82 protein-coding genes, 1 tRNA gene and 1 pseudogene (2 of these 84 running past the window's edge) are annotated in these 115,343 nt (G+C 73.5%); 39 read left to right on the top strand and 45 right to left on the bottom strand.

Going from position 1 to position 115,343, the window contains the following annotated elements; all coding sequences use genetic code 11:
* From J3R08_RS21075 to J3R08_RS21035, 9 genes are all read left to right on the top strand, one after another.
* Nucleotides 1–286, top strand: partial view of a MurR/RpiR family transcriptional regulator gene (locus J3R08_RS21075; RefSeq protein WP_043329763.1) — the final stretch only. It extends 662 nt beyond the left edge of the window; the window shows 286 of its 948 coding nt (coding positions 663–948); the start codon falls outside the window, past its left edge; it ends in the stop codon at nt 284–286.
* Entirely contained in the window at nt 283–1,032 is a 750-nt protein-coding gene (locus J3R08_RS21070; protein ID WP_030500334.1) for a sugar isomerase domain-containing protein, read from the top strand. The genes J3R08_RS21075 and J3R08_RS21070 overlap by 4 nt, the downstream gene beginning before the upstream one ends.
* Before the next feature lie 24 nt (nt 1,033–1,056).
* Nucleotides 1,057–2,469, top strand: coding sequence for an N-acetylglucosamine/diacetylchitobiose ABC transporter substrate-binding protein (gene ngcE / locus J3R08_RS21065; protein ID WP_043329765.1), 1,413 nt, complete (start codon nt 1,057–1,059; stop codon nt 2,467–2,469).
* Between the two features lie 22 nt (nt 2,470–2,491).
* Nucleotides 2,492–3,433, top strand: coding sequence for a carbohydrate ABC transporter permease (locus tag J3R08_RS21060; protein WP_043329767.1), 942 nt, complete (start codon nt 2,492–2,494; stop codon nt 3,431–3,433).
* Between the two features lie 13 nt (nt 3,434–3,446).
* Nucleotides 3,447–4,397, top strand: a complete 951-nt coding sequence (locus tag J3R08_RS21055) for a carbohydrate ABC transporter permease (protein WP_043329769.1) — start codon at nt 3,447–3,449, stop codon at nt 4,395–4,397.
* Nucleotides 4,398–4,535: 138 nt separating this feature from the next.
* Nucleotides 4,536–6,203: a bifunctional 3'-5' exonuclease/DNA polymerase gene (locus J3R08_RS21050; protein ID WP_245255531.1), complete on the top strand. Its 1,668-nt coding sequence runs from the start codon at nt 4,536–4,538 to the stop codon at nt 6,201–6,203.
* A 140-nt stretch (nt 6,204–6,343) separates the two neighbouring features.
* Complete coding sequence (locus J3R08_RS21045; protein ID WP_030500339.1) at nt 6,344–6,937, top strand: NTP transferase domain-containing protein; 594 nt, start codon at nt 6,344–6,346, stop codon at nt 6,935–6,937.
* Nucleotides 6,938–6,977: 40 nt separating this feature from the next.
* Nucleotides 6,978–7,310 carry a TfoX/Sxy family protein gene (locus tag J3R08_RS21040; protein ID WP_043329771.1) on the top strand — a complete coding sequence of 111 codons (333 nt, stop codon included), beginning with the start codon at nt 6,978–6,980 and terminating at the stop codon, nt 7,308–7,310.
* 81 nt (nt 7,311–7,391) lie between these two features.
* The gene (locus J3R08_RS21035; protein ID WP_113972440.1) at nt 7,392–8,108 is read left to right on the top strand and encodes a VOC family protein; all 717 of its coding nucleotides are present in this window, start codon (nt 7,392–7,394) and stop codon (nt 8,106–8,108) included.
* 35 nt (nt 8,109–8,143) lie between these two features.
* Here the strand turns inward: J3R08_RS21035 and J3R08_RS21030 are convergent, their stop codons facing one another.
* Genes J3R08_RS21030 through J3R08_RS20995 form a run of 8 tightly spaced genes read right to left on the bottom strand, consistent with a single transcriptional unit; the run spans nt 8,144 to nt 17,190 of the window.
* Entirely contained in the window at nt 8,144–9,787 is a 1,644-nt protein-coding gene (locus J3R08_RS21030; protein ID WP_104115808.1) for a DUF4127 family protein, read from the bottom strand.
* Nucleotides 9,784–10,497 carry an N-acetylmannosamine-6-phosphate 2-epimerase gene (locus J3R08_RS21025; protein WP_043329777.1) on the bottom strand — a complete coding sequence of 238 codons (714 nt, stop codon included), beginning with the start codon at nt 10,495–10,497 and terminating at the stop codon, nt 9,784–9,786. Before J3R08_RS21025 ends, J3R08_RS21030 begins: the two co-directional genes overlap by 4 nt.
* Nucleotides 10,494–11,414: an ROK family protein gene (locus tag J3R08_RS21020; protein ID WP_069087732.1), complete on the bottom strand. Its 921-nt coding sequence runs from the start codon at nt 11,412–11,414 to the stop codon at nt 10,494–10,496. Before J3R08_RS21020 ends, J3R08_RS21025 begins: the two co-directional genes overlap by 4 nt.
* On the bottom strand, nt 11,411–12,253 hold the full coding sequence (locus J3R08_RS21015) for a carbohydrate ABC transporter permease (RefSeq protein WP_013287328.1): 843 nt from the start codon (nt 12,251–12,253) through the stop codon (nt 11,411–11,413). The genes J3R08_RS21020 and J3R08_RS21015 overlap by 4 nt, the downstream gene beginning before the upstream one ends.
* Complete coding sequence (locus tag J3R08_RS21010; RefSeq protein WP_209962570.1) at nt 12,243–13,190, bottom strand: carbohydrate ABC transporter permease; 948 nt, start codon at nt 13,188–13,190, stop codon at nt 12,243–12,245. The genes J3R08_RS21015 and J3R08_RS21010 overlap by 11 nt, the downstream gene beginning before the upstream one ends.
* A gap of 11 nt (nt 13,191–13,201) precedes the next feature.
* Nucleotides 13,202–14,485, bottom strand: a complete 1,284-nt coding sequence (locus tag J3R08_RS21005; protein WP_043329780.1) for an ABC transporter substrate-binding protein — start codon at nt 14,483–14,485, stop codon at nt 13,202–13,204.
* A 22-nt stretch (nt 14,486–14,507) separates the two neighbouring features.
* Complete coding sequence (locus tag J3R08_RS21000; protein ID WP_064445379.1) at nt 14,508–16,103, bottom strand: FAD-dependent oxidoreductase; 1,596 nt, start codon at nt 16,101–16,103, stop codon at nt 14,508–14,510.
* A 40-nt stretch (nt 16,104–16,143) separates the two neighbouring features.
* Nucleotides 16,144–17,190, bottom strand: a complete 1,047-nt coding sequence (locus tag J3R08_RS20995; protein WP_113972437.1) for a LacI family DNA-binding transcriptional regulator — start codon at nt 17,188–17,190, stop codon at nt 16,144–16,146.
* Between the two features lie 299 nt (nt 17,191–17,489).
* On the opposite strand from J3R08_RS20995, the gene J3R08_RS20990 reads away from it, so the two are divergent.
* Nucleotides 17,490–17,630, top strand: a complete 141-nt coding sequence (locus J3R08_RS20990) for a hypothetical protein (RefSeq protein WP_167435642.1) — start codon at nt 17,490–17,492, stop codon at nt 17,628–17,630.
* Nucleotide 17,631: 1 nt separating this feature from the next.
* Here J3R08_RS20990 and J3R08_RS20985 read toward each other — a convergent pair whose 3' ends face one another.
* The 4 genes from J3R08_RS20985 to J3R08_RS20970 form a co-directional block, all read right to left on the bottom strand.
* On the bottom strand, nt 17,632–18,441 hold the full coding sequence (locus J3R08_RS20985) for a metal-dependent hydrolase (RefSeq protein ID WP_043329783.1): 810 nt from the start codon (nt 18,439–18,441) through the stop codon (nt 17,632–17,634).
* 200 nt (nt 18,442–18,641) lie between these two features.
* Nucleotides 18,642–20,927, bottom strand: coding sequence for a serine/threonine-protein kinase (locus J3R08_RS20980; protein WP_069087734.1), 2,286 nt, complete (start codon nt 20,925–20,927; stop codon nt 18,642–18,644).
* A gap of 79 nt (nt 20,928–21,006) precedes the next feature.
* Nucleotides 21,007–22,332, bottom strand: coding sequence for a glycosyltransferase family 4 protein (locus J3R08_RS20975; protein WP_209962568.1), 1,326 nt, complete (start codon nt 22,330–22,332; stop codon nt 21,007–21,009).
* A gap of 130 nt (nt 22,333–22,462) precedes the next feature.
* Nucleotides 22,463–24,406, bottom strand: a complete 1,944-nt coding sequence (locus tag J3R08_RS20970; RefSeq protein ID WP_209962566.1) for an amylo-alpha-1,6-glucosidase — start codon at nt 24,404–24,406, stop codon at nt 22,463–22,465.
* A 42-nt stretch (nt 24,407–24,448) separates the two neighbouring features.
* Here J3R08_RS20970 and J3R08_RS20965 point away from each other — a divergent pair, with 42 nt between their 5' ends.
* Nucleotides 24,449–27,148 (top strand): glucosidase, encoded by a 2,700-nt coding sequence (locus tag J3R08_RS20965; protein ID WP_043329786.1) that lies wholly within the window; start codon nt 24,449–24,451, stop codon nt 27,146–27,148.
* Nucleotides 27,149–27,194: 46 nt separating this feature from the next.
* On the opposite strand, the gene J3R08_RS20960 is transcribed toward J3R08_RS20965, so the two are convergent.
* Nucleotides 27,195–28,514, bottom strand: a complete 1,320-nt coding sequence (locus J3R08_RS20960; protein WP_245254780.1) for a hypothetical protein — start codon at nt 28,512–28,514, stop codon at nt 27,195–27,197.
* 136 nt (nt 28,515–28,650) lie between these two features.
* Here J3R08_RS20960 and J3R08_RS20955 point away from each other — a divergent pair, with 136 nt between their 5' ends.
* From J3R08_RS20955 to J3R08_RS20945, 3 genes are all read left to right on the top strand, one after another.
* Complete coding sequence (locus J3R08_RS20955) at nt 28,651–29,349, top strand: HAD family hydrolase (RefSeq protein ID WP_064445386.1); 699 nt, start codon at nt 28,651–28,653, stop codon at nt 29,347–29,349.
* A 21-nt stretch (nt 29,350–29,370) separates the two neighbouring features.
* On the top strand, nt 29,371–30,156 hold the full coding sequence (locus tag J3R08_RS20950; RefSeq protein ID WP_209962564.1) for a DUF4184 family protein: 786 nt from the start codon (nt 29,371–29,373) through the stop codon (nt 30,154–30,156).
* 387 nt (nt 30,157–30,543) lie between these two features.
* Complete coding sequence (locus tag J3R08_RS20945) at nt 30,544–31,236, top strand: hypothetical protein (RefSeq protein WP_113972430.1); 693 nt, start codon at nt 30,544–30,546, stop codon at nt 31,234–31,236.
* Between the two features lie 8 nt (nt 31,237–31,244).
* On the opposite strand, the gene J3R08_RS20940 is transcribed toward J3R08_RS20945, so the two are convergent.
* The 3 genes from J3R08_RS20940 to J3R08_RS20930 all read right to left on the bottom strand — a co-directional run bounded on the left by J3R08_RS20940 (nt 31,245) and on the right by J3R08_RS20930 (nt 32,353).
* Entirely contained in the window at nt 31,245–31,526 is a 282-nt protein-coding gene (locus tag J3R08_RS20940; RefSeq protein WP_223201390.1) for an SCO0607 family lipoprotein, read from the bottom strand.
* 72 nt (nt 31,527–31,598) lie between these two features.
* Nucleotides 31,599–31,874: a hypothetical protein gene (locus J3R08_RS20935; RefSeq protein ID WP_030500352.1), complete on the bottom strand. Its 276-nt coding sequence runs from the start codon at nt 31,872–31,874 to the stop codon at nt 31,599–31,601.
* Between the two features lie 47 nt (nt 31,875–31,921).
* On the bottom strand, nt 31,922–32,353 hold the full coding sequence (locus tag J3R08_RS20930; RefSeq protein ID WP_043329796.1) for a hypothetical protein: 432 nt from the start codon (nt 32,351–32,353) through the stop codon (nt 31,922–31,924).
* Between the two features lie 416 nt (nt 32,354–32,769).
* On the opposite strand from J3R08_RS20930, the gene J3R08_RS20925 reads away from it, so the two are divergent.
* Genes J3R08_RS20925 through J3R08_RS20910 form a run of 4 tightly spaced genes read left to right on the top strand, consistent with a single transcriptional unit; the run spans nt 32,770 to nt 37,107 of the window.
* Nucleotides 32,770–34,053, top strand: coding sequence for an ABC transporter substrate-binding protein (locus J3R08_RS20925; protein ID WP_209962561.1), 1,284 nt, complete (start codon nt 32,770–32,772; stop codon nt 34,051–34,053).
* Nucleotides 34,050–35,051, top strand: coding sequence for a carbohydrate ABC transporter permease (locus J3R08_RS20920; protein WP_043329800.1), 1,002 nt, complete (start codon nt 34,050–34,052; stop codon nt 35,049–35,051). The genes J3R08_RS20925 and J3R08_RS20920 overlap by 4 nt, the downstream gene beginning before the upstream one ends.
* Nucleotide 35,052: 1 nt before the next feature.
* Entirely contained in the window at nt 35,053–35,889 is an 837-nt protein-coding gene (locus J3R08_RS20915) for a carbohydrate ABC transporter permease (protein WP_043329801.1), read from the top strand.
* A gap of 9 nt (nt 35,890–35,898) precedes the next feature.
* Nucleotides 35,899–37,107, top strand: a complete 1,209-nt coding sequence (locus tag J3R08_RS20910; RefSeq protein ID WP_043329803.1) for an ABC transporter ATP-binding protein — start codon at nt 35,899–35,901, stop codon at nt 37,105–37,107.
* 249 nt (nt 37,108–37,356) lie between these two features.
* Here the strand turns inward: J3R08_RS20910 and J3R08_RS20905 are convergent, their stop codons facing one another.
* Complete coding sequence (locus J3R08_RS20905; RefSeq protein ID WP_209962559.1) at nt 37,357–38,460, bottom strand: winged helix DNA-binding domain-containing protein; 1,104 nt, start codon at nt 38,458–38,460, stop codon at nt 37,357–37,359.
* Between the two features lie 196 nt (nt 38,461–38,656).
* Nucleotides 38,657–39,148 carry a GNAT family N-acetyltransferase gene (locus tag J3R08_RS20900; RefSeq protein ID WP_043329807.1) on the bottom strand — a complete coding sequence of 164 codons (492 nt, stop codon included), beginning with the start codon at nt 39,146–39,148 and terminating at the stop codon, nt 38,657–38,659.
* Between the two features lie 85 nt (nt 39,149–39,233).
* On the opposite strand from J3R08_RS20900, the gene wrbA reads away from it, so the two are divergent.
* Nucleotides 39,234–39,851 (top strand): NAD(P)H:quinone oxidoreductase, encoded by a 618-nt coding sequence (gene wrbA / locus J3R08_RS20895; RefSeq protein ID WP_043329810.1) that lies wholly within the window; start codon nt 39,234–39,236, stop codon nt 39,849–39,851.
* A gap of 69 nt (nt 39,852–39,920) precedes the next feature.
* On the opposite strand, the gene J3R08_RS20890 is transcribed toward wrbA, so the two are convergent.
* Nucleotides 39,921–41,840: a chorismate-binding protein gene (locus tag J3R08_RS20890; RefSeq protein WP_209962557.1), complete on the bottom strand. Its 1,920-nt coding sequence runs from the start codon at nt 41,838–41,840 to the stop codon at nt 39,921–39,923.
* Nucleotides 41,841–42,060: 220 nt separating this feature from the next.
* Here J3R08_RS20890 and J3R08_RS20885 point away from each other — a divergent pair, with 220 nt between their 5' ends.
* From J3R08_RS20885 to J3R08_RS20875, 3 genes are read left to right on the top strand one after another with little or no spacing between them, the layout of a single operon-like run.
* On the top strand, nt 42,061–43,431 hold the full coding sequence (locus J3R08_RS20885; protein WP_113972424.1) for an FGGY family carbohydrate kinase: 1,371 nt from the start codon (nt 42,061–42,063) through the stop codon (nt 43,429–43,431).
* 31 nt (nt 43,432–43,462) lie between these two features.
* Nucleotides 43,463–46,138, top strand: a complete 2,676-nt coding sequence (locus J3R08_RS20880) for a nitrate- and nitrite sensing domain-containing protein (RefSeq protein ID WP_069087744.1) — start codon at nt 43,463–43,465, stop codon at nt 46,136–46,138.
* Nucleotides 46,139–46,143: 5 nt separating this feature from the next.
* Nucleotides 46,144–46,557, top strand: a complete 414-nt coding sequence (locus tag J3R08_RS20875; protein WP_196806755.1) for a roadblock/LC7 domain-containing protein — start codon at nt 46,144–46,146, stop codon at nt 46,555–46,557.
* Between the two features lie 51 nt (nt 46,558–46,608).
* On the opposite strand, the gene J3R08_RS20870 is transcribed toward J3R08_RS20875, so the two are convergent.
* Complete coding sequence (locus tag J3R08_RS20870; protein ID WP_043329818.1) at nt 46,609–48,102, bottom strand: GH1 family beta-glucosidase; 1,494 nt, start codon at nt 48,100–48,102, stop codon at nt 46,609–46,611.
* 855 nt (nt 48,103–48,957) lie between these two features.
* Here J3R08_RS20870 and J3R08_RS20865 point away from each other — a divergent pair.
* Complete coding sequence (locus J3R08_RS20865; RefSeq protein ID WP_181373777.1) at nt 48,958–51,855, top strand: glycoside hydrolase family 48 protein; 2,898 nt, start codon at nt 48,958–48,960, stop codon at nt 51,853–51,855.
* A 288-nt stretch (nt 51,856–52,143) separates the two neighbouring features.
* Here J3R08_RS20865 and J3R08_RS20860 read toward each other — a convergent pair whose 3' ends face one another.
* Entirely contained in the window at nt 52,144–52,833 is a 690-nt protein-coding gene (locus J3R08_RS20860) for a DUF3159 domain-containing protein (RefSeq protein ID WP_209962555.1), read from the bottom strand.
* A 92-nt stretch (nt 52,834–52,925) separates the two neighbouring features.
* Between J3R08_RS20860 and J3R08_RS20855 the strand changes: the two genes are divergently transcribed.
* Both J3R08_RS20855 and J3R08_RS20850 read left to right on the top strand, forming a co-directional pair.
* A complete protein-coding gene (locus tag J3R08_RS20855) occupies nt 52,926–53,807 on the top strand; it encodes a phosphatase PAP2 family protein (RefSeq protein WP_043329825.1) in 882 nt (293 codons plus the stop codon).
* A gap of 8 nt (nt 53,808–53,815) precedes the next feature.
* Entirely contained in the window at nt 53,816–54,487 is a 672-nt protein-coding gene (locus J3R08_RS20850) for a maleylpyruvate isomerase N-terminal domain-containing protein (protein WP_209964337.1), read from the top strand.
* A gap of 2 nt (nt 54,488–54,489) precedes the next feature.
* On the opposite strand, the gene J3R08_RS20845 is transcribed toward J3R08_RS20850, so the two are convergent.
* Both J3R08_RS20845 and J3R08_RS20840 read right to left on the bottom strand, forming a co-directional pair.
* The gene (locus tag J3R08_RS20845; RefSeq protein WP_209962553.1) at nt 54,490–55,329 is read right to left on the bottom strand and encodes a DUF1028 domain-containing protein; all 840 of its coding nucleotides are present in this window, start codon (nt 55,327–55,329) and stop codon (nt 54,490–54,492) included.
* A 53-nt stretch (nt 55,330–55,382) separates the two neighbouring features.
* The gene (locus J3R08_RS20840; RefSeq protein WP_113972418.1) at nt 55,383–56,594 is read right to left on the bottom strand and encodes a low temperature requirement protein A; all 1,212 of its coding nucleotides are present in this window, start codon (nt 56,592–56,594) and stop codon (nt 55,383–55,385) included.
* A 144-nt stretch (nt 56,595–56,738) separates the two neighbouring features.
* Here J3R08_RS20840 and J3R08_RS20835 point away from each other — a divergent pair, with 144 nt between their 5' ends.
* Nucleotides 56,739–57,713, top strand: a complete 975-nt coding sequence (locus tag J3R08_RS20835; protein WP_113972417.1) for an LLM class F420-dependent oxidoreductase — start codon at nt 56,739–56,741, stop codon at nt 57,711–57,713.
* Nucleotide 57,714: 1 nt separating this feature from the next.
* The gene (locus J3R08_RS20830; RefSeq protein ID WP_113972416.1) at nt 57,715–58,521 is read left to right on the top strand and encodes an SDR family oxidoreductase; all 807 of its coding nucleotides are present in this window, start codon (nt 57,715–57,717) and stop codon (nt 58,519–58,521) included.
* A gap of 108 nt (nt 58,522–58,629) precedes the next feature.
* Here the strand turns inward: J3R08_RS20830 and J3R08_RS20825 are convergent, their stop codons facing one another.
* The 7 genes and pseudogenes from J3R08_RS20825 to J3R08_RS32875 all read right to left on the bottom strand — a co-directional run.
* Nucleotides 58,630–59,907 (bottom strand): MFS transporter, encoded by a 1,278-nt coding sequence (locus tag J3R08_RS20825; RefSeq protein ID WP_113972415.1) that lies wholly within the window; start codon nt 59,905–59,907, stop codon nt 58,630–58,632.
* Nucleotides 59,908–60,031: 124 nt separating this feature from the next.
* Complete coding sequence (locus tag J3R08_RS20820; RefSeq protein WP_209962550.1) at nt 60,032–62,320, bottom strand: transglutaminase domain-containing protein; 2,289 nt, start codon at nt 62,318–62,320, stop codon at nt 60,032–60,034.
* A complete protein-coding gene (locus J3R08_RS20815; protein WP_174534867.1) occupies nt 62,314–63,468 on the bottom strand; it encodes a DUF58 domain-containing protein in 1,155 nt (384 codons plus the stop codon). The genes J3R08_RS20820 and J3R08_RS20815 overlap by 7 nt, the downstream gene beginning before the upstream one ends.
* Before the next feature lie 2 nt (nt 63,469–63,470).
* On the bottom strand, nt 63,471–64,466 hold the full coding sequence (locus J3R08_RS20810) for a MoxR family ATPase (RefSeq protein ID WP_166457311.1): 996 nt from the start codon (nt 64,464–64,466) through the stop codon (nt 63,471–63,473).
* Nucleotides 64,467–64,491: 25 nt separating this feature from the next.
* Nucleotides 64,492–67,062 carry a fibronectin type III domain-containing protein gene (locus tag J3R08_RS20805; protein WP_209964334.1) on the bottom strand — a complete coding sequence of 857 codons (2,571 nt, stop codon included), beginning with the start codon at nt 67,060–67,062 and terminating at the stop codon, nt 64,492–64,494.
* Between the two features lie 207 nt (nt 67,063–67,269).
* Entirely contained in the window at nt 67,270–68,409 is a 1,140-nt protein-coding gene (locus J3R08_RS20800) for a hypothetical protein (RefSeq protein ID WP_245255795.1), read from the bottom strand.
* Between the two features lie 2,034 nt (nt 68,410–70,443).
* A pseudogene (locus tag J3R08_RS32875) lies at nt 70,444–70,569 on the bottom strand (hypothetical protein); the annotation flags it as partial.
* 248 nt (nt 70,570–70,817) lie between these two features.
* On the opposite strand from J3R08_RS32875, the gene J3R08_RS20790 reads away from it, so the two are divergent.
* The 3 genes from J3R08_RS20790 to J3R08_RS20780 all read left to right on the top strand — a co-directional run bounded on the left by J3R08_RS20790 (nt 70,818) and on the right by J3R08_RS20780 (nt 72,969).
* Nucleotides 70,818–70,904: transfer RNA gene (locus J3R08_RS20790), tRNA-Leu, on the top strand.
* Nucleotides 70,905–71,158: 254 nt separating this feature from the next.
* Complete coding sequence (locus tag J3R08_RS20785) at nt 71,159–71,479, top strand: discoidin domain-containing protein (RefSeq protein WP_209962547.1); 321 nt, start codon at nt 71,159–71,161, stop codon at nt 71,477–71,479.
* 296 nt (nt 71,480–71,775) lie between these two features.
* A complete protein-coding gene (locus J3R08_RS20780) occupies nt 71,776–72,969 on the top strand; it encodes a hypothetical protein (protein WP_146074920.1) in 1,194 nt (397 codons plus the stop codon).
* On the opposite strand, the gene J3R08_RS20775 is transcribed toward J3R08_RS20780, so the two are convergent.
* Entirely contained in the window at nt 72,855–73,808 is a 954-nt protein-coding gene (locus tag J3R08_RS20775) for a hypothetical protein (protein WP_209962545.1), read from the bottom strand. The genes J3R08_RS20780 and J3R08_RS20775 overlap by 115 nt on opposite strands.
* On the opposite strand from J3R08_RS20775, the gene J3R08_RS20770 reads away from it, so the two are divergent.
* Nucleotides 73,783–75,804 carry a right-handed parallel beta-helix repeat-containing protein gene (locus J3R08_RS20770; protein ID WP_209962544.1) on the top strand — a complete coding sequence of 674 codons (2,022 nt, stop codon included), beginning with the start codon at nt 73,783–73,785 and terminating at the stop codon, nt 75,802–75,804. The two genes, J3R08_RS20775 and J3R08_RS20770, sit on opposite strands and share 26 nt — an antisense overlap.
* An 87-nt stretch (nt 75,805–75,891) precedes the next feature.
* Here the strand turns inward: J3R08_RS20770 and J3R08_RS20765 are convergent, their stop codons facing one another.
* The 4 genes from J3R08_RS20765 to J3R08_RS20750 all read right to left on the bottom strand — a co-directional run bounded on the left by J3R08_RS20765 (nt 75,892) and on the right by J3R08_RS20750 (nt 80,500).
* Nucleotides 75,892–77,325, bottom strand: a complete 1,434-nt coding sequence (locus J3R08_RS20765; protein ID WP_113972408.1) for a GH1 family beta-glucosidase — start codon at nt 77,323–77,325, stop codon at nt 75,892–75,894.
* Complete coding sequence (locus J3R08_RS20760) at nt 77,322–78,221, bottom strand: carbohydrate ABC transporter permease (RefSeq protein ID WP_043329848.1); 900 nt, start codon at nt 78,219–78,221, stop codon at nt 77,322–77,324. The genes J3R08_RS20765 and J3R08_RS20760 overlap by 4 nt, the downstream gene beginning before the upstream one ends.
* Before the next feature lie 10 nt (nt 78,222–78,231).
* A complete protein-coding gene (locus tag J3R08_RS20755) occupies nt 78,232–79,164 on the bottom strand; it encodes a carbohydrate ABC transporter permease (protein WP_030500465.1) in 933 nt (310 codons plus the stop codon).
* Nucleotides 79,165–79,228: 64 nt separating this feature from the next.
* Nucleotides 79,229–80,500, bottom strand: coding sequence for an ABC transporter substrate-binding protein (locus J3R08_RS20750; protein ID WP_166457305.1), 1,272 nt, complete (start codon nt 80,498–80,500; stop codon nt 79,229–79,231).
* A 268-nt stretch (nt 80,501–80,768) separates the two neighbouring features.
* Between J3R08_RS20750 and J3R08_RS20745 the strand changes: the two genes are divergently transcribed.
* The 3 genes from J3R08_RS20745 to J3R08_RS20735 all read left to right on the top strand — a co-directional run bounded on the left by J3R08_RS20745 (nt 80,769) and on the right by J3R08_RS20735 (nt 85,101).
* Complete coding sequence (locus J3R08_RS20745; protein ID WP_043329852.1) at nt 80,769–81,782, top strand: LacI family DNA-binding transcriptional regulator; 1,014 nt, start codon at nt 80,769–80,771, stop codon at nt 81,780–81,782.
* Nucleotides 81,783–82,374: 592 nt separating this feature from the next.
* Nucleotides 82,375–83,787 (top strand): glycosyltransferase family 2 protein, encoded by a 1,413-nt coding sequence (locus J3R08_RS20740; RefSeq protein WP_209962542.1) that lies wholly within the window; start codon nt 82,375–82,377, stop codon nt 83,785–83,787.
* 90 nt (nt 83,788–83,877) lie between these two features.
* On the top strand, nt 83,878–85,101 hold the full coding sequence (locus tag J3R08_RS20735; RefSeq protein ID WP_043329855.1) for a glycosyltransferase: 1,224 nt from the start codon (nt 83,878–83,880) through the stop codon (nt 85,099–85,101).
* 250 nt (nt 85,102–85,351) lie between these two features.
* Here J3R08_RS20735 and J3R08_RS20730 read toward each other — a convergent pair whose 3' ends face one another.
* The 6 genes from J3R08_RS20730 to J3R08_RS20705 all read right to left on the bottom strand — a co-directional run bounded on the left by J3R08_RS20730 (nt 85,352) and on the right by J3R08_RS20705 (nt 91,204).
* Nucleotides 85,352–87,142, bottom strand: coding sequence for an extracellular solute-binding protein (locus tag J3R08_RS20730; RefSeq protein ID WP_209962539.1), 1,791 nt, complete (start codon nt 87,140–87,142; stop codon nt 85,352–85,354).
* Between the two features lie 84 nt (nt 87,143–87,226).
* Nucleotides 87,227–88,504: a serine/threonine-protein kinase gene (locus J3R08_RS20725; protein WP_069088800.1), complete on the bottom strand. Its 1,278-nt coding sequence runs from the start codon at nt 88,502–88,504 to the stop codon at nt 87,227–87,229.
* A 304-nt stretch (nt 88,505–88,808) separates the two neighbouring features.
* Complete coding sequence (locus J3R08_RS20720; protein WP_043329859.1) at nt 88,809–89,369, bottom strand: NADPH-dependent FMN reductase; 561 nt, start codon at nt 89,367–89,369, stop codon at nt 88,809–88,811.
* Between the two features lie 11 nt (nt 89,370–89,380).
* On the bottom strand, nt 89,381–90,319 hold the full coding sequence (locus J3R08_RS20715) for an ROK family protein (RefSeq protein ID WP_209962537.1): 939 nt from the start codon (nt 90,317–90,319) through the stop codon (nt 89,381–89,383).
* 8 nt (nt 90,320–90,327) lie between these two features.
* Nucleotides 90,328–90,681 (bottom strand): DoxX family protein, encoded by a 354-nt coding sequence (locus tag J3R08_RS20710; RefSeq protein WP_030500471.1) that lies wholly within the window; start codon nt 90,679–90,681, stop codon nt 90,328–90,330.
* Nucleotides 90,682–90,772: 91 nt separating this feature from the next.
* A complete protein-coding gene (locus J3R08_RS20705) occupies nt 90,773–91,204 on the bottom strand; it encodes a type II 3-dehydroquinate dehydratase (protein ID WP_030500472.1) in 432 nt (143 codons plus the stop codon).
* Nucleotides 91,205–91,536: 332 nt separating this feature from the next.
* Between J3R08_RS20705 and J3R08_RS20700 the strand changes: the two genes are divergently transcribed.
* From J3R08_RS20700 to J3R08_RS20690, 3 genes are read left to right on the top strand one after another with little or no spacing between them, the layout of a single operon-like run.
* Nucleotides 91,537–92,700, top strand: a complete 1,164-nt coding sequence (locus J3R08_RS20700) for a DegT/DnrJ/EryC1/StrS family aminotransferase (RefSeq protein WP_069088797.1) — start codon at nt 91,537–91,539, stop codon at nt 92,698–92,700.
* A complete protein-coding gene (locus J3R08_RS20695) occupies nt 92,697–93,827 on the top strand; it encodes a Gfo/Idh/MocA family protein (protein ID WP_209962536.1) in 1,131 nt (376 codons plus the stop codon). The genes J3R08_RS20700 and J3R08_RS20695 overlap by 4 nt, the downstream gene beginning before the upstream one ends.
* Before the next feature lie 37 nt (nt 93,828–93,864).
* Nucleotides 93,865–94,560: an HAD-IA family hydrolase gene (locus J3R08_RS20690; RefSeq protein ID WP_064445417.1), complete on the top strand. Its 696-nt coding sequence runs from the start codon at nt 93,865–93,867 to the stop codon at nt 94,558–94,560.
* Between the two features lie 63 nt (nt 94,561–94,623).
* Here J3R08_RS20690 and J3R08_RS20685 read toward each other — a convergent pair whose 3' ends face one another.
* On the bottom strand, nt 94,624–98,325 hold the full coding sequence (locus J3R08_RS20685) for an amino acid adenylation domain-containing protein (RefSeq protein ID WP_209962535.1): 3,702 nt from the start codon (nt 98,323–98,325) through the stop codon (nt 94,624–94,626).
* A gap of 127 nt (nt 98,326–98,452) precedes the next feature.
* Nucleotides 98,453–102,136 carry an amino acid adenylation domain-containing protein gene (locus tag J3R08_RS20680; protein WP_209962533.1) on the bottom strand — a complete coding sequence of 1,228 codons (3,684 nt, stop codon included), beginning with the start codon at nt 102,134–102,136 and terminating at the stop codon, nt 98,453–98,455.
* An 816-nt stretch (nt 102,137–102,952) separates the two neighbouring features.
* Here J3R08_RS20680 and J3R08_RS20675 point away from each other — a divergent pair.
* Nucleotides 102,953–104,143, top strand: a complete 1,191-nt coding sequence (locus J3R08_RS20675) for an ATP-grasp domain-containing protein (RefSeq protein WP_166457297.1) — start codon at nt 102,953–102,955, stop codon at nt 104,141–104,143.
* Nucleotides 104,144–104,244: 101 nt separating this feature from the next.
* Here the strand turns inward: J3R08_RS20675 and J3R08_RS20670 are convergent, their stop codons facing one another.
* Together J3R08_RS20670 and J3R08_RS20665 are read right to left on the bottom strand one after the other, a co-directional pair.
* On the bottom strand, nt 104,245–105,282 hold the full coding sequence (locus J3R08_RS20670; RefSeq protein WP_187693314.1) for a 3-dehydroquinate synthase: 1,038 nt from the start codon (nt 105,280–105,282) through the stop codon (nt 104,245–104,247).
* Entirely contained in the window at nt 105,263–106,096 is an 834-nt protein-coding gene (locus tag J3R08_RS20665) for a hypothetical protein (protein ID WP_223201394.1), read from the bottom strand. The genes J3R08_RS20670 and J3R08_RS20665 overlap by 20 nt, the downstream gene beginning before the upstream one ends.
* Nucleotides 106,097–106,321: 225 nt before the next feature.
* On the opposite strand from J3R08_RS20665, the gene J3R08_RS20660 reads away from it, so the two are divergent.
* On the top strand, nt 106,322–115,343 hold the 5' portion of the coding sequence (locus J3R08_RS20660; RefSeq protein WP_209962530.1) for a type I polyketide synthase. 5,864 nt of this gene lie beyond the right edge of the window; only the first 9,022 of its 14,886 coding nucleotides appear in the window; the start codon lies at nt 106,322–106,324; the stop codon falls past the right edge of the window.

Here is a 115,343-nt window from a genome sequence, read left to right as displayed (position 1 = left end):
GATCGAGCTGCTCGCCGAGGCCGGCAGCCGCGGCGCGACCACAGTCGCGCTGACCGGCTTCCCCCGCTCGCCGCTGGCCGAGCTGGCCGACATCGTGCTGGTCACCGCCAGTCAGGCGACCACGTTCCGGCCGGACGCGCTCTCCGCCCGGCATCCCCAGCTCGTCGTGCTCGACCTGCTCTACATCGCGGTGGCGCAGCGTACCCACGACCGCGCCCACGCGGCCTTCCGGCGTACCGCCCAGGCCGTCGACGGGCACAAGGCCGCGAAGGGGTCCCTCTCATGATCAGTGCCCAGCGGTACGCCGACGCGGTCCGCCCGGTGCTCGACCGGCTGGTCGACACCCAGGCGGTCGCGGTGGACCGGGCGGCCGACCTGATCGCCTCCGGCCTGCGCGCCGGCGGCGTCCTCCAGGCGTTCGGCGCCGGTCACTCCGAGGCGTTCGCCGCCGAACTGGTCGCCCGGGCCGGCGGCCTGGTCCCCGCCAACCGGCTCTCCCTGCACGACCTCGTGCTGCACGGCGACGCGCCCCGCGACGTGCTCGCCGATCCGAAACTGGAACGCGACCCGGCCGTGGCGCACCAGCTCTACGCGCTGGCGGCGCCGCAGCCGGAGGACGTGTTCGTGGTCGCCTCGCAGTCCGGCATCAACGGCTCGGTGGTCGAGCTGGCGACGCTCGTCAAGCGCGGCGGCCACCAGCTGATCGCTGTCACCTCGGTCGAGCACACCGCCCGGGTAGCTCCTCGGCACCCGTCCGGGCACCGGCTCGCCGACCTCGCCGACGTCGTGCTGGACAACGGCGCGCCGTACGGCGACGCACTGCTGCCGCTCGAGGGCGGCGGCGCGGTCTGTGCGGTCTCCTCGGTCACCGCGGCGCTGCTGGCGCAGCTGCTGACCGCCGAGGTCGTACGACGGTTCCACCAGGCCGGAGAGGTACCCCCTGTCTACCTCTCCGCCAACGTCCCCGGTGGGGACGAGCACAACCTCGCCCTCGAGTCGCGGTACGCCGGGCGCCTCCGGCGGACCGCCTGACCCGACACCACAAGGAGAGACAAGATGTCGGTTACTCCCGAGAAGTTCGGCGACGTCAGCCGTCGGACCCTGCTGCAGCGTGCCGCGGCGGCCGGTCTGCTGGCCGTACCGGCGGCCGGTCTGCTCAGCGCCTGCGCCGGCAGCGAGCCGAGCAAGTCCGACGGCGGCGGCGCGGCCAAGAGCAAGGACAACCCGTTCGGCGTCAAGGACGGCAGCGCGGTCAAGGTGGTGGTCTTCAACGGCGGCCTGGGCGACCAGTGGGCCAAGGAAGACAAGGTCATCTTCAACGCCAAGCACCCGAACATCACGGTCAACATGTCTTCCACCCAGAAGATCAAGACCGAAGAGCAGCCCAAGATGGCGACGCAGCCGAGCGACCTGGTGATGAACTCGGGCGCCGACATGATGGACCGCAGCACGCTGATCAACGAGGGCGCGATCGAGCCGCTGGACGACCTGCTCACCGCGCCGGCCTGGGACAGCGAGGGGACCGTCGCCGACAGCCTGCTGCCCGGCACGGTCGCCGACGGTACGCAGAACGGCAAGTTCTACGTCGTCAACGTGGCGTACACGGTCTGGGGCAACTGGTACAACGCGGCCCTGTTCAAGAAGGAGGGGTGGACGGCACCGACCACCTGGGACGAGTTCTTCGCGCTCGCGCCGAAGATCAAGGCCAAGGGCATGGCGCCGTACGTGCACGACGCGGTGCACGGCTACTACCCGCGCTGGGCGCTGTTCGCCAGCATCTGGAAGGCGGTCGGCAAGCAGGCCGTCGTCGACATCGACAACCTGAAGGACGGCGCCTGGAAGGCCGACGGCATCGTCGCGGCGCTGGAGCCGTGGGAGAAGCTGGTCAAGGACAAGCTGCTGCTGCCGGGCAAGCTCGACCACACCCAGTCGCAGCAGGCGTTCCTGGACGGCAAGGCGGCCTTCATCCAGGTCGGCACCTGGCTGAAGAACGAGATGGCCGCGACCATCCCGCCGGGCTTCGAGATGACCATCTCCGACTACTGGAGCAAGAGCGGGGACAAGGCCGCCAAGGACGTCTTCGCCTCCTCCGGCGAGGGCTTCGTGGTGCCGAGCAAGGCGCCGAACAAGGAGGCCGCGAAGGAGTTCCTGCGGGCCATCCTCTCCAAGGCCGGCTCGGCGAAGTTCGCCGAGCTGACCAAGTCGCTGGCCTCCACCAAGGGCTCCGGCGACAACGTCCAGGACACCGCGCTGGCGTCGGCGAACTCGCTGATGAAGAACGGCAGCTCGGACCTGATCTCGGTGAAGTTCCCGGACTTCTACGCCGACCTGGACAAGGAGAGCCAGAACCTCTCCGAGGAGCTCATGGCCGGCCGCCTGACCGCGCAGCAGTTCGTCGACAAGATGCAGGCGGCCGCCGACAAGGTCGCCAAGGACTCGTCGATCAAGAAGCAGACCCGCACCGCCTGATCACCGCGAGGAAGTGAGTCCAATGCGGCACGGAGTCGCGCGTTTCGTCACGGGCTTCCTGGCCCTGCCCGTCGCGCTGTACCTGTTCTACGTGGTGTGGCCGTTCGCCCAGGCGGCGGGATACTCGCTGACCGACTGGGGCGGGTACTCCGATTCCCAGCGCTTCGTCGGGCTGGACAACTACGTCCGGCTGTTCTCCGACGAGCTGATCCGGAAGGCGTTCTGGCACAACGTGTTCTTCCTGGTCACCGTGCCGCTGTTCACGATCGCGCTGGCCCTGTTCCTCGCGTTCCTGCTCAACGTGGGCGGACGCGAGGACAGGGCCGGCATCCGCGGAGTCTTCGGCTCCGGGATCTACAAGGTCATCTTCTTCTTCCCGCAGGTGCTGTCGCTGGTGGTCATCGCCGTCATGTGGCAGCAGATCTACCGCACCGACGGGCAGGGCCTGATCAACGGCCTGCTCATCAAGATCGGGCTGGTCGACGCGGACAACCCGATCGCCTTCACCGCCGACCCGGAGCCGTTCCTCGGCGTGCCGGCGGTGCTCTGGTGGCTGCTGTTCATCGCGGTGTGGAGCGGCGCCGGCTTCTACATGGTGCTGTTCTCCGCCGCGATGCAGTCGATCCCGAAGGACATCTACGAGGCCGCCATCCTCGACGGCGCCGGCCGGTTCCACACGTTCTTCAAGGTGACGCTGCCGCTGCTGCGGGACAGCATCTCGGTCGCCTGGGTCTATCTGGGTTTCATCGCGCTGGACATGTACGCGCTGGTCTTCGTCATGACGCCGAGCCAGGGCGGACCGAACCACGCCAGCGAGATCTTCGCCTCGGTGATCCAGTTCAACGCCTTCCAGAAGGGCCAGTTCGGTTACGCCTGCGCGATCGCCGTCGCGCTGGCCATCTTCACCATCCTGCTGGCCGCGCTCCAGCTGAGGATCACCCGCCGTGAGCGGATCGAGTTCTGAGGAGGTCTGGACGATGAGTACGGTGACGCACCCCTCCGGTCCGGCCCGGTCCGACACGGCGCCGCCGGCCCGCCCGCCCGCGGCCCGGCGGGACGTCGGCAACGGCTTCGGCGGCCGGATCTTCAACGGCTTCTCGCACCTGTTCCTCGCGGTCTGGGCGATCATGGTGGTCTACCCGCTGCTGTGGGTGGTGATGTCGGCGCTCAAGACCGACTCCGAGGTGATCCGCGAACCGCTGTCGCTGATCCCCGACGCGCTGCAGTGGGACAACTTCGCCCGGGCCTGGACCGCCGGGATCGACAGCTTCTTCCTGAACACGCTGCTCGTGCTCGTGTTCAGCGTGACGCTGACGATGCTGCTCGGCTCGATGGCCGCGTACGCGCTGGCGCGCTACGAGTTCCGCGGCAACCGGCTGATCTACTGGATGTTCCTGTCCGGGCTGACGCTGCCGATCTACCTGGCCGCGGTACCGCTGTTCAAGGGCGTCTACAACACCGGGGTGAGCCTCCCGCTGCTCGGCCCGAACAAGCACCTCATGCTGATCCTGGTCTACGTGGCCTGGTCGCTGTCGTTCACGATCTTCTTCATGCACTCGTTCTTCCGGACGCTGCCCGACTCGATCGCCGAGGCGGCCCAGGTAGACGGGGCGTCGCACACCCGCACCTTCTTCAGCGTGATGCTGCCGATGGCCAAGCCGGGCCTGATCAGCATCGGCATCTTCAACGTGCTCGGCCAGTGGAACCAGTGGTACCTGCCGACGCTGCTCATGCAGTCGGTCTCCGGCGAGCCGAAGAACCAGGTGATCGCCCAGGGGCTGATCGAGCTGTCGGTCAACCAGGGCTACAAGTCGGACTGGAGCGGACTCTTCGCCGGTGTCACCATGGCGATGCTGCCGGTGCTGATCGTGTACATCGTCTTCCAGCGCCAGGTGCAGTCCGGCCTCACCGCCGGCGTCGGCAAGTAGCCCTCCGGACGCAAGGAAGGGCCCCTTCTTAACGCTCAGCGTTAAGAAGGGGCCCTTCCTCTACCGCAGGCGTTAAGAGGGGGCCCTTCCTTACACGCGGAGCGTGTCGGGGGGAGGGGGCAGAATGCGTCCGTGCTGATGGCGGTGGTGGCGGACGAGCGGGGCGGCGGCGTGCTGCAACCGCTGCACGCCGACGGCACCCCGGCCGGCCCGGCCGAGGAGGTCACCGACCTGGCCGCCGCGGTGGCCGCCCGCGAGGCCGCCGGGCACCCCCGCTGGCTCTGGGCCGCCTGGGCGGGCGTCTACCCGGCGCTGCTGCGCGCCGGGGTCCGGCTCGACCGCTGCCACGACGTCGAGCTGACCGAGGCGCTGCTGCTCGGGCACGCCGGCCGTTGGGGCGAGCCCCGCGCGCTGCCGGCCGCCTGGGCCCGGCTGACCGGCGCGCCGGTCCCGCCGGACCCGGCGCCCCGCCCGCCCGAGCCGCCGGGCCAGGCCCAGGCCGCGCTCTTCGAGCCGCCGTCGGGCCCGCCCGGTCCGGGCGTCACGGCGTTGACCCGGGTGTACGCCGACCAGCTCGCCCGGATCGCCGCGACCACCCATCCCGGCCGGTTCCGGCTGCTGGTGGCCGCCGAGTCGGCGGGCGCGCTGGTGGCCGCCGAGATGGGCGCGGCCGGTCTGCCGTGGCGCGTCGACGTGCACGACGCGATCCTGGCCGACCTGCTCGGTGAGGCGTCACCGGTCGGCGGGCCGCCGCGTCGGCTGGCCGAGTTGCAGGCCCGGATCGCCGACGCGTTCGGCGTACGCCAGGTGCACGCCGACTCGCCGGCGGAGCTGTTGCGGGCGTTCGCCCGCGCGGGCGTGGACCTGCCGAACACGCGGGCCTGGGTGCTGCGCGGGGTGGAGCATCCGGCGGCGCCGCTGGTCCTGGAGTACAAGGAGCTGTACCGGATCTGGACGGCGCACGGCTGGGCCTGGCGCGACGCCTGGGTCGCCGGCGGCCGGTTCCACCCGGAGTACGTGCCGGGCGGCGTGGTCTCCGGCCGGTGGGCGACCCGGGGCGGTGGGGCGTTGCAGATCCCGAAGGTGATCCGGCAGGCAGTGGTGGCGGACCCGGGCTGGACGTTCGTGGTCGCCGACGCGGGCCAGCTCGAACCGCGCGTGCTCGCGGCGGTCTCCGGTGACGAGCGGCTCGCCGCGGCGGGTGGGGCCGGTGACCTGTATGCCGCGCTGGCCCGGGACGCGTTCGCCGGTGACCGGGCGAAGGCCAAGGTGGCCCTGCTCGGGGCGATGTACGGGCAGACCGGCGGCGCGGCGGTGCCGGCGCTGGCGGTGCTGCGGAAGAACTATCCGACCGCGTTCGGCTACGTGGAGGCGGCGGCGCGCACCGGTGAGGCGGGTGGGCTGGTCCGGTCCTGGCTGGGGCGTACCTGCCCGCCGGGGTCGGCGGGGTTCGCCGAGGGTGACGAGGCGCTGCCCGACGGCGAGGCCGACCCGCACAGCCCGTCGGCCCGGGCGGCCCGGTCGCGTGGTCGTTTCACCCGCAATTTCGTCATCCAGGCGACTGCCGCCGAGTGGGCCTCCACGCTGCTGGCGACGCTGCGCACCGAGCTGGCGGGCACGGAGGCGGAGCTGGTGTTCTTCCAGCACGACGAGGTGGTGGTGCACTGCCCGGCCGGGCGGGCGGCGGCGGTCGCGGAGGCGGTCACCGCGGCCGGCGCGCGGGCCACGCGGTTGCTGTTCGGCGACACTCCGGTCCGGTTCCCGCTCGACACGTCCACTGTCGACTGCTACGCAGACGCGGCATAGTCACGCAAATTTCCGTTTTGCCCCGCTACCCGCATCCGGTCGTGCTCGTTGGGCCCGGTGTGCGTACGACGGGACGGACCGGGCGGCTGTGCCCGGTCCGTCCCCTGATCGAGGGGGCACAGCTGAACCGGATCGCTGCAATGATCATCGCCGCCGGAGGCGGCCGCCGCATCGGCGGACCCGAAGCGCTGCTGCACCAGGGCGAGAAGCCGCTGGTGAGCCAGATGATCGACACGATGGCCGAGGCGGGCTGCGCACAGGTCGTGGTCGTCCTGGGCGCGGCGGCCGAGCAGGTGCGTCAGACCACCGACCTGACCGGCGCCACGGTCGTGGTCAACCGCGCGTGGGGCACCGGCGTGGGCTCCTCGATCCGGGCCGGGCTCGCCGCGCTCACCGACGACGACATCGAGGCCGTCGTCGTGGTGCCGGTGGACATGCCCGGGCTCACCGCGGCGGCGGTCCGCCGGGTGACCGCGCTGCCGTACCCGGACGTGCTGGTCTGCGCCACCTATGACGGGCTGCGCGGTTACCCGATGCTGTTCGGCCGCCGCCACTGGTCCGGCATCGCCACGCTGGCCAGCGCCGACGTCGGCGCCCGGCCGTACCTGCTGGCGCACAAGGACCAGATCGTCGACATCGCCTGCGACTCGGTGGCCGACGGCAGCCGGATCGACAGTCCGGAGCTGATGGCGCTGTACGGCCTGTCCATCCCCGAACAGCGCGTCGGCGCCTGAGGCGCGCCCGCCTGTCGGACCCGGGTGCCAGGATCGGACCGTGGCCTACGACGAGGACCTGGCGAACCGCGTACGCGAACGTCTCGGGGGTGAGCCCGGCATCACCGAGCGGCGCATGTTCGGCGGCCTGGCGATGATGCTGCGCGGCAACATGGCGGTGGTGGTGCGCGGCGCGGGCGGCCTGATGGTCCGGGTCGACCCGGCCGAGGCCGAGCGCGCGCTCGCCGAGCCCGGCGCCGAGGCGACAGTCATGCGGGGCTGGGTGATGCGCGGCTGGGTCACCGTGTCGCCCGCCGCCTGCGAGCGCGACGCCGACCTGGCCCGCTGGGTCGACCGGGGGGTCCGCTTCGCGCGTACGCTGCCGGCGAAGTAGCCCGCCGGATATCCGGGTGCGCGCCCGGCCCGGCCCGTCCTACGCTGCGGCCAGTCGGCAGCGGGGGATCGGAGACGACGGATGGCGGTTCACCTCTACGCGGTCAGCATGGACGCGGGCGACCCGCGGCGGCTCGCGCGGTTCTGGTCCGGGGTGCTCGGCCGGGAGATCCTCGACGACCCGCGCGAGGGCGTGGCGCTCGGCGGCGACGCCCACAGCGACGTCCGCATCCGGTTCCTGCCCAGCGACGCGCCGAAGACCGTGCAGAACCGGATCCACTTCGACCTGACCAGCGCGTCGCCGCAGGCCCAGCGGGACACCGTCGACCGGGCGCTGACGCTGGGCGGGCGGCACATCGACATCGGCCAGGGGCCGGACGACGACCATGTGGTGCTCGCCGACCCGGAGGGCAACGAGTTCTGCGTCATCGGGGCAGGCAACACCTTCCTCGCCGGCTGCGGCCCGGTCGGCGCTGTCAACTGCGACGGCACCCGGGCGGCCGGCCTGTTCTGGACCGAGGCGCTGGGCTGGCCGCTGGTCTGGGACCACGGCGAGGAGACCGCGATCCAGTCGCCGCGCGGGGGCGCGAAGGTCACCTGGAGCGGGCCGCCGCTGATGGACGCCGGCGGGCGGGACCGCGTACACCTGGATCTGGTCGCGGACGGCGACCGGGACGCGGAGATCGACCGGCTGCTGGCGCTCGGCGCGACCCGGGCCGGTACGGGCCGGCACACCGTCGGCGACGTGGTGCTGGCCGACCCGGACGGCACCGAGTTCTGCCTGCTGACGCCCCGCTGAGGCGGGTGCGGCCCGGGGGACCGCACCCGCACCGGTCAGCGCAGCCGCAGGCTCGGCTCCAGCGTGACCTCGAACAGCCGGTCCCACGGCAGCTCGACCCGCACCGCCGTGACCCGGTCCAGCGTCGCGGTGAAGGTCTTACGTCCGCGTACCCCGAGCACCAGCTCGTGCCCGGCGAAGTGGTCGGCGAAGTACCGCTCGGTCAGCGGCACCAGCCGGTCGCGTACCCAGCCGTCGAAGTAGCGCTTCTGCTCGGCGGTCAGCGCCAGCGGATCCCAGCCCTGCGCGCGGGCGTGCGCGTACGCCTCGACCTGCACCACGTTCTTCCACGGGTCGTCCTTGACGAACCGGTAGAGCAGGTACTCGGCGTGCGCCTGGGCCGGCCCGCGCAGCTCCGGCACGCCGAAGCCGCTGCCGGACGAACGCAGGTACGCCCACCGCGCGGTGCCGTGCGCGAGCGCCAGCCCGAGCGCGTTGCCGCCAGTGTTCCACCCCGAGTACGACAGCAGCGCCGGCAGGTCCAGCCGGGACTCCATCCGGGACACCAGGTCGTGGTCGCCCTTGTTGACGATCAGCGGGTCCACCACGATCACCTGGGTGCCGGCGGCCAGCAGTTCGCCGATGCGGCCGACGAACGCGTCCAGGTCGGCGGCCCGCTGCCCGGCCGCCGCCGACGGGGTGTTCACCGCGAGGACGATGTCCGCGTCGCCGGTGACCACCCGGCCGCCCACCGAGGTGACGTGCCGGCGGATGTTCTCCGCGAACGGGATGCCCTCCAGGGCGGCGGTCCAGCCCTCGCCGGACACCCCGGCGTACTCCACCCGGTAGGTGGGCGCGGCGCCGGCCGCGACGACGCGCGCGACGAGCAGCGCGTTGACCTCGTCGGCGCCGGGGAAGATCTCCACCCGGTCGCCGACGCCGAGCCGCGCTACCAGCGCCTCCAGCTCGACCCGCTCGGCGCGGGCCAGGCCGACCGGCGCGGTGTCGTCCTCGGAGAGCACCAGGTGGCTGATCGTCCCGTCCGCGACCCACTCCACCATCAGCCGGTTGACCTGGTGGTTGCGTGCCCGCGCGGCCAGGTAGTCCTCGACCACGGCGTCCGGGATGCGCGCCCGCACGGCGTCGAGCTGGCCCCGCAGCGCCTCCTGGCCCAGGTTGACCACCTGGTCGTACAGCTTTGCCCACTGGACCAGCAGGTCACGGTAGTTGTCCAGGTCGGTGCCGGTGCTGGTGATGGCGAGCCGCTGGATCGTGTCGTGCACCTCGATCACCGCGTCGGACCGGCGTGCGCGCAGCCGCCGGATCGCCTCCAGGTTGCGCAACGCGTCGGCCAGGGCCGGAGCGGCGGTACGCGAGGCGATCAGGCCCCCGTACGCCAGCATGCTCACCGAGATCACGTACCCGTCGACGCGGTCGGTGCCGTCGAGCCAGCGGGCGATGCCGGCGCCGTCACCGGGGGTGAAGAAACGGCCCAGCAGGTTCCGCGGCGGCAGCAGCACCTCGGCGTCGGCGCTCGCACCGGTCATCTCCGCGCAGTACGTGTTGACCGGCCGGTCGTCCAGCGGCACCAGCGCCACGCTCGGTCGCCGGCCGGCGGGCCGGGCGAACGCGGGGCCGCCGAGGGCGACGGTGGCCAGGCCGGCCGCGCCGGTGGCCGCAAGAAGGGTTCTTCTCTTCATCGATGCTCCCTTTTCTCCGGCGCGCTCGCCGCCCGGGGGGTGGCCGGTACCAGCCGGCGGGTGATCCACAGCGGTGAGGTGACGGCGTTGCCCATCACCACCGCGTGGGCGCCCGCCTCGAAGGCCCGGCTGATCTGCTCCGTGGTCCGGTAGCGCCCTTCGGCGATCACCGGCACGGGCAGCAGCGCGGCGAGTCGCGCCACGAGCCCGAGGTCGGGCCCGTCGATCGGTGGGCCGGCCGGCGTGTAGCCGGACAGCGTGGTGGCGACCGCGTCCGCGCCGGCCTCGACGGCGGCGACGCCCTCGGCCACCGTGGCGACGTCGGCCAGGACCAGCGCGTCGCTCTGTTCGTGGACCGCGCGGACGGTGTCGGCGAAGGTCCGGCCGTCGGGCCGGGGACGGTCGGTGGCGTCCACCGCGACGACGTGCGACCCGGCCCGCGCCGCTTCGAGGGCGTGCCCGGCGGTCGGGGTGATGAACACGCCCTGCGTGCCGTGCTTGTACAACCCGATCACCGGCACGTCGACGGCGGCGCGTACGGCCCGCACGTCGTCGGGGCCGTTGACCCGGACCGCCACCGCGCCGCCGCGGACCACGGCGGCCGCCACGCGGGCCTGGACGTACGGGTCGCGCATCGGGTCGTCCGGGTCGTCGGGCAGGGGCTGGCAGGACACGACCAGCCCGCCGGCGAGTTCGTCCAGGACACTCACGTGCTTGTTCCTCCGTCGTGGTGGATCGGTGCGGTGGCGAGCCGGGCGGCGCCGACCACCACCGCGTCGGCGCCCAGCGCCGCCGGAAGCAGCGGCACGTGCGCCCAGCCGCCGGGTAGCTCCGCCCGGTAGGCGGCCGTGGCGGCGGGAAGCAGCGTGGCGGCGGCGCCGCCGGCGACCACCACCGCATCCGGGTCGAGCAGGGCGACCAGCCCGGCCAGGGCCGCGCCGAGCGCGGCGCCGGCCCGGTCGACGACCTGCCGGGCGGTCGCGTCACCGGCCGCCGCGCGCCGCGCCACCTCCCGGCCGGTGACCGGGTCACCGCCGGTGAGCGCATACGCGGCGGCCAGGCCGGTGCCGGAGGCGATCGCCTCCAGGTGCCCGTACCGGCCGCAGCCGCAGCGCAGCCGGTGCGCGCCCGGTGCCGGCAGGTGCCCGAGCTGGCCGGCCGCGCCCCGGGCGCCGCCCTCGCCCCGCCCGTCGTTGACGATCGCGCCGCCCAGCCCGGTGCCGACGGCGGCCAGCAGCACGTGCCCCCGGCCCCGTCCGGCTCCGGCCCAGCACTCGCCCAGCGCCGCCGCGGCGACGTCGTTGGTAACGCGCACCGGCCGGCCCAGCCGCGCGGCCAGCTCGTCGGCCACCGGGGTGCCGGCCCACCCGGGCAGGCTGTCGGTGGCGTACCGGATGGCGCCGGTCGCCGGGTCGACGGTGCCCGCGGTGCCCACCCCGACCGGTCCGGGGCCGGCGGCGGCGAGCAGGTCCGCGGCCAGGCCGGCGGCGGTGTCCAGCACCGCGGCCGGCCCGCCGCGCGCGGGGGTGGGCGCCTCGCGGCGGTCGAGCACCCGCGCACCGGGACCGACGAGGGCGGCGGCGGTCTTGGTGCCGCCGATGTCGATCCCGACGACCGGCTCGGTCATCCCTTCAGACCGGTGTGCGCGAGGCCCTCGACGAACTGCTTCTGCGCGATGACGAACACCGCCAGCACCGGCAGCGCGGTCATCGACGCCGCCGCGAGCTGGACGTCCCACATCGGACCGCCGTACGCGTCGACGAACTGGGTGAGCGCCTGCGGCAGGGTGAACTTGTCCGGCGAGGAGAGGAACACGATCGGTTCCAGGTACAGGTTCCAGCTGTGCAGGAACGTGAAGATGGCCACCGCGCCGAGCGCGGGCCGGGACAGCGGCAGCGCGATCTTCCAGAACGTGGCGAAGCGTCCCAGCCCGTCGACCCGCGCCGCCTCCTCCAGCTCACCGGGGAGGCTGATGAAGAACTGCCGCATGATGAACGTGGCCAGCACGCTCGGCGCCCCGAAGATCGGCACCAGGATCAACGGCCAGTGGGTGTCGATCAGGTCGAGCTTGAAGAACATCTGGAACAGCGGCACGATCGTCACCTCGCTCGGGATGAGCAGGCCCGCGAGGACGACCAGGAACAGCACGTTCTGTCCCCGGAACCGGATCCGCGCGAACGCGTACCCGGCCAGCGACGCCACGGCGAGCGTGCCGACGGTGACCAGCAGCGCGATGTAGAGGCTGTTCAGGTACTGCTGCCCGAACGGCTGCAGCTCGAACACCCGCTGGTACGCGTCCAGCCGCGGATCGGTCGGCAGCAGCTGCGGCGGGAAGGAGAAGATGTCCGCCACCGGCTTCAGCGACGAGGTGACCATCCACCAGGTGGGGAACACGAACGGGACGGCCAGGACCATCAGCACCCCGTAGAGCACCAGCTTGGTCCGCCGGGACAGGTCACGATTCATGGAAGACCCACCTCTTGCGCATCTGCCACTGCAGCACCGTCAGCGCGAGCACGATGACGAACAGCAGGATCGACAGCGTGGCGCCGTAGCCGAAGTGATGGAACTGGAAGGCCTGCTGGTAGAGGTAGTAGACGAGCACCGTGGTCGAGGTGCCGGGTCCACCCTGGGTCAGCACCGCGATCTGCGCGAACACCTGCAGCGAGCCGACCACCGTGATGATCGACGTGAGCATGATCGTCGGGCTGATCAGCGGCACGGTGATCCGCCAGAACTGGCGCAGCCGGCTCGCGCCGTCGACCTCGGCGGCCTCGTACAGCTCGGCCGGCACGCCCTGCAGGGCGGCCAGGAACAGCACCATGTTCAGGCCGACGTTCTTGAACACCTGCACGACGATCACCGACAGCATCGCCGTGCCCTCGCCGCGCAGCCAGTTGGGGCCGTCGACGCCGATCGTGTCGAGCAGGCCGTTGATGCCGCCGTTGTCCTGCAGCAGGAAGCCCCAGACGATGGTCCACGCGACGAGCGAGACCACCACGGGGGAGAAGAACAGGGTGCGGAACACGATGGTCCCGCGCAGCTTCTGGTTGAGCAGGACGGCCAGCAGCAACGCCAGGCCGAGGTTGAACACGACCAGGCCGACCGAGAACAGGCCGGTCGACCGCAGCACCGGGCCCAGGTTGGGGTCGTCGGCCAGCGCGGCGTAGTTGTCGGTGCCGATGTAGTCGAAGCTGCCGGCCAGCACGTTCCACTCGTGCAGGCTGTACCAGACCACAAGGACCAGCGGCAGGATCACGAAGACCACGCTGCCGAGCAACTGCGGGGTGATGAACAGGTATCCGGTGAGCTGGTCCCGGCGGCGGGTGGTCCAGAACGGCCGGGCCCGGCCCGGGGTGGGCCCGGCAGCAGCCGGGCCCACCCTGGTGTCCGTCTGGGTCATGATCCTCGGCCCTACTTCGCCAGCAGCGGCTGGATCTTGGAGCAGACGCCGTCGAGTACGCCCTTGACGTCCGCGTCCGCCTTCCACAGCGGGTCGAGCGCGGCGCGCACCTGCTGGCTCAGCTCGGCCTGCCCGGAGTGGCTGGGCTTGACCGTGCCGTTGGTGATGCCGTCGATGACGACCTTCTGCAGCTGCTCCGGCTTGAGCTTCGGGTTCGTCTTCGCCAGCGTCTCGGCGGTCAGCTGGGACTGCCGCGGCGGCGGGAAGAACTGGGCCAGCTTCGCCGAGTTGGTGGGGTTGGTGAAGAAGGCCAGGAAGTCGGCGGCCTGCTCGGCGTGCGGGCTCTTCTTCATCACGCCGATGCCGGCCTGGCCGACCACCGCGTACGGGCCCTTCGGACCGGCCGGCAGCGGGACCAGGTCCCAGTCGAAGCCGTTCTCCTTCAGCAGCGAGGCGCGGGAGATCTGGGTGACGGTCATGGCCGCGTCACCGGCGAAGAAGTCGGCGGTCGTGCCCGGACCGGGCAGCGCCTTGCCGGTGAAGATCGCCTTGTGCAGCGTGGTCATCGCCTCGACCATCTCCGGGCTGTTGAACCCGCAGCTGCGGCCGTCCTCGCTCCACGCCTGGGCGCCCCAGCCGGTCCAGAACGTGGCCAGGTTGTCCCAGCCCTTGTAGTCGAAGTCGCGGACCACGAGCCCGGCCTTGCCCGACTTCGCGGCGGTGGCGCCGGCCGCGGCGAGCGCGGTGTCCCAGTTCCACTGCCCGGCCGCGATCAGCTCGGCCGGGGTCTTCTGCCCGGCCTTCTTGAGCATGTCGTTGTTGACGAACACGCCGAACGGCGAGGTCGAGAACGGGTACGCGAAGAGCTTCCCGTCGTTGCGCCACAGCTTCAGCGTGGCGGGGGACAGGTCGTCGTACTGGTAGCCGTCGGCCTTCTTCAGCGTGTCGTCGAGCGGGCTCAGCGCGCCGGAGGCGACGAAGTCCGGAGCCGAGTTCTCGAAGATCCACGCGAGGTCCGGCGCGTTGCCGCCGGCGATCTGCGTGGTGAGCGTCGTGGTGTAGTTCTCGAACGGCAGCGGATCGAACTTGATCTCCGCGACGTCCGGGTTGTTCTTGCGGTACTCGTCGGCGATCTCGTTGAACAGCTTGAGGTGCGCTTCGTTCGCCGACCAGACGGTCATCCGCAGGCTCGCCGGACCGTCGTCCTTGGCGTCGCCGCCACCGCCGCAGGCGGTCAGGGCGAGCACACCGGTCATGGTCGCCGCGACCAGGCCGGACAGTCTTCCGTATCTCACTTTCTTTCTCCTCACCGGGGGTTCAGTAGCCCGCGATCTGCGGCCAGCGGCATTCCACGCCGGCGGCCGAGATGCGGTCCGTGAATTCGGCCAGCAGGCGGGGGGTGCCGCGGACCGCGCGCGGGGACTCGCCCCGCGCAAGGCAGAAGTCGGCCAGCAGGCCGGCGACCTCACCGACGTTCCACTCGACCGGGTGCAGTCGGTAGCTGCCGTTGGTGATGTGCGTGGTACCGATGTTCTTGCCGGCCGGCAGCAGGTTCTCCATCCGCTGCGGGATGAGCGCGCCGAGCGGGATCTCGAACGGGCAGGAGCCGACGTCGATGTAGTTGTCGCCGCCGGTCGACGGGTGCAGGTCGATGCGGTACATGCCGACGCCGATCGAGTCGGGGTAGCTCACCGCGCCGTGCTCGCCGCGTACCGCCAGGGAGAGGTCCTGCTCGACCACCGTGTACTCGGCGCGGATGCGGCGCGACTCCCGGATGTAGGGCGCCTGCGCCAGCCCGTCGGGGCTGCCGGTCACGTCGCCGCGCAGCCGCAGCCCCGGGTAGCCGGTGCCGCCGTCGGGACGGGGCGCCTCGGTCTGCAGCCAGTACAGGACGGAGTACGACAGCTCGCGCGCCTGGGACAGGTGCCAGGACGCGTTCGGCACGTCGATGACCGGGCCCTCGAAGTAGTCGATCATCGGCCAGTTGACGAGCGTGATGTCGCTGCCGTACGCGCCGTCGACGAAGTTGCGCCGCGCCGCGATGCGCCGGAACGTCCACAGGTTGCCGTCGCCCGGGTTGAGCCGCTGGTCGGCGTTGACGCCCAGCGGGTCGTCGTCCGGGTTCGGCGTGAAGCTGCGCTCGACGATCTCCAGCGTGCGCGGGTGGGGTGACCGCCAGGACAGCAGCCGGTCGCCCCAGAAGTCCGGCTTGTAGTCGCGCCAGAAGTCGTACCCGGCGGGCCGGTCGATGGTGTGGTCGCCGTCGACGTGGTCCAGCGCGAAGCAGACGGACACCGCCTGCATGTTCAGCGGCTGCGCCTCGGCCGGCGCGCTCGGCTCACCGGTCTGCGCCTGCGACTCGAACCCGGTCACGTACTCGGTGCCGGTCAGTGGCAGCAGCTCACCGGTCTCGGTGGCGTCCAGGACGTACGGCGCCTCCACCTCGATCCGCTCGTCGCGGTCCCGGTGGGCGAGCGTGACGCCGGTGACCCGGTCGCCGTCGGTCTCGGCCGCGACCGGCCGGTACGGCTGCAGCACCGTCAGCCGCCCGGACCCCCGGTACGGCGCGAGCATCTGCTCCAGGACCGCGACCGCGACCCGGGGCTCGTGGCAGAGCCGGCTCACCCAGCCCGCGCCCGGGTTCAGGTCGGTCCACGCCCGGGACCGCTCGGTCAGCGGGTAGTGGCGGCGGTAGTAGTCGCGGATGCCGTCGCGCAACTCCCGGTAGCTCGCGGTGGCGCCGAACTGCTCGATCCAGGAGTGCTCGTCCGGCGGGACCGCCTGGCTGGTGAGCTGCCCGCCGAGCCAGTCGAACTCCTCGGTCAGGATGACGGACCGGCCGGCACGGGCCGCGGCCAGCGCCGCGGCGACACCGCCCAGTCCGCCCCCGACGACGAGGACGTCCGCACGCATTAGTACCACTTGCTTCCTTCCAGTTGCGCGGCCGGGCGTGTCAGCGCCGGTCGGCCGCCGATCCAGGGACGCCGAGGGTGTCGCCCTCGACGAGTTCGCAGGGCAGGAGCCGTTGCTGGAGGCCGCCGGCGCTGCCGTCGATGACGCCGGTCAGCACCTCGACGGCCTGGCGGCCCATCTCCTCGCGCGGGATGCGGAACCCGGTGAACGTGATGTCCGTGGGCACCGGGACGGTCGGGTCGCCGAGGGTCACGACGGACAGGTCGCCGGGCACCGTCAGCCCCTTGCGGCGGGCGGCCGTCTCCAGCGCCACGGCGGTGGCGAAGTCCTCCACGAAGGCGACGGTGCTGCCGTCGGCCCGCAGGTCGTCCACTGTGGCGTCGGCGGTCTCCGCGGCCGCGGTGATCTGGCGGGCGCTGTCCGCGCCGGCCGCGCCGGCGTGGAAACCGCTGCGCCGGTCGTGCGAGGACTCGGCCGAGGTGCCCATGCCCACGTACGTCAGGCGCCGGTGTCCCAGCTCCACCGCCCGCTCGGCCAGCCGGTGGACCGCGCTGGCGTAGTCGGCGCCGACGTAGGGCACCGGGCCGCCGGCGTCGTCGCGGCGCCCGACGGCGACGTAGGGGAACCCGTCGCGGTTGAGCCGGAGCAGCTCCGCGCCGTCGATCTCCCGGCCGAGCAGGATGCAGCCGTCGGCCAGCCGCAGCCGGTTGTCCTGGTGGAAGATGCGCCGCCGGCCGTCCACCACCGGGGCGCTGGTGAACAGCAGCAGGTCGCAGCCGACCCGTTCGGCGTACTCCTCGATGCCGAGCAGGAACGGGTGGAAGAAGTCCCGGCTGCCGCTGGGGAAGGCCGGCTCGTAGGTGAAGACGCCGATGATCCGGTTGAACCCGGAGGCGAGGCGGCGGGCGGCCGGGTCGGCGGCGTATCCCGTCTCGGCGATGACCTGCAAGACCCGGTCCCGTGTCTCCGGCGCGATCCGGACGTCGGCGTCGGTGCGGTTGTTGAGCACCAGCGACACGGTCGCCTGGCTGACGCCGGCCATGCGTGCGATGTCACGCTGGGTGACACGCCTGGGGGGAGGGGTCACGTCGGTCCTTCCACTTCCGCTAATGCGTATTAGCGATCGGGTCGGGATGGAGCCTCTCTGCTCTCCCGGCGTCCTGTCAAGGGGTGGCCGGAAGATTTCCGTTCGATGAACTCCCTGATGTAATGCGGATTAGCAACCGCGCCCGCCGCTGCCCTGCGGTTGTTCGGGCGGGAATCTTGACAAGGGCCGACCGGGCGCGCGACAGTAGGCGGACCTCCGCGCTAATGCGCATTAGCGTGTCGTCGATCGTCCGCACGGATGATCGACGACGCTTGCTTCCCTACCCAGAGTGATTTCGGGTGCGGCCTCTGCTCGCCGCCACCCCGGGCATTACCGTCGTCATCGGACGGTCGTGGCGCCGTCGCGGCGTGGGCTGGACGGCCCGGCTGATCCGGGCCCGGGCGGCCACCGCCCGCCCGGTACGCGCCGAGGCGGGCTGACCTACACCTGGATGTCGAAGCGCTGCAGCACCGAGGGCGCGACCAGCCCCACCGCGGCCAGGACGGACAGGATCGTCATCGCGGTGCGCAGCACCACCGTCTCGGCCTTGCTGCCGGTACGCAGAGCGATCTTGTTGGGCAGGCCGATCATCGTCCACATCCGGCGTTTGATCGGGATGGGCCACAGGATCGGCACCCCGGCCCGGGTGATCATGTCGCCGAGGATGTGCACGAAACAGCCCACGCCGACGGCGAGGCCGATCATCGGATAGCCCCGGTCGCCGGGCAGGTTGGCGAACGTGAACCAGGCTGCGGCGGCGGACACCAGCGTGACCACCACCCAGCCCGCGCGCTCGGCCCACTTGTCGAACAGCCCGCGCAGCGCCAGGCCGATCATGAAGAAGAGGATTCCGACGACGGCCCACTTGCCGTAGTGGGCGCAGAGCGCGGTGGTGCCCCAGCCGACGAGCACGGTGAACGGGATGGTGTGGGTGAGCGTGCGGTGCCCGTTGTTGCGGCGCGGATCCTTGCTGAGCTTGGTGGCGTAGTAGACGCCGAGTGAGATCTTCTCCACCACCTCGGCGACGAAGAGGCTGACCACGCCGAACGTACGGGCCACGGTGGCGCCGCCCTGGTTGCGGGTGACCTTCCCGGACAGGTCGAGGTCGGGGAAGAGCGCACCGCCCGCGCAGACCGCAGTGCCCACCGCCAGCGCCAGCGGTGTCTGGTGGTAGTCCGCGAACTGGGCCATGGCCCAGGAGCCGGTCAGCCACACCGCCGCGCCCGAGAGCGCGTGGGACGGTCCCATCATCTCGGCTCGCCCTTCCCGAAGATCTTGATCCACGAAACTACGCCACTGTAGTCAGCCCGTGCGACAGCGGGGCATCAGCCGGACGGTCCACTGGGGAAGGGGTGCCGCGGACGCGCGACGGCGTACCAGTGCCACCCGGAATTATGGCGGGCCGGGCAGCCGGCGCCACGCCGACTGTCGGTGATGGGACGGGGTGCGGCTCAGCCCGCGGTACGGGTGGGCCGGACCGTGCCGAGGCTCGCCCGGATGACCGCGAACTGCTTCGACGCGTCCGCCCAGTCGGCGTCGGACGTGGTCAGCCCGAGCGTCCACCCGGCCCGCTGACCGGGCAGTACGCGCAACGCACGCATCCGCTCGCCGTACGGCGCGGTCCACCGGCACTCCCACTCCGCGCCCGGACCGTCGGCGGCCAGCCGGATCTTCTCGTACTGCGGCAGCCGACCGGCGGAGGTCAGATCCCGCTCGGACGAGCGCAGCCGGCCCACCGGATCCCCACCCGGATACGGCTCGACGCCGAGGATGCGCCGGGTGGCCGGGTCCTGGAAGCAGGTCGTGTCGCCGGAGCGCAGCTGCAGCCACCCGGCGGGCAGGGCGATGTGGAAGCCGCCGGTGTCGGCGGGCCAGACCCAGCCGGCCGGCACGTTCACCGCCGGGTCCTCGGGAGGTGGGCCCTTGCGGACCGGCGTGCCCGTCACGTCCGGCCGGACGCAGGGGAACGGGGGAGGGGGCACGCCCGGGCCGCCGGGCTGATGATCCCAGGGCCGGGCGACGGCCTCGCCGGACCGGCGCGCCTCCGGATGCTCGTCGGCGCCGTCGGTGACCGCCAGCGCGGTGCCGACGCCGGTCGCCACGGCGAGCAGCACCGCGCCCACGGCGAGCCCCCAGCGTCGCAGCCGCTTCTGATCCTCGGCGTCGAGCGGCCGGTCCGGGGGGCGCGGAACGCCGGTGGGCGGGGGCGGGCCGGCCCGCAGCGCACCGCTGTCGGCGGGGCCGCTGTGGGCGACCGGGGCCGGGCGGGCGACCGGCGCCGCGTCCGGGCCGGGGATGCGCACCGGGCTCAGCGCGTCGGCGCGGGGCGCGGACTCGGGGCCGGTCGGGCTCCCCGGGTCGACGAAGCTGGTGAGGACCGTCGGGCCGAGGCTGACCGGACCCGAGCGGTCCGGGGCCGCCCGGGGCGGCTCCGCCGGCGTGGTCGCGGGGGACTCCGCCCGCTTCAATTCGTCGGACCGGTCCCGCTGCGGCGGCTCCGGGCGGGGGCGCGGCGGTGGCTCGGGTCGGTCCGCCGAGCCCACGGGGCCGGACCGCTCGGCGCCGTCGCGCGGCGCGGGCCGGCCGGAGCGGGCGGCCGTGCCGGAAGGGCCGGACCGGCCGGACTCGCCGGAGCGCTCCGGCAGGTCGGCGGAGTCGGACGGACCGCCCGGCGGTGGCGCCCGGTCACCCTCGGGGGGCGGCGCCCACTCGCTGCGCTTCGCCGCCCGGCTCCAGGCGCGGGCGGCGGCGGCCGGCGGCATCAGGTCCGGGTACACGACGCCCGCCGCCGCAGCCGCCGGCTCGTCACCGGCGCCCGCGCCCGGGGGACGTCCCCGAGCGTCGCCCTCGCGCCCGGCGGCCGGCCGATCGGACGGTACGGCGGACCGGCCTGCGGACCCGCCGGCCGCCGTCGCGTCGGCGTCCGACACCGCGGCCACGCCGAGCAGGCGGGCGGTCTCGTGGTGGCCGAGCCGGGCGCGCGGGTCTCGCCGCAGCAGCCCGGCCAGCACCGGCGTCAGCGGGCCGGCGTGCGGCGCCGGGTCGGGCGGCCGGGTGGCGAGCGCGGCGAGCGTGGCCATGGCGGTGCTGCGGGCGTACGGCGAGCGGCCCTCCACGGCGGCGTGCAGCGTGGCGCCGAGCGACCACATGTCCGCCTCGACGCTGGACACGCCCTCGGCGGCCCGCTCCGGCGCCACGTACTGGGGGGAGCCGAGGACCAGGCCGGGGCGGGTCATGGCGCCGTCGCCGCCCTGGAACACGGCCAGCCCGAAGTCGGTGAGCAGCACCCGGCCGTCCCGGGCGAGCAGCACGTTCGCGGGTTTCACGTCCCGGTGCAGCACCCCGGCGTCGTGCGCGGCGCGCAGCCCGGCGAGCACCGCCAGCCCGATCTCGGCGGCCCGCCCGGGCGGCAGCGGCCCGTCGGTCTCGATGATCTCCTGGAGGGAGCGGGACGGGACGTACTCCATGACCAGCCAGGGGTCGCCCTCGACCCGGACCACGTCGTAGACGCGGACCACGTTGGGATGGTTGAGCCGCGCGGACGTCCGCGCTTCGCGCAGCGTACGGGCGCGCAGCTCGTCCCGCTCGTTCTCGGCGAGCCAGTTCGGCGGCACGACCTGCTTCACCGCGACCTCGCGATGCAGTTCCTCGTCGCGCGCCCGCCAGACCTGGCCCATCCCGCCGCGACCGACCAGGTCGAGCAGGCGGTACCGTCCGGCGATCACTACGTCCCGCACCGCACTCCTCACCGCTGGTCAGTGGTCCACAATAGCCAACGGATCGGACGGTACCTATCGCACGGCGAGACGTCATGCCCTAACTGGCCGTACCGGCGAGCAGATTCCCTTCCGGAATGGTGATCGCGGACCGGTCCCGGGCCAGCAGGGCGGTGGCCCGGCGGGCCTGGAACCCGTCGTGGTAGCGGCGCGCGGCGGCGTAGCTGCCCGCGGTGCGGGCGGCGATCGCGGACCAGGCGTACCGCTGCGTGACCATGGTCCGGGCCCGGCGCGCCACCCGGCGGGCGAACACCTCGTCGGCGAGCAGCCGGTCCACGGCGCCGGCCAGCGCGTCCGGGTCGCCGTGCGGGAACGTCACCCCGGTCACCCCCGGCTCGACGATCTCGGCCAGCCCGCCGGTACGCGCCACCGCCAGCGGCGCGCCGGCGGCCGCCGCCTCCAGCGCGATCATGCCGAACGGCTCGTAGAGGCTGGGGATCACGGTGGCGTCGGTGGCGGCGAGCACCGCGGGCAGCTGGGTGGAGTCCATGAAGCCGGCGAACCGGACCGTGTCGCCCAGCCGCAGCCGCCGCGCCTGGTCGACCAGCTCGTCCTTGTACGGCCCGTCCCCGGCGATCACCACGCGCAGGCCGGGGTGCCGGTCGGCCAGGCGCGGCACCGCGTGCACCAGGTGCTGCACGCCCTTCTCGTAGACCAGGCGGCCGGCGTACCCGACCAGCGGCCCGTCCGCGGCGAAGCGGGCCCGGGCGGAGGCGACCGCCTGCGGCCGGGCCCGCCAGGCCCGGTCGTCGACGCCGTTGGCGACCACGTCGATGCGCCCGGACGGTACGCCGAACAGCCGGGCGACCTGCTCGCGCATGTACCCGGAGCAGGCGATCACCCGCCCGGAGGCGTTGCTCAGCCAGTGCTCGACGCCGTGGATGGTGCGGTTCATCTCCTCCGGCAGCCAGCCCTGGTGCCGCCCGGCCTCGGTGGCGTGGATGGTGGTCACCAGCGGCACGTCCAGGTGTTCGGCAAGCGTGACGGCGGTGTGCGCGACGAGCCAGTCGTGGGCGTGGATCACGTCGTAGGCGCCGGAGGAGGCGGCGCGCAGCGCGGCCCGCGTCAGCGTGTGGTTGAACGCCATCGTCCAGGCCAGCAGCGAGCCGGTGGCGAGCGGGAACCGGACCGGATCCTCGGCGGCGCGGACGACGCGCACGCCCTCGGCGTACTCCTCCAGCGGGGCGCCCTCGGCGTGGCGGGTGACGACTGTGACCTCGTGCCCGGCGGCGGCCAGCGCGACGGACAGCGCGTGGACGTGGCGGCCGAGGCCACCGACGAGCACCGGCGGGTACTCCCAGGAGAGCAGCAGCACCCGCAGGCGCCGGGCGGGCTGGATGTCGATCACTTCGGCGTCAGCTGACACGCGGCCCCCTTTGAGTTGTGGCGTCCCCACCCCGGCGGCGGCGTCGCCGCGGTGTCCGGTGGGGTCGGCACCCATCCTGCCGAGGGGTCGATAACCGGCGGCGACGCGCCGGTTGCCGGTCTGTAACGCGTTACCGGCGTGTCCGCCGCGCGCGCAGCAGCTCGGCCACCGACCACGCCTGGAACGGGCAGCCGGTGGCCGCGTGCGGGGCGTCGCCGTCGGCGGTCTCGCTCACCGAGCCCAGGCCGTCCTCGGCGAGGTGGCCCTCCAGGCCGACCAGCAGGTCGTCGGTGGGCAGCCCGGCCCGGCGGTACGCGTCCAGCAGCGGCCCGGTCAGCCACGGCCACACGGTGCCCTGGTGGTAGGCGGAGTCCCGCTCGGCCGGCCCGCCCCGGTGCCGTCCGGTCCAGCCGGGGGAGCCCGGGGCGAGGCTGCGCGGGCCGAGCGGGGTGAACAGCGCCTCGGTGATCCGGCGCAGCGTGGCCTCGTCCGGCTCCAGCGGCGCGTACGGCAGCGACCAGGCGAGCAGCTGGTTGGGGCGCAGCAGGTCGTCGTCGTGGTGCGTGGCCCCGCCCAGCGGGTACGCCGGCGCCGGGGCGTCCACCACGTCGTACAGCCAGCCGGCCGGGGCGGGGAACCGCTCCCGGAACGCGGCGGCGGCCCGCCGGTGCAGGGCGTGCAGCGCCGAGGCGTCGCGTCCGGCCAGCTCGGTCAGCTCGGCGAGCCCGGCCAGCCCGTTGATCCACAGCGCGTTCACCTCGACCGGCTTGCCGGTACGCGGGGTCACCGGCACCCCGTACACCCGGGCGTCCATCCAGGTGAGCGCCACGTCCGGCGGGCCGCCCTGGGTCAGCAGCCCGTCGGCCGGGTCGACGCCGATGCCGTACCGGGTGCCCGCCACGTGCGCCTCGACCACACCGTGCAGCGCGGGCAGCAGCTCGTCGCCGAGGTCGGTGTCGCCGGTGACGGTGACGTGCCGGCTGACCGCGTGCAGGAACCACAGCGTGCCGTCGACGGTGTTGTGCTCGACCCGGCCGGTGTCGGCGGTGTTCGCCAGCATCCCCTCGGACAGCGTCGCCGCGTACGCCCGCAGCAGGTCCCGGCCCTCGTCGGCCCGGTTCGTGCACAGGAACAGGCCCTCGTAGGAGATCATCGTGTCGCGCGACCAGGCCCCGAACCACGGGTAGCCGGCGACCACGTCCGGGCCGGTGGCGGTGCGTACCACGAACGCGTCGGCGGCGAGCGCGAGCGTCGCCTCGACCGCGTCGCCGGGCTTCGCCGCCGCCGTCACGGCCCGGTTGCGCCGCCGGGTCGACTCGACCACCGCGGTCGCCGGGGGCGGCTCCTCGGCCAGGTCGCCCGCCCAGGCCAGCACCGACACCGTCGCGCCGGGCTCGTCCAGCGCGCCGGTGAACCGGCCCGCGTACCAGAGGTCCTCGTCCGGGTGCAGGCCGCGCTCGGCCTCGGTCCGGTGGCGTACCCCGTGCCACCACTGGCCCTCCGGGGTCCAGTCCGGCCCGGCGAGCCGGTACGCGCCGTCGATCACCGCGCCGCCGGCCGCCGCCTCCAGCCGGGGCGCCGGACCGTCGGCGCGCCGCTCGCCGTGCGCGTCGCGCCACGTGCAGGCCGCCGCCAGGTCGAGCCGCACCGGGCCGCCGGAGATCAACCGGTGTACGACGGCGACGCACGAGCGGCCGTACGTCATGGCGATCTCCCGTTCGATCACCACGTCGCCGACGCGCCACCGCCAGCGCGGCACCCCGTCGGTGAGGTCGAAGCGCTCCAGCAGCTCGAAGCCGCGCGGGTCGACCACGCCGGAGGACCACTCGTGCGCGCCGAGGCGGACCTGCCGCCCCGACGGCAGCGTCACCGCCGGGTCGAGGCTTGCCAGTCCCACCTTTCGGGACGCGGGCGTGTCGCCGGCCACCACGAGCAGCCCGTGATACCGGCGGGTACGCAGCCCGGCGACGGTGCCCATGGCGTATCCGCCGAGCCCGTCGGTGACCAGCCATTCCCGCGTGGCGGCGGCGGACAGCTCACCGCAGACGCGCGGCCCGAAACGGATGTCGATCAACTTTCCTCCACCGGCAGCGAGGTGTGACATGCCACGGCGACAATGGCCGCTGTGGAGAAGTACCCCGGCGGCGTCGAAGATGTGCCAGTGATCACCGACCGGTCGACCTCCGCGTCCCCCGACCCCGAGCGGCACCGGCTCGCCCAGGCCGACGCCGGGGAGCAGGACTGGCGCGCATGGGGCCCCTATCTGTCCGAGCGGGCGTGGGGCACGGTACGTGAGGACTACAGCGAGCACGGCACGGCCTGGGACTACTTCCCCCACGATCACGCGCGGTCCCGAGCCTACCGGTGGAACGAGGACGGCATGGCGGGCGTCTGCGACGACCGGCAGACGTTCTGCTTCGCCCTGGCGCTGTGGAACGGGCGCGACCCGATCCTCAAGGAGCGGATGTTCGGCCTCGGCGGCGACGGCGGCAACCACGGCGAGGACGCCAAGGACTACTGGTGGTACCTCGACAGCACCCCCACGCACTCCTTCATGCGCTGGCGCTACCACTACCCGCAGGCCGCCTTCCCGTACGACGAGCTGGTCGCGGTGAACGCGCTGCGCGGCCGGGACGACACCGAGTACGAGCTGGTCGACACCGGCATCTTCGACGACGACAGGTACTGGGCGGTCACCGTCGACTACGCCAAGGCGTCCCCGACCGACATGTGCGTGGTGATCACCGTGGCGAACCGGGCCGACACCGACGAGACGCTGCACGTGCTGCCCACGCTCTGGTTCCGCAACACCTGGGCGTGGGGGCTGCCCGGCGCCGACCGGGTGCCGAAGCTGGTCGGCACGGGTTCCCGGCTCGTCGGTGAGCACTGGGTGCTCGGGCAGCTGCTGCTGGAAGGCGACGGCGACCCGGTGCCGCTGCTGTGCGACAACGACACGAACGCCGAGCGGCTGTGGGGGCTGCCGGGGCGGTCCGCGTACCCCAAGGACGGCATCAACGACCACGTGGTCAACGGCGCCGCCACCGTCAACCCGGAGCGCACCGGCACCAAGGGCGCGCTGCACTACGTGCTCGACGTGCCGGCCGGCGAGCAGCGGCAGATCCGGCTGCGGCTGACCCGCACCGCGCCGCCCCCGGCCGCCGCGCCGCCCGCCCCGGCCGACCTCGGTGACGGGTTCGACGCCGTGCTCTGGGCACGCCGGGCCGAGGCGAACCGGTTCTTCGACAGCGTGATCCCGGCCGCCGCCACCGCCGACGAGGCGCTGGTCGCCCGCCAGGCCATCGCCGGGCTGATGTGGGGCAAGCAGTTCTACCACTTCGACGTCGAGCGCTGGCTGACCGGCGACCCCGGCTCCACGCCGCCCGCCGGCCGCCGGCACGGGCGCAACAGCGCCTGGTGGCACATGAACAGCTTCGACGTGATCTCCATGCCGGACCCGTGGGAATATCCCTGGTACGCCGCGTGGGACCTGGCCTTCCACTGCGTCACCATCGCCCGGGTCGACCCGGGCTTCGCCAAGGAACAGGTCCTCCTGCTGCTGCGCGAGTGGTACCTGCACCCCAACGGGCAGATCCCGGCGTACGAGTGGGCGTTCGGGGACGTGAACCCGCCGGTGCACGCCTGGGCGGCGCTGAAGGTCTTCGAGATCGACGGCTCCCGCGACCACGAGTTCCTCGCCCGGGTCATGCACAAGCTGCTGCTCAACTTCACCTGGTGGGTCAACCGCAAGGACACCGGCGGCAACAACGTCTTCGAGGGCGGCTTCCTCGGGCTGGACAACGTCGGCCCGTTCGACCGCTCGGCCGCGCTGCCGGTCGCCGGGGTGCTGGAGCAGTCCGACGGCACCGGCTGGATGGCCATGTACGCGCTCAACCTGCTCGACATGGCGATCGTGCTGGCCGAGCACGACCGCGCGTACACCGACACCGCCACCAAGTTCTTCGAGCACTTCGCGTACATCGCCGCGGCGGCGTACCACCAGGGGCTCTGGGACGCCGAGGACGCGTTCTTCTACGACGTGCTGCGCCTGGCCGACGGCACGAAGGTGCCGCTGAAGGTCCGCTCGGTGGTCGGGCTGCTGCCGCTCGCAGCCGTCACCCGGCTCACCGCCCGCACCATGCGCCGCCTGCCCGAGCTGGGCGCGCGGCTGCGCTGGTTCCTCACCAACCGCCCGGAGTACGCCGAGGTGATCGGCGGCCGCCGGATCGGCCCCGACGGCCGGCAGCAGCGGCTGCTGTCGATGGTCGCCCCGGACCAGGTGGTGCGGCTGCTGGCCCGGATGCTCGACACCGACGAGTTCCTCTCCGAGTACGGGCTGCGTACGCTGTCCCGAGCCCACCTGGACAAGCCGTTCACCGTCACGCTCGGCGGGCAGGAGTTCAGCGTCGGCTACGAGCCGGCCGAGTCGACCAGCGGCCTGTTCGGCGGCAACTCCAACTGGCGCGGCCCGATCTGGATGCCGACGAACTTCCTGCTGATCAGCGCGCTGCGCGACTACGCCGCGTTCTTCGGCGACGACCTGCAGGTCGAGTACCCGACCCGCTCCGGGGTCAAGCGGACGCTCGACGAGATCGCCGACGACCTGTCCGCGCGGCTGATCTCGCTGTTCACCCGCGACGGGTGGGGACGGCGGCCGATCTACGGCGCCGCGCAGCTGTTCCAGACCCACCCGGACTGGCGCGACCTGATCTGCTTCCCGGAGTACTTCCACGGCGACAACGGCGCCGGGCTGGGCGCCTGGCACCAGACCGGGTGGACCGCGCTGGTCGCCGACCTGATTCTTACGCTGCGCCGCTGACCGTGTGTGCGGGGCGCGACGGGAGAGCCCGCCGCGCCCCGAACGGTCACGCCAGCGGCAGGAACGCCAGCCGGGCGTGGTACTCGCCGGCCACCGTCACGGTGTCGCTGCCGACCCACAGGCCCCGGTCGGTGGCGTACAGCTCGCCGGTGCCCACCCCGCGGTCCTTCGTCGGGTTCCACGGCAGCGCCTTGCCGGTGACCGGGTGGATCGCCCCGATGCCCGGCCGGGACACCGCGCCCGGACCGGCCGAGTTGCGGCCCTGCGGGTTGTCCAGCCAGCGCTGGTGGCCTCCGACGTAGACGGCCGCGCCGGTCACCGCCACCGACAGCAGCGTGTCGCCGCCGGTGTAGTTGGCCCAGGTGGGCTGCTTGCCGCCGGTGGCCGCACCGAACTCGAAACGCGCCGCGGTGTCGCAGAGCGTGGCCGGGAACGGGCCGCCGGTGGTGACCACCGCGAACCAGGTGCCGTCCGGCGAGATGTCGACGCCGCGCATGTAGACCGGCATCGTCCGCGCGCACTGCGGCTGGTAGCGGTCGGTGGCCCAGCCGGAGAGCGTGGCGCCCGACGCGCTCAGGTCGGCGACGGCGATCTGGTGCCGCGCCACGCCCGCGACGCTGCTGAAGCCGCCGACGAACACCAGCCGCCGGCCGTCGGCGGAGACGTCCAGCGCCTCGATCTTCACCGGCGCGGTGGCGCCGGAGGTGGTCGTGCGCGGACCGGCCAGGTTCAGGTTGACCGACGGATCGGCGGCTCCGGTGGTGGCGTTCACCGCCGCCAGGGCGCGCCGGGTCACCCCGCCGACGGTCTGGAACGCGCCGCCGACGATCAGCCGGTTGCCGACCAGGCGCATGTCGTTGACCTGGTTGTTCAGCGCCGGCGTGGTGAAACCGGCGACCCGCGCGCCGGTGGCCGCGTCGATCCGGGCCAGCCGGGACGCCGCGGTGCCGTTGACTGTGGTGAACGCGCCGCCGATGTAGAGCGAGCGGCCGTCCGGCGCGGCGGCGAGAGCCTTCACCGCGCCGTTCACCTGCGGCCGGAACGTGGTGTCGATCCGGCCGGTGGTCGCGTCGAGCGCCACCAGGCGGGGCATCGCCAGCTGGGCCGACTGCCCGGCGTTGCGCACCTTGGTGAACGTGCCGGCGACGTACACGCGGTTGCCGATCTGGAGGATGCGGTGCACGGTGCCGTCCAGCGCGTGCGGCGTCCAGTCGACCGGGTTCGTGCCGACGACTGTGGTGTGTGCGGCGTTGACGGCGAGCGCCGGGGATCCCGGCAGCGCCGCGCCCGCGACGGCGAGCGCCGCGGCCACGGCGACGGCCGCGCCCCGTCTGCGCCCGGGTGGATGATCGGGTGAGATCGTCATGGCCGAAGCATGTCGCCCGACCAGGGATCGCGCAGTCGGGTAGCCGCCGGTAACCGCCCGCCGACCGGATAATCCGCGTGGTCCGTCCGGCGACCGGGCAGTACGGTGTGCGAGGTCCGTGAGGGAGGGGAGCCCCATGCCGCCGCGCCGGGATGCCGCCGTGCTGGTCTTCGACGCCGACGACACGCTCTGGGAGAACAACGTCCTGTTCGAGCGGGTGATCGACGACTTCCTCACCTGGCTCGACCATCCCACGCTGGACCGGGCCCGCATCCGCGCGGTGCTCGACGACATCGAGCGGGCCAACGCCGTCGCGCACGGCTACGGCAGCAAGGTCTTCCTGCGCAGCCTCGGCGAGTGCCTGGAGAAGCTGCGCGAGCGTCCGGCCACCGACCGGGAACGCGCCGAGATCGATCAGCTCGCGGCGGCTCTGATCGGGCACCAGGTCGAGCTGATGCCGGGGGTGGCCGAGACGCTCGACGACCTGGCCGGCCGGCACGAGCTGCTGCTGCTCACCAAGGGCGAGCGCGAGGAGCAGCAGCGCAAGCTGGACGCCTGCGGGCTGCTGCACCACTTCCGCGCCGCGCACATCGTGCCGGAGAAGGACGCCGACACGTACCGCTGGCTGGCCCGCGAGCACGCCTTCGACCCGGCCGCCGCCTGGATGATCGGCAACTCCCCGCGCTCGGACATCCTGCCCGCCCGGGCCGCCGGGATGAACGCGGTCTTCATCCCGAACGAGAACACCTGGATCCTGGAGCACGACGAGCTGGACCCGTCCGACTCCCAGGTGATCCGGCTGGCGGCGTTTCCCGACCTGGTCCAGCACTTCTAGGCGGCCGGTAACGTCCGGGAGGTGCCACTCACCTTCCCGTCGCACCTGGCGCCGGTGCTGCCGCTGAAGCTGTGGCGGCCCCGCTGGTTCGACGGGGTGGCGCTGTGCGCCGGTGCGGTGGCGCCGGACGCCGCGTACCTGTTCACCGGCACGCCGCTGGCGCTCGGCATGCGTACACACACGCTCGGCGGGCTGCTCTGGTGGGGGCTGCCGGTCGCGCTCGCGTACGCCTGGGTGGCGCGCCGCGTGGTCGCCGGCGTCGTCGCGCACCTGCCGGGACGGCGGTTGTTCGGCTGGGCCTGGTACGCGACGCTGGCCGGGGTGCGGCATCCCTGGCAGGTGTCGGTCTGCTCGGCGCTCATCGGCGCGTTCAGTCACGTCGCGTGGGACCGGGTCAGCCACAGCGAGCGCCTGCCCCGGCTGTTCGGCGTCACCGACTTCCACGCCCTGACCGGCGTGTACTGGTACCAGTTCGTGGACGTGACGGCCGGGCTCGGCGGCGGGCTGCTGGTGGTCGTCCTGGCCGTGGGGGAGGCCCGCCGGGGACAGCCGGCCCGGGGCGTCGCGCCGCCGCTGCCGGCGGCGAACCCGGCCGTGTTCTGGCGGGTGGCGCTGGCGGTCACCGGGCTCGGCGCGCTGCTGCTGCCCGCGCTGCCGGCGGCGGACGTCGCCGCCCCGGCCGGCGTACGGGCGCTGCACGTGGCCGCGCTGGCGCTCGTCGCCGGGGCCGCCGCGGCCCGGAGCGTCCCGCCTAGGCAGGCCGGGCGCAGTCCGCGTCTCGAAGTCGAACAGCGCGAAACCGGCTGACCCCGTTACGCCGACATGCCGCAATTCCGCATAGACATCAATCACAGGCGCGGCCACCGGTCATCGCTTGTCCGGCCTGCGCGTACGCGCCTAACCTGAGCCGGCGTCCACGCCTCGTCGGGGTGAGACGGGGGCGCACCGGAGTCCGGTGGTAAGAGCACCGTGGAGCTGAGTGCGGGCATACCGGCTCGCCGCGCGGAGCCCGGCGAACGGCGTCGTGCCACGCCTGCCGTGTTCCCGCGGCGCAGACCGCTACCCAACCGGACGGCCGGGGTCAGGGCCGGGGAGTTGCGGACCCGGTCCTGACCCGTCCGGCCCCGGAAACAGGCGCCGGAATCGGGTGGGACGCCTCTGGTGCGCGGGCCGGTCACGGAGCGACACTGAGTCATGACTCCTCAGCGCGTACCGCTGCTCGCCGGCCTGGTCGTGCTGCTCGCGGCGGCCTGCACGGCGACCGGCCACGACGGCGCGTCCACGGCGCCCACCCCGACGGCCGCGGCGGCCCCCGCGGCGACCGCGACGGAGGCCACGCCCACCCCGCCCGTGCCGACCGAAGCGGCCTCGACGGGCGGCTCGTGGCGTGTCACCTGGGACTGGGCCGTGCCCGGCCAGCCGGCCCGGGTCGCCCACCGGGTCCGGGTGCCGGTCACGCCGCCGCCGGGGGAGCCGCTGCCGGTCCTGGTGGCGGTGGACGTCGGCGACCATCCGGCGGAGGGCTTCAGCCGGATCACCTTCGCGTTCCGCGGGCCCACCCCGTCCTATCAGGTCGCCTATGTGCCGCGGGTGGTGACCGAGGGCCGGGGCGCGCCGGTCGCGCTGCCCGGTACCGCGTACCTGTCGGTGCGGTTCGAGCCGGCCCAGGCGCACGACGCGCGCGGCGGCGGAACGGCGGACCTGCCGCCGGCGGCGATCCGCTTCCCGACGCTGCGCGGATGGGCGGTGGCCGGCGACTTCGAGGGGCACCTCAGTTTCGGGCTCGGCCTGCTGCCGCCGGACGGCGGCCGCCTGCCGGTGCGGCTGGGGGAGTCCACCCGCCCGGACGGTACGCACGTCGTGGCCGTGGACGTGCGGCGCAGCTGACGTCGGCGTCAGCGGTCGATGATGTTGTTGTTCTCGTCGATGCCGTGGGTGCGCCAGTAGACGTCCCACTCGTCGTCGACGTGCTGCGGCACCTTGCCCTCCGGGTAGCGCACATACGGCGGGGACGGCTCTTCCCCGTCCGGCACGCAGGAACTGCCGCCCTGCGGACCGACCGCGATCACCGGGTACTCGTCGCTGCCGCAGATGCTCTGCCGCAGGGAACAGCCGGTGGTCGCCATCAGCCCGGCCAGTCCGAGCACGGCAAGAACAATCATGATTCGAGTTCGCACGGGGAGAATTGTCGTCGCCCCGGGCGGACCCGCCATCGGTACGCGTACTCAATTCCAGGGGGCGGCCCGGGCTCAGGTCAGCTCGCCCCGCACGATCGCCACCGCCACCCGGCAGAACTCGTCCATGTCGGGCTGGAAGCCGGCCGCGATGTCCGGGTGCAGGCCGGAGCGGGTCTCGTCGAGCAGGCGGCGGCACACGTCCTCCACCGGCTCGCCCGCGTAGCCGGAGCGGACCCGGTCCGCGGCGGCCTGCAGGGCCGAGGTCAGCTGATCCTCCAGCGGGCCACGCAGCTTCTGCTGCACAGGGTCAAGCCCGCTCGGGTCGAGCGTGACATGTGGCTCCGACATCGGCGCTCCCTTCGTCGGCGTCCGCGGTACCCCACCGCGAACGTCGGTCAAACCATCGTCGGTACGGCCGACACCCGGACCAAATACGAGAACTCCTCTGCCGGCTCCTCGACGTACGACAGCCGGCGGATCTGCCGGTCGTCGGACCAGAGCGCGACGTCGACCAGCACCCCGAGGTGGGCGAGACCGATGTTGGCGACCCGCTTCTTGTCCTGGAGCACCGCGCACACGCCGCCGAGCAGCGTGCTGGCGTCGGAGGTGCGGTGCCCGGGCGGGCACCGCAGGGTGAGGTCCACCTCCACCGGGCCGGTGAGCGGCGTCCACCCGGTGCGCTGGGCCGCCGTGCAGGCGGCCTGGAGCAGGGTACGGACTCTCGTCGCCTGCCGGTGCCCGGCGGCGAAGATGGACAGGGCCTCGGTCTTGACCGGGGGCAGGCCGCTCACCTCGAACGTCAGGGCGAGAGCGCGGGTGTCCTGCACGACGGCACCTCCTCGGGGCGAATCCTGCCCAACCGGGGAACGAGCGGACGGCACTTTCCCGACAGAACCAACCGATCGGGCGGGCAGTGGGGGACGGCCGGAGGCGTATCGACGTCGACGGCGACGCGCCGGCTACGGAGCCAGCCCCACGCTAATGCACGACCGCTGACGCTCGGTAGCCTCGCCGTTTCACGACGTGGGACGGCGTGTCGGCCGCGCCCCGTCGTCGCGCTGCCGACGGTGTGCGCGCCGTCACCGTCACATGTCCGTGATGTTTCGCTCCGTCGCAGGTCGGGCACGTTCAGCCGCACGACACGCCCGGGGCGTTCGGTGATCGGACCGAGAACCCCGCCGTCTCGCCGTGCGCCGGGGCACGGGTCACTCCCCGGTTCTTCGCCGAAGAGAGGGGGAGGGTGATGACGACAGTCCCCGACACGGCCGCACGACGGCCGGCCGGACGCGCGGTGGCGGCAGCCGCCGCGCTCGCGTTGGTGGCCCCGCTGGCAGCCTGCGGATCCGGCGGCGACGGCGGCGTCCCCACGATCAACCTGTACTACCCGCCGGAGCAGAACCTGCAGAAGGTCGTCGACACCTGCAACACGGCGGCGCAGGGCCGGTACCGCATCGACTACCGGGTGCTGCCGCGCGAGGCCGACGAGCAGCGGGTGCAGATGGTGCGGCGGCTCGCCGCGCAGGACAGCGGGATGGACGTGCTCGGCCTGGACGTCACGTGGACCCAGGAGTTCGCCAGCGCGAAGTGGATCCGGGAGTGGACCGGCGAGGACAAGGCCGAGGCGGAGCGGGGCACGCTGGCCGGCCCGCTGGACACCGCCCGGTACGAGGACAAGCTGTACGCCGCGCCCAAGAACACGAACGTGCAGCTGCTGTGGTACCGGTCGGACCTGGTGTCGCAGCCGCCGAAGACCTGGGACGAGATGATCTCCGCCGCCCAGCAGCTCAAGGAGCAGGGCAAGCCGTACCAGGTGCTCACCATGGGCGCCCAGTACGAGGGCCTGGTCGTCCTCTACAACACGCTCGCCGAGAGCGCCGGCGGCAAGATCCTCAGTGACGACGGCAAGAAGGCGGAGATGGACGCCGGCGCGGTACGCGCGCTCGACCAGCTCAAGAAGTTCGCCACGTCCGGCGTGACGTCGCCGTCGTTCAGCAACGCGCTGGAGGACCCGGTGCGGCTGGAGTTCCAGTCCGGCAAGGGCGCGTTCCAGGTGAACTGGCCGTTCGTCTATCCGGCGCTCCAGGAGGCCAACCCGGAGCTGGCGAAGAACGTGAAGTGGGCCCGGGTGCCGGGCATCGACCCGGGCACCCCCAGCAAGGTCACCATCGGCGGGGTCAACCTGGCGGTCAGCAGCTACTCGAAGCACCCGGAGGAGGCGTTCGAGGTGGCCCGCTGCCTGCGCAACGCCGAGAACCAGAAGTTCTCCGCCGTCAACGACGGCGTGCCGCCCACCATCGAGGCCGTCTACGACGACCCGGAGATGACCGAGGCGTACCCGATGAAGGAGACCATCCTGGAGGAGCTGAAGGAGCCGGCGGTGCGACCGCTGACCCCGGCGTACCAGAGCATCTCCACGGTGATGTCGGCGATCCTGTCGCCGCCGTCGGCGATCCGGCCCGAGCAGACCGCCGACGAGCTGCGCAAGGCGATCTCCGACGCGCTGGAGTCCAAGGGGGTTCTGCCATGAGCGTGAACGCCACTCCGGCCGGCGCGCAGGCCGCCGCCGAGGCCGAGTCCGAGCAGCCCGGCGGCCGGCACGCCGCAGTGCCGCAGCAGCGGTCGCGGCGCGGCTCCCGCGCCCCGCTGAGCGAGAACAAGCGGGCCGAACGGCGGCTCGGCTGGCTGCTGTGCGCACCGGCCGCGCTGGTCATGGTGCTGGTCACCGCGTACCCGATCCTGTACTCCGTCTGGTTGTCGCTGCAACGCTTCGACCTGCGCTTCCCCGACGAGCGGCAGTTCGTCGGGCTGGAGAACTACGTCACCGTGCTCACCAACGACTTCTGGTGGACCGCGTTCGGGGTGACCGCCCTGATCACCGTGGTCACCGTCGCGGTCGAGCTGGTGCTCGGCATGGGCCTGGCGCTGATCATGCACCGGACGCTCGTCGGCCGGGGGATCGTCCGCACCGCCGCGCTGATCCCGTACGGCATCGTCACTGTGGTCGCGGCGTTCTCCTGGCGGTACGCCTGGACGCCCGGCACCGGCTACCTGGCGAACCTGTTCGACGGCAGCGCCCCGCTCACCGAGCGGGCCAGCTCGCTGGCGATCATCATGCTGGCGGAGATCTGGAAGACCACCCCGTTCATGGCGCTGCTGCTGATGGCCGGGCTGGCGCTGGTGCCGGAGGACCTGCTCAAGGCGGCCTCCACCGACGGCGCGACGGCGTGGCAGCGGTTCACCAAGGTGATGCTGCCGGTGATGAAGCCGGCCATCCTGGTCGCGCTGCTGTTCCGCACGCTCGACGCGTTCCGGGTCTTCGACAACATCTTCGTGCTCACCAACGGCGGCAACGAGACGTCGTCGGTGTCGATGCTCGCCTACAACAACCTGATCCGGGGCCTGAACCTCGGCATCGGCTCCACGATGTCGGTGCTGATCTTCATCACCGTGGCGATCATCGCCTTCGTGTTCGTGAAGCTGTTCGGCACCGCTGCCCCGGGCAGCGACGATGGGGAGAGGCGCTGACATGGCAGTGGAATCCACCACGCGGGCGAAGGTGCGCTGGGGCCTGCTGGACGTCGTGGTCGTCGTCTTCGCGCTGGTCCCCGTGCTCTGGATCGCCTCGCTGTCGTTCAAGACCCCGGCCACGCTCACCGACGGCAAGTTCTGGCCGCGCGAGTGGACGCTGGACAACTACCGGACCATCTTCGACACCGACCAGTTCGTCCGGGCCCTGATCAACTCCATCGGCATCGCGCTGATCGCCACCACCATCGCGGTGGTGCTCGGGGCGATGGCCGCGTACGCGATCTCCCGCCTGGACTTCCCCGGCAAGAAGCTGCTGGTCGGCGTCTCGCTGCTGATCGCGATGTTCCCGCAGGTGTCGCTGGTGTCGCCGCTGTTCGAGATCGAGCGGCAGCTCGGCCTGTTCGACACCTGGCCGGGTCTGATCCTGCCCTACATCACGTTCGCGTTGCCGCTGGCGATCTACACGCTGTCGGCCTTCTTCAAGCAGATCCCGTGGGACCTGGAGAAGGCGGCGAAGATGGACGGCGCCACCCAGGCCCAGGCGTTCCGGCGGGTGATCGCGCCGCTGGCCGCGCCGGGCGTGTTCACCACCGCCATCCTGGTCTTCATCTTCTGCTGGAACGACTTCCTGTTCGCGATCACGCTCACCTCGACCGAGCGGTCCCGCACGGTCCCGGTGGCGCTGCAGTTCTTCACCGGCGAGTCGCAGTTCGAGGACCCGACCGGGGCGATCTGCGCCGCCGCCGTGGTGATCACCGTGCCGATCATCCTGTTCGTGCTCTTCTTCCAGCGCCGCATCGTCTCCGGTCTGACCTCCGGCGCAGTCAAGGGATAGGTGGTAGCAATGGCCGACATCGTGCTGGACAAGGTGAGCAAGCGGTTCCCGGACGGGACCACCGCCGTACAGGACGTCGACCTGGAGATCGCCGACGGCGAGTTCGTCATCCTGGTCGGTCCGTCCGGCTGCGGGAAGTCCACCACGCTCAACATGATCGCCGGGCTGGAGGACATCAGCTCCGGTGAGCTGCGCATCGGCGGCGAGCGGGTCAACGACAAGGCGCCCCGCGACCGCGACATCGCCATGGTCTTCCAGTCGTACGCGCTCTACCCGAACATGACCGTTCGGGAGAACATGGCGTTCCCGCTGCGGCTGGCGAAGCTGGACAAGGAGACCATCAACCAGAAGGTCGACGAGGCGGCGAAGGTGCTGGAGCTGACCGCGCTGCTGGACCGCAAGCCGGCCAACCTCTCCGGCGGCCAGCGGCAGCGGGTGGCGATGGGCCGGGCGATCGTCCGCCAGCCCAAGGCGTTCCTGATGGACGAGCCGCTGTCGAACCTGGACGCCAAGCTGCGGGTGCAGATGCGCACCGTGGTGTCGCGGCTGCAGAAGCAACTCGGCACCACCACCGTCTACGTCACCCACGACCAGACCGAGGCGATGACGCTCGGCGACCGGGTGGTCATCATGCGCGGCGGCGCGGTGCAGCAGGTCGGCCCGCCGCAGGAGCTGTACGACCACCCGCGCAACCTCTTCGTCGCCGGGTTCATCGGCTCGCCTTCGATGAACTTCGTGCACGCCGCGGTGGAGGACGGGAAGCTGCGGACCGCGCTCGGAGACGTGCCGGTCGGCGAGCGGGTCCGCCGCGAGCTGGAGGCCGGTGACGCGCCCCGCGAGCTGATCCTCGGCATCCGGCCGGAGCACTTCGAGGACGCCGCGTTGATCGACGACGAGACCCGCCGCCGGGGCATGGAGTTCGAGGCGCCGGTGGACATCGTCGAGTCGATGGGTTCGGACAAGTACGTCTACTTCACCGTCGAGGGGGAGCGGGCGACCGCCGCCGAACTGGAGGAGCTGGCCGCCGACGCGGGCGCGGCGGACTTCGCGGGCGGCGGCTCGAACCTGGTCACCCGCCTGTCGGCGGAGTCCCCGGTACGCGAGGGCGAGTCGCGCCGGGTGTGGTTCAACCTGGAAAAGATCCACCTGTTCGACCCGGGCAGCGGCCGTAACCTGACGCTGCACGAGGGCCGTTCGGCCGGCGCTCTGGCCGACTGACCCCGGACGCGCGAAGGGGCCGGTGGCACGCGGTGCCGCCGGCCCTTCGGCCTTGTCCGGCCAGCTCACCCTCCCTCCGTAGTCGGCCATCGGCGTGAGTGGAACGCCACGGGTGTCTCGGCGCGGTTTTGACACCCATGGCGTTCCACCGAGCACGAGCGCGGCGACCCGATGCGCCGATGGCTGCAGAGCAAAGGGGATGCTCGGCAGCAGAGGAGAATGAGGTAGGGCAACGGCGGGAGCCGTCGCTCACCAGGAGTGACGCAGCTCCAGGCCGAGGAAGCGGGCGTAACCCGTCAGCGCGGCGTCCACCCGGGTGCGCAGCGCGGCGTCGAACGGCACGAGCTGGTGCGCTGTCACTGTCACCGCCCGCGCGCCGATCGTCCGCGTCCAGGTGCCGACCACGCGCCCGCCGCGCACCACGGTCGACCGGAACATCCCGTTGTTGCCGGGGACCACCGCTGCGGCATGCGCCGGGTCGAGCATCAGCGACCGGTCCTTGAAGCCGAGCAGGTATTCGTCGAAGCCGGGCAGCGTGTGCACGTCGTCGACGGGCGCGCGGGGCGTGTCGAGCAGCGCGGCGTCGACCACCGCGGGCTCGCCGTCGACCTCGACCGGGGCGAGCAGGTCACCGGCCAGCGTGATCGCCCGGGTCGCGTCGGTGACGGTGAGGCCGGTCCACCGGGCCAGCTCGTGCCGGGTCACCGGGCCGTGGCCGCGCACATAGCGGTGCGCCAGCAACGCCAGCGCCTCGTCGCGCTCCGGGCGGCGCGGATCGGGCGCCCACTCGTCGAGCAGCACGAACGTCTGTTCGTTGCCGACGTGCGGGGCGATGCAGGTGACGCCGCGCTGGCTGGCGTACCAGAGCAGGTGGTAGCCGCGTTGACCATCCGTGTCCAGCCCGGCGGCGCGCAGCGCGGCCAGGCACTCGGCGCGGGTGAGCCGGCCGCCGCCGGCCAGCGCCGCACCCAGCACCTCACCGGCCCGTTCACCGTCGGCGACCGTCAGCCCGAGCTGCCGCCACCGCGCGGCGATGCCGGCGAGCGTCCGCACCCCGGTCAGGTCCAGCAGCCACCGCGCGTCCCGCGCCGGCACCAGGTGCACGGTGCCGCGCATCGGCCAGGTGCGCAGGGCCTCCCGCCGCTCCAGCGCCGCGCGGACGTCGTTCTGGGTGGCGCCGGGAAGGCGTACGCCGAGCGACCACAACCCGCTCGCGGCGTCCTGGGCCTGCATGGCGCCGAACCACTCGACCACGTCGGCGACGCCCTCGGGACGGGCCGTCGGGTGCGGGCGCAGCAGCAGGCCGGTCATCCGTAGCGCGAGCGCCTCGGCGCGGCTGAGGCGAACGGTCACGGGCGTCAGCGTAGGCCCGGGGTCCGACAGCCCCTGATCGCGCTGCGCCGGCCGCGCTGCCGACGAAGCGCGATCCCCCGTTCAGGTTCCCGGCGCGGGGCAGCCGACTTGGCTGGCGCCGGTCCGACCAGGATCCTCGCTGAGCTGGGCCGGGAAAGCGTTTTCGCGCGGAACTTGCGCAAATCTTGAGCCTCGGTCAGTCGAGCCGCCGGTGCATGACGAGCAGGTCGACGTACCCCCGGGTGGGGTGCCGGAAGCCCTCCGGCACCCGGCCGATCACCGCGAAGCCCAGCGACCGCCACAGCGCGACCGCCCGGGTGTTGGTGGCCACCACCGCGTTGAACTGCATGGCCCGGTAGCCGTCGGCCCGGGCCGCGGCGAGCACGTGCCCGGCCAGTGCCCGCCCGACGCCGTGCCCGGCGGCGGCCGGGGCGACCATGAACGAGGCGTTCGCCACGTGGTCGCCGGGGCCGCCCTGGTTGGGCGCGAGCTTCGCCGAGCCGAGCACCGCGCCGTCCGGCGCCACCGCGACCACCGTCCGCGCCGGTGGGCCCGGCATCCAGAGCCGCCGGGCCTGCTCCTGCGTGACGTCCGGGGGCCAGGTGTACGTCTCGCCGGCCGCGACGATCTCGCGCAGGAACGGCCAGATCAGTGGCCAGTCGGCGGCGGTGGCGGTGCGGATCTCCACCTGGCGAGCATGCCACGCCCGCCGTTTGACGCGACAAGTAACGGGTAGTCGCGGGAGTTGACCCCAAACGAGGAGGGATCGTCTGATGGATGGCCAGGTCAAGGTCGCGGTGATCTACTACAGCGCGACCGGCATCACCTACCAGATGGCGCAGTCGGCAGTCGAGGCGGCGGAGGAAGCCGGTGCCGAGGTGCGCCTGCGCAAGGTGCGTGAGCTGGCGCCCGACGAGGCGATCCGCTCCAACTCGGGCTGGCAGGCGCACCGGCTGGAGACCCAGGACGTGATGGAGGCCCAGCCGGACGACCTCTCCTGGGCCGACGTGGTGATCATGGGTTCGCCCACCCGGTACGGCATGGTCGCCGCACAGCTCAAGCAGTTCATCGACACCACCGGCCCGCTCTGGGCGGCCGGCGCGCTCGCCGACAAGGTGTACAGCGGCTTCACCTCGACCGCCACCTCGCACGGCGGCCAGGAGGCGACGCTGCTGTCGCTGTACACGATCTTCTACCACTGGGGCGGGATCGTGGTGACCCCCGGCTACACCGACCCGAGCCAGTTCGTCGCCGGCAACCCGTACGGCGCCTCGCACACCAGCAACAACGGCGAGGTGGCCCCGGACCACGTGGCCCTGACCGCCACCGCGCTGACCGCCAAGCGGGCCACGCTCATGGGCGCCGCGCTGAAGCGGGGCATGGCCGGCTGACCGGCGGATGGCGACCGGTGGCCGGACGGGGGCTCTCGAACCCGTCCGGACCACCGGTCGCCACTCGCCCTACCCGCGATCGGCCGCTCCATGCGCGCTCAGCGCGGGCCGGTCGAGCAGATGTCCGAGCAGATCCGCCAGGACCGAGGTGCCGTCCTGGCTCAGCACCGACTCCGGGTGGAACTGCACCCCGGCGAAACCCGCCCCGCGCAGCGCGTGCACCGCGCCGTCGGCCGGGTCGCGGGACAGCTCCACCGGGCCGTACGGGCCGGTCATCCGGTCGGCGTCGGCGCGGGCGGTGAAGCTGGCGTAGAAGCCGACCCGGCGGGTCACCCCGAACACCGGCACGTCGCGCGGCAACCCCTGGTACGGCGCGTCCCGCCGGTGCAGCGGCAGACCCAGCAGCCCGGCGAGCAGCTGGTGGCCCAGGCACACCGCGAGCGTCGGCCGACCGGAGGCGAGCAGCTCGGCCAGCAGCGCCCGCAGCGCCACCATCTTCGGCGCGTCCGGGTCCCGCGGGTCGCCCGGCCCGGGGCCGACCACCACCAGGTCGTACCCGTCGAGCGGGCCCGGGTCCGGCCAGTCCCGCCGGGTCACCGCCAGCCCCAGCGCGCCGAGCTGGTGGGCGAGCATGCCGGTGAACGTGTCCTCGCCGTCGACGATCAGCGCCCGCCGGCCGGCGAGCCCGCGCAGCGCCAGCGCGCCCGGCCGGCGCTGCTCCAGCCAGAACCGGGCCAGCGGCGCGTTGCGGGCGGCCAGCGCGGCCTGCACCTCCGGGTCGTCGGCGTACCTGACGGCCGGCTCGGCGCCGGCGCCCGGCGCGTCCGGGCCGAGACCGAGCGCGGCCAGCACGCCCGCCGCCTTCGCGTGCGTCTCCGCTACCTCCCCGGCGGTCGTCGAGTGCCGCACCAGCGTGGCGCCGACCGGCACCCGCAGCGCGCCCTCGGGCGAGATCTCGGCCGTCCGGATCAGGATCGGCGCGTCCAGCGTCTGCCGGCCCTGCTCGTCGCGTCCGAGCAGTGCGAGCACCCCGGCGTAGTAGCGCCGGCCGGCGCGCTCGTGCCGGGCGATGACCCGGCAGGCGTTCTCCATCGGGCTGCCGGTCACGGTCGGGGCGAACATGGTCTCCCGCAGCACCTCCCGCACGTCCCGGGAGCAGCGCCCGGCCAGCAGGTACTCGGTGTGCGCCAGGTGCGCCATCTCCTTCAGGTACGGCCCGACCACCTGGCCGCCGTGCTCGGCGACCACTGCCATCATCTTCAGCTCCTCGTCCAGCACCATGTACAGCTCCTCCACCTCCTTCGGATCGTGCAGGAAGCGCAGCAGCTCAGCCCGGTCGACGGTCTCGCCCCGGTGCCGGAACGTGCCGCTGATCGGGTTCATCTCGACCAGACCGTCGGCGACGCTGACGTGCCGCTCCGGGCTGGCGCCGACCAGGATCCGGGCGCCGGTGTGCACCAGGAACGTCCAGTACGCGCCCCGCTCGCGCAGCAGCAGCCGGCGCAGCGCGGCCAGGGCCGCGGCAAGTGGGTCGCCCTGCACCGTGGCGCGCATGGTGCGGTGGATGACGAAGTTCGCGCCCTCACCCCGGCCGATCTCGTCGGCGAGCACCCGGTCCACCATCGCCGCGTACTCGTCGTCGGCGATGTCGAAGCCGGCGTCGGTGGTGCGTACGGCGGCGTCGGGCAGCGCGCCGAGCAGCTCGGCCAGTGGTATCCGCCGGTGCGCCTCGACGGTCAGGAACTCCAGCGGCATGCCGTCGTCCACGCACTCGAAGCCACGCTCGGTGACCTGCCGGAACGGCACCACTGCCAGCGTGCGCGGGCCGGCGCCGTCGTCGGGCAGCGGCAGGTCGGCGAGCCGGTCGGCGGTGCGTACCGGACCGGTGAACAGGTCGACGTGGTCGACGCCCTCGCGGCGGACGAGCGCGAACGGGCCGGGGTCGTGGCCGGCCGCGACGGCGGCGAGCGGGTCGGACGGGCGGGTCATCGGGTCTCCTCGGTGGGCCGGTGACCGCCGACGTGGGCGACCCGGGATGCCGGGGAAGACCGGCGGCCGCCTCGTCGGGCGGCCGCGTGGGGAAGCTACGCGCGGGGGTGGGCCGCCGGGTCGGCGGGCCACCAGCAGGACAGGTGCGCGGGCATGACCGTCACTGTACGCGATCAGGCCGCCTCCGGTAAGCCGGTCGCGCCGGGTAGGTTGATCGGCGATGGACATCCTCGCTCTCGATCTGGGCACCTCCTCGGTGCGTGGGCTGGTGCTCGACGCGGACGCGGTGCCGCGTCCGGGCGCGCTGGCCCGTCGCCGGGTGCATCTGGTCACCGGGGACGACGGCACCGGGACGCTGGACGGCCCGGCCTACCTGGCGTGCCTGACGGAGTGCCTGGACGAGCTGGCCGCCGGCGGGCACCTGCGGGACGTGGATCTGGTGGCCACCTCCGCGCAGTGGCACTCGGTGCTGCCGCTGGCCGCCGACGGCACCCCGTCGGGACCGGTGCTGACCTGGCTGGACACCCGGCCGGAGGCGCTCGCCGGCGCGGTCGGCCCGGCCGACCCGGCGGACTTCCACAGGCGTACCGGCACGTGGTGGCACCGCTGCTTCTGGTCGGTGCGGCTGCCCTGGCTGCGGGAGCACGGCGCGCGGAACGCACGCTTCACCGGGCTGGCCGAGTACGTGCTCGGCGCGCTGCTCGGCGACGTGCCGATGTCCATGTCGATGGCTTCCGGCACCGGGCTGCTCGACCTGCGCCGCCTGGACTGGGACCCGGAGGCGTGCGAGCTGGCCGGCGTACGCCCGGAGCAGTTGCTGCGGCTGGCCCCGGACGGCTGGCACGGCCGGCTGAACGCGGAGCACGCGCGGCGCTGGCCGCAGCTGGCCGGGGCGCGGTGGGCGGCGCCGGTCGGCGACGGGGCGGCCGCCAACGTCGGGTCGGGTTGCGTCGACCCGACGCGCGCGGCGGTGACCGTCGGCACCTCCGCCGCGGTCCGGATGATGCAGGCCGTGCCGGCGGGCGCGGAGCCGCCGCCGCTGCCGGAGCAGCTCTGGCGGTACCGGGTGGACCACAACCATGTGGTGACCGGCGCGGCGTACTCCAGTGGCGGCAACCTGTTCGCCTGGGCCAACCGGGAGCTGCGGCTGCCCGAGGGCGCGGCGCTCGAGGCGGCGCTGCGCCGGACCACCGGCTCGGTGCGGGCCAACCCGCGGCTGGGCGGTGACCGGCCGCCGGGCACGGCCCCGGCGGGCTCGGGCGAGCTGCGTGGGCTCAGCTTCGGCACCACCGCCGTGGACGTCCTCGCCGGGCTGATGGGTGGCCTGTGCCGGCTCGTCGCCGACGACCTGGTCCTGCTGGAGGGTGGCGTCGGCGAGCCGATGGAGGTGGTCCTCGGCGGCGGGGCGCTGACCGCCTCGCCGTGGTGGCGCGCGGCGTTCGCCGACGCGCTCGCCCCGCGCGAGGTGCGGTGGCAGCGCAACCCGGAGATCGGGGCGGCCGGCGCGGCGCTCGTGGCGCTGGGACGTCTGCCCGAGGCGGCGCACATCGGCGGCATCGGCCGGACGGACGAAACCGCCTCGCACGCGTGACGGTCCGCCCGAAGCGCTGACCGGCCTGCTCGTGCCGTCCGGGCGGCCGTTGACACGGACCGCCGGCCTGGTTGGATGGACTCCGCTCCCCGACGTGGTGGAGTGGAACGAGGAGGCAGGTGTGGGCGCAGGTCCCGACCCGGCTCGTGGCGCGGTCCCGCAGCCGCACCGGCGGCGCTCCGGGTTCCGGCTGCGGGACTGGCGGATGGGCACCAAGCTCGCCACCGTGCTGGTGATCCCGTCGCTGGCGTTCCTCGTCCTGGCCGGCATCCAGACGCGCGGTCTGGTCGGGCAGACCACCACGCTGAGCGCCTTCGCCGAGCAGGTGGGCATCGGCCGGCAGATCGCCGTGGCCGTCGACCGGCTCCAGCACGAGCGGGACCGTACCGCCGGGGAGCTGGCGGGGCTGCGCCGCGCCGGCACCGGCGCCGACCGGGACGCCGCGGTCGCCGCCCTGAAGCCACTGCAGGCGGCCACCGACCGCGCGGTGGCGGACCTGCGTACCGCGGCCGCGCCGCTGGCCGACGCCGACGCGGCCTGGCGGGTGTCCTACTCGGAGGCGCTCGAGGCGTACGACCAGGTCGTCAACATCCGCGCCGCGGTGGCGCCGGCGGTGCTGTCCAGCGACACCGTCCTCAGCAACTACCACCGGTCCGTCGCGGCGCTGCTGAACCTGCTGGCCGAGCCGTCGCCCGGCGGCGGGCGGCAGGAGCTGACCGAGGCGGTGCTGCGCTACGTGCAGCTGTCCCGGGTCAAGGAGTTGTCCTCGCGGATCCGCGCGGAGCTCTACGCCGCCGCCCGCTCCGGCCGGTACGAGGCCGACGACCAGGTGACGCTCAGCGACCTGCGGGCCCAGCAGCTCACCGCGCTCGGCGCGTTCCGGGTCGCGGCGACCGCCGACCAGATCCGCCGCTACGACCAGACCTCGGTCGACCCGGCCTTCGTCGCGGCCACCCGGATGGAGGAACGGACCCTGCCCGGCGGCGGCGACGCGAAGCCGGCGCTGCTCGACGCGGAGCAGTGGTGGTCGGCCAGTGAGCAGCGGCAGGAGTTGCTGCGCCAGATGGAGAGCGGGGTCGTCGACGACGCGGTACGCCGGGCCGACGACGCCAGCGCCCGGCAGCTGCGCGACACGCTGCTGGTGGCCGGTGGCATCGCCACAGTGCTGCTGGTGGCGGTGGCGATCTCGCTGCTGGTCGGCCGGTCGGTGGCCCGCGGCATGCGGCAGCTGCGCGGCCAGGCGCTGCGGATCGCGCAGGTGGATCTGCCGCTGACGCTGGAACGGCTGCGCACTGTGGACCGTCCGGTCGGTGCGATCGACGTGCCGCCCGCGGTGATCGACTCGCAGGACGAGATCGGCGAGCTGGCCGAGGCGTTCGTCGCGGTGCACCGCAGCGCCGTCGACGTGGCGGTCGAGCAGGCGATGATGCGGCGCAACGTCAACGCCATGTTCGTCAACCTGGCCCGGCGCAGCCAGGTGCTCGTCGAGCGTCAGCTGGAGCTGCTCGACGACCTCGAACGCGAGGAGAGCGATCCGGACCAGCTGGAGAATCTGTTCAAGCTCGACCACCTCGCCGCCCGCATGCGCCGCAACGACGAGAGCCTGCTGGTGCTCGCCGGCAGCGAGTCGACCCGGCGGTGGAACCGCCCGGTGGGTCTGGGCGCGGTGCTGCTGGCCGCGAGCGCGGAGATCGAGCAGTACCAGCGGGTACGCCACGAGAACCGGACGGACCTGCACGTCGTCGGGCACGCGGTGGGCGACCTGGTGCACCTGTTCGCGGAGCTGCTGGAGAACGCCACCTCCTTTTCCCGCCCGGAGACCACGGTGCGGGTCGTCGTCGAGCCGGACGGCCGGGGCGCGCTGGTGCGGGTCGTCGACGAAGGGCTGGGCATGAGCCCGGCGGCGCTGGCCGAGGCGAACGCGGTGCTGGCCGAGCCGCCGGCCGCCGACGTGTCGGCCTCGGAGCGGATGGGTCTGTTCGTGGTCAGCCACCTCGGCGCCCGCAACGGCGTACGGGTGCGGTTGCAGGCCGGCGGCGCGGGCCTGGTCGCCCTGGTGCGGATCCCGGTCGAGCTGCTGGCCGAGGCGCCCGCGCCGGAGGCGGGCCGGCCGGTGTCGGCGGGTCGGCCCGTACCGGGGGTGGACCGGAGCGTCCGCACGCCCACCGGTCCGGTCGCGGCGTCCGGGGCGCTCGCGGCGCCGACGGCCGAGCTGCCGGTGGCGGGATGGCGTCCGGCGCCCGGTCAGCCGGCGGCGCTGCCGCTGTCGCCGCTGACCGGCCGTCCGCTCGGGGACGGGCCGGAGGCGCCGACGTCCGGATCGCCGGCGCCCGCCGCGCCGGCCGGCGCCGTGCCGCGCCCCCGGCCGGCCCGGGCCGAGGACGTCCTGACCCCGGCTGTCGCCGGACCCGCCGGCGGTGGCTGGTTCAGCCGGCAGGGGCCGACGGCGTCGCCGCTGGGTGTGACGCCCGCCCCGGCGCCGACGCCGGTGACCGGAGGGACCAACGAGCGGGGACTTCCGGTACGGGTGCCGATGGCCCAGCTCGCCCCGGCCTCCGTGGCCGACCGCCCGGTGATGCGGCACGAGCCGGACCCGGAGGCGGTCGGCGGCATGCTGTCGCGCCTCTACAGCGGGGTGCGGCGCGCCGAGGCCGAGGAGACCACCGAGATGTACCTGCCGCGCGACGAAGGAGGACGACGACAGTGACGACGTTGAGCCAGGAGGCACGCGACCTGAGCTGGCTGGTGAACGCGTTCGCGGAGCGCGTTCCCGGGGTGGCGCACGCGGTGGTGGTGTCCTCCGACGGGCTCCTGGTGGCGATCTCGGCGCATCTGCCCCGGGACCACGCGGACAAGCTCGCCGCGGTGACCTCCGGCCTGATGAGCATCACCGCGGGCGCGGCCCAGATGTTCGACGGCGACGTCGTCAAGCAGACAGTGGTCGAGATGGGGCGCGGCTATTTCCTGGTGATGCAGATCCGGGACGGCTCTATCCTGGCCACGCTGGCCGGGGCGGACGCCGACATCGGCGTGGTCGGCTACGAGATGGCGCGGCTGGCCAAGCAGGCCGGCGAGATGCTCACCCCGGCGCTGCGCGCCGAGCTGCAGCAGGCGCTGCCGCGCTGATCCGCCGATGCGGGGGCCCGGCCGGCGCGCAGCCGGCCGGGCCGCCACCGCCTACAGCCCGTTGCGGCGGATCACGTCGCGGTACCAGTGGGCGCTGCGCTTGAGCACCCGCCGCTGGCTCGCGTAGTCCACGTAGACCAGGCCCCAGCGCTGCTCGTACCCCTCGGCCCACTCGAAGTTGTCCAGCAGCGACCAGACGTGGTAGCTCTCCAGCGGCACCCCGTCGCCGATGGCCCGGTGGGCGGCGGCGAAGTGGTCGCGCAGGAAGCTGACCCGCCCGGCGTCGTCGACGTTGCCGTCCGCGCCGGGCACGTCGGGGCAGGGCAGGCCGTTCTCGGTGATGGTGATCGGCACCCGGCCGTAGTCCCGGGTGACCCGGGTGAGGATGTCGTACATGCCCTCGGGGTAGATCTGCTGCCACTCCGCCTCGGAGGTGGGCCACTTGCGGACCGTGCTGCCGTCGCCGGTGACGTAGATCGGCGTGTAGTACTGCACGGCGAGCAGGTCGACCGGGCTGGAGATGATCTTCAGGTCGCCGTCGCGGACGCCGCGGACCATCCGGCTGTCCGGGCCGCGGTCGTCCAGCACGTCCTGCGGGTACGCGCCCTTGAAGATCGAGTCGAGGTAGAGGCGGTTCTCGTAGCCGTCGTGGAGCTTGGTCGCGGCGGCCGCCTCGGCGCTGTCGTCGGCGGGGTAGCAGGGGTGCAGGTTGAGGGCGGGGCCGATCCGGCCGGTGAGGCCGGAGGCGCGCAGCGCCCGCACGGCGAGGCCGTGGGCGAGCTGGAGGTGGTGGGCGACCAGGTACGCCGCGTCCTCGTCCCGGAAGCCCGGGGCGTGGTGGCCGAAGATGTAGCCGTTCTGCACCACGGTCTTGGGCTCGTTGACGGTCAGCCAGACCGGCACCTGGTCGCCGAGGGCGTGGAACACCGCGTCGGCGTACTCGGCGAAGCGCTCGGCGGTGTCCCGGTTCTCCCAGCCGCCGGCGTCCTGGAGGGCCTGGGGTAAATCCCAGTGGAACAGCGTGGCCATCGGCGCGATGTCACGCTCGTGCAGCCCGTCCACCAGGCGGCGGTAGAAGTCGAGGCCGCGCTGGTTGGGGCGGCCGGAGCCGTCGGCCTGGATGCGGGGCCAGGAGATGGAGAACCGGTAGCTGCGCAGTCCCAGGTCGCGCATCAGGTCGAGGTCCTGCGCGTACCTGTGGTAGTGGTCAGCCGCGACGTCGCCGGTGTCACCGTTGCGGATGCGCCCCGGCGTGTGGCTGAAGGTGTCCCAGACGGACTCACCCCGCCCGTCCTCCTTGGCGGCCCCCTCGATCTGGTACGCCGAGGTCGCCGCGCCCCAGCCGAAGCCGTCCGGGAAGCGCAGTCCGCGGTCCTGCTCCGGGTCGGTGGCGCGCTCGGGCGGGCTGTCGCAGCCGCCGAGCGCGACTGTCGACGCGGCGGTCGCCGTCGCGGTGGCGCCGGCGAGCCCGGTCCGGGCCGCGCCGGCCGCGGTCGCGGACAGGGCGGCGCGGCGGAGCAGGCGCCGTCGGGTGAGTAACGACATGAGGTTTCTCCTCGGAGTGACGGGCCGCCCTGGGCCGGGAGCGCTCCCATCATAGCCAGGGAGCGGCCGGCCCTGATCCGGCGGTCGCGGCGAGGTGCGGCGCGGCCGGCGGGCGGCCGGAAAGTGGGTGGGCGGGGGCGTCGCTCGGGAACGCCGCTCGGGGCGGCGTGAGCGGCGAGGGGTGGGGTGGATAGCGAGAAAGGCCGTCCGGGTGGCGTGTCACGCCTGTCCCGTCGGCCTCTTTTGCCGTCGACAACGGGGGTTTAGTGTGGGGACGGGGGAGGGCAACCCCCGTCCCCACCGATGGTGCACACACGCACGAAGTGGAATTGGCGTCCGTCGTGCGCGTCGCGCGGGAGCCGGGCCACGCGAGTGGCTCTGGTTCCACCTCCCTCCGTTTGGCGGGTGGCGGCCGGTGGCGGCGTCCGGGCTGGTCCGCCGCCGGCCTCTGGGCCGACGCGCCGGGCACGGGCGTACCCGGCGATCCAGTACTTGTATCACCGTCGATGGAAGCGCTCCCATCGGCGATGCTGCGACTGTAACGCCCGTCACGGGTTTGGAAAAGCCCCTAAACGAGATCGAAACATGGAAGCGCGTATCTGCGCTGGCCGTTGTGGTGGGAGCGCTTCCATGTCACACTCTCGTCACGCCACGCGGAGCCAGTGACGCGAGCGCGGGCCGCCGAGGGCACCCGGTGACAACCGGTGCGGCGCCCCGATCCCCGGCACGGCCGGGACGACCACCTTTCCGGACGCCTCCGTCCCCCCGCGTACGCCCCGTCGACGCGTGGAGGCGCCCCGCCGGGGCCCCCGAGGTCCCGGCCCGGTCCGAGGAGACACCGCCCACATGAGACTTCTGGCCAGACGTCGCCGTACGGCGATGCTCGCCGCCGCCGCCCTCGTCATAGGCGGGGTGGCCCTGCCCGCGGGCGCCGCCCAGGCCGCGCCCGCCTGCGACGTGACGTATGCGTCGAGCGACTGGAACAACGGCTTCACCGCCAACGTGACCATCAAGAACCTGGGCGACGCGCTCAACAACTGGTCGCTGAAGTTCACCTTCCCGAACAGCAGCCAGCGCGTGGTCCAGGGCTGGTCGGCCCGGTGGAGCCAGTCCGGCAGCGAGGTGACCGCCACGAACGAGTCGTGGAACGGCAGCCTGCCCACCGGCGCGTCCACCAGCATCGGCTTCAACGGCAGCTTCAGCGGCAGCAACCCGAAGCCCACCGCGTTCACCCTCAACGGGGTGGCGTGCAACGGCGCGCAGACCAACCAGCCGCCGACGGTCTCGCTGAGCGTGCCGTCCGGCCCGTTCGAGGCGCCGGCGGATGTCCCGCTGACCGCGACCGCCAGCGACCCCGACGGCACCATCAGCAAGGTCGAGTTCTACCGCAACGGCCTGCTGGTCAACACCGACACCACCGCGCCGTACGGCTACGACCTGCTCGACCTGCCGGCCGGCAGCTACACGGTGCAGGCCAAGGCGTACGACAACGCCGGCGCCTCGGCGGTCTCGGAGAAGTCGTTCACAGTGACCGCGGCCACCGGGCCGAAGCTGGTCGCCACTCCGTCCGCGGTCACCGTCAGCGAGGGCGGCAGCGCCACGGTCCGGTACACGCTCAGCGCGGCGCCCAGCGCCAACGTGCCGGTGACCCTCGCCGTCACCGGTGACAGCGACATCACCGTGTCGCCGACCACGCTGACGCTCACCCCGAGCAACTGGAGCACCGGCGTCACCGCCACGGTCTCCGCCGCGGAGGACGCCGACACGGTCGGCGGCACCGCCACGATCACCGCGTCGGCCACCGGCTACGCGCCGGTCTCCGTCGTGGCCACCGAGGCGGACAACGACAGCCCCGGCGGCGACAACGCCTACATCAAGAAGTTCCTCGACCAGTACGGCAAGATCAAGAACTCGGGGTACTTCAGCCCCGAGGGCGTGCCGTACCACTCGATCGAGACGCTGATCGTCGAGGCGCCCGACCACGGCCACGAGACCACCTCGGAGGCGTTCAGCTTCTGGCTCTGGCTGGAGGCGCAGTACGGCCGGGTCACCCAGAACTGGGCCCCGTTCAACAACGCCTGGACGGTGATGGAAAAGTACATCATCCCGTCGCACGCCGACCAGGCGACGGCCGGCTCGCCCGGCACCCCGCAGTACGCCGCCGAGCACAACCTGCCCAGCCAGTACCCGTCGACGCTGGACGCCAACGTCCCGGTCGGCCAGGACCCGCTGCGCTCGGAGCTGCAGTCCACCTACGGCACCGGTGACATCTACGGCATGCACTGGCTGCTCGACGTGGACAACACGTACGGCTACGGCCGCTGCGGCGACGGCACCACCCGGCCCGCGTACATCAACACCTTCCAGCGGGGCACCCAGGAGTCGGTGTGGGAGACCGTGCCGCAGCCGTCCTGCGACACGTTCAAGCACGGCGGCCCGAACGGCTACCTGGACCTGTTCGTCAAGGAGTCCAACGCCCCGGCCAAGCAGTGGAAGTACACGAACGCCCCGGACGCCGACGCGCGTGCCGTCCAGGCCGCCTACTGGGCGCTGACCTGGGCCAAGGCGCAGGGCAAGGCGGGCGACGTGGCGGCCACCGTGGCCAAGGCCGCCAAGATGGGCGACTACCTGCGCTACGCGCTGTTCGACAAGTACTTCAAGAAGATCGGCAACTGCGTCGGCGCGAGCACCTGCCCGGCCGCCAGCGGCCGTGACTCGGCGCACTACCTGCTCTCCTGGTACTACGCCTGGGGCGGCGCGTACGACGCCTCGCAGAACTGGTCGTGGCGGATCGGGTCCAGCCACAGCCACTTCGGCTACCAGAACCCGTTCGCGGCCTGGGTGATGACCAACGTCGCGGAGCTGAAGCCGAAGTCGCCGACCGCGGCCTCCGACTGGCAGAAGAGCCTCGACCGGCAGCTGGAGTTCTACACCTGGCTCCAGTCGGCCGAGGGCGGCATCGCCGGTGGCGCCACCAATAGCTGGGACGGCAGCTACGCCCAGCCGCCGGCCGGCACCGCCACCTTCTACGGCATGTTCTACGACGTCGACCCGGTCTACAACGACCCGCCGTCGAACCAGTGGTTCGGCATGCAGGCCTGGTCGATGCAGCGCATCGCCGAGCTGTACCTGGAGACCGGCAACGCGAAGGCCAAGGCGCTGCTGGACAAGTGGGTGCCGTGGGCGATCGCCAACACCACGCTGGGCACCGACTGGTCGATCCCGTCGGACATGAAGTGGACCGGCCAGCCGGCCAACTGGAACCCCAGCAGCCCGCAGCCGAACACCAACCTGCACGTCGAGGTGACGGTCAAGGGCCAGGACGTCGGCGTCGCCGGCGCCTACGCCCGCACGCTCATCGCGTACGCGGCGAAATCCGGCAACACCGCGGCGAAGGACACCGCCAAGGGCCTGCTGGACGCGCTCTCGGCGGCCGCCGACAGCAAGGGCGTCTCGACGCCGGAGAAGCGCGGCGACTACAAGCGCTTCGACGACGTCTACAACGCCGCCGACGGCCAGGGCCTCTACATCCCCAACGGCTGGACCGGGAAGATGCCCAACGGTGACGTGATCGCCCCGGGCAAGAGCTTCCTGGACATCCGCTCGTTCTACAAGAACGACCCGGACTGGCCGAAGGTGCAGGCGTACCTGGACGGCGGTCCCGAGCCGGTCTTCAACTACCACCGGTTCTGGGCGCAGGCGGACATCGCCATGGCGTACGCCGACTACGGCACCTACTTCCCGCAGGGGTGAGGTGACCCCTCCTTCGTGGGCGGGCTCGCGCCCGCCCACGAAGGAGGCCGACCCGGCCGATGGGGGAACGGAGCGGCCGGGTCGGCGGACGGCCTGACGCCCACGGTCAGGCCGGGTGGGCCGGCCGTCCGGCCGACGCAGCGGACCGGCCGGCCCACCACTCCGCCCGGTGACGACCCATGGCGCGAAAAGGCACGCAAAATTCAGCGGTCCACGGGATCACATCCGGGCCGTGGACGGAGTAACGTATTTGACGGAGAGGCCGCTCCCCCCGTGGCGGCCTCTCCATTACTCTTCCCGGAACGGCTCACCGCCGGGCACCGGCGCCGTCACCGGGTGCCGCAGTCCCGGATGCCCGGCCGGCAGCGACCGCCGGATCACCACCCAGCTCGACGCCAGCGCCGCCGCGATCAGCGGCCAGGTGAGCGCCGCCCGCGCCACGGTGAGCGCGACCACCTGCCCGTCCAGCCACAGCGGGATGAACACCGCCAACCGCAGCACGTAGGTGCCCGCCCACACCCAGCTGCCCCGGCCGTACGCCCGCAGCAGTGCCGGATCACGCCGCCACCGGGTCCGCTGGCCCAGCGCCGTGCCGACCACCACGCCGAGCAGCGGCCAGCGCACCACGATGCTCACCGCCCAGGCCAGCGCGCTCGCCGCGTTGGCGGCGATCTGCAGCAGGAAGAAGTCCTCGGCCCGGCCGGTCCGCAACGCGACGAGCGCGGCCACGCAGACCGCGAGCAGCCCGATCAGCACCGAGCGGGGGCGGTCCCCGCGCCGCCACCGCCAGCCGGCCACCGCCGTGCCGGTCAGCAGCGCGGCGAGCACACCGCCGCGCAGCCCGCCGAGCACCCAGCCGAGCCCGAACGCGAGCGGCGGCAGCGTGGCGTCGACCGCCCCGCGCCGGCCGCCCAGCAGGTCGGCCAGCGACTCCGGCCGTGGCCCGGCCTGCGGTTCCCGCTGCGGCGTGCCGGTCACGCCCCACCTCCTCGGATCGCCCGCCTCACCGTACGCCGAAGCCGATGGCGCTCCGCCGCGCGCGTCGGCGGCCCTACCGTTAAGTTGTCCGGGTGCGGGAGACGGCAAGGGGTTGGACGGCGGTCTGGTTGGTCGTACTGGCCCTGCTGCAGACGGCTGCGTTCGTGCTGGTGTGGCGCTTCGCCGTGCACACCGAACTGGGCCAGTGGCTGGACACGGTGGCGCTGACCGGCAACCAGATCGGCCAGGACCGCATCGACGGTCCGGTCGACACGCTCCTCAACGCCATGTCCGTGGTGTCGCTGCTGGCCGCGACCGCGGTGATCGGCTTCATCGCGCTGATCCGGGGCCGCAAGGCGCTGGCCGTCACCGCGACGCTGCTGATCGCCGGCGCGAACGTGACCACGCAACTGCTCAAGCACTTCCTGGTCCGGCCCGACTTCGGCATCGACCCGGAGCGGGCCGCCGCCGGCAACAGCCTGCCCAGCGGCCACACCTCGGTGGCCGCCTCGGTGGCGGTCGCGCTGATCCTGGTGCTGCCGCGCAAGCTGCGGGCGGCCGGGGCGTTCCTCGGCGCCGGGTACGCCGCCGCCGCGGGCGTCGCCACGCTCTCCGCCGGCTGGCACCGGCCCAGCGACGCGGTCGCCGCGTACCTGGTGGTCGGCGCGTGGGCCGCGGTCGCCGGGCTGGTGCTGCTGGTCTTCCAGCGGGAGCAGGCGGTGGTCGAGCCCGGCGACGCGCACCGGGTGACCGCCGCCGTGCTCGGCGGCGCCGGCGCGGTGGCGCTGCTGGCCTCCGCGCTCGCGTTGTCCTGGCTGGTGGACCGCTCCACGATCCCCGTCGAGGCGCTCAGCCGCCGTCAGCTCTTCGTCGGGTACGCGGGCAGCGCGGCCGGCATCGCCGGCACGATCGCCGTGGTGGCCGCGCTGGTGCTGGTCGTGGTGCACCGGCTGGTGCCCCGGTGGAAGGGCTGATCCGGCGGATGGAGACGGTACGGGCGGCGTTCCGGGCCGAGTGCGACCGCCTGGAGCGGGTGCTGCGCGACCTGGACGACGCGGCGCTGGACCGGCCCACGCCGTGCCCGCCGTGGCGGGTGCGCGACCTGATCGCGCACGTGAGCACCGGGGCCGGACGCCTGGCGGGCATGCTCGCCGAGCCCGCGCCGCCCCGGGCCGAGGTGGACGCGGCCGCCTACTTCGGCGCGGCCAAGTTCAGCCCGCCGGTGGACCGGGACCGCGTCGAGGGCGCGCAGCGTGCGGCCCGGGAGCACCCGGGCGCCGCCGAGGTGGCGGCGGAGTTCGGCCGGGCCTGGCGCGCCACCGACGAGGCGGTCGCCGCGGAACCGCCCGCACGGGTGGTGCGTACCCGCCACGGTGACGCGATGGCGTTGCCGGAGTTCCTGCGTACCCGGGTGGTGGAGGTCGCGGTGCACGGCCTGGACCTGGCCGACGCGCTGGACCGGACGCCGTGGCTGACCCCGGCCGCCGCGGACGTGGTGATCGGCGTGCTCACCGGCGGCGTGCCGGTGCCGCCCGGACTGGGCTGGGACGCGCTCACCGTGCTGCGCAAGGCCACCGGGCGGCTGCCGGTCACCGGCGACGAGCGCGCGGAGCTGACCCGCGCCGGCATCGGCCGGCTGGCCTTCGGCGGCTGACCTCAGCGCCCGGCGCAGCGCCGCAGGTGCTCCAGCACGATCGGGTCGATCCGGCCGGGCACGAAGCGTTCCTCCAGGTTCTCCAGACCCGTCCAGGCGGCCAGCGCCTCGTCCAGTCCGGCCGGGCCGACCGGGTGCCCGGTGGCGGCGAGCAGTTCGGCCACCTCGGCGGCGAGCGGGCCGGTGAGGTCGCGCAGCGTGGCCGGATCGGGGCGGCCGAACAGCATGTGGTGGATGCCGAGCAGGCGGCGCAGCTCGGAGACCGGGTCCACATGATCGTCCACCCGCAGGTCCACCAGCTCGTCGCCGGTCCCGGCGTAGCCGCCGTGGCGCTGCACCACGAGCATCGCCGCGCTCTGCCGCCCGCGCCGGTCGCCGCCGGCCGCGTCGCCGGCGGTGAGCGCGGCCAGCAGGCGCTGCGGGAACGGCAGTTCCGCACGGGCCAGCCAGGCGTCGCGCAGCGCGTCGATCACCTGCGGGCCGGTCAGGATGTTGCCCTGCGCGGCCCAGCCGTCGCCGGCCTGCCCGCCGGCCCAGGGGTGGCAGCGCGGCCCGGTCCAGGTGGCCCCGTCGCCGGTCGGGCCGACCACGGCCAGCTGCCGGTCGTCGCGCCCCGGGTCGGCGGCCACCAGCCCGGCCACCGCGTCGGTGGCGCTGACGCCGGTCCGTAGCAGCGCGAGCGCCTGCGCCCGGTAGGCGAGGTTGGCGTGCGCCTGGGTGGCGACCGCCCCCACCAGCGCCTCGGCGGCCGGCACCAGCGCCCCGGCGGCGAGGAACCGGCTGGCCACTGCCACTCCGAACAGGCGCCCGTCGGCGGAGCGGGCGACGAGCGAGAAGGTCACGCGCGGATCGTAGCCCGGAGGGCGGGCGCGGGGCCCCGCTCCGGCGGCACCGCTCAGAACGGCGGCGCGGCGTCCTCCGGCGGGCGGCCCCACGCCCGCCGGGCGTCGGCGACCGCCACTGCCGTCAGGACCGCCGCGGCGAAGCCCGCCGCGACGACCGGCGCGAGGCGCACCAGCAGCGGTACGGGCAGCAGCAGCGCGGCGATCCCCACCAGGCGGGACGGGGAGACGCGGCCGAACACCTCGTACTCGAAGCGGGCCCGGCCGGCCAGGAACAGCGCCGGACCACCGAGGATCATGGCCAGCCAGGGCAGTTCGTTGTGCCCGACCGGGTGCTCGATCACCAGTTCGTAGCCGATCGCGGTGGCGACCACCCCGATCACCATGACCAGGTGGGTGTCGGCGGCGGAGCGGCCGACGGTGGCCGGGTGCGCGGCCCGGGTCACCGCCTCGCCCAGGATCTGGCCGGCCCGTTGCACGTAGATCCGCCACAGCAGCACCGAGGTGGCCAGCGCGACGGCGAACGCGGTGACCATGCCGGGGCTGGTGGGGGAGCGGGTGAACGACAGGCCGGCGAGCAGGATCGTCTCGCCGAGCGCGACCAGGAAGATCTGCTGGTAGCGCTCGGCCAGGTGCTCGCCGTGGATGTCCCAGCGGGAGACCGTGGAGCGGCCCAGGCCCGGCACCGGCCAGCCGAAGCGGCCGCCGAGGTACTCCAGTACCAGCGCCGCGGTCCAGAGCATCACCCGGGCGTTCACCGGCAGCAGCGCGCCGGCCAGCCAGAGCACGCCCGTGGCGCAGAACGTGATCAGCATCCGCAGCTTGAGCCGGCGGTACTGGACCTTGTGCAGCACCAGCATGAGGATCGCCGGCCGGCTCACCTGGGCGATCACGTACGCGGTGGCGAACATCAGGCCGCTGTGGCCGAACGCGCGGGGGACCGCCACCCCCATCACCATCGCCGAGATCAGCGCGGTGATCACGATGACCTGCAACCACAGGTGGTGCGGGTCGTAGCGGCTGGTCGTCCACGCCGTGCCCTGCCAGACGCCCCAGAGCGCGAGAAGCAGCAGCAGCGTCTTGCCGCCGCCGGTCACCGCCGACCAGCCGTTCTGCCCGCCCTCCAGGACCAGGTCCTCGAAGGCGCGCGCCGAGATCCGGGTCAGCGCGAACACGTACACCAGGTCGAAGAAGAGTTCCAGGAACGTGGCCCGGTCGGGCCCGTCGCCGGAGCCGCGCAGCGCGGCCGGCTCGGCGGTCCTCACCGCCGAGCTCCGTCCCCGGTCCGACTCATGCGGCAGTCGTAACACTCTTTCCCGGCTTCTCGTCACCGATCACCCATATCGCCTTGGATCTTGCCCGGGGCGGTGCCGGACGGGCACCATCGACGGGTGACGAACCGATGGGGCATGACAGTGCCGTTGGGCGGCATTCCGCTCGCCGACCACGCCGCCGTCTACGCGGCGCTCGACGACGCCGGATTCACCGACGTGTGGTCGTCGGAGGTGGCCGGCGCCGACGCCTTCACCCCGCTGGCCCTGGCCGCCGCCTGGTCGCCGCGCCTGCGCCTCGGCACCGCGATCACACCGGTCTTCACCCGCGGCCCGGGACTGCTGGCGATGAGCGCCGCCGCGCTGGCCGAGGCGGCGCCGGGCCGCTTCGCGCTCGGCGTCGGCGCCTCGTCGCCGGTGCTGGTGCGGGACTGGAACGCGATTGGATTCGACGAGCCGTTCAAACGGACCCGGGACGTGCTGCGGTTCCTGCGGGCCGCGCTGCGCGGCGAGACCGTCGACGGCGCGTTCGACACGTTCGCCGTACGGCGCTTCACGCTGGAGCGTCCGCCGAGCGTGCCGCCGCCGGTCGTGCTGGCCGCGCTGCGCCCCGGCATGCTGCGCCTGGCCGCCGCCGAGGCCGACGGGGTGATCCTGAACTGGCTGGCCGCCGAGGACGTGCCGACCGCCCTGGCCGAGGTGGGCGAGCGCCGCCCCGGGTTCGAGGTGGCCGCCCGCATCTTCGTCTGCCCCACCGAGGACGCCGCGTACGCCCGCGCGCTGGGCCGCCGCATGATCACCGGCTACCTCACCGTCCCCGCGTACGCGGCCTTCCACAGATGGCTGGGCCGCGAGGACTCGCTCGGTCCGATGTGGCAGGCGTGGGCCGCCGGGGACCGGCGGGGCGCCTCCGCCGCCGTACCGGACGAGGTGGTCGACGCGCTGGTGCTGCACGGCTCACCCGAGCAGTGCGCGGCCGCCGTCCGCCGCTACGCCGACAACGGCGTCGACGTGCCGGTGCTGGCCGTGCTCCCCACGCCCGAGATCACCGAGGGCGGCGCGGCGGCCTGGCTGGATCTGCTGTCCCGGCTCGGCCCCGGAGAGGTGGCCTGAGATGAACCTGACCGACCGGGTGGTGGTGATCACCGGCGGGGCCGGCGGGATCGGCGCGGCCCTGGGCCGACGGTTCGCCGCCGAGGGCGCCGCCGCCGTCGTGCTGGCCGACCTGGCCGCCGACGCGGCCCGCGCCACGGCCGAGGCGATCGGCCCGGTGGCCACCGGCGTCGGGCTCGACGTCACCGACGAGGCGGCGGTACGCGCACTCGTGGACGACACCGAGCGCCGCCACGGCCGGATCGACCTGTTCTGCGCCAACGCCGGAGTCGCCACCGGCGGCGGCATCGACGCGCCGGACGCCGACTGGGACCGCGCCTGGCGGGTCAACGTGCTGGGGCACCTGCACAGCGCCCGCGCGGTGCTGCCCGGCATGCTCAGCCGGGGCCAGGGCCACCTGCTGCTCACCTGCTCGGCGGCGGGCCTGCTCACAGCGGTCGGCGACGCGCCGTACACCGCCACCAAGCACGCCGCGGTAGGGCTCGCCGAATGGCTGGCGATCACCTACCGGGACGCCGGGATCCGGGTCAGTGCGCTGTGCCCGCAGGGCGTGGACACCCCGATGCTCGCCGACGGCCTCACCGAGGGGCACCTGGGCGCCCGGGTGATCGCCGCGTCCGGGACGATCCTCAGCCCGGACCAGGTCGCCGAGGCGGTGATCGCCGGGCTGGCCGAGGAACGGTTCCTGATCCTGCCGCACCCCGAGGTGGCCGACTACGCCCGCCGACGTGCCGAGGACCCGGACGGCTGGCAGGCCGGGCTGCGCAAACTCGTCCGGAAGCTGCGCGCGAGCCTTCCTCAGTCGTGAGGGATCTCCTGCCCGTCGACGCACGCGGGAGACCGCCAGTGGGCCAAGGGCGGGCTTCATGTGGGTCGGGTCAACGACGTGGGCATCGTGCTGCGGACGGATGCGGATTCAGCCATCGTCACCGGTTCTCGCCATCACCGGCGGGGTTGCCGTCGCCGCCGGCTCCGCCGCCGCCGGCGGTCCGGATCGGGTGGGTAGCAGCAGGGCGGCGACCACTGCGCCGGCCGCCAGTACGCCGATCACGAGCCAGACCGTGGTGGTGAGGGGCAGCTGTTGTCCGGCGATGCTGCCTGCCGAGGCACCCACCACGGTCGCGGCCATCTCGGCGGCGGAGAAGGCGGATCCGACCCGGCCGAGCTGACGGTCCGGGGTATGGCGTTGGACCTGCACCTGGACCAGCATCAGCAACGCGCCACCGGGCAGGCCGGCAAGGGCGATGAAGACCAGCGCGGCGGCGAAGTGGTGGATGAGGAAGAGCCCGGCGAAGCAGAGGGTGATCGCCGCCAGGCAACCGGTGAACGACAGCCGGAGGAGCCCGCTACGGGACAGCACGTTGCCGACGTACGCGCTGGCCAGGAAGCCGCCGCCGAGCGCTGCCATGAGCACACCGACGTCGCCGGCGTCGCCGCCGAGGACGCTGATGACGTACGGCACCAGAAGCACGTTCAGAGCGGCGTTTGCCAACAGGAAGAGGCTGGAGACGACGAGAGTCGTGCGGAGGATCGGATGCCCGAAGAGGAAGGCCAGTCCCTCCCGGAGTTGCCCCCGGAAAGCGGCCAGCCAGGAGGACGCGTCCGGCTGCTGCCCGTCGTCGGTCACCCGCAGCCGACCCATTCCGAAGATCAGTAAGGCCGAGAGCAGGTACGTCGCGGAGTCGATCAGCACCAGGCCGTCGAAACCCACGAGGGCGTAGAGCGCGCCGCCCAGGGGTGCGCCGGCGAGGCGGACGATGCCGCTCGCCACCGTGTTCCAGGCGTTCGCCGCCTCCAGGTCGCCGCCCCGGCCGACGACGGCGGGCACCACTGCCCGGGCCGCGGACTGGAAGACGTGCCCGATTGCGCTCTCGAAGAACATCGCCGTGTAGAGCAGCCACAGCATTCCCGGATCATCGACCACGATCAGCGCGAGCACGACGACCATGCGCAGCAGGTCAGCGCCGACCATCACCGTTCGCCGGTCCCACCGGTCGGCCAGCACCCCGGCCAGGGGCGCGAAGACGATCGCGGGCAGGGTCTGCGCGACGAAGGCGAAACCACTGCTGAGCGTCGACCCGGTCATCGTGTAGACGTAGACCGGCACCGCGACGATCATCAGCCAGTTGCCCAGGTTGGACAACAGCGTGCTGGTCCAGAGCAGACCGAAACGCCGGTTCCTGATGCAGATCACCGCTCACCTTACTTCCGTGACGCCGGCTGCCGGTGTCCCACAGGCGTTCGACGACCAGGAGGTCAGCAGATGGTCAGGAGGACTCGTGGCGGTACCGGCTCGGCGATCCGGTTACGGCTGTTGATCAGCGTCGCCACCGTAGCGGCCCCGGATGGATCGTCCACAGCAACTGTCGCCACCGTGGCCGGGCCGAGCGCAGCGCCTCGGCGAAGCCGGCGCTCAGTCCTGCGGCCCGGTCCGCCTGTTCCGGCGTGACGCTGCCCGGCGCGAAGCCCGCCTGGTTGAGCAGAGCGGCCAGCTCGTCCACCGTTGCCTCATCCGGGTCGCCGATCGCCGCGTCCTCTCCGGGCCGCGCCGCGCGGGCCTCGGCGAGCGTCCGGCGGGCCCGCTCGGCGACCTCCGCCGCCGCCAGGTCCGGCCCGACCGGATGCCCGGCCAGACGCAGCGCGTCGGTCAGCTCCCGCCACGCTCCCGCGACCCGCTCGCCCGGATCGCCCACCGCCAGACGGGAGCGGGTCAGCCGCCGGCGCATCGCGACCAGCGCCGCCAGCACCGCGCCGACCAGCAACACCAGTCCGCCGACACCGCCGCCGACCAGCGCCGGTGTGCCGAGCCCGCCCTCGTTCCGGCCGGGTGCGGGCGCGGCAGCCGGAGGCGTGGCGCTCGGCTCCTCGGTGGGCGCCGGCACCTCCGACGGCGGCGGGTCCTCCGGCTGCGGCCGGAAGTCCTCCTCCACCGGACGGGGCTCCTCGTCCGGGCGCGGCATCGGATCGAACGGCACCCAGCCGACGCCGTCGAACAGCACCTCCGGCCAGGCGTACGCGTCGGCCGCCCGCACCGGCCCGTCGCCGTCGGGCCCGAACCCGACCACCACCCGGGTCGGCAGGCCGGCGAGGCGGCCGAGCACCGCGAACGCGGCGGCGAACTGCTCCGACGTGCCCCGCTGGCCGCCGCCGTTACGCGGCCCGAACAGGAAGAACGCCAGATTCGGGTACGCGTGCCCGCTCGGCGCGTCGGCTGTCACCCGGTAGTGCTCGGCCAGGAACGTGGCGATCGCGTCGGCGCGCGCGTACGGAGCGCCGTTCGACTCGGCGAGCTGCGTGGCCAGCCGGCGCAACGGTTCCGGCGCGCCGTCGGGCACCCGCAGCACCCGGGCCACCTCGTCACCCGCGGGCACGTTCGCCGTGCTCAGCAGGTTCACGTCCGGTTGCTCCCGCATCGAGGACACCTCGTACCGCAGCCCTGGCGCGAGCCCTTCCGGGCGGATCAGCGTCCCGGTCGCCGGGTCGTACGCGACCCGCGCGCCGGTCACCTCGCGCGGCGTGGGCACCGCCGGCAGCAGCCGTCCGGTCAGGTCGCCGACCGTGATCTCCTGGCGCACCTCGTCGGTGGCCGTGTTCGGGGCGGGCTCGACGGCGGGCAGGATCCGCCCCGCGTTGCGGTACGTGGCGCCGACCCGCCAGGTCACGCCGTCGTAGTCGCTGAGCACCGCCAGCCGGATCCGCGGCGTCCCGCCGGCCGGCGCGCCGCCGACGGTCCGCACGTCCAGCAGCCGCTGGTCCGGGTTCAACGCCCACCCGGAGATCCGGATCAGCGGGTTCTCGTCCAGCGACTCCACCCGTGGCGGCTCCACGTAGCGGCGCGGGTCGACCGGTCGCTCGTCCACCTGGGCGGCCACCACCGGGGCGAGCAGCGCCGCCAGCGCCACCACCACCGTGAGCCCGGCCGCGCTCGCCGCCACCAGCCGCAGCCGGACGGCCGCGCGTACCGCCGGGGTCAGACCGGCGACCGGATCGGCCGCCGGGCCGTCGCGGCGCCCGGGCGTCGCCAGGCCGGCCGCCGCGACCGCCGCGAACACCACAGTCGGGCCGATCGCCGGATCCGCGTTCGGCCCGACCACGTAGAGCGCCCCGGCGTAGAGCAGAGCCGGCGGCAGGTAGCCCAGCAGCACCCGCCCGGCGCGCAGCGCCACCTCGGCGGCGGTCAGCCCGGCCAGCCACGCGGCCGCCACCGGAACCAGCACCGTGTCCGGGGCCGGCTCGACCGGAATCATCGCGGTGAGCAGCCGGGGAATCGCGTTACGGGCGGCGTCGGTGGTCACCTCGCCGAGCCCGCCCGGCAGCGCCGCGTGCGCGGCGGCCAGCCGCAGCGACACCAGCGTCCACCCGGCCATCGCGGCCACCGACAGCGGCGCCACCAGCCAGGACGGCAGCCGCCGCGCGGCCACGCTGACCAGCACCGAGCCGACCGCCGCGCCGGCCATGAGGCGGGTCAGCAGCGGATCCGCGTACACCCGGCCCAGCACCACGCCGGAGAGCGCGACCAGCACGATCAGCGCGGCCGGGACCGGCACGGCCCGCAACACCCGGACCACGCGCTCCGCCGCCGCTTCCGTCCGCGGCGGCGTCACCACCGGCGGACCCCGTCCCACTCGGCGGCGAACGCCGCGCCGTCGGCCGCGTCCAGCACCGTGAGGCCCGCCGCGCCGGCCGCCGTCGGCCCGTCCGCGCCGAACATCCCGACCACCACCGACGGGTACGCGCCGCGCAGCGCGCCGACGTGGCCCAGGTCGTCGCGGCCACCCGGCCCGGTCAGGAAGACCAGCGTGTCGCCGAGCCGGTCCCGGCGCAGCCGCCCGGTCGCGGCCGGCAGCACGTCCGGCCCGGCGTCCGCCAGCTCCACTGCGGCCAGCCGGTCCAGCGGTCCGGCCGCGCCCTCCGGTTCCACCTCGGCCGGTACGACGAGCAGCAGCTGCACCGGCAGGTCCTCCCGCACCGCGGCGGCGACCACCGACGCGGCCGCCTCGCACGCCGCCTCGAACGACTCCGCGACCCCGCCCACCCGGCCCGGATGCGCCGGGGCCCGGTTGTCCAGCACCACCACCAGGCGCGGCAGGCTGGTGTCCACGTTCTCCCGCACCATCAGCTCACCCACCCGGGCGCTCGTGCGCCAGTGCACGCGGCGCAACTCGTCGCCCACCACGTACTCCCGCAACGAGTCGAACGTGATCGAACCGTGCGGCACGCTGTCGGTACGCCCGTCCAGGCTGCGCCCGGCACCGGTCGGCACCGCCGAGAGCGGATGGATGCGCGGGTGCACCCACACCGGCACCGTGCCGCCGTAGCCGCGCGCCAGCGCCACCAGCCCCAGCGGATCCCGGCGCACCACACGCAGCGGCCCCACCGGCACCACCCCACGCCGGTGCGTCGGCACGTCGTAGCGCACCACGGTGTCCCGGCCCGGACGCAACCGCAGCAGCGGCACCGGCACCAGCGCCCCCGCGCAGCGGTCCTCGGCCACCAGGTTCGCCGCCCGCAACCGCCCGGTGTTGCGCACCGTCAGCTCCATCGCCGCCGGTTCACCCCGGGCCACCCGGTCCGGGTCGGCCCGCCGCGTCACGTCCAGCCGGGGCCGCCAGGCCGCGTTCACCACGGCGTAGCCGACCGCCACCCCGGCCGCCGCGCCGAGCACCGTCAACTCCGGGTACGCGTACCGGAACCCCACGCCGAGCATCACCAGGGCGGCGACGAGCAGCCCGATGCCACGGGCGGTGATCCCCACGCTCAGCCGTGCACCGGCGTGGCCTGGCCCGTCGGCAACGGCACCGGCACCGACGCGACCGCCTGGCGCAGCACCTCGGCGGACGTCACGCCACGCACCTGCGCGTCGGGGGTGAGCAGCAGCCGGTGCGCGAACACCGGCTCGACGAGCGCCTTCAGGTCCTCCGGCATGATCCAGCCCCGGCCGTCGATGAGCGCGTACGCGCACGCCGCCCGGGTCAGCGCGATCACGCCGCGCGGACTCACCCCGACCCGCACCTGCGGATGGGTACGCGTGGCAGCGGCCAGCCGCACCGCGTACGCGTACAACGGCTCGGCGATGTGCACCCGCCGGGCCATCTTCACCATCTCGCCCACGGTGGCGGTGTCGGTGACGGCGGTCAGCGAGTCGGGGGAGCGGACCGTGGCGCCGCGCAGCACCTCCACCTCTACCGCCTCGTCCGGGTAGCCGACCGACAGCTTCACCAGGAACCGGTCGAGCTGCGCCTCGGGCAGCCGGTACGTGCCGTCCATCTCCACCGGGTTCTGCGTCGCCACCACCAGGAACGGCTGCGGCACCGGATGCCGTACGCCGTCCACCGTGACGGTGCGCTCCTCCATCACCTCCAGCAGCGCCGACTGCGTCTTCGGCGACGCCCGGTTGATCTCGTCGGCGATCACGATGTTGGCGAACACCGGCCCCGGGTGGAACTCGAAACCCCGGCTGGCCTGGTTGAAGATCGTCACCCCTGATACGTCGGAGGGAAGCAGGTCCGGCGTGAACTGGATCCGCCGCCACTGCCCCTTCACGGTGGCCGCGATCGCCCGCGCCAGCGTGGTCTTGCCGACGCCCGGCACGTCCTCCAGCAGCACGTGCCCCTGCGCGAACAGCGCGGTCAGCGCCAGCCGCACCACCTGCGGCTTGCCCAGCACGACCGCGTTGACGTTGTCGGCCAGCCGGGCGGCCAGGGCGGCGAAGCCCTGCACCTCCGGCTGGCTGAGCGGTTCGTGCGTGTTCACGGATGCGCCTCTCGGAGTGGTGCGGTCAGCAGGTGGGCAGCAGGTTGATGTCGTCGCCGCCCTCCAGGTTCAGCCAGGCCCACGGGATGTAGTCGCGGCCCTTGCTGTGATCGACGCGCACCCACCAGGTGCTGCGCTTGTCGTTGTTGTAGATGTAGGCGTAGACCTCTTCGCCCTTCTTCTTGCAGTAGGCCTTCAGCCGGGCGCCGTTGGGCTCCCAGCCTGCCTGCCTGCTGTTGTCCTGCTGAGTGACCGAGAAGATCTCGTTGCCGTTGCGCTCACCGGGCACGTCCCGGGAGCAGTAGGTCGCCTCCGCGCCGGAGGAGCCGTTGCGGCAGGTGGCGATCCCGTACAGCGCGTCCGTGGTCTGGGCGCGGGAAGCGGTGCCCTTGCCGGCGGCGTTGGACGCGGTCAGCGTCACCGTGTACGCGGTACCCGGCGTCAGCCCGGTCACCCGCAGGCTGGAACAACTGCCGCTCGCCGTCTTCCCACCGGTCGCCGCCGTGCAGGAGGCCCGCCCACCACCCGCGTCCACGGTGAACGTCACAGTCACCGACGTGGCGTCCGCCGACGAGCCGGTCACCGTGATCCGCGGCTCGGCCACCGTCCGCGCGGTGGTGCTCGCCTCCGGCCCGGCGCCCGCCTCGTTCACGGCCTTGACCTTCACCGTCACGTTCTGGCCGTTGCCCAGCCCGCCCACAGTGGCCCGCACATCGGTCACCTCGACGGACTTCCCGGCTGCCTCCACCACGTACTTCGTCACCGGGCGGCCGTTGTCCACCGCCGGGGACCACTGCACCGCGACCGTGCCCGGCTGGTCGGCGACAGTGGACGCGCGCAGCTCGCCGGGCGCCTTCGGCGCCGTGAACGGCACCACCGTGTTGCTCACCGGCGACGCCTTCGACCCGGCGCCCTTCTCGCTCACCGCCGTCACGGTGAACGCGTACTGGGTGCCGTACTCCAGTTGCCCGGCCGCCACCACCAGCTCCGTCTTCGCCGACTCGCCCGCCGGGGCGCTCGCGCCCGCCGAGGTCGCCGTCACCGCGTACTTCGCGATCTTGTTGCCCTGGCCGTCGGCCTCGGGCCAGCTCACCCGCACCGTGCCGTCCGGCCGCGCCTCGGCGGTCACCGACGCCGGCGGGTCCGGCACCTCAGCCGTCGGCACCACCGGGTTGCTGCGCCGCGCCGGCCCCTCACCCTTGGCGTTCACCGCGTGCACCGAGAACGTGTACGTCTCGCCGTTCGTCAGGCCGGTCACCTCCAGCGACCGCTGGTTCGCGCCGACCTGGCGGGTCTGACCGGCGCCCTCCACCACGTACCTGGTGATCTCGGCGCCGTTCGACGCCGCGGCCTGCCAGCTCACCCGCGCCGAGGCGTCACCGGCGGCGGCGGTGACCGACTTCGGCGCGCCCGGCTTGGACACCTTCGGCTTCTTCGGCGGGGGCGGCGGCGGAGCCACCGGCGGCGGATCCCCGCCCAGCACGTCGTTCGCGTACTTGTCGACCTCACGCACCTGGTTGCGGTCGTCGACCACCTGCGCGGTGGACGAGTCCGGCGGGTTGATGAACAGGTGGTTCTCGCGCACCTCCAGCTCGACCGGACCGGGGCGGCCGGCGCCCTTCACGGTCTGCACGAGCTGCCCCTCGGCGTCGAACGCGTAGACCGTGCCGGTCGTCTCGTCGGCGCAGTAGAACCGGCCCGCCCACGCCACGGCCGGGCTGAGCCGCACACCGTCGCCCGGCACCGTGAACCGCTTCACCTCGCGGCTGTCCCGCACCACGTGCACCGACCGCTCACCGGGAACCGTCACCGGCACCTGCTGCCCGCTGGTACGGGTCGGCAGGTAGCCCGGCGCGGTCATGGTCAGTGCCGCCCGCTGCGTCTGCCCGCCGACCACTGTGACCAGCGACGCCGAGGTGCGGTCCAGCACCGCCACGCCCTCGTCCAGCGTGGACACCACAAGCTCGTGCGCCGGCTCGGCCACGTCGTACGTCTCGACGCGCTTCGGGCTGAGCCCGGCCGGCGGCGCGTCACCGGGCGTCTCCGGCAACTCGGCGGCGGTGACCGCCGAGACGGTGCCCTCGCTCGGCACCGCGATCCACAGCTTGCCGGCGCCGTCGAACGTGCCGCCGGCGATGCCCGGCGGGTAGCGGACCGGCTCGCCCACCGGCGTCAGCGCCCGCGGGTCGAGCTGCCGGACGATGCCCTGCACCGCGTCCACCACGAACGCCGCGTCCTCGTGCAGCGCCACGCTCACCCCGAGCCCCGGCGCGGTAGGCGTGGTCGCGGTGATCTGCAACGTCGCCAGGTCCAGCGAGCTGACCTGGCCGGTCTTGAGGTCGCGCAGGATCAGCAGCCGGTCGGTCTGGGCCACCTGCATCTGGTGCCGCCGCCCACCCGGCACCTCCATCCGGGTGTCCACCCGCGCGGTGACGCCGTTGACCCGGGCCAGCTCGCCGCGGGTGGTGCTCCACAACCAGGAGGAGGCGTCGTAGCTCGCCACCGCGTTGTCCGCGGCGCCCAGCCCGAGCACCGTCAGGCCCATCGCGGCCAGCAGCGCGGCCACCGTGCCGATGGTCACCAGCCCGCCCCGCATACGCGATCGTGGACGAGCCTGCTCCGGCCCGGTGCCCGTGACGTCCTCGATGGTGGTCACTGCCGGCTGCCTCCCCGTGTCGGTGGGGGAGGCGCACCCGCGCGAGGTCGACCCTCCCCAGAGCCGGGAGCCATCATAGGTGCCGCCCGGTGCCGGTGAAACCCGCACCGTCCCCCTGTGGACACCGAGCGTGGCGTCCCCGGACCGTCAGTTCGGCGTCGCGCCGCCCTCCCGGTCCGTGCAGACCTGACCCGAGGTCGAGTACGAATCGGTCGCGTAGACAGCCAGCACGGTGAAGCAGTAGTCCAGCTTCGCGCTCAGCCCGTTCACCGTGTAGCGGGTCTGCCCCGCGTCCACTGTGGCCATCACGCCGAGCTTCTGCCCGGCCCGGCCACCCGCCACCACGAACGGCACCCCGCCGTTCGTCGGGTCGGTCCAGGTCACCGTGACAGTGGTGGTGTCGTCCCGTAGCTGCAAGTCGCCCGGCGGCGGACCGGCCACCTTCGGCGACGCGGAACCGGACGCGGGCACCGGAGCCGGCGGCGCCGCCTCCCGGTTCAGCAACACCACGCCGACACCGACCGCCGCCACCACCGCGAGCACCGCGCCCCCGGCCACCAGGGCCAGCACCGTGCGGTTGCGGCCCGGCCGCTCCGGCTCCATCGGGTACGCGCCCGGCGGCTGGACCGGCGCCGGCTGGTGGAACATCGGCGGGTTCACCGGCCAGGCGCCCGGCTCCGGCTGGGCCGGCGGCTCGGGTCGCGTGGACTCGGGAAAGTCCAGCAGGTCCTCGTAGATCGGCATCGGCCGGTTCCGTTCCGGCGCGTCCCCTTCCGCCTGTCCGGCCGCGTCGCCGGCCGTCGGCTCGTCCGGGTCAGGCCCGTCCGTGTCCTGCTCGGGGTCGGCGGGCCGGTCGACCGGCTGGGACGGGGCGACACTGCTCCACGGCGGCGCGACCATGCCCCACGGCGGCACGGAGCCGCCGCTGACCGGCGCGGCACTGACGGGCGCCGCATGTGGCTGGCCGGCCAGTGACGGGTAGTCGCCGTGACCGGGTGGTCCGCTGACCGGAGGGTAGCCGGTATGGCCAGGTGGTGCGCTGATCGGCGGGTAGGCGCTGTGGCCGGGCGGGGCGTAGGTGCCCTCGCCGGGCGGGGCGCTCACCGGCGTGTAGCCGCCCTGGCCGGGTGGTCCGCTGACCGGTGGTGGGTAGCCGCTGACCGGAATTCCGCTGATCGGGTACGCGGCCGCACCGCTCACCGGTTGCCCCAGTGGGCCGCTGACCGGGTGCGTGGGCGGCGCGCTGACGGGAGGCGGCGTGGGCGTGCCGAGGGCTGGCCCGTTCACCGGTGGCGTGGACGGTGAACCAATCGGTGGTGGGCCGGCTTGCGGTCGTGCTTCACCCGGGGGCGTGCTGGCAGCGGGTGCGCCTGCGCTCGTCTGCTGCGCGCTCACCGGCGGCGCGATGGCTGGCGGTCCGCTCACCGGGGGTGTGCCGGCCGGGGGTCCGCTGACTACGGGTGTGTCGGCCGAAGGTCCGCTGCTCTGGGTGCCGTCCACCGGCGGTGCGCTGACGGGACCGGATACCGAGGGCTTGGACGCGGTGCCGGCGGCCGCTGTCGCGGCTTGGCGCTCCGACTCCTCCTCCAGCAGCGGGCCGATCTGCTGTACCTGGATCGTCGGCTTGTCCCATCCCGGTCCACCCGGGACGGTCGGTGGCGTACCCGCGCCGGGGCCGCTCACGTTCGCCTCGATCGCTGCGGGGTGGACTTCCGAGGCTGCTGCCGTTCCGGTCCCGGCCGTGCGGTCCGTGGCGGTGTACGGAGGAGCGGCTGCGGCCCCGGCCACCGGTTGGACGGCTGCTGGCCGTGGCGGCACGGGGGTCGACGTCGGCGCCGGAGTGGGAGCAGAGGGCGGCGTGGAATCCGCTTCGGGCCGAGAGGCACCGGCCGGGGACGCCGTCGAGCCGGGCGTGCTGACCGAAGGCGGAGCCGGCGGGGCCGAGGTGGGGGTCGGCGGGGCGACCGTCACTACCGGCGGTGGTGGTAGGACGCCGCTCGCCGGTGCGGGGATGCGCGGTGCCGGCGGCAGGACGGTCGGCGGTGGCGGCGGTGGCACGACTCCCGCCGACGGCATCCGCGACGGAGGCGGGGTGACGGACGCTGGAGGCGCCTCGGCGCTCGGCCTCGCGGGTGGCGGCGGGATGACCGGCGGGGGCGGTAGCGGGGACGCCGGGCCGGGTCCGGGCGGCGCCACCGGCCGCCCGTGCACCGGCGTCCCTGCGGCGGACGCTGTCGTCGGCGTTCCAGGTGTTGCCGCCGGTGTTCCGGGTGCCGCTGGGGGCACCACGGCACCGGGGACCGCCGGCGGCGGTGGTGGGGCGACCGGAGGACGGGGCGGTACCGGCGTCACTCCGGGGGCGGCGGGCTGCCGACCGTACGTTCCGGGTGCGACGGGGGTGACACCCTGGGCCGGGGGCACCGGCCGGACACCGGGAATCTGCGGGGCAGCTCCGGCGGCCGACGGCGGCGTCAGCGGGGCGGTGGGTTCGGCGGGCACTACCGGGAACCGGGAGGTCGCTTCCTCGGAGATCGGCGCGAAGCGGGTCGTCGCCTCCTCGGACGGCGCAGAGGGTGGCGAGGGCGGCGCCCACGGGCTCGTCGAGCCGTCCGGCCGCACGGCGGGATGCTGGCGCGGCGGGACCGGAGGGGCGGGCTGCGGGGGAGTGCCCTGCGGGTTCGGCACGGGATACGGCGACTGCACGGCGCCGGGCGCCGGGGACGCCGGGCCGGGGCGGGGCGCCCACTGTGCGCCGGATACCGGCGCAGCCGCGGCAGGCGTTCCCTGGGCAGCGGGGCGGGTCGGCGCGGGCGGGTACGGCGGCGGGATCGCCGGCAGCGACACGGTGGGCTCGGACAGAGCGGGACCGGAGTGCCCGGGGGAAGCGGGACCGGGCAGGACCTGTCCAGGCTGTGCGGGCACGACCGGACCGGAGTGCCCCGGCAGAGCCGGGTTGGGGGGTCCTGGCAGGGGCGGACCGGGGTGCCCGGGCAGGGACGGACCGGGGTGCGTGCCGGCAGCGGCGGCGAAGCCGCCGGGAGGTGGGCCGTAGCCGGCGGGAGCGGCGGCGGAGCCGCCGAGGTACTGGCGGGCTGCGCGTACCGCGGGGTGGTCCGGACCGAGCACGGCGGACCCGGCGGTGGCCACGCGGCTGTAGTTGCGGCGGGCCTCGTGCCGGTTGCCCAGCTCCTCGGCCACCCCCGCGAGGTCGAAGCTGAGCGCGAGCATCAGCGGGTCGCCGTCGCCCCGGCGGCGCTCGCCGGCGGCGTAGGCCTCTTCGAGTACGCGCCGGGCGGCGGCCGGGTCGTCGGCCTCGCGGTGCAGCCGGGCCAGCAGGTGACCGGTGGCCAGGACGTCCTGGTGGTCCTCGCCGTACGCCGGCCGGGCCGCGACGATCGCGTCCGCGAGCAGGCGGCGGGCGCTGGTCAGATCACCCGCGGCGCGCATCGCGAGGGCCTGGTGTTGAGTGGCGATCAACGGGGAGGGGTGGGACACGTGAGCAATGCTGCCCGGAATCGTCAGTTGCGCGCTACCCACCCGATTGTTGTGGCCTCTGACCTGCGCAAACGTGCGGCGTTGGTGCTGATGTGCATGATCGTTCCGGGCCGTGTACAGTAATCCCCCGTGCGGCCCGCCAGGCCGGCTGATGCGGTGAGATGATCACCTTGGCCGACCGGGTAGGCTGGTACGTGCAGGTCCGGGTGGCGGAATGGCAGACGCGCTAGCTTGAGGTGCTAGTGCCCGTATAGGGCGTGGGGGTTCAAGTCCCCCCTCGGACACCAAATTGCAGCATCCATGCTGTGTTTCGCGTACTGGTGGTCAAGCACGCTTGACCACGCAAATCTCAACGCAGCGACCCCTCGATCGAGCCTGTCTTGATCGAGGGCGATTGTCGTGGCTGATCGTTCCGTGGCTCCCGTAATCCCTCCCGTGCGCCTGTCGGACCGGGAGCAGAGCCCGCATCGGCCGCGTGGTGGAGCCACTCGTCGTCCACCATTGCCCCCTGCCTGTGCTACCGACGTCACGCGCCGGCACGATGGTGTACGGCCTGGCTGCCCTCGACAGCAGTGGCCGGAACATGGGCGCGAGCTACTCCGTTTCGGGCCTGCGTTACCTGCCCCGGCAGGATGGCGGCTCCGGCGCGGTCAACGGACGCATCGGCCAGTACGAGGTGTACGTCAGCACCGACGGCACCAACTGGGGAACGGCCGTGGCCACTGGCGCGTTCGCCAACGACGCGAGCCAGAAGGACGTCCGGTACGCCGCGAAGACCGGGCAGCACTTGCGACTGCGTGCCGTGAGTCAGGTCGCCGGCAACCCGTGGACGTCGGCCGCGGAGATCTACGCCCTCAACTGAGGCTCGTCCGTGCGTTCCTGGGGGAGTGACCGCACGGGACGGTAAGGCATGGGGTGGCCGCCACGGAGCGGGCACCTCATGCCGTTATGAGCCGGCTGCGCCCGGGTGCCAGAGGAAAGACGCATACGAACACCAAGTATCGGTCCGCTGAACAGGGATGACATGGGGCACTCCCGAAGAGTCGACGACTTCCGGAGTCAGTCTTCACCGAGCGGCGGCATAGGTCGGATCCTTGATCTGGCAGGGATCGGGTTCACGACTGCCTCGGGTGCCCGAGGGCTCCTACGCTGAAATTGGTGGAAGATGTCGATGACGCCCGCGAGCTCGTTGAGCAGCGGATGCGCGCCACGGGGTTCGAGGAGGACATCCTCGACAAGGTCTTGGATCTGCTGGAACGCTTCGACACCGATCGGGAGAAGCTGTTCGAGGAGATGCTCTCCAAGCTGGAGCAACCGGGCTATGACGGCCTGACCGACCGGTGGGAGACCAACTGCGAGCAGGCCGAGGCGCTGATGGAGCGCCTCGAATCGGACATCCGGTCGGTGCTGGAGGACAGCCAGGCCAACGCGATGTCCGTCGACGAACGGTGGACCGCGGTCGGCCCGCGTGACTTCCTCGCCGGTGAGCGCAAGATCTGGGCGCAGGTCGCCCGGCTCGACGTCCCCGAGGTCGCCACGTTGATGAGCAAGGTCCTGGAGGCCGACCTCGCGCTCATCAAGAAGTGCGAGGAGGACCTCAAGAACGCGCGCAGCAACGACGCGATCGTCGAGCAGCTGCTCCTCAAGAACTTCGGCTCCATCCAGGACACGGTCAAGAGCCTGCTCGTCAAATACCTCCCGACTTCGGGCGCCCGCCTGATCGTCCTCTTCATGAAGGACCCGTCGTCCAAGGAAGCCGCCAACGAGGCGATCAAGAACTTCGAGAAGCTCACCGCGGAGAACCTCATGGCGGCCAAGCAGAAGCGTGCCGCGAAGCAGACGGTGGTCGACAACATCAAGCTGCTGACCGCGGCCCGCGAACAGCTCGACGAGGACTGGATCGACAAGCTCTTCGCCCGCGGCGCCGAGGCGGCGGGGAACTGGCGCGGCATCGGCGCGTCCGGCGACTACCGGGCCACCGACTGGGACTGGATGAAGGAGAACGTCCTCGACCGAGGGCTCGACACGCGGGCCGAGGCGGCCAAGGAGCAGTCCCGCAAGCTCTACGACGAACTCTTCCCCACGCTCGTGGAGGAGAGCACCAACGCCTTCGCCCAGCTGACCGATGATCCGGGCACGCTGGCGAAGTTCAACGAGGAGCTGGAGAAGGCCTCGGAATCCCTGGAGTCGCTGCTGGCGACCGAGGAGGAATACGTCAAGGACCTGGCCGAGGGACCCTACAAGCAGACGGGCCTCGCCGCGTTCGCACAGGTCAGAGACGCGGTCAAGGTGGGCTTCAAGCTGCTCGCGGACAAGACGGAGGAAGCCGACGACGAGGTCAAGAAGTCATGACCGATTTCTTCGTCGCGGCGGGCGGCCCGGTCGGCGACGGCACCCGGGCCCGGCCGTTCCACGACCCGTGGCTCGCGCTGCGGCAGGCTGCGCCCGGCGACCGCATCCACATCGCGGCGGGCACCTATACCGGGCGCGGCGAGCGCTCCTCGTGGGTCGTCGACACCCCCGAGCTGACCCTGCTCGGCGGATACAGCCCCGACTTCGCCCGCCGTACCCCCTGGCAGACACCGACGGTCTTCGCGGCAAAGACCGGCCTGCGCGTCCCGAACGAGCCGAACATGCTCCAGGGCATCGGCGGCCACGACGGCCTCGTCCTGGACGGGCTGTTCTTCGACGGGGCCGGGCGCGACGACTACGACGAGCAGGGCGGCCTGCAGCGCGTCTCCTACGGGGACGGCCCGCTGGTGAGCCTGCGCGGCGAGCGCATCACCGTCCGCGACTGCTGCTTCGCCAACGGCAGCTCCGGCGCCGTCGAGCTCGGCGGCGACTCCGTGGTCTTCGAGAACAACATCGTCGTCAACTGCGTCGGCCTCAGCCTGCTCACCGTCCGCGACGGCGCCCCCGAGACCCCGGCCGCGGTCAGCCGCAACACCTTCGCCTTCGCCCACGACGACTCCGACCCACCGCGCGGCTCCGGCGCCGACCGGGCCGTCGGCGTACGGGTCAACGGCGCTGCCGCGATCGCCGACAACGTGTTCGTCGGCTGCGGCAACGCGGCCGTCGCCTGCCTGCGCGACGTCGGGCAGATCGCCATCGAACGCAACCTGTTCTTCGCCACACCGCGCGACATCGTGCGCAGCCGGGTGCCGGGTGCCGGGCGCGGAGGCCGAGCTCACCGAGGAGTACGCCGCGGAGCTCGAAGACGTCGGCCTGCGCTCGGCGGCCGGCAACACCGTCGGCGACCCACAGCTGACCGGGCTCCCGGCGGCGTGGCTCGACACGTACACGGTGGACGTCGCCGTCACGTACGAGCGCCCGCCGATCGCCGCCCTCAACGCGCTGCGGAAATCGGCCGGCCTCGGCGAGCTGCCGTCCACATCGGACCACGATGTTCAGCGGCCCGTCATGCGCCGGCTCGCCCCGGCCGAGGTGCTCGCCCTCGCGGTCGGCGCGGCGCCGGGCGCGCACCCCGCCGACCTGGCGGCGCCGGAGCCGTTCACCGAGCCCCCGGCCGGTCCGGTGTACCAGGCCGTCGACTGGGCGCGGCTCTACGAGGCCGACCCGGCGCTCGCCGGAGCCCCGGTGCAGGTGCGGGCCGGGGTCGGCTTCGACCAGAACACGCGGATCCTCCCCGAGCTCGCGGAGACGCACATCGGCGTCGCCGTCTACGAGCCCGGCACCGACAACAGCCCGTGGTGGGCGCTCGCCCCGCGCTACGGCCTCGTCCATCATCAGACCGAGGAAGCCGTACGGTATTCGCGCGGCCTCGACGTCGAGTCCACGTACCTGCTCCGCGGCACGTACCGCCTCACGCCGCCCGGCGGGCGTCAGAGCGCCACCATCGTCCTCGACTCCCTCGCGCCCGTGCTCGACGTCACGGCCCCCGAGCCGCCCCGGCCGGCCGGCCGCGACTGGTTCGTGCGGGCCGGATCCTCCGGCGGGGACGGCAGCCGCGAGGCGCCGTTCCGCGACCCGTTCCAGGCCCTCGAAAAGGCCGCCGAGGGCGACCGCATCCTCGTCGCCGCAGGTGAGTACACGGGCCGCCTGCGGTCGGGCACATGGCGCATCCCCGTACGCAACCTGACGCTGCTGGGCGGGTGGGACGCCGAGTTCGCCGCGCGCGACCCCTGGCGACACCCCGTGCGCTTCGTGCTCACTCCGGAGACCAAGGCGAAGGGCATCTTCGGCGATCCGGTGCTCACCGGCGAGGACTCGGGGGATTGCCTCATCCTTGACGGGTTCATGTTCGACGGGGCGACCTACAACGCGTACGCCGACAGCGGCGCCCTCGACGCGGGCCACTCCCAGTCGGCGGCGCTGCTCGACCTGCGCGGCGGCAGCGGCGGCATCACCGTGCGCAACTGCGTCTTCGCCAACGCGGCGTACTGCGCCGTGCAGCTCAGTGCGGCGTACGGGACGTTCGAGAACAACGTGGTCGTCAACACGAGCGGCACCGCCGTCCGTGTCCAGGCACCCGGCGCGGGCCCCTGGACCATCCGCGGCAACACGGTCCTGTTCGCCGCCGACCCCACCGGCCGGGCCTCGACCGGGCAGTCCACGACCGGCTGCCTGCTGGACCTCTCCGGCCGGGGTGTCATGCGGGTCGAGGCCAACGTGCTCGCCTTCGCCGACAGCATCGCCGTCCGCGCGACCGTGCCCGACCAGAACCTGCTGCTCGACGGGAACGTGCTCGCCGCCAACCTGTACGCCGACCTCCACGACGGCCGCCACGTGCTCGTCGACGCCGAGAACCGCGACCGGGTGTTCCGCGACGCCCCGTTCGGCGCGCAGACCGGAACCCGGTTCGAGCTGCCGGCGGTGCCGGTCGACGCCGCGTACGCCGACCAGGCCGTCGGCCGCCTCTCGGCGCTGGCCGCCGCGATGCCGAAGGACGGGCTCAACGCCGCCGCGGCGGCGCTCGGCGTCTCGATCACGGCGCCGAAGACGGAGGCACCCGTCGAGGCGGCGCCCCCGGAGCCGAAGAAGGAACCGTCAGTGGCCGACCTGCTCGCGGACCTCGGCCGGGCCCGAAAGGCGTTCGAGGTGAAGGACGCGGCCCCGCCGGCCTCAGACACTCCGCTGTACTGCCCGGTCTATCCGGTCGAGGCGGCGCTGAGGCTGGCCCTCGACGCCCCGCCAGGCGAGCCCGGCGCCCACGCCCAGCCTTCATGATCGAAGAGCCCGACTCCACCGAAACCGGGGCGGTTCGGTGCCGGGTGACCGCCCATACCGTTGCCGCCACGAGCCGCGGGCGGCGCTTCAGGCGGAGGTGCGTTCCCGCCACGCCCGCAAGCGGTCACGCAGCCAGTGGTAGCTGGCCTTGGGCGTACGGGATCCGGTGGCGTAGTCGACGTGGGCCAGACCGAAGCGGGGCCCGTACCCGCGGGCCCACTCGAAGTTGTCGATGAGCGACCAGTAGAAGTACCCCCGCAGATCGAGCCGGTCGTCGACGGCGGCCGCACGGGCCGCCGCCGCCAGGTGCCCGGCCACGAACGAGATCCGTTCCGGGTCCGGCTCGGGTCCGTCCCGCAGGTCGGCGCAGCCGTTCTCCGTCACGTACACGGCAGGCAGGCCCGGGTAACGGTCCGCGAGCCCGGTCAGGGTGTCGAACAGCCCTTGCGGCTCCACCGGCCAGCCCAGGTCGGTGGTGGGCAACCCGTCCGGCCGTAGCTGCCGGACCCCGATGTCGAACGCGCTGCGCAGCGCCGGGTCGGGCTGCTCGTACGGGGCGTCGGCGACGTGGACCCGGTAGTAGTAGTTGACACCGAGGAAGTCCAGCGGCGTGGAGATCACCGCCAGGTCACCGTCCCGGCGGAACGACAGATCGCTCACCCCGGCGTAGAGCCGCTCGAACCCGGGCGGGTACGCGCCGCCCAGCACCGGATCCGTGAACTGCCGGTTGAGCATGAGGTCCTGCCGATCCGCCGCCGCCCGGTCGGCCTCGGTATCGCTGGCCGGCACGGCGGGGGAGAGGTTGAGCGTGATGCCGACGCGCGACCGCGGGCCGGCGGCGGACCGGACTGCGGCGACCGCCCTGCCGTGCCCGAGCAGCAGGTGGTGGGCGGCGGCCAGAGCGCCATGTCCTTCGGCGGTGCCGGGAGCGTGCCGGCCCTCCGCGTAGCCGACCATCGACGAGCAGTACGGCTCGTTCAGCGTGATCCAGTCCTGGACCCGGTCGCCGAGGATGCCCGCCACCGCGGCGGCGTACTCGGCGAACCACTCGGCGGTGTCCCGTACCCGCCAGCCACCCTCGTCCTCGAGCGCCTGGGGCAGATCCCAGTGGTACAGCGTGACGAACGGCCGGATGCCGTGCCCGCAGAGGGCGTCGACGAGCCGGTCGTAGTAGTCGAGGCCCCGTCGGTTCACCGCGCCCCGCCCGGCCGGCATGACCCGTGGCCAGGCGACCGAGAAACGGTAGGCGTCCACGCCGAGGCCGGCCAGCAGGTCCACGTCCTCCCGCCAGCGGTGGTAGCTGTCACAGGCGACCGATCCGGAGGTGCCGTCGTCGACGGCCCCGGGGCGGCGGCAGAAGGTGTCCCAGATCGACGGCCCGCGGCCGTCCTCGTCGACCGCCCCCTCGATCTGGTACGCCGCGGTGGCGGCGCCCCAGATGAAGCCGGCCGGCAGGTCCGGCAGCTCGGGCAGGTCCGGCCGGGTTGCGGCCGCGGCGGCGCCTTGGGATGTGGTGGTCATCCCTTCACCGCCCCCTGCATGATGCCGTCGACGAGATGCCGGCCGAGGAGCATGAAGACGACGAGGATCGGCAGCGTGGCGAGCAACGTGCCGGTCAGCGTCAGGGTGTAGTCGGTGGTGTAGCCGCTGGCCAGTGCGGAGAGCGCCACCTGCACGGTCGCGTTGTCCTGCAGCACGACCAGCGGCCAGAAGAAGTCGTTCCACGCCTGCATGAAGGTGAACAGCCCGAGCACCGCCGCGGCGGGGCGGGCCGCCGGCAGGACGATGTGCCAGTACAGGCCGAACGTGCTGGACCCGTCGACGCGGCCGGCCTCCAGCAGTTCGTCGGGCACGGCGCGGCCGAGGTACTGGGTCATGAAGAAGACGCCGAACGCGGTTACCAGCCCGGGCACGATCACGGCGGTGAGGCGCCCGGTCCAGCCGAGGTCGGCCATCAGGATGTACAGCGGGATGATGCCGAGCTGGTGCGGCACCATCGAGGTCGCGATGGCCACGACGAGAAGCGCCTTTCGGCCTCGGAACCGCAGTTTGGCGAAGGCGAACCCGGCCAGGGTCGAGAAGAACACCACGGAGACGGTGATCGAGCCGCTGACGATGAAGGAGTTCACCAGGGCCCGGCCGAAGTCGGTCGTGTCGAACACGCGCGCGATGTTGTCGAAGAGGTGCCCGCCGGGCACCAGGGCCGGCGGCACCTTCGTGACGGCGTCGCTGGTCTGCGAGGACACGACGATGGACCAGTAGAGCGGGAAGACCGACCCGGCCACGACCGCCAGCAGGGCCCCGTAGCTCCAGACCGAGGCCTTGCGTGGGTACCCGAAGCTCCGGCGCCGGTGGGACCGGCGTGGCGGCGGCGAGGGTGTGGTGCCGGTCTGTACGGGGTCCGCGAGGGTGGTCACGGCGTTCTCCTCAGTCCTCGTCCTTGGCGATGCGCCGGGTGAGCAGGAAGTTGATGATCGCGAAGATGGCGATGACCAGACAGAGCGTCCAGGCGACCGCCGAGGCGTAGCCGAAGCGGAACTCCCGGAACCCCTGCTCGTACATGAACAGGGCGACGGTCTGGAACTGCCGGTCGGAGCCGCCGGTGGGCGTCTGGGAGCTGGCGAACAGCAGGGGTTCGGCCATGATCTGCAGGCCGCCGATCGTCGAGATCACCGTGGTGAAGATGATCGTCGGCCGCAGCATCGGGACGGTGATCCGCCTGAACTGCTGAGCCTGCGACGCGCCGTCGAGGTCGGCGGCCTCGTACAGGTGGTGCGGAATCGCCTGCATCGAGGCGAGGTAGATGAGGGCGTTGTAGCCGGTCCACCGCCAGGCGACGATGAACGAGATGGCCAGGTGGGAGCTCCAGGTGTTGGCCTGCCAGTCGATCGGGCCGATGCCGACGAGGCCGAGCGCCCAGTTGACCATGCCGAAGTCGCGGCCGAAAAGTTGGGTGAAGACGATCGTCACCGCCACGATCGAGGTGACGTTGGGCAGCAGCACGCCCATCCGTAGCGCGGTGCGGGCCCGCAGCCGGTGGTTGAGCAGGTGGGCGATCCAGAGCGCGGCGAGCAGTTGCGGCACGGTGGACAGCACCCAGATGCTGAGTGTGTTGCCCAGGGCGTTCCAGAAGTACGCGTCCTGCAGCATCTCGCGGTAGTTCGCGAGGCCGACCCAGCGGTGCGACCCGGAGTCGAGCAGGTCCCAGTCGTTGAACGAGACGTATGCCGTGTACAGCAGCGGGAACAGCCCGAACGCGCCGAACAGCAGGAAGAACGGCAGGATGTAGAGGTAGGGCGAGCCCTTGGTGTCGAGCCGGCTCAGGCCGGCCCGCCGGGCCTGGTGGAGGTAGGTGGCCATCGTCGATCCTTTGTCGCCGGGTGCCGCCGGCGGTCAGGGGCGACCGCCGGCGGCGCGGGTCGAGTTACTTGGCGAGGCGCTCGACGTCGCTGACCATCTGCTTCCAGGACTCGTCGGAGCTTTGCTTGCCCTGTTCGATGCGGACGAGGGCGTCGCGGATGGTGGTCTGTACGTCTCCGGCTCGCGGGCCCTGGTACTGGGGCTTGAGCTGCTTCGCCGCGGTGGTGAAGAGCTGGCCCACCGGTGCGTTGTTGAAGAAGGCGTCCTTGTACTGGGCAATGTCGGGCTTGTCGTACAGAGCCGGGATGGACGGCAGGTTGCCCCGCGCGGTGAACACCTTGGCCTGCTGTTCCGGGGCGGTCAGCCACGCCGCGAGCTTCTTGGCCTCCTCGATGTGCTTGCCCTGCTTGGGAACGGTGAGGTACGAGCCGCCCCAGTTGCCGCCGCCGCCCGGGACGCTCGCCACGTCCCACTTGCCGGCGGCGTGCTTCGCCTGGTCCTTGATCTTGGTCATCATCCAGGCCGGACACGCGATGGTGGCGAACTGGTCCTTCGCGAAGCCGTTGTTCCACTCCTGCGAGCTGCCGATCAGCTTGGCCGACAGGTTGCTCTGGATCGCCTTCACCGTCAGGTCCCAGGCCTTTCGGACATCGGGGCTGGTGCCCACGACGATGGCGTTGTCCTCGTTGTAGTACCCGACCGGGGCCTGGCCGATGATGGCGTTGAACAGTTGGCCTCCGCCATCGAAGAAGGCGCTGCCGGCCGGGGCCTTCGCCGCGTACCGCTTGCCGAACTCGATGTACTGGTCCCAGCCGCTGCCCCAGGCGGCCGACACCTGGTCGCGGTCGAAGGGCATGCCGGCCTTCTCGAACAGGTCACGCCGATAGCAGATGGCCAGGCCGCCGACGTCGGTGCCGTACCCGATCTGTTTGCCGTCCTTGGCCAGCGACGCCGCCCACTTCCAGTCGAGGTACTCGGACTGGCGGTCCTTGCCCAGGTCGACGAAGAGGTTGCCCCGCTCGCGCATCTGCGCGATGAAGCCCGTGTCGACGCCCTCGATGTCGCCCGCGCCGGAGCCGGTGGCCAGGTGGGTGATCAGGTCGCGGTGATGGTCGTTGTAGGCGGCCGTGCGCTCCTGGATCGTGATGTTCGGGTGCGACTTCTGGTACTCGGCGTACAGGTCCTGGTACCCGAAGTTGCCGAACAGGTTGACGTTCAGGGTGATCTTTTCGTTGCCGCCGCCGGAGCCTCCCTCGGTGCCGGTGCCACACGCGGTCAGCAGTACTCCGGCGGCCAGGGTGGCCGCCGCCAGTCGCAACAGTCGGTTTGGGTGCATGCCAGGGAACCCTTTCGTGCGATGTAACCGGTTACCTGAAACCGGTTACATTGTCGGCGAAGCGATGGTGGTGGGGGTGGGTGGAGTTGGATGAAGATCGGATGCCGGCCGAGTTGCGGGTGACCGCCCGGCGAGCGCCTTTCCTGGGAAGTGTGAACGGGTTCGGCTAGGGGGTGTCAAGTTACGAAACGATAACGGTCGATGCGGGTTGACCGGCGGACATCGCTGGCGCTACGGTCGTGAAACCGGTTACAGAGAAGGCACCACATTGGCCACTATCAGGGAGCTGGCGCGCCGCTCCGGCGTGTCCGTCGCCACCGTGTCCCGCGTCTTCAACACCCCCGAGGTCGTCAGCCAGCACACCCGCCAGCGCATCCTCGACCTGGCCGCCGAGATCGGCTACCTGCCGAACGGGTCGGCCCGCACGCTCGCCACGAAGAAATCCAACATGGTGGGCCTGGTATGGGACACCGACCATCGCCGCCCTGGATGGCGCCACCCATTCCTGCAGGAGATCCTCGTCGCGCTCAAGACGGCGCTCAGCGCGCACGGGCTGAACCTGCTCATGCTCGCCGGCCACGACGCGGCGGGGCCCGACGACGGGCAGCGATACGTGCGCGCCGTCCGCCAGCACAACCTCGACGGCGCGGTCATCATCGACAACGGCACCCGGGACCCGGCCGTGCTCGCCCTCGTCGAAGCCCAGGTGCCGTGCGTCGCTCTCGACCTGCGGGTCGACGGCCCGACGTCGACCTACATCACCTCGGACAACGCCGGCGGCGCGGCGCTCGCCGTCCGCCACCTCGTCGAACGCGGCCACCGGCGCATCGCCACCATCACCGGCCCGCTGCGAACCTGGCCGGGAGCCGAACGGCTCGTCGGCTTCCGGGCCGCGCTGGCCGGGGCCGGCCTGCCGCTCGCCGACGGCCACGTCGTCGAGGGAGACTTCTATCTCGACGGCGGTCACGCCGCGATGGACCGGCTGCTCGCCCTCGACGACCGCCCTACCGCGGTGTTCGTCGCCGGTGACGAGATGGCTGTCGGCGCGATGCGGGCGGCCCAGGCGGCCGGCCTACGGATCCCCGACGACATTGCGATTGTCGGCTTCGACGACATCGAGGTGGCCGCGCTGATCCCGCCCGGGCTCAGCACCGTCGCCCAGAACAAGCCCGGCTTCGGCACGGCCGCCGCCGAGGCGCTGGTCGCCATGCTGCACGGCGGCGACGACCCGCCCAAGCCGACCGTGTTGCCGACGACGCTCGTCGTCCGCGGCACCACCTGACCCGAACCGCGCGACGTCGGCGCCGTTCCGCTCTGGATCGTGCTGCTGCTCGCGGTCGCTGCTGCCGGAGTCGCTGTCACCGACCCCGCAACCGGGCCTGCCTTGAGCGTCACACCCGTGCCTGGGCGAGGTCGCGGCCGGCGGTGGCGCGAATGATCCGGGGCCAGGTCGGCGGGGCCTGCGCATTCAACCGCCTCGCCGCACTGCCGCGACCCGCCGGCTGACCCAGCAACCCCACGCCCCGACCAGCAGCACGGAGGAACCCGGCCCAGCGCCGGGCCGTCAGCATGCCAGCGAACTGGTACGCGAATCCCGAACCAACCTCATCGAACACGTCCAGTCGGCCGCGACAGCCGCAACCTGCCAGGCGTACGTGAGTTCGCCAGCCGAATCGGGCTGATCTAACCCGCTGCTTCCTGTCGCGGCTGCTGCTCCTGCGCGTGGGTGGGTTCCGGTCGGGCGGCGACTGTCGTGTCGGGACAGTGCACCCCTATAGACCCCTATTGATGCGTAGTGATGTCGTCGCGGAGCGTTATCGTCTGACGGTGTCGCCGCCCTCTGACGGCAAGATCGTCTGACGGAGAGGATCGCCATGTCGCTGCCCACCAACCCTCCGGCGCTGAGCGTGGTGATGCCGACCTACCAGGATCCGCAGTGCCTCGCGCTGACCCTCAGGGCGCTGACCCGGCAGACGCTGCCGCCGGAACGCTTCGAGGTGATCGTGGTCCGGGACGGTGGCTCGTCCGACGGGTACGCCGAGGCGCTCGCCGAGGGCGCCGGTCTCCGCCTGCGCGTGCTGGAACTCGCCGAGCGCAAGGGCCGCTCCGTCGCCCGCAACGAGGGGGCGCGCCGTTCCTGCGCACCTCTGCTGGTCTTCCTCGACGCCGACTCGTGGGCGGTGCCCGACCTGCTGGAGCGGCACCTGGCCTGGCACAGCGTGCCCGGCAACGCGGCGGTGCTGATCGGCCGGCGGGACGAGATCGGCCTCGCTGACCTGCCGGCAGTGCTGGCCGGCGAGCCGCACGCGGTCGCACGCGCCTTCCCGCACGGCGGCGACCTGCGGTTCGCCACGGGGCTTCCCGACGACGGGGGCGAGTGGCTCCGGGCCGGCTGGGTCATCGCCTACACGCACAACATCTCGCTGTCCGGCGCGCACTTCGCGCAGGTCGGTGGCTACCGCGAGGCGTTCGGTCTGAGCTACGGCGTGGAGGACGTCGAGTTGTTCTACCGCGTCGACCGAAGCCTCCCCGGCGGCGTCAACTTCGGCTACGACGACGACGCCCGGGTCGTCCACCTGCCGCACCACAAGAACATCACCCGCAACTGGATGGAGATGAAGGCCAACTTCCAGCAGGCGGCCCGGCTCTATCCGTGCCTGGAGTGGGAGTTCCTCACCGCCGTCATGGGGTACGAGGCGATCCGGCGGATCCTGCACTATCGCGCGCTCATCGACGAGTGCGTCGAGCGGTCGGCCTGCGCCATCGGGCCCGCCGCCGCGCGCCTCGCCGGCCAGGTGCGGGGGCACCGCACGCTCTGGATCGGCACCGGCCGTGCCGATTCCGGGTTGCCCGCCTCGGCGTTGACCTTCGACTATGCCGCACCCATCGGGCGGACCAACTTCCACCTGCTCGGCGTCGCCCCGCCCATGCCGCCGGGCAGCCTGGACGCGGTGATCAGCGTGGACTTCTGGCGGTACCTGCTGTGGCCGGAGCTCTGCCAGTTCATCTCGGCCTCGCTGCTGCTGGCCGGCGAGGTCCACCTGGTCGCCACCGCCGACTCGACGCCGGGGATGTGCGCCGCCGACCCGCAGACGCTGGACTACCTGCGCCAGGCGCAGGCCGCGGCCTGCACGGCCGAGCTGCGCGCGGTCGAGGGGCTCGGCCACGTACTGATCCTGCGGCCCCTCCGACCCGCGCCCGGCGCCGCGCGCCGGGTACCCGCTCAGACCGCCGCCAGGGCGCGACCCGCTGCCCTGGTGCCGGGGCGCTCCACGACGCGGGGATAGCAGATCGACGGTGCGGCCAGGCCCGACAACGCTGTCGGGCCTGGCCCAACCGTGCCCGGATCCGGCGTAAAAGACGGAAAGGCGAGTATTGTGCGCGTACTGCTGTCGACTCTCGGGTCGCGTGGCGATGTCCAACCACTGGTGGCGCTCGCGTCGCGGTTGACGGCCCTCGGCCATCAGGCCCGCCTCTGCGCCCCGCCCGACTTCGCCCGCTGGGTGGCCAGCTTCAGGATTCCCTTCGTGCCCGTCGGCCCGCCCTGGCGCAGGTCGGCGGCGCCCAGGTCGCGGGCCGCCGTGCCAAAACCCTCGCCCGCGCAGGTACGCAAGTTCGCCGAGTCCTCCATCGGCATCCAGTTCGAGGTGCTGTCGGCCGCAGCCCGGGACTGTGACGTCCTCGTCGCGTCGACGGGCCTCCAGATCGCCGCCCGCACCGTGGCGGAGAAGCGCGGCATCCCGTACGTCTTCGCGGCGCTCTGCCCGGCGGCCCTTCCCTCACCCCACCACCCCCCGCTGCCGCTGCCGGTGCTCGGGGAGGTCCCGGCGCCCGCGTCGGCAGACAACAGCGACCTGTGGGCCGCCAACCTGCGGCACGTCAACGACACCTTCGCCGCGCCCCTCAACGCGCTGCGGTCGGCGGTGGGGTTGGGCACGGTCGACGACGTCAGCGACCACATCCACACCGACCGGCCGTGGCTGGCCGCCGACCCGGCCTTGGCACCCTGGCCGGACGTCGCCGATCCGGCCGTCTACCAACCGGGCGCCTGGCTCCTGCCCGACAAGCGGGCCCTGCCCGCCGAGCTGACGGCCTTCCTGGACGCCGGCGGGCCGTGCGTCTACGTCGGATTCGGCAGCGTCGCCGCACCCCCGGGTCTGCTGGAGACGGCCGTGCGGGCCGTGCGCGCGGTCGGTTGCCGGCTGGTCGCCTCCCGGGGCTGGGCACCGCTCTCGCCGGTCGACCGGTCCCCCGACTGCCTGGTGGTCGGCGAAGTGAACCAGCAGGACCTGTTCCGGGAGGTGGCCGTGGTGGTCCACCATGGCGGCGCGGGCACCACGACCACGGCCGCGCGGGCCGGGACGCCGCAGGTCGTCGTACCGCAGGTGTACGACCAGCACTACTTCGCGCGCCGGGTGCCCGCGCTCGGCATCGGCACCGCACACCCCGGCTCCGTGCCGACCGTCGAGTCACTGACCGAGGCTCTGGGCGCCGCGCTGCGGCCGGAGGTGGCCGCCCGCGCCCGGGAGTTCGCCGGCGTCGTACGCACCGACGCGGCGCAGGTCGCCGCGGAGCGGTTGGTCGTCGCACCGGGAGCCTGACCGGTGAGGCGACGCTCCAGGTACTGCGGGGGCGGGTCCGGCTGGTCGCGCCGGATCAGCCGTGGACCGGTGGGGAGGGCGACCTGCTGGTCATCCCGGAGGCCCGGCACTCGTTGTACGCCGAGGTTAGGGCGTCGGCGGACCGGACCGGTGTCGGGGTGCTCCCTACTCCGGCCGGCGCTGTTCACCGGCGGGGCTGCGGAGACCGTCGGTCGCGCCGCGGGCTCGTGGCGAGCGGGGCGCGTCGGCGTCAGAAGCTGCTGACCAGCTTCACGAACGCTTCGTCGATCTTGGCGGGATCGGTCGCGTCGAAGGCCTTGCCCGATGATGCCTTGGCGATCCGGTCCAGGGTGGCGAAGTCCGACTCCCGGTCGAAGGCGATGCAGAACACCTTCACCGGACGCCGCGGGTCGAGGGCGACCTCGGCGAGCAGGCCGGCCAGGTCGTTGTCCTGCCGGTACTCGTTCTTGCCGTCGGTCAGCACGACGATCGCGTTGATCCGCTGCGGGTCGTACCGGTCGAGCAGCTCTCGGTGTGCGGCCCGGACCGTCGCGTAGAGGGCGGTGCCGCCATCGACGTGCAGGCCGGCGATCTTGCTGTTGATCCGCTTCTGGTCGAACTCGCCGAGAGGGATCTCCTCCCGGTAGGGGCTCTTCGGCCGCTTCCGGGTCTCCGAGGAGAACGACCAGAGACCCACCCGGTCCTCGGTGTTGAGCAGCGCGAGGCCCTTGCCCGCCGCTGCTGAGGCGACCTGGAAGCGGGTGCGGGTGCCGACCATCGCCTGCATGGACCCGGACGTGTCCAGGGCTATCAGGATGTTGGCCTTCTTGCGGAGCGTCCGCCAGCCGTCCAGCATCGCGCCGACCACCTGCGGGTCCGGGGGCTCGAAGTAGCTCAGCCCACCGGTGGGCTCGGCGCCGACGTTGGCGAGCAGCTCCGCCGAGGCTCGGCGCTCGTGGTCCCGGAAGCCGAGGCGGGCGAAGCTCTCCTGCTGGGCGTCCTCGGTCAGGAAGGCCAGGAAGTCGGCCGCCGCCGCCCGCTGCCGCTCGTCGGCGGAGGGCAGCACCACGAACGGGTGGTCCAGGTTGAACGTGCCCTCCTTGGGGTGGACGGCGACCAGCGGGACGTTCGGCCTGCGGCCCCGCTCCTGCCCGTCCTGCCGAGGGCTCAGCGCACCCGTGTTGTAGAGGTCCACGAGTTCCTCCTGGAGGACGATGGCGCTCATGTCGTCCGTACTGCCCGCGCCGCCCGCCAGGTCCGCCTCGGCGAGGCTGCGCAGCAGGTCCACCGAATCGTCGCTGTAGTGCGACACATTGGCCTCGATCCGGCGGACGAACTGGGTGACCGCGGGGTCGGCAAGGTCGGACCGGGTCAGGTCGCTGGACCGTTGCACCGCCGCGTAGTAGGTGGCGATGGTCGCCGCCAGCCCGGAGGTGGACAGGTTGGGGTTGTCCTTGCCGAAGGTGAAGCGGCCCCACTCCGGCTTGCCGAAGCCCGCCCACCCGTCCCGCCCGGACAGGCCCAGGATCTCCCCCCAGCCCAGCGGCCCGCGCCGGCGTATCAGTTCGGCCTTGGGCTGCGGCATCGCGATCACCAGTGGGCTGTTGGCGATCGACGGGTAGCGGTCCGGGGTCTGCGGTGCTCGCCCGGCGGCTTGGTCGAGCAGCCGGAGCTGGCCGGTCCACAGGCTCGACGTCGGCAGCCAGACCTGTGGTCGCGGCAGGCCGGTGTGGGTCCAGCCGGTGGCCAGCGCCTCGGCGGCCTGGCCCGAGTTGAGCGCGCTGACGTGCACCTGGGCGCAGCCACCGCCGTCGATCGACCGGCTGCTGCGGTTGTAGCGCTCGGCCAGGTCGACCAGCAGCGCCGCCTTCTCCGTCGACGAGTTGACCTGGAGGGTGGTGGCGCAGTCGGTGCGGGGCACCTCGCCGCCCGCATCGCGCTGCTGGACGAACACGAACGCCCCGGCGATGACCACCAGCCCGGCGGTGACGGCAGCGGTGTAGGGCAACCACTGCCGCGTGCGGGTAACGGATGGGGTCATCGGGGCGTCCTCCTCGGCGGGCGGCTGGTGGCCGTCAACCTATCGATCCGGCGCCAGCCGGCGACCCGGACCCCTGCCGCGGCGTCACGGGCGGTCGGACCGCCCCCCGACCGCCGTAGCGACCAGCAGCCGGACCAGGTAGACCACGACGAAGGCGACCGCCCCGACTGCGGCGGCCGGGCCGATCGCGCTCGACGCGACGTAGCCGGCGGCGGCGCCGGCCGAGCCGAGGAAGAGCGCTGTCGAGATGCCCCAGGCGTCGAGGGCCTCACGACGCAGTCGCCGCAACGCGCCGCCGGACCCGGCGCCGACGCCGGGCTCCGTCGCCGGCAGGTACGCCGGCTGGGTCGTCATCCGTGGGTGTGCCGGCTGCGTCGGCCGGGCCTGGGTCGGCTGTGGCTGTGGCTGCGTCGGGCGCGGCTGCGGTGCCGTCGGCGTGATCCGGGGAAGGGGATGGTTCGGCGTCGGCGTGCCCGCGGTCTCGTTGCCGACCTCGAGCAGGCTCTCCCGACGTAGCGGCACGGTGGCCGTGGCGTCCTGCCGCAGCAGCCGCACCAGCACCTGCTCGGCACCCGGCCGATCCGCCGGATCCTTCGCCAGGCACTCCCGGATCAGCTCGTCCAGCACCGGAGGCAACGCCGGCAGGTCGGGCGGATCGTGCAGCACCCGGTGCATCACGGCGAAGAGCGAATCATCGCCGAAGGGTGGCCGGCCACCGGCAGCGAACGCGATCGTGGCCGCCCAGGCGAAGACGTCGCAGGGCGGACCGACCGCGTCGTTGCGGAACCGCTCGGGTGCCATGTACGCGGTGGTCCCCATGACCCGGCTGGACGCCGTCTCGGTCACGCCCAGCGCGCGAGCGATGCCGAAGTCGATCACCCTAGGGCCGTCCCTGCCCAGCACCACGTTGTCCGGCTTCAGATCGCAGTGCACCACGCCGGCACTGTGGATCGCGGCGAGCGCGGTGACAGTGCCGACCGCGAGCCGGTGCAGGGCGTTACCGGTCACCGGGCCGCGTTCGCGGACGTGCCGGTGCAGGGTCGGGCCTTCGATGAACTCACTGACCACGTAGGGACGCTCGCCGTCGACCTCGGCGAAGAGCACCTGCGCGGTGCAGAACGGAGCGACCCGGCGCGCGGCGGCGATCTCCTTCACGAACTGCGACCGCGCCCGTGGATCAGTCAGATCGACGTTGACCATCTTGACCGCGACGCGGTCACCAGCGTCGTCCTCACCGAGGTAGACGACCCCCTGCCCACCCGCGCCCAGCCGGCCGAGCAGCCGATACCGGCCGGCGGTGACCGGGTCGTGCGTCCACAGCTTCGCCAATCCTGGCACCGGCGTGCCGGCCAGTTCTGACATCCCGACTCCATCAGTGTCGTGCCCGGCCACCGGCGGCGCAGGGCACGGCCATCGTGTCATGCCGCAGCGACGACAGAGGACAGCCGATCATGGGTGGAGGCCACCGCCGCCGGTGGTCTCGCGGTGGCGGTCGCCGCACTGCGCGGGCCGGCCCGGCCTACGACGGCGGGCGTCCCTCCAGGGTGTCCCTTCGTCCTCCGCCGTGGCCGGCGCGAACTCGTTTCCCGCCGTGCCGTGCCGTGCCGTGCCGGGCGGGTCGATGCCGGTGCCCGACCCCGGTCGCCGACGCGCAGCCGCAGCGGCGTCAGGCCCGGCGCAGCGTCCGCAGTGTGCCGGCCCAGGCGACCACCTCGTCGAGCATGGTGCCGAGGGCCTGCTCGTGGTGCGCGGCCGGCCGGAAGTCGCGGAAGTTGACGAAGTCGGTCGTCAGAGAGAGCGCGACCTGGGAGCGGACGTCGGCGACGCCGAGCTGCCCGAGAACCAGCCGCAGGTGCTCCGCCGCCCGGGTGCCGCCGTGCACGCCGTAGCTGACGAGGCCGGCGGCGGCGTGCTGCCACTCCTGGTAGAGGAAGTCGAGGGAATCCTTCAGCGCGCCCGGGATGGAGTGGTTGTACTCCGGCGTGACGAAGACGAAGCCGTCGAACCCGGCCACGGTCGCCGCCCAGCGGCGTACGGCCGGGCGTCGCGACGGCGCCATCGACGGCGGCAGCACCTCGTCGAAGTGTGGCAGGGCGTAGTCGGCGATGTCGACCAGTTCGACAGTGGCGTCGCCCCGCTTGGCGGCGACGTCGCGCACCCAGCGGGCCACGGCGTCGGCCTTGCGGCCGGGTCGCGTGCTGCCGACGATGACACCGATCCTGACCATGCTGCTCTCCTCTAGGCGATGGGGACGGGGCGCGCGGGAGCCGACGTGCCGGTCAGGTCACGAGCCAGCTCCACCGCGCCGTGCAGGGACGACAGCCCGCCGAGGGCGGCGGGACGCACCGGTGGCGCCGGGCGCCCGGGCCGGCCGGCGCGACGTGCCCGTTGCGCGACGAGCGGCACGAAGCCGGGCAGGCCGGCGGCGAACCCGCCGCCCACGATCGCCAGCGCCGGATCGAGGATCTCGCCGAGGCTCACCACCGCCGCCGCCAGCGCCCGGCAGCTCTCCTCGACCGCAGCCACCGCCCAGGGCTCGCGCCCGTCGAGTCCGGCCCGTAGGTCGTCGAAGCCCACCTCGCCGCCCCGGCGGGCGGCGGCGCGGCGCAGGGTGGCGGGGCCGGACGCGACGGACTGGAGGCAGCCGTGCCGGTCGCAGTCGCAGCGCTCACCGTCGAGGGCGACGACCATGTGGCCGATCTCGGCGGAGGACCGGCCCGGCACCGGCCGGCCGGCCAGCACGACGCCGCCGCCGATCCCGGTGCCGACGCCCAGGTAGACCACGTCGTCCGCGCCGGCGCAGCGCGCCTCGGCCAGGGCGGCGAGATCACCGTCGTCGGCGACGGCGGTCGCCGCGTCGGGAAAGAGGCGGCGCAGCGCGCCGGTGAGGTCGAGGCCCGCCCAGCCGGGGCGCCCAGGCCAGGTGGTGACGATGCCCCCGGTGTCAGTGGTCGCCGGCATGGCCACCCCGACCGCGTCCACCGGCCCCCACCGGTCGAGCAGCCGGTCCACCTCGACGGCCAGCACCGTCAGGTCGTCGGCCGGGTCGGCGGCCCCCCGGGGCCAGCGGAAGGTCCGGTCGTACGCCGGCCGCCCGGGTGCCTCCGCGTGCAACGCGACCTTGGTGCCGCCGACGTCGATGCCGAGGACGCCGCCGTGGCGCTGCGGACCGGACACGGCCGGCCTCAGCCCAGCCGCACGTGCAGGTAGACGAGCGCCAGGGCGGCGACGGCAAAGATCACCGGCGTCAGGATCGTCGCGGCCGGGTCCTTCGCCCGGGCGTGGTAGACGACCGCGCCCGTCATCTGCAGGGCGAGACCGATCGCCGCCGCGATGCCCAGGGGCGGCCAGAGCAGGCCGAGCAGCAGCCCGGCGACCGCGGCGAGTTCCAGCACCCCCAGCACGCGGGTCAGCCCCGGCGAGACGCCGAGGTGGTCCATCCGCTCGCGCATCTGTGCCTGCCCGGTGAGCTTCGGCACGGCGGTGCCCGCGAACACGGCCGCGAGGACGAGGGTCAGGACGAGGACGGGAATCTCCACGTGAGGTCCTTCGGGAAGAGTCGGGACGTGCGGACGACCGTACCGCCGGCACGCCGGCGCCCACGGCACCGGACGGCGGGGTGCCCGGTCGTCATCGGACGGTCGCGGTGAGGGCGCGCGCGGCCAGCCGGTAGCCCAGCGCTCCGAGCCCGACGATCACCCCGCTGGCCAGCGGGGCGATCACCGAGTCGTGCCGGAAGCTCTCCCGCGCCCACACGTTGGACAGATGCACCTCGACGAAGGGCCGGGGGTAGTTGGCCAGCGCGTCGCGCAGGCTCCAGCCCGCGATCATCAGGGCGCCCGGGTTGACGATCGCGCCCACCGTGTCGTAGCTGTTCTGGATCGTACGGATCAGCGCACCCTCGCAGTCGTGCTGCTCGGCGACCACACCCCAGCCCCGGGCGGCGACCTCCTCGCCGACGGCGCGTTCGATGTCGTCCAGGGTGTCGGTGCCGTAGATCTCCGGTTCCCGCCGGCCGAGAATGCCCAGGTTCGGGCCGTTCAGCAGCAGCACGTCCGACACGCTTCACCTCGTGGGGCACGGCCCTGGTCCCGCAGAGCCTGATGACTGGTCACCGCAGTCTTACTACGCCGACGGCTCCCGGCGAACCGGCGGCGCCCGACGCACGGCGGACTAAGGGGTGGCTAGGGGCTGTTAGGGGCGGTGACCGCGTATCCGCGTCGGTTACCGTCCTCCCTGCTGAAGCGACGCCGCCGGCTCCAGACGGAGGCGTCACGTACCGCGCGGCCATCCGGTGCTCCGCTGCGCCCGGCCCGCGCACCGGCGGTCTCGGGTCGTCCCGCCCGATGGTCCGCCCAAGCCCCTGGTCTGCCCGAGTTGGGAAGTGGGAAGTCATGAGTGGTCAGCCCTCGACGGTGTCCGAGTTCCCCGAGTGGCCGCAGTACGGCGACGAGGAGCGAACCGGACTGATCCGCGCCCTCGAACAGGGTCAGTGGTGGCGGATGGGCGGCAGTGAGGTCGACTCCTTCGAGCGGGAGTTCGGTGACTACCACGGCAGCCCCCACGCGCTTGCCGTAACCAACGGCACCCACGCGCTGGAAGTCGCGCTGGAGGTGCTCGGCGTCGGCCCCGGTACGGAGGTGATCGTCCCGGCGTTCACGTTCATCTCGTCCTCGCTTGCCGCGCAGCGTCTCGGCGCGGTCGCCGTGCCGGTCGACGTCGACCTGGACACCTACTGCGTCGACCCCGCCGCCGTCGAGGCCGCGATCACCCCCCGTACCAAGGTGATCATGCCGGTGCACATGGCCGGGCAGTTCGCCGACATGGACGCGCTCGACAAGCTCGCCGCCGACGCCGGGGTGGCTCTGCTGCAGGACGCGGCACACGCCCAGGGCGCGCAGTGGCGCGGCCGGCGGGCCGGCGCGCTCGGCTCGGTGGCCGCCTTCAGCTTCCAGAACGGCAAGCTCATGACCGCCGGCGAGGGCGGAGCGGTCGTCTTCCCCGACGAGGAACTGCGCGAGCGGGCATTCCTCGTGCACAGCTGCGGCCGGCCCCGCACCGACCGCGAATACCTGCACAGCACCACCGGCTCGAACTACCGGATGAGCGAGTTCACCGCCGCTGTGCTACGCGCCCAGCTGACCCGCCTCGACGAGCAGATCGCGCTGCGCGAGCAGCGCTGGCCGCTGCTGTCGAGCCTGCTCGCCGAGATCCCGGGCGTCGTGCCGCAGGCGACCGACCCCCGCACCGACCGCAACCCGCACTACATGGCGATGTTCCGTATCCCCGGGATCGGCATCGAGCGTCGCCGTGCCGTGGTGGACGCGCTCATCGCCCGGGGCGTCCCGGCGTTCGTGGCGTTCCGGGCGATCTACCGGTGCGAGGGCTTCTGGAAGGCCGGCGCGCCCGACGAGTCGGTAGAGGAGATCGCGGCCCGCTGCCCCAACACCGAGCAGATCCACTCCGACTGCCTCTGGCTGCACCACCGCACGCTGCTCGGCACGGAGCAGCAGATGCACGAGATCGCCGCCGTGCTCGCCGACATCCTCGCCGGATGACGGCCCGGCCCCCGGCCGCGGCCGGCCGGCCGGTGCGGGTCGCGGTGGTCGGCCTCGGCTGGGCCGGGCGGGAGATCTGGCTGCCCCGGCTCGCCGCACACCCCGGCTTCGAGGTGGTCGCCGTGGTCGACCCGCAGCCCGTGGTGCGCGATCGGGCCCGCGACACGCACGCCGTCGCGTCCGCGTACGCCGACGTCGAGGACCTGCCCGCCGGAACGGTCGACCTAGCGGTGGTCGCCGTACCGAACCACCTGCACGCGGTCGTCGCCGTCCGGCTGCTGCGCCGGGGCGTACCGGTGTTCCTGGAGAAGCCGGTCTGCCTGACCTCCGCCGAGGCGGGCATCCTGGCCGACGCGGAGCGCGACGGCGGCGCGGTGCTGCTGGCCGGCAGCGCCGCCCGTTACCGGGCCGACGTCCGGGCGCTGGCCGACGTGACCGGTGGGCTGGGCCCGATCCGGCACGTCGATGTGGCCTGGGTTCGCGCCCGAGGGGTGCCCGACGCGGGCGGCTGGTTCACCCGCCGCGACCAGTCCGGCGGGGGCGCGCTGGTGGACCTCGGCTGGCACCTGCTCGACACGGTGCTGCCGCTGCTCGGCCCGGCCCGGGTCACTCACGCGATCGGCAGCGTCTCGGACGACTTCGTCAACGACAGCGCCGCCCACGCCGCCTGGCGCGGCGGGGCCGACACCGCAGGCCATGTTCCCGGCGACGTCGAGGACACCGCCCGGGGGTTCCTGCTCACCGACACCGGCGCCTCCGTCGCCCTGCACGCCTGCTGGGCCTCGCACGAGTCGCTGGACCGCACCACCGTCACCGTGCACGGCGCCGCGGGGTCGGCGACGCTGCGCTGCACGTTCGGCTTCAGTCCCAACCGGGAGCCCACGCCGGTGCTGACGCGTACCCGCGACGGCCGGACCGCGCAGCTGCCGCTGCCCGGGGAGCCGATCGGCGCGGAGTACGACCACCAGCTCGACGCCCTGCCCGGGCTGCTCGCCGACCCGGCCGCCCGGGGCGCGGCCGTCGCCGAGGCCCGCCGGACCATCGACATCATCGAACGGATCTACCAGTGCGCCCGGCCCACCCGGCCGGAGCGCCAGCACGCACTGGTGGGCCATCGCGCCGGGTGAGAACCACCGTCGGCCCCAACCCCTTCCGGGAGCAGCCATGAGCCGTCCATCGTCCACAGTCGAGGTGACCCCGCCGTCGCCGGCGCGCGGCCCGATCCGCGCGGTCGTGTTCGACCTCGACGGCGTCATCGTCGACAGTTCGGCCGTCATGCGTGAGGCGTTCAGCATCGCGTACGCCGAGGTGGTGGGCGACGGGCCGGCACCGTTCGAGGAGTACAACCGGCACATGGGCCGGTACTTCCCGGACATCATGCGCCTGATGGGGCTGCCCCTGGAGATGGAGGGGCCGTTCGTCCGCGAGAGCTACCGGATGGCCCACCTCGTGCCGCTCTTCCCCGGCGTCCGGGAGACCCTGGAGACCCTGCACTCGCGTGGCATCCGGATGGGGATCGCCACCGGCAAGGCCGGCCCGAGGGCCCGCTCCCTGCTCGACCAACTCGGCGTGCTGGGCCTCTTCGGCCAGGTGATCGGTTCCGACGAGGTGGCCCGTCCCAAGCCTGCCCCGGACATCGTGCTCCAGGCACTGGGCAACCTCGACGTGCCGCCGCACGAGGCCATGATGGTGGGCGACGCGGTGATCGACCTGCTCAGCGGCCGGGACGCCGGGGCGACGGCCGTCGCCACGACGTGGCACGGCGGGGACATCGCGGCGCTGCTCGCGGCCGGCCCCGACCTGGTCGTGCACGCCCCGGCGGAGTTGCTGGCGCACTGCCCGGCGGCCCTCGTCCACTGACCCGGACCGGAGCGCGCCGGGCTGCTCACGTGAGCAGCCCGGCGCGCTGCCGCCAGGCTGTGGTCAGCGTGTGTCGCTGACCGCCTCGGGGCCGGCTTCCAGGAAGCGCAGCATGCCGGTGGCCAGGATCTCGGCGGCGGGGGCCGGGACCAGGTCGGTACGGATGGTGACCCGCAGGAGGACACTCTCGTCGCCGGGCAGCACCTCGGCGACGCAGGCACCGGACCACTCCCGGGCGTACGGTTCGACGACCTCCTCGGTCCGGCAGCCGGGCAGGTCCAGCGGGAGGACGAGGTTGTCCTGGTAGGCGAACGAGGGCAGGCTGTTGATCACCTCGCGGGGCAGGTCGAGGACCGGGTCGTCGGTGACCATCTCCAGGAAGGAGACGTCCTGCGCGGCCATCAGCTCGTCCGCGGTCTGCTGGAGGGCGCGCATCAGGTCCTTCTCCGGGCCGCCGAACCGGACCCGGAGACAGTTGCTGCTGATCCTGCTCGTGAACGCGGAGTCGAGGACGCGGCTGCCGCGCTGGGCGACGATCATCAGCAGGGCGATGTCGTCCTGCTGATGGATGGCGCGCAGCGCCGAGGCGTAGGCGGCGGCGAAGTAGGTGGAACGGCTGAAGCGGTGTTCGGCGGCGGCCCGGTCCCAGCGCCGTACCAGCTCGGGCGGGACGGCGACGATGTGCCCGGTCTTGGGGCCCCAGGTCGGGGTCTGTTCCAGGATCTCCTGCGGCCGGCCTTCGCCTTGGCGGGGTAGGTCGCGTAGTTGTTCGCGCCAGTAGGTTCGTTGGGTTTGCAGGTCGGCGGCGTTGCGGAGGCGGGTGTATTCGTCGTGGGACTGGTGCAGTGTGGGTGCGGGGTGTGTCCAGGTGGGGGTGTGGCCGGTGTGTCGTGCGGTGTAGGCGTGGGTGAGGTCTCGGACGAGTAGTCCGTATGACCAGCCGTCGAAGGCGATGTGGTGGATGCCGATGCCGAAGAGGATTCGGTTGGTGGTTTTGTTTCGGATCAGGGCGGCGCGCCAGTTGCGGCCTTGGGTGTAGTCGAGGGGTTGTTGTACTGCTTCGGCGAGTTGGTCGAGGGCGTCGTGTTCGGTGGCGGCGTCGGCGAGGAGTCGTAGCTGGGGCATGCCGGGGTTGGGTGGGATGATTGCGGTTGGTGGGTCGGTGCGCCGGTAGCGGGCGTGTAGGGCCTGGTGGCGGTGGTGGAGGTCGCCGAGGGCGGCCATGAGGGCTCGTAGGTCCAGTTCACCCTCGATCCACCAGGTGGTCGGGCAGACCAGTTCGAAGGGGAGCACGACGCACTTCGCGACGGACGGGGTCAGCGGGACGGGCTTCGACGGGCCGGGACGGCCGGTGACGGACGGCGCCGGCTCGGCCCCGGGGCGGCGGGGGGCGGTGGCGAGCCAGCGGGCCAGCCCTTGCGGGGTGGGGGTGCGGTGGATCTGCGAGACGGGCACGGCGACGTCGGCGGCCTCGTCGAGGGCGACAGCGACGGCGGCGGACTGCAGGGAGGTCCCGCCGAGGTGGAAGAACCCGTCGAGTGTCCCGACCCGGTCCAGCCCGAGCACCGTCGCGAAGATCCCCGCGACGAGGCGTTCGGAGTCGGTGGCCGGTTCGGTGTACGGCACGTCGAGGTCGGGACGGCGCGAGCCCGGCTCTGGTAGCGCCCGCCGGTCGATCTTGCCGGTGCCGCCGGTGGGGAACCGGTCCAGGACCATGATCACGGCGGGGACCATGTAGGGCGGGAGCACCGCGGCGGCGTGTGCCCGCAGGTCGGCGGTAACGGGGACGCGGCCGTCGCGTCCGGTGACGTAGCCGACGAGCCGGGCGGTGCCCTGGTCCTCGCGACGGGTGACGACGGCGGTGCCGACGTCCGGGTGTTGTTCGAGAGTCGCCTCGATCTCACCGAGTTCGATCCGGATGCCGTTGACCTTGACCTGGTGGTCCATCCGGCCGAGGATTTCCAGCGCTCCGGCGGCGTTCCACCGGCCGAGGTCGCCGGTGCGGTAGGCGGTCCCGCCGCCGTACGGGTCGGTGACGAACCGCTGGGCGGTCAGTTCGGGGCGGTTGAGGTAACCGTCGGCGACGCCGGCGCCGGCGATGAGGATCTCGCCGGGGACGCCCATGGGGACGAGGTCGAGATTGGCGTCGACGACGCGGATCTGCCGGTTGGGCATGGGTCGGCCGATGGGCACGTACGCGCCGGGCCAGCCCTTCGACGCGTCGTACCAGGTACAGGCGACGGATGCCTCCGCGGGCCCGTACGCGTTGATCAGGCGGGCACCGGCGGCCGTCCAGCGGTGCGCCATGCGGGGCGGAATGGGTTCCCCGGCGAGGGTCACGCACGTCAGGCTGGGGCAGTCGGCGGGATCGACGGCGGCGAGGTTCGTGGGTGGGCAGAACGCGTGGGTGGCCTGCTCCTTGGCGATCAGCTCCGTCAACCGGCGGGCGTCGAGCAGATCGTCGCGGGAGCTGACGACGACGCGGGCACCGGAGGTCAGCGCGGTGTAGATCTCGCCGAGGGCCACGTCGAAGACCGGGGAACAGGAATGGAGCATCCGGCTGTCCGGCCCGACCGCGCACTCCTCCCGCATCCAGGTGACGAAGTTCGTCAGGTGCTCGTGGGTCAGCACGACGCCCTTCGGTGTCCCGGTCGAGCCGGACGTGTAGATCACGAACGCCGGCCGGGAGGGTGCCACCACCGGCAGGTCGGCCGCCTCGGCCGCCGTCACGGTGGGCCAGTCGGCATCGAGGGCGACGACCCGTACACCGTCAGGTCTGGGGACACGCGGGGCGACCTCGCCGACGGTGAGGACGACCCGGGCGCCGTGGTCGGCCAGCAGCATCCGCATCCGCTCCGCCGGCCAGGACACGTCCATCGGCGTGTACGCCGCCCCCGCCCGCAGCACCGCCAGGGTGGCGACGAGCGTCCACATGCTGCGGTCCAGCGCCAGCGACACCACGTCCCCGGGCCGTACGCCCATCGACCGTAGCCGCGCGGCCAACTCCCCCGAGCGGCGGGCCAGCTCCGCGTACGTCAGCACCTCCCCGGCGGCGACGCCGGCCACCGCGTCCGGCGTGCGTCGCGCCCATTCGAGCACCAGCTCGTGCAGCGGCGCACCCGGCACCGGGCGGGCCGGGCCCCGGCCCCACGCGAGCAGCCGCTCGCGCTCGGTCGCGCCCAGCAGCGGCAGCGCGCCCAGCGGCACCCCGGGTTCCCGGACGCCGGCCGACAGCAACGACACGGTCTGGTCCACCAGGCCCCGCACCCAGTCCGCCGAGAAGCCGTCGGCGGCGTAGTCCACCCGGAGCGCCGACCCGTCCTCCGCGACGGTCACCACGATGTCCACGTCCACCACGTCCGGCCCCACCTCGGCCACCGGGGCGTCCACCAGCCCGACCACCACCGGCCCCGCCGCGCCCGCGCTGTGCGCGACCGGTCCGGCCAGCGCCGTGGCCACCCGCGACGTCAGCTCGCCGAAGCCCGGTTCGTCCGCGACGTCGACCCGCAGCACGCCGCCCGACGACAGGCCGACCGCCACCTCGGCCTGGCCGGTGTACCGGGCCAGCACCCCCAGCAGACCGGCCAGCAGCACCGCGCCGGGGGAGGGCGCCCCCGCCGGGACGGGCAGGTCGACCCGCCGGTACGCGGAGGCCGCCCGGGCCGGCCACGCGGCCGGCCGGCGCAGGTCCCCCATCAGGTCGAGGATCTCGAAGCCGGGCCCAGCGACATCCGTGGTCTGCGCACCGACGATTCCGACAGACATTGAGCCAGCCTCCGATCAGGGCCGGCGCCACCCAGAGGGGTGCGCCGGAAGGGACAACCACGAACTCTCGGGACAACGGGCCGCGTGCCACGCGGCGACGAGCGGTCCGGTACGCAGGGGCGGACGGTCAGCCGGCGGTGGGCGTACCCGCCGGCCCGTCTTCGAGGAAGCGCAGCATGTGGTGGTTCAGCTCCTCGGCGAAGCTGTACGGCAGGTAGTCGGTGCGGATGGTGACGCGCAGGAGAGCATGGTCGACGCGGGGCAGCACCTCGACCGTGAGCCCGTTGGGCACCTCCCGGGCGTACGGGTCGACGACCTCCTCGGCCCGGCAGCCGGGCAGCTCCAGCGGCACCACCACGTTGTCCTGGAACACGAACGTCGGCAGGCTCGCGACCACCTCGCCGGAGAGCCCGGCGGCGGGATCGTCGGCGGTCTCCGCGAAGGGAACGTCCTGGGCCCGCATGAGATCGCGGATCGTCTCGTCGACCCGCAGGACCAGCTTGTCGTCGTGCGGCCCGTCGAAGCGCACCCGCACGCAGTTGAGGTTGAGCCGGGTGGTGAACGCGGAGTCGAGGACGCGGCTGCCGCGTTTGGCGACCACCATCAGCAGGGCGATGTCGTCCTGCTGATGGATGGCGCGCAGCGCCGAGGCGAAGGCCGCCACGAAGTAGCTGGAGCGGCTGAAGCGCTGGTCGCGGGCGGCCCGGTCCCAGCGGTCGAGCACCTCGGGGGTGACGGTGACGGTGTGGCCCGCCTTCGGTCCCCAGGCGAGGGCCTGCTCCAGGGGCGCGGTGGCCGGGCCTTCGCCTTGGCGGGGTAGGTCGCGTAGTTGTTCGCGCCAGTAGGTTCGTTGGGTTTGCAGGTCGGCGGCGTTGCGGAGGCGGGTGTATTCGTCGTGGGACTGGTGCAGTGTGGGTGCGGGGTGTGTCCAGGTGGGGGTGTGGCCGGTGTGTCGTGCGGTGTAGGCGTGGGTGAGGTCTCGGACGAGTAGTCCGTATGACCAGCCGTCGAAGGCGATGTGGTGGATGCCGATGCCGAAGAGGATTCGGTTGGTGGTTTTGTTTCGGATCAGGGCGGCGCGCCAGTTGCGGCCTTGGGTGTAGTCGAGGGGTTGTTGTACTGCTTCGGCGAGTTGGTCGAGGGCGTCGTGTTCGGTGGCGGCGTCGGCGAGGAGTCGTAGCTGGGGCATGCCGGGGTTGGGTGGGATGATTGCGGTTGGTGGGTCGGTGCGCCGGTAGCGGGCGTGTAGGGCCTGGTGGCGGTGGTGGAGGTCGCCGAGGGCGGCCATGAGGGCTCGTAGGTCCAGTTCACCCTCGATCCACCAGGTGACCGGGACGACGACCTCCAGCGGCGACATCAGGCACTTCGCCACCTGCTGCGCGAGCGGGACCGGTCCCGGGCGCTGCCGGGCCTGTCCCGCGGTCGAGCCGGTGTCCGTACGGCGGGGGGCGGTGGCGAGCCACCGGGCCAGCTCGTGCGGGGTGGGGGTGCGGTGGATCTGCGAGACGGGCACCACCACGTCGGTGGCCTCGTCGATGCCTGCGGCGACGGCGGCGGACTGCAACGACGTGCCGCCGAGGTGGAAGAAGCTGTCGCGGGCGCCGACCCGCTCGATGCCGAGCACGCTCGCGAACACCTCCGCGACGAGGCGCTCGCCCTCGGTGGCCGGCTCGACGTACGGCACGCCGAGGTCGGGGCGCTGGGCGCCGGGTGCGGGAAGGGCACTCCGGTCGATCTTGCCGGTGCCGCCGAGGGGGAAGCGGTCGAGGACGACGAAGGCGGCGGGGACCATGTAGCTCGGCAGGTGGGCCGCGGCGTGGTCGCGCAGATCGCCGGTGGCCGGGGTGCGGCCGTCGCGCCCGGTGACGTACGCGACGAGCCGGGCCACGCCCCGGTCCTCGCGGCGGACGACGACTGCGGTCTCCACCTCCGGGTGCTGGGCGAGGATGCTCTCGATCTCGCCCAGCTCGATGCGGATGCCGTTGACCTTCACCTGGTGGTCCATCCGGCCGAGGATCTCCAGCGCGCCGGCGCTGTTCCACCTCCCCAGGTCGCCGCTGCGGTAGGCGAGCCCGCCGCCGTACGGGTCGGTGACGAACCGCTGGGCGGTCAGTTCGGGGCGGTTGAGGTAACCGTCGGCGACGCCGAAGCCGGCGATCAGGATCTCCCCGGGAACCCCGGCCGGCAAGAGGTCGAGGTTCGCGTCGACGACGCGGACCTGCCGGTTCGGCATCGGCCAGCCGATCGGCACGTACGCGCCACCCCACCCGGCCGACGCGTCGAACCAGGTGCACGCCACGGCGATCTCGGCCGGCCCGTACGCGTTGACCACCCGCGTGCCCGCCGTCAGCCACCGCTGGGCCAGCCGCGGCGGGACGGCCTCGCCGCCGAAGATGACGCAGCGGAGGCCGGGACAGGCGGCCGGGTCGAGCGGGGCGATGTTGGTGGCCGGTCCGAACGTGTGCGTGACGCCCTGGGTGTTGACGAGGTCGGTGAGCCGGCGCGCGTCGAGCAGATCGTCGCGCGGGCACACGACGACGCGGCCCCCGCCGGTGAGCGCGGCGAAGATCTCCCCGAACGCGGCGTCGAAGACCGGTGCCGCCGAGTGCAGCATCCGGCTGCCGGGGCCGATGGCGCACTCGCCGGTCATCCACGCCAGGAAGTTCGCCAGCCTCTCGTGTGACAGCACCACGCCCTTCGGCGTGCCTGTCGAACCCGACGTGTAGATGACGAACGCCGGCGCGTCCACCGGCACCGCAGGCAGATCCGCCACCGCACCGGCCGGTACCGCGGGCCAGCCGTCGTCCAGCGCCACCACCGTGACCCCGTCCCCGGCGGGAATCCGGGCCGCTACCGCACCGACCGTCAACACCACCCGCGCGCCGTGGTCGGCCAGCAGCACCCGCATCCGCTCCGCGGGCCACGACACGTCCATCGGCGTGTACGCGGCACCCGCCCGCAGCACGCCCATCGTCGCCACCAGCGACCACAACCCGCGCTCCAACGCCACGGACACCACGTCACCGGCACGGACACCCACCGACCGCAGGTACGCCGCCAGCAGCCCGGACCGGCGATCCAGCTCCCCGTACGTCAGCACCTCGTCGCCCGCGACACCCGCCACCGCCTCCGGCGACCGCCGCGCCCAGCTCAGCACGAGCTCGTGGATCGGCTCACCCGGGATCTCCCGCACCGGGCCGCGCCCCCACGTCAGCAACCGCTCCCGTTCCGCGGCGTCCAGCAACGGCAGTCGCGACAGGGCGACCTGCGGCGCCGCCGTCCCGGCGGAGACGAGCACCACTACCTGATCCACGAGTCCCCGCACGAACTGCGCGGAGAATCCCTCCACCGCGTAGTCCACCCGCAGCACGGACCCGTCCGCCGCCACGCGCACCACCATGTCGACGTCCACCACGGCCGGTCCCGTCTCCGCCACCGGACCGTCGGTGAACTCCACCGCCACCGGGTCCGGCCGGTCCGGGCCCGCCACCGGCGCCGTCCACGCCAGTCCCACCCGCGCCGCCAACTCCCCGAATCCCGGGTCGCCCGAGACGTCCACCCGCGCCACCGACCCGCCGGCCGGGGCAAGCCCGAGCACCACCTCGTCCTGGCCGGTCCAGCGGGCCAGGACCGCCACGAGCCCCGCCACCACGACGTGCCCGGCCGGTGTCACGCGCGACGGCCAGGCGGGAAGCACCCGGTGCACCGAGGCCGCCCGCGCGGGCCACACCGCCGGCCTCCGCAGGTCCCCCACGAGTTCCAGAGCAACCGCGCCGTCCGCGGCCTGGGCGCCATCGAACCCGACAGACAACAGCTCGACCTCCGATCGAAAGGGGACGACCGAAAGGCTCAGGGCCGCGACGATCGGTCAGCCGGGATGCCGTACGCCGGACGGCGGGGGTTGGCGCGAGGCGCGTCGACGGGCGGCACCGCTCGCGGGCCACCCGATCCGGTGCGCTGAGAGTGGCAACGACGAGCCGACGGGGCCCGACCATACGAAGCGCTGTGCAGTGACGTACACCCCTAGAGATCGGCACGTCGACCCCTAGCGCATCAGCCGGAGATCTCCTCCCCGGGCAGGCCCGGGACGTTTCGGCGGTGCCCGCCGGCCGCGTCGAGGCCGGGCCGGCGATGTGAGCTGGCAGGGGGCGTGGCCGTCGGAATCCGGGCACTCGACAGCGCGGGCTGCGACAGCGCCGTCCGGCGACTCCAGCCCTTCTGAAGAACAGCTTTTCGGTCAGCCCGAGTCGATGGTCCCGCTAGGAGTATCGGCGGCCTCGGCGGCGAAAGAGCCGTCCGCGTTCGCCTGTCTGGCCCATCCCGGGGCAGTGCATAGTGACTATGATCTTTCGATCATGACGCCGGTCGGTGGCTGGAAACTCGACCGCTGACCGGCGGTGTGCACCTCGCCGCCGCAACGCTGGCCATGAGCCAGCCGGCTTCCCGGCCGGTCCAGCTCACGACCGTCCGGTCGGTGCACGCGGCACGCCCGGCTCTCGCGGCCGAGCGGCCGCATCAGGACCGGGAGCCCACCCCTTCGGCCACGTTCTCCGCTGTTCGTGGCTGTGGCGCACCGGTTTCACCGCCACCCCGAGGCCCGCACCGGGCCGGCATGTCAGGAGACTAGATGCAGGCGCCCATCCAGGTACAGGTGTTCGCACACGACGGGGTGGTCCTGGCCCGACCGCCCGACCCGTCGGCCACCGCCGACAGCCCCTATCTCGCCGGCGCGGGCGCCGCTCTCCACAACGGCCTGGACATGATCACGGGTCTGCACCTGACCCTTCCGCACCAGTCGGCGGCGATCTGCAGCACCGGCTCCAGCGCGGACAAGTCGCTGCGTCTGCTCAGCCGGAGTGGTCTGAAGACGCCCAGCGACCTGCGGAAGTTCCGTTCCGGCGCGCAGGCGGTGCGGTACGCGCGGGAAGCCGTCGAGCGGGGCGAGACGCTGGAGTTCCAGTTTCCTCCGCATGACCCGCTGCTGCGGGCCGCTCGCGCCCGGGTGCCCGCGGATCTGGTCGCCCGCCTCAACAACAAGACCGTGCTGGAGACTCTGGTCGCGCCGGAGTACCTGCCCCGCCGGCAGGTCGCCACCCCCGCCGAGGTGCGCCGGATCGTGGCGCGGGACCGCCGGCCGGCGGTCATCAAACCGGCCGGGGTCGAGGTGTCCAGCGGAATTGCGATCTTCACCCGTCGGTTGGCGGACCGGCGGAACCGTTCCCTGTTCAACCAGTTGGAACAGGTGAGCGAGCAGTGGATCGTCGAGGAGGAGGTGCCCTTCCAGACGATCTGGGGTATCCAGTTCGGCGTGACCGAGAGCGGATCGGTGCACTACTTCGGATCGTCGGTACACCTGCCGCAGCCCACCTCGACGTGGGTCGGTTGTGTGATGGACGACGACCAGCCCCCGGAGGAGCTGGTCGAAGCGCTGACCGTAGGGGTCCGAAAGGCCAGCGCGCTCGGGTACCGGGGCTACTGCTCCTTCGACGCCGGGATCGGCCGCGACGGCGCCCTGCGGGTCATCGACCCGAACTTCCGGGTCAGCGGGGCCACCACCTCGCTGCTGCACCGCAGCTCGCTGCTGGGCCGGCATCCGTGCGCCATGACCACGTTCTTCTCACTGGCCCCCGGCGTCGACGCCGAACCGATCCTCGCGCCGTTCATCGACCGGGGGCAGTTCGTCGTGTTCATGCATCACGACCCGGCGGAGACGGACAACGGCCCGCTGCCGGCGACCATCGTCGGCATGGTCGGGGCCGCGGACCGGTACGCCTGCGGCGTGCTGGTGGCGCAGATCCAGCGGGCCCTGGGCACCTGACGCGCCGGTCCGGGGCTCGGCTCCGGCGGCTCGTCATCCGTTCGCCGGCCCGGCCGCCCCCGCGGCGCCGGCCGGCGAACGGGCACCCGGCGGTGTCGGCCTCACATGCCGGAAAGCGCGGTACGCACAGCGTCCTCGGGGACGCGGGCGACCAGTTCGACTCCGCCCGGTCCGTCCAGGACGAAGGACAGGCCCGAGGTGGCCTTCTTGTCCCGGCGCATCAGCGTGATCAGCTCGTCGTGGTCGACGCCGCCGGGCAGCGTGGTGTCGAGCCCGTAGCCCGCCACCACGTCGTGGTGCTCGGCCACCCGGTCGGCCGGTATCCGGCCGAGGACGCCGGCCAACCGGCCCGCGAAGACCGTGCCGACGCCGACCGCCTCACCGTGGCGCAGGCCGAAGTCGGTGGCCCGCTCCAACGCGTGCCCGAGCGTGTGGCCGTAGTTGAGGATGTGCCGCAGGCCGGAGTCCCGCTCGTCCGCGGCCACCACCCGGGCCTTCAACGCCACCGACGCGGCGATCTGCTCCGCCACCGGCCGGTCACGCAGATCACCGGCGCCGATGAAGTGCGCCCGGGCGATCTCCCCGTACCCGTTGCGCCACTCCCGCTGCGGCAGCGTCCCCAGGTGCTCGGTGTCGCAGAGCACCGCCCGGGGCTGCCAGTACACGCCCACGAGGTTCTTGCCCTCCGGCAGGTTGACGGCGGTCTTCCCACCGACGCTGGCGTCCACCTGGGCCAGCAGCGAGGTCGGCAGGTGGATCACCGGTACGCCCCGGTGGTAGAGGCCGGCGGCCAGCCCGACCACGTCCGTGGTGGTGCCGCCGCCGCACGAGACCACCGCGTCCGTCCGGCTCAGCCCGAACTCGGCGAACGCCCGGCAGAGCTGTTCCACAGTGGTCAGGTTCTTGTCGTGCTCGCCGTCGCGGGCCGGCACCACCCGGTGCGGCACGCCCGGGTCGGGCGTCCACTCCGGTGGCCGGGCCGAGACCACCACGACCCGCTGGGCGCCGATCCGCGCCACCTCCGCCGGGAGCCGGTGGCGCACGCCGGGACCGATCAGCACCGGGTACGACCGTTCCCCGAGTGCCACCTCGACGCGGGCCGGCTCGCTGGCGGGACGGTCAGGTACCGGCGTGTGCATGTGGTTGCTGCCTCCTCTGCGGAACGCGGGCCGGCGCGGTCGCGGCCGGGCTGCCCCGCACCATCGACAGGCGCAGCGCCAGCGCGGCCAGCGAGTCGACCTCCGGCCGGATGCCCCACCGATCGTGGGTGAGCTGCGCGTGGTGCGCCAGCAGGAACCCGGGAGGCGCCGTCGGGTGGCCGTGGCCCACCACGTCGGTCACCCGGTCCAGGTAGCGCTGCCACGCCACTGCCACGTCCCCGCCCAGCGGTAGGTCACCGGCCGACAGGACGATCTTCTCCGCCCCGGCGTCGGCCTGCGCGGCCAGGTCCCGCCGCTGCGCGCCGGTGAGCCGCTGGCTGCGTTCCTGCCAGTGCAGGAACAGGAACGCCAGGCGGTCGGCCGCCGGCATCAGCCCGGTCAGGTGCCGCAGGTGCGCCACGGCCAGCGGCAACTCGCCGCCGGCCAGCCAGGGCACGTCGCCGCCGAGCAGGGTGAGGGCCAGTTCGCTGCCCGCGAACGCGAGCGGGCCGCCCCGCGCGGGGTCGCGCACGACGTACCGGTCCTCGGCGAGGGACGCTCCCGGGTCGTACGCGAGCAGTCCCGCCCGTACCGCGTCGAGCGCGGCGGGGGCGGCATGGAAGCCGAGGCTCAGCCGCCCGGCGGGGGAGTCCTCCGGGTCGAAGAACCAGTCCATGCCGGGATCGGCCCGGCGGGCGGCGGCGACCAGCCCGGTCAGGACGGTGCCGACCAGCTCGGTCAGCCGCGTGCCCGGGCAGCCGCCGGCCGGTACGGCCGAACGGGCGAACAACCAGCAGCGTTCCAACGACGGCACCTCGGCTGACGGGCGGGTGGAGCACGGGATTCGACGGTCCGCGGGGGTCGCCCCATCATCGGCCCGCGGGCCCGTTCCACCACCCGATCGGCGCTCCGAACTGGGGACGACTTAGGGGGTGACAGGGGTAGGACACCGGCAGGGTGCTCGGAAGACTTGGGCCGCTACGGCGAGCGAGGTCTACGCCGCGGATGAGGAGTCTCGCCGACGGATGGATGTGGTGACATGCTTCGGAGCGACCTGATCCAGCCGTTGTCCGATCTGATCGAGGCGCACGCCGCCAGGTCGGGGAACAAGGTCGCATTCCGCGACGACCGCCGGGCGGTCGGATACGCCGATCTGGCGGCGCGGACCCGTCGGCTGGCCGGTCACCTGGCGGCGGCCGGGGTCGCCCGGGGCGACCGGGTGGCCTTCTGCCTCGGCAACCGGGTGGAGACGGTGGAGACCTGGCTGGCCGTCACGCGGGCCGCCGCGGTCGGCGTGCCGGTGAATCCGCACAGCACCGACGCGGAACTGGCCCATCTGCTGGACGACTCCGGCGCGGTGCTGGTGGTCACCGACCCGCGTCACCTCGACCAGATGCTGCGGCTGCGTACCGGCCGGCCGGCCCTGCGGATCGTGGTCACCGGGGACGACCCGGTTCCGGACGGGGTCGTCGCCTGGCGCGACCTGGTCGACACCGAGCCGTCCGTGGGGGCCCGCGACGACCTGGGCCTCGACGAGGTGGCCTGGATGCTCTACACCTCCGGCACCACCGGCCGGCCCAAGGGTGTCCTTTCCACCCAGCGCACCTGCCTCTGGTCGGTCGCCGCCTGTTACGTGCCGATCCCCGGGCTCACCGCCGCCGACCGGGTGGTCTGGCCACTGCCGCTGTTCCACAGCCTCTCGCACATCGGGTGCGTGCTCAGCGTGACGGCGGTCGGGGCCACGGCCCGGCTCATCGACGGCTTCTCCGCCGACGACGTGCTGCGCGCGGTCGACGAGGACGAGGCCACAGTGCTCGCCGGTGTGCCGGCCATGTACCACCACCTGGTCACCGCCGCCCGGGAGACCGGCTTCCGCGCCCCGGCCCTGCGGGTCTGCCTGGTCGGCGGGGCGATCACCACCGGCGCGCTGCGGCGGGCGTTCGACGAGGTCTTCGACGCGCCGCTGCTCGACGCGTACGGCAGCACGGAGACCTGCGGCTCGATCGCCGTCACCCGGCCGGAGCAGCCCCGGGTCGAGGGCTCCTGCGGGCGCCCGGTGCCCGGCGTCGAGGTGCGCCTGGTCAGCCCGCAGACGGGTCTGGACGTGCCGACCGGCGCCGAGGGGGAGGTCTGGGTCAGCGGTCCGAGCGTCATGCTCGGCTACCACGGCCTGCCGGAGGTCACCGCCGCCGCCCTGCGCGACGGCTGGTACCGCACCGGCGACCTGGCCCGCCGCGACGCCGACGGCAACATCTTCGTCACCGGCCGCCACCAGGAGCTGATCATCCGGGGCGGGGAGAAGATCCACCCGGGCGAGGTGGAGGAGGCGCTGCGCGCGGTGCCCGGCGTCGCCGACGTGGCGGTGACCGGCCGGCCGCACGAGGTGCTCGGCGAGGTGCCGGTGGCGTTCGTGGTGCCGGGGCCGGAGGGCTTCGACCCCCGTGCCGGGTACGCGGCCTGCCGGGAGAGGCTCAGCTACCACAAGGTCCCCGAGGCGCTGTACGAGATCGGGCAGGTGCCCCGCACCGCGTCCGGCAAGGTCACCCGCCGGCTCCTGCTCGACGGGCCGGCCCGGCTGCGGGCGGTCAACGGCAGCCACCACGAGGCGCTCAGCCTGCTCGCCTGGCGACCGCTGGACCTGGCGGCCGTACCGCCGGTGGCGGCGCCCGTCCCGGCGGCCGCGCAGGACGCCGCCGCCCCGGCCCGCCGCTGGGCGCTCGTCGGCGCCGGGAGCGAGCCGCTGGTGGAGCCGCTGCGCGCGGCGTCGCCGGGGGAGCGGTTCCGGGCCCACCGGGATCTGGCCACCCTGCGCGAGACTCCCGACGCGCCCGACGTGACGGTGCTGCTGGCCGGGCCGGCCGACGCCGACGCGGCGGACCTCGCCGACCGGTTGCGTGGCTGGCTCGACGACGACCGCTTCGCCGGCACCCGGCTGATGCTGCTGACCGGCCCGGCCGGCGACGCGGCCAACGGCCCCGGCACGAGCGGTGCCGGCAGCGCGGGCGACGCCCCCGCGCAAGACGCCGCCGCAGGCGAGGCCACTGCGGGAGACGTCGCCGGGGGAGCCGCCGCCGGGGGCGACGCCGCCGGGTGGGCCGGGCCCGATCCGGCGGCCGGCGCCGTCTGGGCGGTCGGGCGCAGCCTGCAGGCCGCGTACCCGGACCGGATCGTGCTGGTCGACCACGACGCCGCGGACCGCTCGCTCGCCCTGCTGCCCGCCGTCGTGGACGCCGGCGCCGCGCAGGTCGCCCTGCGGGCCGGGGCGGCCCGGCACGCGGCCCTCGTGCCCGCCCCGGCGACCGTGCCGGGACGGCCGGTGACCGTGGCCGACCCGGAGCGCCCCGTCCTGGTCACCGGCGCCGACGGACCGACCGGCGCCGCGCTGGCCCGGCACCTCGTCGCCGCGCACCGCGCCCGCCGGCTGCGGCTGCTGCACACTGGCGCGACGCCCGCCCCGGCCCTGGCGGACCTGGCCGCCGAACTCACCTCCGCCGGTGCGGAAGCCGTTCCGCTGCCCGCCGAGCGGGCGGGCGACGAGGCGTTCGGCGCCGTCTTCCTCTGCCCATGCGACGACGACCTGGCCGACGCCGAGGCCGCAGCCCGGCTGCTCGGCCTCGCCGCGACGCTGGACGCCGCGAGCCGGCACCCGGGGGCCGCGTTCACCGTCCTCGCGCCGTCCGCCCTCCTGCTGGGCGCCGCGGGCCGGGAACGGGCCGCCTCGGCCGTCGGCGCCCTGCACGCCCTGGCCACCCGCCGCCGGGCCGCCGGTCACCCGGCCCGGCTCGTCGGCACGACCGCGCCCGCCGAGCGCGGGCCGGCGGCGACCGGACCCGCAGCGGGCACCGCGTCGGCGGCCGTCCGTGCCGACCTCGCCGCGTTCGACGTGGCCCACGACGGCGCCGACCTGGTCGTGCTCGCCCGCCCGGCGGGCCACGCCGACGCCGCGCACCCCGCCTGGCGCGGGCCCGTGGCCGAGCCCGGCGACGCCACGGACGACCGGGACGCCGCCGAGCTGCGCCGCCGGCTGGCCGGGCTCACCACCGCCGAGGGGGACCGGCTCCTGCTCGACCTGGTCCGCGCCGCCACCGCCCAGGTGGCCGGGCTGCCCGGCCCGGCCGCGGTCCGCCCCGGCCGCGCCTTCAAGGAACTCGGCTTCACCTCGGTCGCGGCGGTCGCGTTGCGCGACCGGCTGGCCCGGGCCACCGGGGTACGGCTCTCCGCCACGGCCGCGTTCGACCGGCCCAGCCCCCAGGCCCTCGCCCGGCACCTCGCCGCCCGGCTGCGCGGTGCCGCCGCGCAGGCCGCTCCCACGACGGACCCGGCGGTGACGCCGTCCACCGGGGACGATCCGGTGGCCGTCGTCGCCATGGCCTGCCGGCTCCCCGGCGGCGTCGCCTCCCCCGAGGAGCTGTGGGAGCTGGTCGACCAGGGCCGGGAAGGGCTCACGGAGTTCCCCACGGACCGGGGCTGGGACCTGGCGAACCTGTTCTCCGACGACCCCGACCGCCCCGGCACCTCGTACGCCCGGGTGGGCGGCTTCCTCACCGGCGCCGCGGACTTCGACGCCACCCTGTTCGCGATCAGCCCGCGCGAGGCGCTCGCCATGGACCCGCAGCAGCGGCTGCTGCTGGAGACGTCCTGGGAACTGTTCGAGCGGGCCGGCATCGACCCCACCTCGCTGCGCGGCAGCGCCACGGGCGTCTTCACCGGCGTCATGCACCACGACTACGCCGCGAACCTGCGCCAGGCGCCGCCCGGCACCGAGGGCTACCTCGGCGTCGGCACCGCCGGCAGCGTCGTCTCCGGCCGGGTCGCGTACGCGCTGGGGCTGGAGGGGCCGGCTGTCACCGTCGACACGGCGTGCTCGTCGTCGCTGGTGGCGCTGCACCTTGCCGCCCAGGCCCTGCGCGCCGGGGACTGCTCGCTCGCCGTGGCCGGCGGCGTGGCGGTGATGGGCACCCCGCAGGCGTTCGTGGAGTTCAGCCGGCAGCGCGGGCTCGCCCCGGACGGCCGGTGCAAGGCGTTCGCCGACGGCGCCGACGGAACCGGCTGGTCCGAGGGCGTCGCCGTGCTGCTGCTGGAACGGCTCTCCGACGCCCGCCGGCACGGGCACCCCGTCCTCGCCGTGCTGCGCGGCTCCGCCGTCAACTCCGACGGCGCGTCCAACGGGCTGACCGCCCCCAACGGGCCCGCCCAGGAGCGGGTCATCCGCCGGGCGCTGGACGCGGCCGGGCTCTCCACCGCCGACGTGGACGCCGTCGAGGCGCACGGCACCGGCACGTCCCTCGGCGACCCGATCGAGGCGCAGGCGCTGCTCGCCACGTACGGGGTGGGCCGCGGTGACGCCGAACCGCTGCGGCTGGGCTCGCTGAAGTCCAACCTCGGCCACACCCAGGCCGCCGCCGGGGCCGCCGGGGTGATCAAGATGGTGCTCGCGATGCGGCACGGGACACTGCCGCGCACCCTGCACGTGGACGCCCCGACGTCCGAGGTGGACTGGTCCGCCGGCGCGGTCGAGGTGCTCACCGAGGCCCGCCCGTGGCCCGACGTACGCCGGCCCCGCCGGGCCGGCGTCTCGTCGTTCGGCATCAGCGGCACCAACGCCCACGTCATCGTCGAGGCCCCCGCCGATCCGCCGACCGCCGCCGGGGACGCCGCCCGGCAGTCGCCGCCCGCCACCGCTCGGCCGCCCGTACCGTGGCTGCTCGCGGCTGCCTCCGGCGAGGCGCTGCGGGACCAGGCGGCCCGCCTGCTGGCCTGGCTCGACGGGCCGGGGGCGCACGCCGACCCGGCCGACACCGGGCACGCCCTCGCCACCACCCGCGCCGCTCTCGAACACCGGGCCGTGGTGCTGGTGGGCGACGCGGAGTCCGCCCGGACCGGGCTCGGCGCGCTGGCCCGCGGCGGACCGGACCCGGACCTGCCGGGCGTGCTGACCGGCCGGGTCGTCGACGGCCGACTCGGCCTGCTCTTCGGTGGGCAGGGCGGCCAGCGCGCCGGCATGGGCCACGAGCTGCACGCGGCGTACCCCGTCTTCGCGGCCGCCTTCGACGCGGCCTGCGCCGAACTCGACCGCTGCCTCGCCGGCCACGCCCCGCTCCCCGTCGCGGACGTCGTCCTCGCGGCCGAGGGCACCGCACCGGCCGAACTGCTCGACGAGACCCTGTACACCCAGCCGGGCCTGTTCGCCTTCGAGGTGGCGCTCTACCGCCTCCTGGAGCACTGGGGGGTCCGCCCCGACGCGGTGCTCGGCCACTCCGTCGGCGAGCTTGCCGCCGCGCACGTGGCCGGGGTGTTCTCCCTCGCCGACGCGGCGGCGCTGGTCGCCGCCCGCGCCCGGCTGATGCAGCAGCTGCCCGCCGGGGGCGCGATGGTCGCCGTCGAGGCCGACGAGGCCGAGGTCGCCGCGCACCTGACCGACCGGGTGGGCCTCGCCGCCGTCAACGGTCCCACCAGCGTCGTCCTGTCCGGCGACACCGACGCGGTGCTGGCCGTCGCGGACACCCTGCGCGCGGCCGGGCGCCGCACCAGCCGGCTGCGGGTGTCGCACGCGTTCCACTCGCCGCGCATGGACCCGATGCTCGACGAGTTCCGCGCGGTCGCGGCCGGCCTCACGTACCGCACCCCGCACCTGCCGGTGGTGTCCAACCTGACCGGCCACCCCGTCGACCCGGCCCGGCTCTGCTCGCCCGAGCACTGGGTGGCGCACGTGCGGGGCACCGTCCGCTTCCACGACGGCGTACGGGCCCTGCACGGGCAGGGCGTCACCACCTTCCTGGAGATCGGCCCGGCCGGTGTGCTCACCGCGATGGCCCAGGACTGCCTCGTCGCCGAGGCCGACGAGCTGGCCTTCGTCCCCGCCGTACGGGGCACCGCGGGCGAGGCCGAGGCGCTGCTCGCCGCCGTGGCGCGGCTGCACGTGCGGGGCGTCGCGGTGGACCGTGCCGCCCTCGCCGGCCCCGGCCCGCACCGCCGCGTCGACCTGCCCACGTACGCCTTCCAGCGCCGGCACTACTGGCTGCCCGCTCCCACCGGCGCCGGCGGTCCCGTCGGCGCCGGACTGGCCGACGCAGGGCATCCGCTGCTCGGTGGCCTGCTGGCGGTCGCCGGCACCGGGCAGGTGGTCTGCACCGGGCAGATCGCCACGGCCACCTCGCCGTGGCTGGCCGCGCCCGGCGACGGCACGGCGCCGCTGCTGCCCGCCACCGCCCTGCTGGACATGCTCACCCACCTCGGCGACCAGCTCGGCGCCCCGAGCGTGCGGCGGCTGCGCGTGCCCGAGCCGGTTCCGCTGCCCGCCGAGGCAACCCTCGAGGTGCAGATCGACGTGGGCGCGCCGGACGAGCACGGACGCCGGGTGGCGCACTGTCACGTCCGGGCCGGCGAGGGGCTGCCCTGGCGGGAGGTCGCCGAGGCCGTGCTCGCACCCGTCGACCCGGAGAGCGGCCGGGGCGCCCTCGCCCCCGCCTGGCCACCTGCCGGGGCCCGGCCGGTGGACCTGAGCGCCCCGCCGCACCGCGCGCCGGCCGGGGAGCTGGCCCGTGCCGCGTGGGTCGCCGCCGACCGGCTCTACGTCGACGTACGCCTGCCCGACGACGCCCGGGACCCGGACGCCGAGCGGTACGGCGTGCACCCGCTGGTGCTGGACGCGGCCCTGCGCCTGCTCCCGCTCGCCGGCTTCGCGTCGGTCGCCGACGCCGGGCCCACCGCCCGGCTGCTGCCCACCGAGTGGGCGGGCGTGCGCCGCCACGCCGTCGGGGCGCACGCGCTGCGCGTCTGCCTGGCCCCCGCCGGGGCGGACGCGGTGACGCTGAGCGCCGTCGACGACGCGGGCGGGCCCGTGCTCGACGCCGACCGGGTGGTGCTGCGGCCGGTGGACCTGCCGTCCGCCGACCCGCCGGCGCCGGCGGCCACCCCCGCCGGGCTGTACGCCGTCGACTGGCTGCCCGCCGCGTTCCCGGCGACCCCGGCGCCCTCCTGGACGCTCGCCGACGGCACGCCGCCGGACGGGCCGCTGCCGCCGCTGCTGGTGCTGCGGGTCGGCGACGGCGAGCCGGGCCGGCCGGTGCCCGACCGGGCGCACGCCGTCGGCCTCGCCGTGCTCGACGTGCTCCAGACCTGGCTGGCCGACCCCCGCGCGGAGACCACCCGCCTGGCCCTCGCCGTGCGCGACGGCGACCCGGTGCACGCCCCCGTGGCCGGGCTGCTCCGCGTCGCCCAGGCCGAGCAGCCCGACCGTTTCCTCCTGCTCAGCCTCGACACCACCGACGACGCCGCCATCCGTTCGGCGCTGGCCGCCGCCGACGACGAACCCGAGGTGGCCGTCCGCGACGGCCGCGCACTGCTGCCCCGCCTCCGCCCCGTCGAGCGGCCCCCGGCCGGCGCGCCGCTCGCGGCCCTGGCCGGCGGCACCGTGCTCCTCACCGGCGGCACCGGCGGGATCGGCCGGCACGTCGCCACCCACCTCGCCACCGCGCACGGCGTCACCGAACTGGTGCTGGTCAGCCGCAGCGGCCGGGCCGGCGACTGGACGACCGCGCTGACCGACGCCGGCGTCACGGTGCGGGTGGTCGCGGCCGACGTCGCCGACCGGGCGGCGCTCGCCGAGGTCGTCGCCCCGCTGGCCGACCGGCTCGTCGCCGTCGTGCACGCCGCCGGGGCCACCGACGACGCCCTGCTCACCGACCTCGACCCGACCCGCTGGGCCCGGACCCTGCGCGCCAAGGTGCACGGCGCCTGGCACCTGCACGAGCTCACCGCCGGCCTCGACCTGGCCGCGTTCGTGCTCTTCTCCTCGGCCGCCGCCACCTTCGGCAGCCCCGGCCAGGGCAACTACGCGGCCGGCAACGCGTTCCTCGACGCGCTCGCCGCGCACCGCCGTGCCCAGGGCCGGCCGGCGAGCGCCCTGGCCTGGGGGCTGTGGGCCGCCGAGGACGGGATGGCCGGCCGGCTCAGCCCCGCCGACCTGGCCCGGCTCGCCCGCGGCGGCACCCGCCCCCTCGACACGGCCGCCGGGCTGGCGCTGTTCGACGCCGCCCTGCACGTGGACCGGCCGGCGCTCGTGCCGATCGGGCTCGACCTGGCCGCCGTACGGACCTCCGGCGAGGTGCCCGCCCTGCTGCGGGCGCTGCTGCCCCCGCCGCCCCGCCGGGCGGTCAACGCCGCCTCCGCGCCCGCCGCCGCGAAGGGCTTCGCCGACCGGCTGGCCGAACTCGCCGAGCCCGAGCGCGCCGAACTGCTGCTGGACCTCGTACGCGCCCGGTGCGCCACAGTGGTCGGGCACACCGGCCCCGAGCAGGTCGAGCCGCGCCGCCCGTTCAAGGACCTCGGTTTCGACTCGCTGATGGCCGTCGAGCTGAGCAACCGGCTCACCGCCGTCACCGGGGTCCGGCTCGCCCCGCACGCCGTGTTCAACCACCCCACCCCCGAGTTGCTCGCCGCGCACCTGCACGCCCGGCTGCTCGGCACCGCCGCCACCGAGGTCGCCGACGCGAGCACCGTCGCCCTGGACGAGCCGGTCGCCATCGTGGCGATGGCCTGCCGTTTCCCCGGCGGGATCGGCTCCCCGGAGGAGCTGTGGCGGCTGCTCGACGCGGGCGACGACGTCATCGGCGACCTGCCCGACGACCGGGGCTGGCCGCTGGCCGACCTCCACGACCCGGTGCCCGGCACGCCCGGCCGGACGTACGTGCGCTCCGGCGGGTTCCTCACCGGCATCGCCGACTTCGACGCCGAGTTCTTCGGCATCAGCCCCCGCGAGGCCCTCGCCATGGATCCGCAGCACCGGCTGCTGCTGGAGACCTCCTGGGAGGCGCTGGAACGCGGTGGCATCGACCCGGCCACCCTGCGGGGCAGCCGCACCGGCGTCTTCGCCGGCACCCACGGGCAGGACTACGCCGACCGGGTCGCCCCCGGTGTCGTCTCCGACGACGGCGAGGTCACCGCCGACGAGGGGCACCTGCTGACCGGCACCGCCGGCAGCGTCCTCTCCGGCCGGGTCGCGTACGCGCTCGGGCTGGAGGGGCCGGCTGTCACCGTCGACACCGCCTGCTCGGCGTCGC

It is taken from the genome of Micromonospora sp. HB375 (assembly GCF_017872985.1).
Lineage (GTDB): Bacteria > Actinomycetota > Actinomycetes > Mycobacteriales > Micromonosporaceae > Micromonospora > Micromonospora chalcea.
The sequence above is the reverse complement of the archived record's forward strand: the minus strand, read 5'-3'. Positions and strand labels throughout refer to the sequence as shown.

Coding starts and splice junctions, on each gene's coding strand:
- J3R08_RS21070 (WP_030500334.1), top strand. CDS start 283: ATGATCAGTGCCCAGCGGTACGCCGACGCGGTCCGCCCGGTGCTCGAC.
- ngcE (WP_043329765.1), top strand. CDS start 1,057: ATGTCGGTTACTCCCGAGAAGTTCGGCGACGTCAGCCGTCGGACCCTG.
- J3R08_RS21060 (WP_043329767.1), top strand. CDS start 2,492: ATGCGGCACGGAGTCGCGCGTTTCGTCACGGGCTTCCTGGCCCTGCCC.
- J3R08_RS21055 (WP_043329769.1), top strand. CDS start 3,447: ATGAGTACGGTGACGCACCCCTCCGGTCCGGCCCGGTCCGACACGGCG.
- J3R08_RS21050 (WP_245255531.1), top strand. CDS start 4,536: ATGGCGGTGGTGGCGGACGAGCGGGGCGGCGGCGTGCTGCAACCGCTG.
- J3R08_RS21045 (WP_030500339.1), top strand. CDS start 6,344: ATGATCATCGCCGCCGGAGGCGGCCGCCGCATCGGCGGACCCGAAGCG.
- J3R08_RS21035 (WP_113972440.1), top strand. CDS start 7,392: ATGGCGGTTCACCTCTACGCGGTCAGCATGGACGCGGGCGACCCGCGG.
- J3R08_RS21030 (WP_104115808.1), bottom strand. CDS start 9,787: ATGAAGAGAAGAACCCTTCTTGCGGCCACCGGCGCGGCCGGCCTGGCC.
- J3R08_RS21020 (WP_069087732.1), bottom strand. CDS start 11,414: ATGACCGAGCCGGTCGTCGGGATCGACATCGGCGGCACCAAGACCGCC.
- J3R08_RS21015 (WP_013287328.1), bottom strand. CDS start 12,253: ATGAATCGTGACCTGTCCCGGCGGACCAAGCTGGTGCTCTACGGGGTG.
- J3R08_RS21010 (WP_209962570.1), bottom strand. CDS start 13,190: ATGACCCAGACGGACACCAGGGTGGGCCCGGCTGCTGCCGGGCCCACC.
- J3R08_RS21000 (WP_064445379.1), bottom strand. CDS start 16,103: ATGCGTGCGGACGTCCTCGTCGTCGGGGGCGGACTGGGCGGTGTCGCC.
- J3R08_RS20985 (WP_043329783.1), bottom strand. CDS start 18,441: ATGATGGGACCGTCCCACGCGCTCTCGGGCGCGGCGGTGTGGCTGACC.
- J3R08_RS20965 (WP_043329786.1), top strand. CDS start 24,449: ATGGCCGCTGTGGAGAAGTACCCCGGCGGCGTCGAAGATGTGCCAGTG.
- J3R08_RS20960 (WP_245254780.1), bottom strand. CDS start 28,514: ATGACGATCTCACCCGATCATCCACCCGGGCGCAGACGGGGCGCGGCC.
- J3R08_RS20955 (WP_064445386.1), top strand. CDS start 28,651: ATGCCGCCGCGCCGGGATGCCGCCGTGCTGGTCTTCGACGCCGACGAC.
- J3R08_RS20945 (WP_113972430.1), top strand. CDS start 30,544: ATGACTCCTCAGCGCGTACCGCTGCTCGCCGGCCTGGTCGTGCTGCTC.
- J3R08_RS20935 (WP_030500352.1), bottom strand. CDS start 31,874: ATGTCGGAGCCACATGTCACGCTCGACCCGAGCGGGCTTGACCCTGTG.
- J3R08_RS20925 (WP_209962561.1), top strand. CDS start 32,770: ATGACGACAGTCCCCGACACGGCCGCACGACGGCCGGCCGGACGCGCG.
- J3R08_RS20920 (WP_043329800.1), top strand. CDS start 34,050: ATGAGCGTGAACGCCACTCCGGCCGGCGCGCAGGCCGCCGCCGAGGCC.
- J3R08_RS20915 (WP_043329801.1), top strand. CDS start 35,053: ATGGCAGTGGAATCCACCACGCGGGCGAAGGTGCGCTGGGGCCTGCTG.
- J3R08_RS20910 (WP_043329803.1), top strand. CDS start 35,899: ATGGCCGACATCGTGCTGGACAAGGTGAGCAAGCGGTTCCCGGACGGG.
- wrbA (WP_043329810.1), top strand. CDS start 39,234: ATGGATGGCCAGGTCAAGGTCGCGGTGATCTACTACAGCGCGACCGGC.
- J3R08_RS20890 (WP_209962557.1), bottom strand. CDS start 41,840: ATGACCCGCCCGTCCGACCCGCTCGCCGCCGTCGCGGCCGGCCACGAC.
- J3R08_RS20885 (WP_113972424.1), top strand. CDS start 42,061: ATGGACATCCTCGCTCTCGATCTGGGCACCTCCTCGGTGCGTGGGCTG.
- J3R08_RS20870 (WP_043329818.1), bottom strand. CDS start 48,102: ATGTCGTTACTCACCCGACGGCGCCTGCTCCGCCGCGCCGCCCTGTCC.
- J3R08_RS20850 (WP_209964337.1), top strand. CDS start 53,816: ATGGAGACGGTACGGGCGGCGTTCCGGGCCGAGTGCGACCGCCTGGAG.
- J3R08_RS20835 (WP_113972417.1), top strand. CDS start 56,739: ATGACAGTGCCGTTGGGCGGCATTCCGCTCGCCGACCACGCCGCCGTC.
- J3R08_RS20830 (WP_113972416.1), top strand. CDS start 57,715: ATGAACCTGACCGACCGGGTGGTGGTGATCACCGGCGGGGCCGGCGGG.
- J3R08_RS20805 (WP_209964334.1), bottom strand. CDS start 67,062: ATGCGGGGCGGGCTGGTGACCATCGGCACGGTGGCCGCGCTGCTGGCC.
- J3R08_RS20785 (WP_209962547.1), top strand. CDS start 71,159: ATGGTGTACGGCCTGGCTGCCCTCGACAGCAGTGGCCGGAACATGGGC.
- J3R08_RS20765 (WP_113972408.1), bottom strand. CDS start 77,325: ATGACCACCACATCCCAAGGCGCCGCCGCGGCCGCAACCCGGCCGGAC.
- J3R08_RS20755 (WP_030500465.1), bottom strand. CDS start 79,164: ATGGCCACCTACCTCCACCAGGCCCGGCGGGCCGGCCTGAGCCGGCTC.
- J3R08_RS20750 (WP_166457305.1), bottom strand. CDS start 80,500: ATGCACCCAAACCGACTGTTGCGACTGGCGGCGGCCACCCTGGCCGCC.
- J3R08_RS20740 (WP_209962542.1), top strand. CDS start 82,375: ATGTCGCTGCCCACCAACCCTCCGGCGCTGAGCGTGGTGATGCCGACC.
- J3R08_RS20730 (WP_209962539.1), bottom strand. CDS start 87,142: ATGACCCCATCCGTTACCCGCACGCGGCAGTGGTTGCCCTACACCGCT.
- J3R08_RS20725 (WP_069088800.1), bottom strand. CDS start 88,504: ATGTCAGAACTGGCCGGCACGCCGGTGCCAGGATTGGCGAAGCTGTGG.
- J3R08_RS20720 (WP_043329859.1), bottom strand. CDS start 89,369: ATGGTCAGGATCGGTGTCATCGTCGGCAGCACGCGACCCGGCCGCAAG.
- J3R08_RS20700 (WP_069088797.1), top strand. CDS start 91,537: ATGAGTGGTCAGCCCTCGACGGTGTCCGAGTTCCCCGAGTGGCCGCAG.
- J3R08_RS20695 (WP_209962536.1), top strand. CDS start 92,697: ATGACGGCCCGGCCCCCGGCCGCGGCCGGCCGGCCGGTGCGGGTCGCG.
- J3R08_RS20690 (WP_064445417.1), top strand. CDS start 93,865: ATGAGCCGTCCATCGTCCACAGTCGAGGTGACCCCGCCGTCGCCGGCG.
- J3R08_RS20685 (WP_209962535.1), bottom strand. CDS start 98,325: ATGTCTGTCGGAATCGTCGGTGCGCAGACCACGGATGTCGCTGGGCCC.
- J3R08_RS20675 (WP_166457297.1), top strand. CDS start 102,953: ATGCAGGCGCCCATCCAGGTACAGGTGTTCGCACACGACGGGGTGGTC.
- J3R08_RS20670 (WP_187693314.1), bottom strand. CDS start 105,282: ATGCACACGCCGGTACCTGACCGTCCCGCCAGCGAGCCGGCCCGCGTC.